Raw genomic sequence first — 115343 nt, 5'->3', positions numbered from 1 at the left:
GATATCAGCCAGCTCAAGTTTGTACCCTGCTTCACGGGCTAAAATCAACAACTTACGCGCGACATCCATCCCAGACAGATCATCGCGGGGATCCGGCTCGGTATAACCCAGCGCTTTGGCCTGCAATGTGGCTTCCGACAAGGTCATCCCTTCATCCAGCTTACCGAAGATAAAGGACAGTGAACCTGACAGAATGCCAGAAAAACGCATCAGTTCGTCACCCGCATTGAGTAAATTCTGTAAGTTTTCAATAACAGGCAAACCCGCACCAACGTTAGTGTCATACAAGAATTTACGACATGACTTCGCCGCTGCGGCACGCATTTGGCGGTAGTAATTCATCGATGAAGTATTGGCTTTCTTGTTTGGCGTCACAACATGGAAACCATCTGCCAGGAAGTCAGCATACTGATCGGCAACCGCCTGACTGGATGTACAGTCGACAATCACTGGATTGAGCAAGTGATACTCTTTAACCAAACGGATTAAGCGGCTGAGATTAAAGGGCTCTTGTACTTCAGCCAGCTCATGACGCCAGTTATCCAGCGCAATACCGTGCACATTAGTCAGCATGGCTTTGGAGTTGGCAATCCCGCACACACGCAAATCGATATGGCGCTGTTTCAACCATGGCTGTTGACGATAAATTTGCTCGATTAATGCCCCGCCGACGCCACCCACACCGATGACAAACACCTCAATGACCTGATCAGTATTGAACAACATCTGGTGACAAACACGCACACCGGTAGTGACTGCATCATTACTGACCACCACAGAAATAGAGCGCTCGGACGAACCTTGTGCAATCGCAATGATATTGATATTGGCGCGAGCTAATGCCGAGAAGAATCGGGCTGAAATTCCCCGCAAAGTGCGCATTCCGTCACCGACCACGGAAATTATCGCCAAGTGCTCCATCACATCCAGAGGTTCTAATAAGCCATCTTTCAATTCCAGATAAAATTCATCCACTAATGCTTTGCGGGCGCGGGCTAACTCACTTTGAGGGACACAGAAACTGATGCTGTACTCAGAAGAAGACTGGGTGATCAACACCACTGAAATACCGCTACGTGACATCACCGCAAAAACGCGGGCGGCCATGCCAACCATGCCTTTCATACCGGGGCCAGACACGTTAATCATGGCCATGTTATTCAGGTTGGTGATGCCTTTCACCGGGAAGCCATCGTCACTACTTTCCCCCCCAATCAGGGTGCCAGGGGCTTGTGGGTTAGACGTATTTTTAATCAGGCAAGGAATTTGGAACTGGGCGATAGGAGAGATAGTGCGGGGATGGAGGACTGAAGCGCCAAAATAGGACAGTTCCATCGCCTCCTGGTATGACATCGATTTCAGTAGTCGAGCATCGGGTACCACCCGTGGGTCACAAGTATAAACCCCATCAACGTCAGTCCAAATTTCACAACAATCAGCGCGTAAACAAGCTGCCAGCACAGCAGCGGAATAGTCAGAACCGTTTCGCCCCAACACCACTAACTCGCCTTTATCATTACCGGCAGTGAAACCCGCCATCAGGATGATATGGTCAGTTGGGATATTGCTGGAACCGATACGACGAGTCGATTCAGTGATATCAACGGTAGATTCGAGGTAATGGCCCTGTGCCAGTAATTTCTCGACCGGATTAATCACGCTGACTTGATAGCCTTTAGCTTGGAATACTGCTTCCATGATAGCAATGGAGAGTTTTTCACCACGGCAGATGATGGCGGCATTGATGCTATCCGGACATTGACCAAGCAGTGAGATTCCGTGCAAAACATGCTTGAGTTGCGCAAACTCATGGGCCACCAGCGCTTTTAAGCGCTCATAATCAAAGCCCGGTTGAGCATCAGCCAATCCACGCAACAGCTCGGAAAAAATCCGCTCAGCATCACTGATATTCGGCGAGATATCTTGCCCGGCCACCATTTTGTCAATCATCGCGACCAGATGGTTGGTGATTTTAGCGGGGGCGGATAATACTGTCGCCACTTGCCCCTGACGCGCATTACTTTCAATGATATCCGCAACACGCATAAAGCGCTCTGCATTTGCTACTGATGTCCCGCCAAATTTCAGCACTCGCATTTCTGGTTCTCTCCCGCTTTCGCGCTTTTTTATCGCAAACTTTTTTGCAAAGATTTGATTGAAAAAAAAAGCCCGCACTGTCTAGGTGCGGGCTTTTTTCTGTTGTTTCCTGTACGCGTCAGCCCGCCCCGTAACCTGTGGTTTCGGTGGTGGTAATAATTGTTGTGTTCAGGCTGATGTATCGCATTTCGTCTGTCTGTCTCATAAATAATATGGCTCTACCTCTATTGGTTAAAGCAATCCGCCCCTCAAGTCAAATTTTTTCAATCGCCAACCTAAAGAAATCAACCGATCCAGAGTGAGTTATTATCTCATCAGAAAGACATTATCAGGCGATAAAAACAAAATTAAGTGCAAAATAACAGACATTAAAACCATAAAACCACCATTAACTCGCACAATATATTTTATGATTTTTTTACTGAATTAAGAAGAAATACGCAGGTAGGCAATAAATCCGATTTTTGAAACCCCGTGAGAGCTCGTGATAAAAATACCGCCAATAAAGAACAAACTCGTCATATTCCAGCCTGTCGTCGGCTAAAATGATTTTAAAAGCAACAAAATTGAAAACTTTGTCACTTCATTTTACATTTAACTAACATTGATGATAATTCTTCTAATGTTTTTAGACGAAATAGAGCACTGATAAGGAAATTTGGCTTATCGGCATAATGTCCAAAGAATATTGATTTTAAACAATAAAAATCAACAGATTAGAAAATTCATTTTTTTGTTACCTCTGATGCCCAATTTTTAATATTAATAACACTGAATCGATCACATAATTTAACCAACTATCGCTTAAGCTGGTATTCTTGTAAGTCTTTTTCACAAAAGTGTTAACGTGCTACAATTGAATTTGATATATGTCAACAAAGCGTAGTTTTGTTAGGTGGTAGATTCGGCTCACACTGTTATATTGCTGTTAATAGGGTTAGGATATGCGCCGCTTTTGTCACCTTTGGGGCTGTAGGGAGTAACACCCCGACCAAGCTAGTGATGTTGTTGACGTTGATGGAAAGTGCATCAAGAACGCGTTTACGTACTTTAGTCATGTGATGAACGGGATGACGAGTAACTAGTCAATAAAAATCCTAATATAACAAAGACTTTTGTACCTCCTATTTCTATTTTGTTGGCAATTTTAGGTAGCAAACATGCAGACCCCGCACATTCTGATCGTAGAAGACGAGATAGTTACTCGTAACACCCTGAAGAGCATTTTCGAGGCGGAAGGCTATGTTGTTCATGAGGCTAATGATGGCGCAGAAATGCACCACATTCTGTCTGAGAATGATATCAACTTAGTTATCATGGACATCAATCTGCCGGGTAAAAATGGCCTGTTGCTGGCACGGGAACTTCGTGAACAAGCAAGTGTTGCCCTAATGTTCCTGACAGGTCGTGATAACGAAGTAGATAAGATCCTTGGGCTAGAAATTGGCGCTGATGATTACATCACCAAACCGTTCAACCCGCGCGAATTAACCATTCGGGCACGTAACTTGCTGTCACGCACCATGAATTTGGGTAGCGTAGGCGAAGAACGCCGCTTGGTTGAGAGCTATAAATTTAATGGCTGGGAACTGGATATCAATAGCCGTTCATTGATAAGCCCTGCTGGCGAGCATTATAAGTTGCCGCGCAGTGAGTTCCGCGCCATGCTTCACTTCTGCGAAAACCCGGGCAAAATCCAATCCCGTGGCGAATTGCTGAAGAAAATGACCGGTCGCGAGCTGAAGCCGCATGACCGTACTGTTGACGTTACCATCCGCCGCATTCGTAAGCATTTCGAATCGACCCCGGATACCCCAGAAATCATCGCCACTATCCACGGTGAAGGTTATCGTTTCTGTGGCGACCTCGAAGAGTAACGCGCCAAGACGCCTACAATAAAAAGCCAGCTCTAAAATGCTGGCTTTTTTATTATGCTACTCACGCCACGGCATAATGGGCACCGCGCTTATCGCATTTTTTGGTGAACCGTCGACAATTCTATCTGAATAAGTCAGGTAGATTAGGGCATTACGTTTCGGGTCGTAGAAACGAACCACTTGTAGCTTTTTAAACACTAATGAAGTCCGCTTCTGAAAAACGACCGAGCCTTCGGATTTTCTGTTCTTAATTCTATCGCTTAACTCAATCGGCCCTACTTGCTGGCAGGAAATCGCAGCATCAGAAGTGTCCTCTGCCAACCCTAATCCTCCTTTGATGCCACCGGTTTTTGCCCGACTGATATAACAAGTTACATTTTTAACATCGGGATCATCGAAAGCCTCAACCACGATTTTATGGTCAGGTCCCAGCAATTTAAATACCGTATCAACGGAACCAATTTCCTCCGCATGGGCAGTTATTGCCCCCAAAGAAAGCACGCAACCAAGGAATATCCAATTTTTTTTCATACACTTACTCCATACCGCTGAATAACGTTATCCAACGTTAAAAAATTTCGCTAATAATAAAATATTCGTTAAAAAGTCATTTTATAAATCTTAGATGCTTTTTTAACACACAATGCCAGTAAATTCTTAAGCAGTCGGGAACATAAAAAGTTGCTACTATGCGCCAGAGCTATTCTTTTCATACGACTAATACCCTAAATTTAGGCCGCTTTACGAGGAAGATCTATGGATCAAGCCAGTATCATTCGTGATTTGCTTAGCTGGCTAGAAAGTCATTTAGACCAGCCTTTAGCATTGGACAATGTCGCTGCCAAAGCAGGCTATTCAAAATGGCATTTACAGCGAATGTTCAAGGATGTCACCGGGAATGCTATCGGTGCATATATCCGCGCCAGGAGGCTATCAAAAGCCGCTGTCGCATTACGATTAACAAGCCGCCCTATTCTGGATATTGCCCTGCAATATCGTTTTGATTCGCAGCAAACTTTCACCCGAGCCTTTAAGAAACAGTTTGCGCAAACACCTGCATTGTACCGTCGGGCAGAAGATTGGTATTCAGCAGGCATATGTCCGCCGATTCGACTAGGGTCATATACCCTCCCTCAGGCTGAATTCATTACGTTACCTGAGCAACATTTGGTAGGGCTGACACAAAGCTACTCTTGTACGCTTGAGCAAATATCAACTCATCGTACTGAATTACGAGCACATTTTTGGCGGCAGTATCTGGGGGACGCAGACCATTTACCCCCCGTGCTTTATGGCTTACATCACTCTCGCCCTAATCAGGAGAAAGATGATGAGCAAGAGATTTTCTACACGACAGCCATTGAGCCACAACATGTGCCGGGTAATGTGCAGGAAGGGCAACCGGTTATCTTACAAGGTGGCGAATATGTTCAGTTTAGCTATGACGGGCCGTCAGAAGGATTGCAGGATTTCATCCTGACACTGTATGGCACGTGTTTGCCACAGTTAGAGCTAACCCGCAGATGTGGATACGATATTGAGCGATTCTTCCCTCTGGGAAGGCCGAAAGATGGGCCTCCGGCCTCGCTGAAATGTGAGTATCTCATTCCCATCCGGCGTTAACGTTGTAGCTCATCAAGTGCTGGCATATCCAAGTGAGCGGTATCGCCAGCGCTTTCAATTACCCAGCCAGAAGCCAGCCATGGGCTTTCCTGATAATCAACGCGCGATAGCGAACAGTTGCGCAACCTCAACCGCCGTTCGGCGTGAGGGGGCAAACCAAGCAACGTACTCAACAAACACCCCAGCGCCATACCATGGCTCACGAGTAACGGCTTACTGCCAGCAGGGAGCTCCAGGCAGCTATCCAGCGCTGCGCGCATCCGTTGCCCAAGTTCTGCCATCGACTCGCCACCAGGAATTCGGCCACCTTGCGTGCCATTGACCATCTGCTTGCGCCATTGTTCTTCTTCCGGCGTTAAGCTTTCAATCGGACGCGTTTCCAGCACCCCCATATTCAGTTCACGCAGGCGTGGATCCGTCACCATTTTTAGGCCACAAGCATCGGCGATAATCTTTGCCGTCTGCTGTGTACGCCCAAGGTCACTGGTAATGATATGTGTGATCCCTTGATTGCTCACCCGTTGCGCAACCAAGTGCGCCTGACGTTCGCCCACTGCGGTCAGCGGGCTGTCTGATTGGCCCTGAATCTGGCGCGATGCATTCCATACGGTTTCACCGTGGCGCACGAGAAATACCTGTAGCATGTCATTTTTCCGTTATACTGCGTGAAATAGACGCTTGCCTATCTCATAGGTTCTTAAGGATATTGAAACTCATTATGTACCATGTTGTTGCCGCAACTACCAACCCTGCAAAGATTAAGGCTATCAGCCTCGCTTTTGATGACGTTTACGGCACCGGTCAATATCGCATTGAAGGTGTGAATGTCGAAAGCGGTGTTCCCCTGCAACCGATCGGCAGCGCTGAAACACGCACAGGCGCCAGACAGCGAGTGAGCAATGCACGTCAGATGCGCCCTGAGGCAGATTTTTGGGTTGGAGTCGAAGCCGGTATTGAAGATAACATGACCTTTGCATGGATGGTAATTGAGCACTTACAATTGCGGGGAGAATCCCGTTCTGCCAGTTTGATGCTGCCCGATATTATATTGCAAGGGATTCGCCAAGGCCGTGAACTGGGCGACGAAATGGCAGATTTAACGGGGATATCGAACGTAAAACATCAAGGCGGTGCCATCGGTATTTTTACCGACGGCAAATTGACCCGTACCAGTGTCTACCATCAAGCCCTGTTGTTGGCACTGGTCCCATTTCATAATGAGATTTACCAGCACTCGGCACAGTAAGGCAATATTCAGGACGATTTGTCTGTCAGCAACTGAGCTTCGAGCCAGCTCTTCAGCTGTGGGGGGGCGGCTTTCAGGCTATTGGAGCCACGCGTGATTGTCGCAATACCTGCACCCAACTGATTCTTGAGTTCACGCTGGCTTAGTTCGCCTCGCATTAATTCCTCAATAATGCGCACCCTTGTCCCCAACGCGGTACGCTCATCAGGTGTCAGCATCAATTGCAAGAGAGGGAGATGGAGGTCTTGCGCAATGGCATCTTGCAGCAGCGCAACAAAAGTCAGCCAGTGCTGATTATCCTCAGTCGACAGATTCGGATCGGTCAATCGTAGTTTTGTCATGATATATCCCTAAAAGGAAGCTGCCATACTATTTAACTAGTACAACAGCTTATCATAACCTCAGATATAGCCAAAGAACTTGGGATTACACAATGTCGCGCCAGAATGCTCAAAGCCATTGATATTGCTGACAGGCGGCAACATCAATGTCGAAGAGGATTAATAGCGTCTTTGCCACTCGGCATCACTCAGCACCTTAGCTGGGCGATTCATAAAATGACGATAAAATGCATCATACGCCAAGACATTCTTCACATAACCCCGGGTTTCGGAGAACGGAATGCTTTCGATGAAGGCGACAGCATCCACTTGCCCACCACTGTTACCCAACCAAGTATTCACCCGCGATGGGCCTGCATTATATGCCGCGCTGGATAAAATGCGGTTGCGCCCAAACTGCTGATAGACCTCTTCCAGATAGCTGGTGCCTATCGTAATGTTGGTGATGGGGTCAAGCAACTGGCTGCTATTCACATAACCGGGGATGTTATTGAGTTTGACCGTGTGCTCCGCAGTTCGCGGCATCACTTGCATCAGACCTGCGGCCCCAACAGGAGATTGTGCTTTCGGGTTCCAGGCACTTTCCTGACGGGCAATCGCCATGGCATAACTTGGCGTTATCCCCTTGCCTTCCGTCGCCTGACGGAACTCTTTTGGCCAGGCCAGCGGGAAGCGCTCTTCCAGATGGTCCCATAACTTGGCAACAATGGTCGCCTGAACACTCAGGTCTGCCCATTTCTGATTAAATGCATAACGTGCCAGTGCTTCTTGCTCAGGTTTACTCCGGCTAGCAACCAGATAGCTCCACTCATTGCGCGCCAGATTATCCATATTCCAATACATCAACTCGCGCACACGGGCGATTTCCGGCCGCTGAGCCAGTGATGCATCAGGTTTTGTCGCCACCTCAACATTAATCGGGTAAGAAACCCCCAATTTTTGGGCGGCAACCATTGGATAGAAACCTCGCGCCTGCATCAGGCTGCGCAAGATGGCTTCACCCTCCGCTTTCTTGCCTTGTTCTAACAGCAACGAAGCACGCCAGTAGCGCCACTCATCTTTATTTTGGGCATCCGCCGGTAAACGAGCCATCCACGTTGCTAATCCTTGGCGATCACCCGTGCCCAGAGACATACGAATGCGGCGCTCCAGCAATGGCGTTGAATGGCTACGTAAAGTGACCTGATCTCGCCATTTGGCTTGGTCGTAAGTCGCGTCATTGCCCATCAGACGCCACGCGACCGCCTCTTCCAGCTCCAGCTTCTCGCTGTCACTCATTTTTTGCAGCCGCACCAAAGTTGGGATCATTGCGCGCGCATTTTCCACGTCCTGACGGGCTAGTCGAGTAAATGCAATGAGAGTGGCTGAGCGGGTAAAGTCAGTCGGCCCGACAGTACGGGCAAAACTTTCGACACTGGCTGGGTCACTTTGCAATTTCGCCAGCGCCGTCCCCATAGTCTGATAATCTGCTGGCAGTTGCTTGAGTAAATAACTGACCAAACTGGCATTACCCTCTTTAAGCGCGAGCTTCATGCGGGCCAAAGTTGCCAATGGAGTTTGATGTCCGGCCTGTTGCCAAACACTGAATAATTTATCGCAGCTACCCGGTAGCGCCTGGCCGTTGAGCCAAATTTCACTGGCACCATCCCAGGCCACTTGCTGCTCGCCAGTGGCCCACTTGGCGTAGTAATAATTACAACGGGCCGCCGCCGGTTTAGGGGCTTGCGGGCTGAACGCCAATAACCCACGCCAATCCTCGCGACGTGCCAGTTCATTAACAAAACGAGACGGCAGTGAGCTTGCTGGTGGCAATGTCGGATTCCGACTCAGAAAATCGGTCACTTGTTCCGCACTCACTTGGCTCAAATCTTGAGTTAACTGGCGGTATTCCAGATAGGGATATAGCGGATAATCACGCAACGTCGGCAGCAATTGTGCCACGGTATCCATCTGATTGCTGTCCCAAGCCAGTTTAACTTGCTGATAGCGTTGCCGTTGGGCATCAATGGAGTCAGCGAATGCCACTCCTGAAGTCGTCACCAGACACACGCCAATCGCCAGATATCGCCACTTGTCCATACTTACTGTTTCCTCACTGGTTGTTGGCTACTGCATTTCACTTGCCGCAACTTCTGATTAGCAGATGGCTAATTAGTTCCGGCAGCAGAACATACTAACTAAGAGTTTCACCCGATAGCCAGCGATTACACGCATGAATAGGCATGGATAATTAATCTGTTCGGATGATAGCTCAAACAGCTGATGATATTCAGAGCATTGGAAAATATACCCTAAACAATTCGAGGTGCAGGAAGGCGAGTCTAGAATAATTTACTAGGTAATGACTTATTATTCACTGAGTTAGTGACAATTCGCGACCAAATATTTTGACTTTATTATCTCAGATCAAGACACTATTTTGATAAAAATCTACTATCCTTGCTTAATATCACTTTGCTGTTGTAAATATATCATTCACAATCATTTTTTCGTCTTTTAATAAAAATCAAATAATTAAGGAACAGAATATTTTCACGGAAGAGTATTCACTACCCTACGCCGTTAGCCTTAACGGTAATGAGATAAAAAACGGATAGATAGATTTCAGATTTTTAATTCTTAAGAAGGTTCTTTCAATGCAAAACTCATCAAATCATAAAACTGCCTCGCCGCCGCCAGAAGGTAAAGCTTGGTATCAACTTACCGTGGAAGAATCTTTGCAGCAGCTACATAGCCGCGAAGAAGGGTTAAGCCAACAAGAAGCCGAAGAACGTCTTAAACAATATGGCCCCAATGCGCTACCGGCCAAAAAAAGTAAGCACCCACTACTGCAATTTCTTGCCCATTTTAATGACGTCCTGATTTACATTCTATTAGCCGCGGCGTTGGTCAAAGGCCTGATGGGCCATTCTGTCGACACCATTATCATTCTTTGTGTGGCCGTTATTAATGCCTTAATTGGTTATGTTCAGGAAAATAAGGCAGAGAGATCGCTGAAAAGCATTCAAAATATGCTTTCCAGCAAAGCGGTTGTTATCCGTGATGGAAATGCAAAAACCATTGATGCACAGGATTTGGTGCCGGGTGATATCGTTACATTAAAACCGGGAGATAAAATCCCAGCGGACCTGCGGTTACTCGAAGCCCATAACCTCCAGATTGAAGAAGCTATCCTGACCGGCGAATCAACCGTCGTTGAAAAGCAGATTGAAGTTATTGCAAGCGAATCAGTGATTGGTGATCGTAAAAACCTGTTGTTCTCGGGCACGACTATCAGTGCCGGTACGGCGAAAGGTGTTGTGATTGCCAGTGGCGGTGATACTGAACTGGGTCATATCAACCAGATGATGTCAGCCGTTGAAGCAACACGTACCCCTCTGCTGCAACAGATGGACCGCTTAGGCAAAGCGATTTTCATCCTGATTCTGGTGATGATGGCCTTCTTGTTCGTCTTCGCCTTTATCCTGCGCGACTTGCCAGTCAATGAACTGCTGTTGGCCTTGATTAGTTTGGCGGTAGCCTCTGTTCCTGAGGGCTTACCGGCCATTATTTCAATTATTCTCTCCTTGGGTGTGCAAGCGATGGCGCGCAACCGCGCGATTATTCGTAAGTTGCCAACAGTCGAAACCTTAGGTGCCATGACCGTCGTCTGTTCCGATAAAACCGGGACATTGACGATGAACGAAATGACTGTCAAAGCGGTGATTCTGGCCGACAATTGCTACCGGGTAACCGGTGAAAGCTACGAGCCAGTGGGTCATATCTACCCAGAAGGCAGTGACCAACAAGCTTCTCTTGAAGGGCCGTTAAAAACATTCATCACTGCGGTGAATTTATGTAATGACAGCCAGATTCAAAAGAATGATCAAGGTCATTGGACTATTGTTGGCGGCCCAACCGAGGGCGCATTAAAAGTCCTGGCAGCCAAATCAGGTATTGAGCTCGACCAAGTCACACAGCACGGTAAAATTCCTTTTGATTCTGCCTACAAATATATGGCCACCAGCCATCAAGTTGGGGCTGAGAACTGTATTTTCCTGACCGGTGCGCCAGATGTGCTGTTCACTTTCTGCCAGCAAGAACTGACGGATAAGGGAGTTATTCCTTTCCGCCGTGATTACTGGGATGCCGAGATGACGCGCTACACCAAGCAGGGCCTGCGCATGCTGGCGGCAGCTTATCGCCCAATTGAACAGGCTGTCAGCGAGTTAGAACACAGCGATATCCAGCAAGGTATGGTGTTTGTCGGTATCGCCGGCATGATGGACCCACCACGTCCTGAAGCTATCGATGCTATTGCCACCTGCCAGCAGGCGGGAATTCGCGTGAAGATGATCACCGGCGACCATCAGGAAACTGCAATGGCCATTGGCGCGATGCTGGGAATAGGTAATGGGAAAGATTCCATTACTGGTGGCCAGTTGGAGCATATGGATGATAAAGAACTGGCAGAAGCCGCCGTTCGTTATGATATTTTTGCCCGTACCAGCCCGGAACATAAACTGCGTCTGGTAAAAGCATTACAAGAGAAAGGTGAAATCGTCGGGATGACCGGTGATGGCGTTAACGATGCGCCAGCGCTGAAACAGGCAGATGTCGGCATCGCCATGGGCATCAAGGGCACTGAGGTGACGAAAGAAGCTGCCGATATGGTGCTGTCAGATGACAACTTCGCCACTATTGCCAGTGCGGTTGAAGAAGGCCGCCGTGTCTACGATAACCTGAAGAAAACTATTCTGTTTGTGTTGCCGACTAACCTAGCGCAAGGGCTGTTAATCATCTTTGCTATCTTGGTAGGGGCCGTAATTCCACTGACGCCACTGCAAATCCTCTGGATAAACATGGCAACCTCCACCACGCTTTCTTTCGGTTTGGCATTTGAACCGGCAGAAAGAGGCATCATGCGCCGCAACCCGCGCGACCCATCAAAACATGTGTTAGACGGCCATGCCATTTGGCGTATCGCATTCGTCGGTACTTTGATTGCATGCAGTGCCTTTGCCCTCGAAGCCTATATGGAACCGCGCGGCTACAGCACTGAATTTATCCGTACTGTGTTGATGCAAACGTTGGTGACCGCGCAGTGGATTTATATGTTTAACTGCCGGGTTATGGACAGATTCCCACTGAACAAAGAAGTCTTTGTGAACAAAGGCCTGTGGTTAGTTTCAGGTGTGCTGATTCTGTTGCAGTTGGCCATCATCTATCTGCCATTTATGAATACCGCTTTCGGTACTGAGCCATTACCAGCTTATTACTGGGGCGTAACACTGTTGGTTTCTATCGCCATCTTCTTGATTGTAGAAGTGGAAAAATGGGTTATCGGTCGTTTCAAACGCACATCGAATCCCGTCTGATATTGCCAATCACTACGACTCAAGCCCGGCGACTCCGCCGGGCTTTTTTTATGCATCGCAAAGATAATTTAAGATAAATCTCATATTGCCGATACCACGACTGTTAATGCGCCAATTAATTCTTATAATAGGTAAGCGGCGATTTATTATTCGACTGCTGCCATCAACATGTGAGTTATGCCGCCATCAGGAAGCGCAAAAATGAACACTGCACCTTGCGCAATCAACGGCGTCAGCGATGGAAAATATCATTATCTGCCCAAACCAATTACGTCACGGCGTATCTGGCTGCGGACTTATGCCCTCACATTATCGCTTCTCTTGATTTTATTCGCATCATTGCCCTCAATGGCGGCAAATAACTTAAGTGAAGAACTTATTCATGAACGTAGCGACGCTGCGACAAAAATGGTGCTGGGGATTATCAGTTATTCGCGTTGGCCTGTCCCACCGCCGGTGATCCGTTTATGTGTTATTGCCCCGACAAACTATGCAGAAGAACTCTTTAACCCGGCATTAATGCAAACCGCACATCCGATTAAAACGCAGCGTTATTCATTGCCCAATGCTTCGCTTGCAAGTAACTGTGACGTGGCTTATCTGGGCAGTATAGAAGAGCAACAACGGCAAGAGCTGACGGTTCAACTCTCTGGGTATCCGGTTCTCACCATTAGCGAAAATTATGACGAATGCAGCTTGGGGAGTGCGTTTTGTCTGCTGCTGGAAGATAAGCAAGCCTCTTTCAAAGTCAATATGGATGCATTAGCACGCGCCGGGGTCCGGGTTCATCCCAATGTGTTGCAACTTGCCCGTAAAAAGGCTGACGCGTTATGAGTTCAATAAAAAATAAATCTGCTGGCCAGATAAAAACGGCAAAACTCCCCACGCTTGGCCGCGTATTGGGCAAAATACATTTAACTGTGGCACTGGTATCAGTGGCAACAGCCGGTATTTTCCTAACCTTAGTTGCCCTATTTGCATTACGAGTTTACGCAGACCATAACCTGCATTTGATCGCCCGCTCGATTAGCTATACCACTGAAGCCGCTGTTGTTTTTGGTGACACTGTTGTTGCGAACGAAGCGCTTTCAATGATTGCCGCCAATGAAGAAGTCGCTGAAGCAAAGATTATGGATGTTAATGGCCGTGTCGTCGCTCAATGGACTCTGCCCAACGACGGCCCAATCCACCAGATGGAGCAAGGCCTCGCGCGCTGGGCATTACCTGAACCTGTCGTGTTGCCCATCATCCATTCGGGTAATGAAGTCGGCAAAGTCGTTATTGTCGGCCATGGCGGTGGCTTGCTGCGTTTTCTGTTGCAAGGATTAACGGGCCTCTTTGTGTGTCTGATTCTGAGTACCGCGGTGGCGTTATTCCTATCACGCCGCATGCTTCTGGGCATTATGGGTTCACTGAATCGAATTACGGAAGTCGCCCATAATGTCAGCCGCAATCGCAGTTTTGGCCAGCGTGTCCCATCAGCACAAATTGCAGAACTGAATGAGTTAAGTCGTGATTTCAATGACTTACTGGAAGAGCTTGAAGTATGGCAGGAACACCTCACGAAAGAAAATGACTCACTCGCACACCGAGCGGCCCACGACAGCCTGACCGGGCTGGCGAACCGCGCCTTCTTCGAAGGGCGTTTAAGTCGGACACTCAATGATTGCAAAACCAACGAACATGCCGCAGTTTTATTCCTCGATGGCGACCGTTTTAAAGAAATTAATGATAATTATGGCCATGCCGCGGGCGACATGGTGCTGACAACCATTGCTGATCGCATCCGCGCACTTTTGCGGGCAACTGATCTAGTTGCTCGTTTAGGGGGAGATGAGTTCGCGGTATTACTGGCACCCATTCATGACACTAATGATGTGCTGACTATTGCAGACAATATTATAGAAAGTATGACGCAACCCATAATGCTGCCTGATGGCCGAGAGATAGTCACCTCACTCAGTATTGGCGTTGCTATTTATCCTGATCACGCACAAACGCCGGATGATTTATTACAACGAGCAGATGAAGCGATGTATCAGGCAAAGAAAGGTTTCCGGCCCTGTGAGCGGGGTGTTGTTCATCAGTCGGGCTTTATTTCAGAAAATACACACACAGAAAATTTAGGGTAGATGACATGCTGGGTTTAAAAAACAATCACCAGAAAAATCCTCTTTGGATCAGCTTTTTTGCTCTTTGTTTATTGGTATTAGTGGGCTGTCAGGCCAAACCGCACCAAGGGCTGACGCCAGAACAAATTGCAGCGCTTCAGGAGCAAGGATTTAAATTAACTGACAATGGATGGGAGTTTGGCCTGGCCAATAAAGTGTTATTCAACAGTGATGTCAGGAAATTAAATGCCTCCGGTGTTCAGACTGTACAAAACATTGGCCGCGCCTTGCACAATGTGGGCATTAATCATCTGCGGGTTGATGGGCATACCGACGCCATGGGTGAAGAGGGTTACAATCAGCAATTATCTTTCCAACGGGCTTCCGCTGTTGCCGATGCTCTGGCAGGAATCGGTATTCCACGTGCCAATATTGATGTGCGCGGTCGCGGTACGCTAGAGCCGGTGGCGGATAACGGCACCTCCAAAGGCCGGGCAGAAAACCGCCGCGTGGCAATGATAGTCACCGCACCTTAGAAAGGCGGCAAACGAGCGCAGCCCGATGAGCTTATATCAATCAGTAATTCGGGTGCGAGAGAGCGGCCAACGCACCTGCGACTTGAAAGCCCCCTATCCTATACCCCATAGATTTCAAGAGGCAGGAAGGCGGCAAACGAGCGCAGCCCGATGAGCTTATATCAATCAGTGATTCGGGTGCGAGAGAGCGGCCAACGCACCTGCGACTTGAAAGATGACGGGTATAGTAAAACGGGCTACACTCCGCACCAGTACATCCTATAAAAACTGATCTAGAGAGGCTGAGGCAACGTGGCTCAATACGTCTATTCTATGCATCGTGTCGGCAAAGTAGTTCCGCCGAAACGACATATTCTGAAAAACATCTCCCTGAGTTTTTTCCCTGGGGCCAAAATTGGCGTGCTGGGTCTTAACGGCTCCGGTAAATCTACTCTGCTGCGCATTATGGCTGGCATTGATACTGACATTGAAGGCGAAGCTCGCCCGCAACCTGGTATCAAAATCGGCTATCTGCCACAGGAACCTAAACTGAATCTTGAACAAACGGTGCGCGAGTCGGTTGAAGAAGCCGTCGGCGAAGTTAAGCGCGCTCTGACTCGTTTGGATGAGGTTTATGCGCTGTATGCCGATCCTGATGCTGATTTCGATAAGTTGGCGAAAGAGCAAGGTGAGCTGGAAGCGATTATTCAATCCCATGACGGCCATAATCTGGATAACCAGTTAGAACGCGCGGCTGATGCTTTGCGCCTGCCGCCTTGGGATGCAAAAATTGCCAATTTGTCCGGTGGTGAACGCCGCCGTGTCGCCATTTGCCGCCTGCTGCTGGAAAAACCAGATATGCTGCTGCTGGATGAGCCGACCAACCACTTGGATGCTGAATCCGTGGCTTGGCTGGAGCGCTTCCTACATGATTACGAAGGCACTGTGGTCGCCATCACCCATGACCGTTACTTCCTCGATAACGTCGCAGGCTGGATTCTGGAACTCGACCGTGGCGAAGGCATTCCATGGGAAGGCAATTACTCCTCATGGCTGGAGCAGAAAGATGCGCGCCTGGCGCTGGAAGCCTCTTCTGAAGCCGCTCGTCGTAAATCTATTGAGAAAGAGCTGGAATGGGTTCGTCAGAATCCTAAAGGCCGTCAGGCGAAAGGTAAAGCACGTCTGGCTCGCTTTGAAGAGCTTAACAGCGTTGAATACCAAAAACGTAATGAAACCAGTGAGTTGTTCATTCCACCTGGCCCACGTTTAGGTGACAAAGTGCTGGAAGTTGAGCATCTGAGCAAGTCTTATGGCGATCGCGTTCTGATTGATGATTTAACTTTCTCACTGCCTAAAGGTGCAATTGTCGGGATTATCGGGCCGAACGGCGCAGGTAAATCAACACTGTTCCGCATGTTATCAGGCCAAGAGCAGCCGGATTCCGGTACGATTTCACTGGGTGATACCGTGCTATTGGCATCGGTTGATCAGTTCCGCGACAACATGGACAACAGTAAAACCGTTTGGGAAGAAGTCTCTGGCGGCCAAGACATCATGAAGATCGGTAACTTTGAGATTCCAAGCCGCGCCTATGTTGGCCGCTTTAACTTTAAAGGTATTGATCAGGGTAAACGCGTCGGTGAGTTGTCCGGTGGTGAGCGCGGCCGTATTCATCTGGCCAAGTTGCTACAGGTGGGCGGTAACATGTTACTGCTCGATGAACCGACCAACGACTTAGACATCGAAACCTTGCGCGCGCTGGAAAACGCCTTACTGGAATTCCCTGGTTGTGCCATGGTTATTTCCCATGACCGTTGGTTCCTTGACCGAATTGCCACCCATATCATTGATTATCAAGATGAAGGTAAAGTGGAATTCTTCGAAGGTAACTTTACTGAATACGAAGAGTGGAAGAAACGCACTCTGGGTGCCGAAGCACTGGAACCGCACCGTATCAAGTATAAAAAAATGACCAAGTAGTTTTTGCGTTTTATCTAGACTAAGGGCCTGCAATTGCAGGCCTTTTTAATCCTAAACCGGCGCGTCATTCAGGGCATTTCCAGCCCCTGGACATAATCTTCAAATACCGGGTGCCCAATCACCACATCAATAAAGCAACTGAGTGCCGGAGAGTTCAGCTTGCGGCTCGGATAGACCAAATACAGCTCATTCCCCTCGGCTTGCCATTGTGGCAATACTTCAATCAACTGGCGGCTTGCCACCACCTCACGACTTAAGAATGCGGGCAGCAATGTAACGCCTGCGCCACTCAGCGCACACTCTCGGGCATATAACAGATTATCAGTAACATGCAGCGCGGGAACCTGCCAACGATAGAATTCATCTTCACGGCGTAAAATCAGTGCCTGCCAGGCACGGTGGGCAATGCAGCGATGAGTATCCAGTTGGCGTGGATGCAGCAATGGCGGGTGCTGTGCCAAATAAGCAGGGGAAGCCAATAGATAGCGCGGCGCATATCCCAACCGTCGGCCAATCAATGACGAATCCTGCGGTTTGCCGGTGCGCAGCGCCACATCAAAGCCCTCCTCGACCAAATCCACCATAGTATCCGACACTAAAACCTCCAGCAGAACATCGGGGTATTGTCGCTGAAAATCTGTCGTTAACTGCGCTAATAATGTTGCGCCCAGCCCAGCCGGTGTCGAAATGCGCAAACGGCCGCTCGGGTTGTCCTTCAGGCGTTGCAGCGCCAAGTCCGCGCGTTCGGCAGCTTGCAACATCTCCTGACAATGCACCAGATAGCGCTCACCAGCAAAAGTCAGATTCAACTGCCGAGTGGTTCTGTTGAGTAACCGAATTCCCAAATTTTTCTCTAACTGGCTTATCCGCTGACTGACACTCGATTTAGGCAAACCCGCTATTTTGGCGGCCCGGGTGAAGCTGCCGCATTCAGCAACCCGTGCGAACAGCGCCATATCCTGAAGTTGCTTAAACATGATTGTTTGCCTTAGACGAACACTGCGTTAGTGATTGTCCATCTTATCACTCCGCTCGGATAGGTCTAGACTGAACAGATAAACTCAACAGGAGCAGGAACATCACCATGTCAATTCAAGCTATTGCGGTAAACCCACAACAACCCGCTGATTTTATTGAAATCACCTTAGATTCCCTTGCACCCGGCCCATTTGATTTGCTAGTTGAGGTTAAAGCCGCATCCATCAATCCGGTTGATACCAAAGTGCATGGCGGTCTGAAAAAGAATGGTCTGCAACAGCCGCGTATTCTCGGTTGGGATGCCGCGGGAGTGGTGGTCAGTGTCGGTGAAAACGTTACCGGCTTTCGCGCCGGTGATGAGGTTTGGTATGCCGGTGATATCACTCGCCCCGGCAGCAACGCCACCCAACAGTTGGTTGATGCGCGCATTGCCGCCCAAAAACCGCGCTCACTTAACTGGGCGCAGGCCGCCGCCCTGCCATTAACCGCGATCACCGCGTGGGAAGCCCTGTTCGAACACCTGAAAATTCAACACGCTAGCGCGGATCAAAACCTGCTTATCATCGGTGGGGCCGGTGGTGTGGGGTCATTAGCAATTCCGCTGGCCGCATTGCGTAGCCCAGTCAAAGTGATTGCGACCGCATCACGCCCAGAGTCAGCAGCTTGGTGTCGTGAGCGCGGCGCTGACCTGACGGTGGATTATCGTGACTTGAAAGCGCAGTTAGCAAAAGAAGGTATTGAAAAAGTTGATTATATTCTTTGCCTGAATGATACCGACGGCCACTGGCCCGCCATCAGTGAATTGATCGCGCCGCTGGGACAAATCTGCACTATCGTGGAAAACGAAAAACCGCTGGATCAGAATCAGTTGAAACTGAAAAGTGCGGCCCTGCATTGGGAATTTATGTTCACTCGCAGCATGTTCTCCACACCGGATATCGCCCAGCAAGGCGAAATTTTAAAACAGGTGAGCCAGTTGGTCGACGAAGGAAAACTGCCCGGCACACTGAGTGAAACACTGCATGGCCTGACGATTGAAAATCTGAAAGCTGCCCACGCGAAAGTCGCAGATGGGCATATGCAGGGCAAAATAGTGATTGCTTACTAAACTAGCATTCCCGTTCTTCACTTAATACTGATGGGCGGGCAAGTCTTTGTAGGTCGGCGGCTAATAACTGTTGAACCAGTTCGACACAGCGCAGGAAGCGCTCGTCATAGTCCGCCGGCTCCACATGAACATATTCTATATTATTGCTGCGCAACATCTGCTCAAGTAAGGTCTGGAAAGATTTGCGGTCACGGTCACTGCCCAAGCTACGCAAGCCATCAGCCACCCACGGCGTATTGTTCTCCAGCAAAATAACCAGATCAAAGCGGTACTCATCAATCAGGGCTTGAACAAACGGGTGCTCCCGCCCTTCATATTTCTTACAAAATGCTTGCGTCGTCACAAAGTCGGTATCAATAAATGCCACTTTATTGGCATATTTTACTGCAAAATCAACATACTGCGCTTGCCCGAGTGCAATTTTGTCGTAATCGGAATATTGCAGCGCCATCTCGTCACCGCCCAAGTGAGAGAAAACATAGTCCCGGCCATACTCCCACGCACTGGTGGTATTGAAAATATTGGCTAACTTATTGACTAAAGTCGACTTTCCACTGGATTCCCCCCCCAGTATCGCCACTGTGCGCACAAAAAAGGGCTTCACTTCTGTCGGGATATAATCCCAGTAACGGAAAGGATCACGGCGAATCTGGCGACCACTGATATTCATAAAGGAGCGTTCGGGGTCAATCAAAATGGTTTCGATACCAAATTGTTCACGATAATGCGGTGCATCCTGGCTTTCACTGGAATAAATAAAACTGGGGACAATCCCTTTTTCCGCCATGAATTTTTTGACGCCATGACTCCAAACATTCCAGCCATGAGGATAAGGCTCAATTCCATGCTCATCAAATGAATGAATATGGATATTTTTCTGATACTTGAAGGTTTGTAATAGCCAGCGCAGGCGGTCGCTGACGGTGGGTTGCTGTGACATAGAACTGTTCTCGAACAACTCGCGATCGCGCGGTTCGTCGAAACAGAGAATGATATGCAGCTCATCAACCTGGCTACAGGCGCGCTGGATAAGATAGATATGGCCGGTATGCAGTGGGTAAAATTTACCAAACACCACGCCGACCTTTTTCTCACGGCGAGGAAACTCTAGCTCGAGGTAACGGTGCAAGGCCTCTAGCTTTTGTGCACTGGGGCTTTTGATTTTGTCATTGAGTAACTGGCTTAAATACCCTTTGGTCATGCCGCTGGCATCGGCCACCTGCTGTAAAGTACAGCCTTTTTGCTTAATTGCTGTTTTGAGATAGTCGAACTGCAGCATACCGCCTCCTTGTTTAGCGCACTAAACAAAAATAACACAGTATGCTGCACGATTAACACGACTAAATGAAGTGCTACAGATCTTCCAGCACCGCCAGTGCATCGGCCAGCTTTTTCACACCGAAAACCTGCATATTGGGCAACGGTTTCTTCGGCATATTGGCATAAGGGACGATAGCGCGTTTAAATCCATGCTTGGCCGCCTCAGAAATACGTTCCTGACCACTGGGTACTGGCCGAATCTCTCCCGCCAACCCGACCTCGCCAAATACCACTAAGTCCTGTGGCAATGGGCGGTCGCGTAGACTGGAGACCAGCGACATCAGCAATGCCAGGTCGGCACTGGTTTCCGTCACTTTTACGCCCCCCACCACATTGACAAATACGTCTTGGTCAGACATCTGCAACCCGCCGTGACGATGTAATACGGCCAGCAAGATTGCCAGCCGGTTTTGCTCAAGCCCGACGGCCACCCGGCGCGGGTTCGACATCATCGAATGGTCTACAAGCGCCTGAATTTCCACCAACAATGGGCGCGTTCCTTCCCACACCACCATCACTGAACTGCCTGACGTCACCTCATCACCACGACTCAGGAAAATCGCCGACGGGTTACTGACCTCGCGCAGACCTTGCTCGGTCATAGCGAATACACCTAACTCATTGACGGCACCAAAGCGGTTTTTGTGGCTACGTAAAGTGCGGAACCGCGAGTCACCATCACCATCGAGCATCACCGAGCAGTCAATGCAGTGTTCCAATACTTTCGGCCCAGCCAGCGAGCCATCTTTGGTCACATGGCCCACCATCACAATGGCGACACCACGGGTTTTGGCAAAACGGGTAAGATAAGCGGCGGTTTCACGAACTTGCGCCACACTGCCCGGTGATGACTGGATATCCGCCATATGCATCACCTGGATTGAGTCAATCACCATCAGCCGGGGTTTTTCTTGCTCGGCAATCAGGCAAATTTGCTCAATACTGGTCTCAGACAGCATGTTCAGGCCCGCCGTGGGTAAGCCCAGACGATGCGCGCGCATCGCGACCTGTTGCAGTGACTCCTCGCCGGTGACATACAGGGTTTTCATGTTTTCGGACAGCTTGCAGAGCGTTTGCAACAACAGGGTACTTTTCCCCGCTCCAGGGTTACCGCCAATCAGAATGGCACTCCCCGGCACCACTCCGCCGCCCAATACCCGGTCAAACTCAAGAAAACCGGTTGAAAAGCGTGGCAATTCTTCGAGACTGATATCGGATAATTTCTGCACCCGGCTGACACCAGCATCACCGGCATAGCCGCCAAAACGCTCATTACGGGTCGAGGATGTTGCTGCCGCCAGCCGAATTTCAGTAATCGTATTCCACGCGTTGCAGGCGCTGCATTGCCCCTGCCAACGCGGATAATCAGCGCCACATTCATTACAAACGAATGCCCGTTTTGGTGCTTTAGCCACTTTTCACCTCAATTTAGTTGGCATACCAGCCTAATAAAAATGGCAAATAAAATAGCCTATTTTTTTAGCGTTCTTCGTGTTTCAGGCTACCGGTCAGGATACACAACACACTCAATAAATCACCGTGGCGGATAGCCACTTTCGCTTTGGCATAAACTTTCGGCTTGGCATGGAATGCTAACCCCAGCCCCGCGGCCTGCATCATTTTCAGGTCGTTGGCACCATCACCAATGGCCACAGTTTGCGCTATCGGGATGTTCAGTTTTTCAGCCAATTTGAGTAGCGTATCCGCTTTGTATTGCGCATCAACAATCGGCCCCAGCACCTTGCCCGTCAGTTTGCCGTTTTTGATTTCAAGCTCATTAGCGGCAACGTCGACCAGACGCAATTTATCGCGCAGATACTCGGCATAATAGGTAAAACCGCCGGAAGCAATAGCGACATGCCAATCCAGTGCCTGAAGTTTGCGCACTAAACTGACCAGCCCCGGCATCAGTGGCAATTCGTCCCGAACCTGTTTGAGAATATTGGCGTCAGCCCCTTTAAGGGCCGCCACTCGCTGGCGCAGACTGGCCGAGAAATCCAGCTCGCCTTGCATAGCGCGCTCTGTAACGGCCGCGACCTCTTCACCAACACCGGCCAGTTTGGCAATTTCATCAATGCATTCGATTTGGATGGCGGTGGAATCCATGTCCATCACCAACAAGCCCGGTGTGCGCAAATGAGGGATTGCACCCAGTGGCGCGACATCCAGCCCACTTTCATCGGCCAGCGTTTTAATGCGCGGAGACAGACTGCCCGCCAGACGGATAACTTGATAATCTTCCACGCACCAGGCGGAGACGATCACCATTGCCGCGCCCAGTTGGCGCTGGAAATCTGTAATACGCTCTTTATCCAGTTTTCTGCCGTACAACAGCCAACCTGTATGACCAGCACGATAATCCAGTGGCATAACTTCATCACCGCTGAGTGAAAGTGGTAGACCCGGCCATTGATAGATCTCTGCGGGAAGATCGCAATAGGTCAGACTATTAGACATGAATGACTCCTGTAGAAAACGGGGTAAAGGCAAGACAAAAGGACGCATCAAGCTATCCTATCGCCCTTGCTTCTGGCAACATAAAGTCACCGATTCTTGCAAGGAACCTGCATGGCGAAGGCCAAATTAAAATTTCGATTGCACCGAACAGCTATTGTGCTGATTTGCCTGGCATTATTGGTATTGCTTATGCAGGGCGCATCCTATTTTAGCCTCAGTCATCAACTAGCCCGTTCGGAGCAAGTTGAAGAACTGGCTAAAACACTGGCAAAACAAGTCACTTTCAGCCTGTCATCTATTATGGATACCGGTGATGATGATATTGATAGTCAGAAAGTCGATGCCATTCTCCAGCAATTGACTCAATCAAGTCGCATCTTGGATGCCAGTGTATATCAGATTGACGGAACGTTGGTCGCCAGCGCCGGAGAGAACGTCAAAGTTCGTGACCGGCTGGCTTTAGATGGCAAACGCCCCGGCAGTTATTTCAATCACCAGATTGTTGAACTGATCCCCGGCAAGAGCGGGCCAACCGGGTTTCTGCGCATGACGCTTGACACCCATGTGCTCGCGACAGAATCCAAGCAAGTGGATAATACCACCAATTTGCTGCGGCTGATGATACTGGTCGCCCTTGCGGTGGGCATTATTCTGGCGCGCACCTTGCTGCAAGGCCGCCGTAGCCGCTGGCAACAATCGCCTTATTTGCTCACTGCCAATACGCCAGTGAAAGAGGATGAAAGTGATGATGAAACGGCTGAATTAGACAAGAAACGCGATGATATCCCCTAAATAGATTCAGCGGCAGGAATTCTGCCGCTGAATAGGGATAAGAGAAATGCAGTATGACGTTACTCTTTGTCGCCCAGTAACACAGATTCCAATGCAATCTCAATCATGTCATTAAAAGTGGTTTGGCGCTCAGCGGCGGTGGTTTGCTCACCGGTACGGATATGGTCAGATACGGTGCAGATAGTCAGGGCTTTCGCACCGAATTCAGCCGCAACACCATAGATACCAGCGGCTTCCATTTCCACACCTAGAATGCCGTATTTTTCCATGACATCAAACATTTGCGGATCTGGTGTGTAGAACAGATCAGCAGAGAAGATGTTCCCCACACGCACATCAATGCCTTTCGCTTTTGCTGCATCTACTGCATTGCGAGTCATCTCGAAATCAGCAATCGCCGCATAATCGTGGTCTTTAAAGCGCATGCGGTTCACTTTGGAATCAGTACAAGCGCCCATACCGATAACCACATCACGCAGTTTAACGTCAGCACGAACCGCACCGCAGGAACCCACACGAATAATCTTCTTCACGCCAAAATCAGTGATCAGTTCTTTCGCGTAAATCGAGCAAGATGGGATACCCATGCCGTGGCCCATTACCGAAATTTTGCGTCCTTTATAAGTGCCGGTGAAACCCAACATGCCGCGCACATTGTTCACTTCGCGCACATCTTTCAGGAAGGTTTCTGCGATAAACTTCGCACGCAGCGGATCCCCTGGCATCAGTACAACGTCAGCGAAATCACCCATTTCAGCATTAATATGTGGCGTTGCCATAATAATTTTCCTTAAAAATCATAATTTTAAAATTTATATTACTGAACTGTTCGTGTTTTCCTACAATCCCAATTCAGTAGAATTCTATCAATCAGAAGGCATAGATGAGCACTGCCGAGTTGAAAATGGCGCGCTCAGCTTAGCTAAATGACTTACAGCATATTCTTACCGTAATCCATTGGGGAAAGATCAAAATACTTGGCGACGGTCTGCCCAATATCGGCAAATGTATCACGATGCCCCAATGAGCCCGGTTTCACTTTCGGGCCATAAACCAAGACCGGAATATGCTCACGAGTATGGTCAGTGCCCGGCCAGGTTGGGTCGCAGCCATGGTCAGCAGTCAGGATAAGGATGTCATCTTCTTTCACCAGCGCCATCAATTCTGGCAAGCGGCGGTCGAACAACTCCAGCGCGGCGGCATAACCCGCAACATCACGACGGTGGCCATATGAAGAGTCAAAATCAACAAAGTTAGTGAACACGATAGTGTTATCACCGGCTTTTTTCATCTCTTCGATGGTGGCATCAAACAGGGCGTCCAGACCGGTGGCTTTCACTTTCTGAGTGATCCCAACATGGGCGTAAATATCGGCGATTTTACCGATAGAAACCACCTCACCGCCCTTCTCATCCACCAGTTTTTTCAGCATGGTTGGCGCTGGCGGCTCAACAGCCAGGTCATGGCGGTTACCGGTGCGCTGGAAGTGGCCCGGCTTATCGCCAATGAATGGGCGCGCAATCACACGGCCAATATTGTAGCCGCCTTCCGTCAACTCTTCGCGCGCGATTTCGCACAATTCATACAGACGATCCAGGCCAAAAGTCTCTTCATGACATGCAATCTGGAATACTGAGTCCGCAGAAGTATAGAAAATCGGTTTCCCGGTTTTCATGTGTTCTTCACCCAGTTGGTCGAGGATGACGGTGCCAGAAGAGTGGCAGTTGCCCAAATAGCCCGGCAAATTAGCGCGTTTGACCAGTTTATCCAGTAACTCCTGCGGGAAGCTGTTTTCCACATCACTGAAATAGCCCCAGTCGAACAAGACCGGCACACCGGCAATTTCCCAGTGACCTGATGGGGTATCTTTACCGGAAGATAACTCACTGGCATACCCATAAGCACCAATGATATCGGCATTTTTATCCAGCCCGATTGGGAATTTACCGGTAGATTCTTCGGCAGCTTTGCCCAGCCCTAAGCGGCTCAAATTCGGCAACTTTAATGGGCCACTACGGCCAACATCGGCTTCGCCACGGGCGCAGGCCTCGGCGATATGGCCCAATGTATCAGCCCCTTCGTCGCCAAACTTCTTAGCATCAGCGCTCGCGCCAATACCAAATGAGTCTAATACCATAATAAATGTACGTTTCATCATTTTCTCCTGCATAGGTTCACACGCTGTGTGACACCTTTAAAGTATGGCTTTTATTCAGTAATACGGCGATAAACCACGGGGGTTTCTTGTGGCGCTTTCTGGCCAAGAGTGATTGCCGCACGCACTGCATCGGCTGCCTGCTGCCAGTCATCTTCATTATTGGCATGAATCACGGCTAATGGCTGCTGACCATCAACACTGGCACCCAAGCGGGCCATATCGGTAAGACCCACACTGTAATCAATAGGATCAGTTGCCCGACGGCGACCACCACCCAGGGAAACCACGGCCATACCTAAAGCTCGGGTATCCATGGCGGTGATAATTCCTGGCCGCTCAGCAAATACTGGCTTGCTCAACATAGCGGCTGGCAAATAACTGTCGTAGCGCTCGACAAAATCGCTCGGGCCTTTTTGCGCGGCAACCATGCGGCCAAAGACTTCTGCCGCTTTACCGTTATCCAACACCGCTTGCAGCTTGGCACGGGCATCAGCGTCATCTTGTGCCAACCCGCCAGACAGCAGCATCTCGACACACAGCGCCATGGTCACTTCCAGCAAGCGCGGATTACGATACTCGCCCGTCAGGAAACGCACCGCTTCGCGCACTTCAACCGCATTACCGGCACTGGAAGCCAAGACCTGATTCATGTCCGTCAACAATGCGGTGGTTTTGCAACCCGCACCATTGGCAACGCCGACAATCGCCTGCGCCAAGTCTTCAGATAGTTGATAAGTCGGCATAAAAGCACCCGACCCCACTTTGACATCCATTACCAGCGCATCCAGCCCTTCAGCCAGTTTTTTAGCCAGAATAGAAGCGGTAATCAGTGGGATGGAGTCCACCGTGGCGGTAATATCGCGGGTGGCATAGAAGCGCTTATCCGCCGGTGCCAGTGAGCTGGTTTGGCCGATGATGGCAACGCCGACATCCTGAATGATTTTACGAAATGCGCTGTCATCAGGAAAAATATCGAAACCGGGAATAGCTTCTAGCTTGTCCAGTGTTCCGCCAGTGTGGCCCAAACCACGGCCCGAAATCATCGGCACGTACCCGCCGCAGGCCGCCACCATTGGGCCGAGCATCAAGGAAGTGACATCACCCACACCGCCGGTGGAGTGTTTGTCCACAATCGGGCCATTGAGGTTTAGACTCTTCCAGTTCAGAACCGAGCCAGAATCGCGCATGGCCATCGTGAGCGCTACCCGTTCTGGCATGCTCATATCATGGAAATAAATGGTCATCGCCAGAGCTGCAATCTGCCCTTCGGAAACCACGTTATCGCGAATCCCATTGATAAAGAAACGAATTTCTTCTTCGCTCAGTGGCTGGCCGTCGCGTTTTTTACGGATAATTTCTTGTGCGAGAAACAAGGTATCCCCCTGCTTATGAAATAAAAGCGGCACAGCGGACAAAATAGCCCGCAGTGCATCTGCTCAGTTCAATGACTGAGATAATGGTTAGTAGCCGGTGCTGTTGCTGTTGCTCTGATGACCCAATGTCGTCAACAAGCTGCCCAACAGACTGGATGCGCCAAAACGGAAGTGGCGAGCATCAGCCCAACCTTCGCCCATCAATTGGTCGGCCAGTTGCAGGAATTGCGCGGCGTCTTCTGCAGTACGTACGCCCCCCGCAGGTTTAAAACCAACGGTTTTCGCCACTCCCAAGTCACGAATAGTGCGCATCATGATGCTGGCACTTTCCAGCGTGGCATTAACCGGCACCTTGCCGGTGGAGGTTTTGATAAAATCAGCCCCGGCTTTGATAGCAATCTCGGAGGCTTGGCGAATCAAATGCTCTTGCTTTAACTCACCGGTTTCAATGATAACTTTCAGCAATACATTGGCATCAGCACAAGCTTCTTTGCACTGTTTCACCAATTCAAAACCGACTTTATCGTTACCGGCCATTAAAGCGCGATAGGGGAAAACGACGTCCACTTCATCCGCACCATAGGCAATCGCAGCCCGGGTTTCAGCCAGCGCAATAGGAATATCATCATTGCCATGAGGGAAATTGGTGACCGTTGCAATGCGGATTTCAGGTGTTCCTTGCTCACGTAATGTTTTACGCGCAATAGGAATAAAGCGAGGATAAATACAGATTGCCGCTGTATTACCGGCAGGACTTTTAGCCTGATGACACAGAGCAATAACCTTATCGTCGGTATCGTCGTCATTCAGGGTGGTTAAATCCATTAAACTCAGCGCGCGTTTGGCATAATCATTTAGATTCGCGCAGGCGGTTAAATCGGTCATAAAACTCTCCAACACTTTTCAGCCCCGGCACCTTGCCAAAACTGAGTATTTATTTATGAGCCGTATAGTTCTAGCTCAATACGTTGGCGAGCGGACTTGGTTCCTTGAAGATAGCCCCTGTATGGGTGGCAATTGAGATCCATCTCACCGCACTAACTTATAGCTCTATTTGAACACGATATCAGCACATGAGATGTGTTCAAATTCACACTAATCAATAGTAACTTGTAACAGATGAAAATTATATGTGATTAAAGTCACAAAATAACCTCATTTATAGCTGACTGACACTATTACGCCCACTTGCATCAAGGATAGCTTATGCGGAGGAATCCGCAGGATTATGGGGCGGAACCATAAAATAATGAGGAGTTAGTCGTGCCTCCTGTTTGAGGACGGACAGCGCACAAGAACCGCAGCATACAGGTAGTATGTGACGGTAATGAGCACTGCCCAGACCAAAATGGCCAATCAAGCTGGCCGAATTACAGGGCGAGGAAGAAACCCGCGATAGTGGCACTCATCAGATTCGACAGAGTCCCTGCTGCAACAGCTTTCAGACCAAAGCGCGCGATATCATGGCGGCGGTTAGGTGCCATGCTACCTAGCCCGCCCAACAAGATGGCGACAGAGGACAAGTTAGCAAAACCACACAGTGCGAAGGAAATAATGGCTTTTGAATGTTCAGAAACTACCTGTAAACCCGCTGCTTTAACTAACTCTTCAGCTTGTAAATATTGACCGAAATTCATAAACGCCACGAACTCATTCACAATGATTTTCTGGCCGATAAAGGAGCCTGCTACCATGGCCTCACTCCACGGAATCCCTATCAGATAAGCAATTGGCGAGAATACCCAGCCCAAAATCAATTCCATAGAGAGTTGCGGATAATCAAACCAGCCGCCAATCCCGCCCAGAATACCATTTAGCAATGCAATCAATGCGATAAAAGCTAATAGCATAGCGCCGACATTAAGTGCTAATTGCAGACCGGAAGCCGCACCCGATGCCGCAGCATCAATGATGTTAGCCGGGCGCTCATCTTCAGCAATCAGAGTGGTAGCATCCACAGTATCGTGCGTTTTTTCAGTTTCTGGCACCATCAATTTAGCGAACAACAACCCGCCGGGAGCCGCCATAAAGGAGGCCGCAATCAGGTATTCCAGCGGCACGCCCATTTGTGCATAACCGGCTAATACTGAACCCGCGACGGAGGCTAAACCGCCACACATTACCGCAAACAATTCAGATTGAGTCATAGTGGCAATATAGGGCCGCACGACCAATGGGGCTTCGGTTTGCCCGACAAAAATATTGGCTGTCGCGGAAAGAGATTCAGTACGCGAAGTTCCCAATAGCTTCTGTAACCCACCACCTAATACTTTAATCACCAATTGCATAACGCCGAGATAATATAAAACGGCGATTAAAGAGGAGAAGAATACAATAACGGGCAATACTCGCAGGGCAAATACAAAACCACCGCCGCCAAAGACTTCAAACATTTTGTCGGAAACCAAGCCGCCAAACATAAATGAAATCCCATCATTGCCGTAAGCAATAACATTCGCGACACCTTCGGACATCCCGCCAAGGATACGGCGTCCCACCGGGACATATAATACCAGCGCACCAATACCCACCTGAATAATAAATGCCCCAACTACAGTGCGGATATTAATCGCCCTAAAATTACTTGAAAGAAGCACGGCTATTAATATCAGTACTGCCATTCCAACTAAACTCATGAGCATGCAGATAATCCTGTTAATGATTTGTATTTGAATAATGTGGGGATGGATTATACCGGCATGATCTGGCTATCAAACAATCTCTGTCACAAATAAACACAACTGAAAGCAAACACAAAGCAGTTAACGTGACCAAAATCACATTAAAATAGCAAAAAGTGAAAGCACGCTAACTATTAGGATGATTTGCATAATGAAATCAAAAGACTATCGCGGGCATTAATCAACTGAGGGTAATTGAAATAAACGTTGGCTATTTTGCAAAAGATGGGCCGCAATCTCTGATGGCGCTTCTTGGCGTAACTCACACAACACCGCAAATACATTCGCGGCTTGCTCTGGCCGATTGGGTTGGCCTTGAAAACCCGCAAGGGGCATATCCGGCGCGTCGGTCTCCAGCAATAGGGCTGAAAGGGGTAATGCCGCCATAACATGTCGAGTTTTCTGCGCCCGTTCATAAGTGATAGTTCCCCCCACACCAATGTAATAACCCAAGCGAATGAATGCCTGTGCTTGGGCTAAACTGCCTGCAAAGCCGTGTACCACACCAGTGCAGGGCAAAGCGACTTTACGCAAGGCAGAAGCGAGTTGGTCATGTGATCGGCGCGAATGCAAAATGACCGGGAGATCATGCTGCCTGGCGAGCTTCAATTGGGCATTCAATAGCGCTAATTGACGGGGTAACTGCGGCTCATCCATATAGAGATCCAGGCCAATTTCTCCCACCGCCACCAGCTTCTCTGTTTTATTCCGCAGCGCCGAGGCCAATATGGCTAAATCAGCTTCCTGATGCTGCGCAATATAAAGCGGATGCATGCCCAGTGCGGCAAATAGTGGCGGATAGTTAGCCGCCAAATCGAGAATGCGAGGAAAATAATCAGCACTGACCGCGGGCACAATAATTTGCCTGACATTCGCTTGCGCAGCACTCATTAAGCTGGCTGTTTCCGCGCCGCTGAAAGGAGGGAAATCAAAGTGGCAATGGGTATCAATAAAATAGGGCATCTGCCCGCTGCGCCATGCCATTACGCGGTATCACCTTTGGTTTTCGCCACATCAGGCGGCAAAATAATATCCGCTTGCAGAGGCTTCTTTTTGCTCCGTGTCGCCGCAGGGATAATTAGCCCACTGTCTGCCACTGTCATCTGCGGTGGAAGATGGTTGGTAATTTTCGCGGTGACGGCTGGCGCAATAATATCCGGCGATTGAGTGATATCAAATGAAGAATCATCATTATCAATATCAATAAAGTCAGCCATATCATCTGGTTGGTTAATATCTTGCGGTTGAATCATACGGCGGGAAAGAGAAATCGACGTTTTCTCCCCCTTGATTTCAGACTGCTCCAACTGATCTTTAGGCAACAGCCAATGCCCGACAGTTGCCAAAAAATAGCGGCCGCAACGACGCCCTAAATGGTAATCACGATTCAGAGCCGCGATTCGGCTCCCCAGTGCATTACTGGCAAGGGGTTTAGGCGGGAAAATCTCGAAAATACGCAAGTCACCCGGCGGCTTTTCAATAAATTGCTGAATACGATGATAACTCTGCTCATGCTGCTGCATAATTCGCACCAGTTGCTGCAAGCTACTCTCACTCAGCCAGTGCTCCATCCGCTTCATCCATTGCGGCGTATAATAAGCCTGCGAAGGTACTGTGCGGATAACCACAATCGTATCAGCCCCACGGCGATAAGCTTCCTCTACAGGAATCGCATCACTAATACCGCCATCTTGATAGCTAATCCCATCTAAATCAACACCTTGACGATACAATCCTGGAATAGCACTGGAGGCCTTAATGGCCGGTAACCAGCTTTCTCGGGTTGGAGAGATATAGGTGGGTTCGAAATCATCACTGCGGCAAGCGCACATGAGAAACTCACGGCCATCACGCAGATGTTGTTCGGCTTGATCCATAGCTAACGGTAACTGCTGGGAGGTGATATCCACCAGCCAATCGAGATCAATTAAGTGGCCACCGCGAACAAAGCGCAATGGATTGAAGAAGTTAGCTGTAGTGGTGTAACGGGTAATGACGCGGCGTGCATAGCCGGGTTGGCCACAGATAAAAGCAGAGAGATTTTGCGCACCAGCAGAGGTGCCAATCATCAAATCAAAAGGGTTAAAGCGGGCGCGCTGGAATTCATCCAGCACACCGGCTGTAAAAATTCCCCGCTGCCCGCCGCCCTCGCAAACCAACGCCATTTTACCGGGTTGGTATGGTTTATAGGCGAGTGGCTCAATATTACCGAGCGTGATAGGTATTCTGTATCCCACCATCTATCCTCATTGCGTTACAACAGGTGTTGAGGATACCCCTTCTTACCCTTGCTGTAACCCTTGCGCCTGACTAAAGGCGTTTACGTCCTGTAAACAAACTGATGAGGAATAGAATAATACCGACGACGAAAACAACTTTCGCGGCCCAGGCTGCTGTACCGGCTAGCCCCCCAAAACCTAATGCCGCCGCGATTAACGCAATAACCAGAAATATAATGCCCCAGCGAAACATAAGCTTCTCCTTCCCGTTTGAAAAAATGACTTCGTAAACTGACGTTCAAAAATCACTCTTTAACCACCTCTGTCTATTTAAAAGTAGCGTATTTGACAGAAGTTGTATTATTTGGATTTATTGGATGAATTATTTAGCTGACATACTTATTAACGGGTATTTCGCAGGTTATATTGTTGCCCACGAAATACCCATCAGCCAGATAATAATTAAGGCTTGATGCTGAGGTCGTTTTTAACGCTTTTTACGCCATCAACGGCTTTAGCAATACTTTCGGCACGTTCGGCCTGAGCTTTATTTTCAACATTACCGGATAATTGCACCACGCCATCCGTCGTTTCTACTGTGATTTTACGTGATGGTACGATGTCATCAGCCAGTAATTTGGCTTTTATTGAACTGGTGGTTGCGGCATCACCAGCATATTCACTGACGGATTGTGATTTCTGATCTTTCACATGTAGCTTATCGCTAACAGATTTAACGCCTTCAATATTTTTGGCGATATCAACTGCGGTTTCAGCTTCTGCCTGAGAACTGACAAAGCCTGTCAGAGTCACAACACCATGATTAGTTTCTACTGAGATATCAGTGCTTTTAAGGGTTTTCTCTTCCAGCAATGCGCTTTTTACTTTGGCCGTTGCAGCGCTGTCGCCCATGTAATTATCGACTTTCTTCATGGAACTATCGAGTTTCGCACCAGTGCTGTCTACAACGTTGTTAGTCTTATTAAGCATTGTGTCTTCGGCGAAGACGCTACCACTTACCAGTATGGTACCTAAAACAACAGCCATCATTGAACGGGCAAATTTTGTGTTTGTCATCGATTTCTTCCTTTATTGTTTTGAATCCTGGACTGGAATAACGCCCCAGTTTTCGGATTCTTACGCCACCTTATATGGGTGGGCATTTGATGAATACTTTACGATTATTGCAGATTAACTCACTCTAATTTGATGCAAGTCAATCCTGCTGGTATCTATAAAGATAGAGCATCTCAGAAGATTTACAGTCGGAATAGGACTAAAACGGAAATATAATACCTAAGTAGGAGTTATCTTAGAGAAAAAATAATGAGAAAAATTAATGAATCGGGGCACTAAGTACCCCGACAGAATGCGGCTGACAGCTTGATTAATGCTCGCGAGTTTTACGGAAACGCACTTCCGGATAACGTTCTTGCGTAATATTAAGATTGACCATAGTGGGCGCGATATAGCTCAAATTATCACCACCATCCAATGCCAGGTTAAGCTCATTCTTACGTTTAAACTCTTCGAATTTCTTCACATCATCACATTCAACCCAACGCGCGGTTGATACGTTAACGGATTCATATACCGCCTCGACGTTGTATTCGCTTTTCAGACGCGAAGACACCACTTCAAACTGCAGAACACCAACAGCCCCAACAATCAGATCGTTATTAGTCAGTGGGCGGAAGACTTGCACCGCACCCTCTTCTGACAACTGAACCAAACCTTTGAGCAACTGTTTTTGTTTCAATGGGTCACGTAAACGAATACGGCGGAACAATTCAGGTGCAAAGTTAGGAATACCGGTGAACTTCATATCTTCACCTTGAGTGAAGGTATCACCAATCTGAATAGTCCCGTGGTTGTGCAGGCCGATAATATCCCCTGCATAGGCTTCTTCGAGGTGGGAACGGTCACCGGCCATAAAGGTCAGTGCATCTGAAATCACCACATCTTTCTTGATGCGCACCTGACGCAGTTTCATGCCTTTTTCAAAGCGGCCAGAAACCACACGTAAGAAAGCTACGCGGTCACGGTGTTTCGGGTCCATATTGGCCTGAATCTTAAAGACAAAACCGGTGAATTTCTCTTCGGCCGCCACCACTTCGCGGGTATCGGTTTTACGTGGCATCGGCGCTGGTGCCCACTCGACCAAGCCATCCAGCATATGGTCGACACCAAAGTTACCCAGTGCGGTACCGAAGAATACCGGTGTTAAATCACCCGACAAGAAAGCGTCATGATCAAACTCATGAGACGCCCCCTGAACCAGCTCCAGCTCTTGGCGGAACTGTTTTGCCAAATCTTCACCGACGGCAATGTCCAGCTCCGGATTATTCAGCCCTTTAACAATGCGCACTTCCTGAATGGTGTGGCCTTTACCGGTCTGGTACAGATAAGTTTCGTCCTTATAAAGGTGATAAACACCTTTAAATAACTTACCGCAACCAATCGGCCAGGTGATAGGGGAACAGGCAATTTTCAGCTCGCGTTCCACTTCATCCAGCACTTCCATTGGATCACGAATATCGCGGTCCAATTTGTTCATAAAAGTCAGGATCGGCGTATCGCGCAGACGAGTAACTTCCATCAGTTTGCGGGTCCGGTCTTCGACCCCTTTCGCCGCATCAATCACCATTAAACAGCAGTCAACGGCGGTTAGCGTGCGGTAAGTATCCTCGGAGAAGTCTTCATGCCCTGGGGTATCAAGTAAGTTGACCAGACAACCGCCATACGGAAACTGCATCACGGACGTCGTGATGGAAATACCGCGTTGTTTCTCCATTTCCATCCAGTCAGATTTGGCATGGTGGCTTGAGCCACGGCCCTTTACCGTACCGGCGGTCTGAATGGCGTGTCCGAACAGCAACACTTTTTCGGTAATAGTGGTCTTACCGGCATCGGGGTGGGAAATAATCGCGAAAGTACGTCTTTTCGCGATTTCCAGTGCATATTCACTTGGAGACATAATTTGAAATTTCTACTTTTAGGCCGCCCTGCTCTGGGCCTCACATCCTAGTGATGTAAGTCCCAAGCAAAGCAAGGCATTGATTATGGCGCTATACCCTACTTGAAACGCCACATTCTAAGCGGACATTCCTATCACTTGGGTATAAGTGGTTATAGCGCGGTATTTTCCCTGATTTATGCGGGATAGACAATTTATTCAAGACAGATAACCCGCAAAAAAGCGCTATCCCATTGGTAATGCCATCATAATGGCATCTTCGCGGCCATCCGCACTTGGGTAATAGTTGCGGCGCACGGAAACTTCGTTGAACCCCAAGCTCTCATACAAGGCTATTGCCCGAGTATTTGAGGCCCGAACTTCGAGCCAAAGCGTGAAGATATTACGCATTTCCAACTGTGCAATGACATGTTCAAGCAGTAAACGGCCACAGCCCTGGCGCTGAAACTGCGGATCAATAGCAATATTAAATAATGTTGCTTCATCCAATACAATTTGGGTAATGGCAAAACCGGCCATCTGCTCCCCAACAGTCAGCTTGAAATTGAGGTAGCGCTCGCCTTGGTTGCTGGCTAACGTTTTTTCCGTCCAAGGAAAAGCATGGCTGGCTTGCTCAATTTGGTACGCTATGGCCAGATCGGCTGGCGTCAGGATAGAAATCTGCTTCATGATGACAAATCTGCTGCCAAAGTGCGCGCTTAGCGCTCGCGTCTTGATAAAGTCCGGTCAGTGCCGGGCTGTATAACTGCGCACCGGCGACCGCAAGCGGTTCACTGATGCCCAATCGCCAACTGTTGCACTGTGTCTCTTCGGGTAACATCGCCACCTGATCCGGCGTCAGCACATAAGCTTGACGGGAAGTCAGCCCCAAGCTGCGCAGCACATCACACAACAGCGGGTCATCCTGTTCAGGAAGCGGATCGGCTACAATCAACAGGCGGGTATCATCGGGCAAACGTATTGCAATTTCACCCTGCAAGACGGCCGGGCGGCGCAATGTCCACTGCGTAATACCCAGTTGTTGTAACAGCAAGTCTCGTCTTGATGCCATGCTCTTTCCTGTCAAAGCAACCCGTATTTCGACACTATGCTAGCAAACCCATCGAACATGCGCCAACAAACCTCTATAATCCCCGATCATATTCTTAAGGAGCCAAAGACTGATGTCTGCATTAACCCCAGCCAGTGAAGTGATACTGCGCCATAGTGATGAATTTCTAGCCCGCCACGTGTTGTTTGCCGGTGATTTACAAGATGCGCTGCCAGCGCAATTTGATGCAGCCGGGGTACGGGTTCACACCAATCAATATCACCACTGGCAATTGCTGAGCAACACGCTGGAAGAGAATGTTCAATTCGGTCTTGTGGCAACACCTGAAATCGTAGCAACCTGCGATACGCTGGTTTATTACTGGCCAAAAAGCAAACAGGAAGCCCAGTTCCAACTGGCAAATTTACTGTCATTACTGCCGGTCGGTTGTGATGTTTTCGTGGTTGGTGAGAATCGCAGCGGTGTGCGCAGTGCAGAGGAAATGCTGTCAGAGTTCGCGCAATTAACCAAAATTGATAGCGCCCGCCGTTGTGGCCTTTATCATGGTCGACTGGATAAACAGCCAGAGTTTGATGCTGATGCCTGGTGGGAAAGCTATCAGATTGGCGATGTCATCGTAAAAACCCTGCCGGGTGTATTCAGCCGTGATTCGCTAGATTCTGGCAGCCATCTGCTGCTTTCAACTTTCAGCGAGCCGTTTAAAGGCAGTGTGTTGGATGTCGGGTGTGGCGCTGGGGTACTGGCTTCAGTATTGGCGCAACAATCGCCAAAAATCAAATGGACGTTGAGTGATGTTAGCGCGGCGGCAATTGAAGCCAGCCGAGCAACACTGGCGGCAAATAATATCGACGCGCAAGTCATTGCCAGCAATGTCTACTCTGATATTAAAGGCCGCTTTGAGATGATTATTTCAAATCCCCCTTTCCATGATGGGATCCAAACCAGCCTGACCGCAGCAGAAATGCTGATCAGGGGCGCAACTGCGCACTTGCATGTGGGCGGTAAATTGCGGATCGTGGCGAACTCCTTCTTGCCGTACCCTGCACTGCTGGATGCCGCATTTGGCAGCCATGAAGTGCTGGCGCAAAATGGCCGTTTTAAGGTGTATCAGGCAACTGTCGGGCGTCCGCCACGAGATCCTAAGAAAAAACGTTAATTAAGCATTCAGATGGGCCATCCCTTCCGCGCCGTAGCGTTCACCTGCTGCGGCATGGAAGGGGAATACTGCATCCAACGCCGCCAACTCTTGCGCGCTGAGCACCACATCCAATGCCCCCAGATTCTCTGCTAAATAACTGCGACGCTTGGTGCCAGGAATGGGCACAATGTATTCTCCCTGCGCTAACACCCACGCTAAAGCTAATTGTGACGGCTTAACCCCTTTATCTTGCGCCATTTTTGTCACGGTATCGGCCAATGCCAGATTCAGCGCAAAATTATCGCCTTGGAAACGAGGGTTATCACGGCGGAAATCATCAGCGGCCAAATCATTCAGGCTGCGTATTGCTCCCGTCAGAAAACCACGCCCCAAGGGGCTATAGGCCACAAACCCGACACCTAATCGTTGGCAAGTTGCCAAGATTGAAGTTTCCACATCCCGCGTCCACAGTGAGTATTCACTCTGTACTGCAGTAATCGGGTACACCTGATGGGCTTTTTCCAATGTTGATGCTGATACTTCGCTTAGCCCGATATAGCGGATTTTCCCCGCCGTGACCAAATCAGCCAAAGTCCCAATGACATCTTCAACCGGCACCGTCGGATCACCACGGTGCTGGTAGTAAAGATCAATAACATCAACACCTAAGCGCTTCAGGCTGCCGTCAACCGACTGACGAATATAATCAGGACGGCTGCTCACACCGCGAACGGTGGGATCAGCGGGATCACGAACAATACCGAACTTGGTGGCTAAAAAGACCTGATCACGTTTGCCCTTAATCGCCCGCCCCACTAACTCTTCATTGGTAAATGGGCCATACATATCAGCGGTATCCAGCAAAGTCACACCCAGTTCCAGTGCCCGATGTAGGGTAGCAATGGACTCATTGGCGTCCTGATTGGTGGAATAGAAGTCACTCATTCCCATGCAGCCAAGACCCAGAGCAGAAACCCGTGGGCCATTCGAACCTAATTGACGTTGTTGCATTGTGATACTCCCCATTAGTGATGTCGGAAGAAAGTGTGGTTGTTTCGCGAGGAAAGATAAATAATGCAAACTGCTCATCACTGTTCAAAAAACACCAACAATAGGCGGACGCAGTTATGGACCAGATACAAGCCATGAGAATATTCGTGCGTATTGTTGAGCTGGGCAGTTTCAGTCGCGCAGCAGAAAAACTGCAATTACCGCGCGCTACGGTCAGCCATACTTTAAAGCGGTTAGAGCAGCGCCTAGGCGTCCGCTTGCTGGTGCGCACCACTCGACAAGTGAATATCACCGCTGAGGGCACACTCTATTACCAGCGCTGCTTGCAATTGTTGTCGGCATTTGAAGAGGCGGATTCGCTGTTCAGTCACCAGCGGCTACAACCGGAAGGGAAAGTGCGCATTGATATGCCCCATTCACTGGCGCGCAATGTGGTTATCCCTGCGCTGAGTGACTTTTATCAGCGCTATCCCCATATCACACTGATTCTCGGCGCCAATGACAGCACTATCGACCTCATGCGTGAAGGTGTGGATTGTGTACTGCGCGCCTGGCTGCCCCATGATGAACAATTAGCCGCGCGGAATATTGGCCAGCAACCACAAATTACCTGCGCATCCCCAGCTTATTTGGAAAAATACGGCATTCCGCTGTCACTGGATGACTTAGCGGGCCATCAATCTGTGGGCTATTTCTCCCAATTAAATAACCGCGATTATCCGCTAGAATTTGTGTGTCAGGGGAAAATTGAAAATCGCGTTTTGCCCAGTATCTTGAGTGTCAGCGGCGCGGATGCTTATATCGCGGCGGGGGTCGCAGGTTTAGGATTAATTCAAGTGCCCACGGCAGGAATTCAGGGGCAATTAGCACAAGGCGAACTGATTGAAGTATTATCTCATATGCCGCCGCCAGTAATGCCACTGTTTATCATGTTCCCCCCAGGGCGCTTTTTGGCCCCCAGAGTTAGGGTGTTAATTGACTGGTTAATTGAACTATTCGCCCATTATCCACCGGAATCCACCCACATGACGCGGTAAGCCCAAAATAAGAAAAACGCCGGTAATCAAATCATTTGATCAACATATGATGCTTTTTACAGCGAACGTCCCGCTTAGGGGAAATAAGTATTGACCTGAACGCGAAAATCTCTAGAATTCGCCCCCGTGGTTGTATCAAAAAGTCATGTTCCGGTACGCGATGGTGGCGGAATTGGTAGACGCGCTAGCTTCAGGTGTTAGTGTTCTTACGGACGTGAGGGTTCAAGTCCCTCCCTTCGCACCAAACAGTCTTTTTGAATAATCAGCAGTAAATACCCAAAGTAATTTGAATTGCAGGTAAGCCGTGAGCAACCCCATCCCGATAAACTTACTCAAGTAAGTGATTTGGATGAGTCGTGAAACTAACCCCTGCGGGTTCAAATATGAAGGGAATGATTTATATTGCACAGCACATGCGATGGTGGCGGAATTGGTAGACGCGCTAGCTTCAGGTGTTAGTGTTCTTACGGACGTGAGGGTTCAAGTCCCTCCCTTCGCACCAAGCTGGTGATATAAATCCTAAGTTTTACTCTTTTCAAGATAGTCCCAAAGTCATTCGAGTTGCAGCAAGGCGGTAAACGCACATGCAGTTTGAAGTATAATGGGCACAGCAGTAAGAAATCATTTGGGCGATGGTGGCGGAATTGGTAGACGCGCTAGCTTCAGGTGTTAGTGTTCTTACGGACGTGAGGGTTCAAGTCCCTCCCTTCGCACCACGATGATTTCTCATATCAGCACCTATTAAACCCTTTCTTTATAGTTCTGCTCTGTCAATGGATGCCATTGTGCATCAATATTGCGACAAAACCCGCCAAAAGCGCCAGACAAGATGGCAGTAATAAAAAGTGCCGCAACCGCGTGTGATAAAGCATGCTCACCGTCGCCAGCATAGCGACCACAATCAGCACTCGCAACTGACCCACAGTAATATCAGCCCACCCCAATACCGGTAGCAAAGCAACAGGCAGTAACATCCCCCAGCCACTGGACATCCCACGACTTAATAAACCACTTATCCCCCATGAACGGTAAGCTGAAAATCTGGCTGTAATCATAATGATCTCCACTCAAGTGATAATGATAATGATAACCAATATCATATATTACTCTGGAAGAGTCTGCATCATGAAGTTGTCATGACAAAATGTGTGGTTTAGCTGCCCCTGAGCCATTGATACCATCGATATATCAGATTTAGAGGAGTAAATTGATTAGTTGATCGACATCATGATGACAGGCTGAGACAAAAATGATAATTTTGACTAAGAAAATTCCTAAAGCAGTGTTAAAAAGATTCAAACAAAAATAATTACTTAAAAAAACTATTTATCGTGATGCTCAAATAAAGGGGCTTCATGAAGATATTGTTTATTTGTCTACTGACAGCACGCCATTATGCAGAGTGAATTGAACATGAATAGCCATTCCTACGATCAGCTTCTGAAAAGTAAGCATCGGCTCTCTTTATTGCTTTTTCTATTTCTTAATGCGTCGTCAGCTATTTTTAGTATGATATTACCGTCCCCTGAAACGCCCGTCGTGACATTACCTATCATCATGATCACGGTTATCAGTCTCAGCGCAGCTGCATATTTGATTTTCATTTCGAAGAATTATGCCGATAAATTGAATTTATTTTCAATTATCATAGGCGTACTTTGGGCCTGGCAAGTCATTCTGAAATACGAGTATCTGGGGGCAAATGAAAATAACTACTTATTACTTAGTCTGTTTACGATTTTCTTTATCGGCACAATTGCCCTATCTGATAACTTTCTCGCTTTTTGTTTGCATTCCGCCCCCTCTGCATTAACTGTTATTTTTTTGGATGACTTCCAAAATATTTTCCGCATCATATTCACAATTATGCTGCCTCTGATTGGCTTCTCTTTGCATCATTTAATGTTGCGCCGTAGTGATGATTTCACCCGTAAACTTGTTGTACACCTTTATAATGAAAGAGAAAAATTCAGTGATTTAAGCATGATAGATCCGCTCACCAGTTTATATAACCGCCGTGGATTGGAAAATAAACTGGAGACATTACTCGCGCAGTCTCCCGGTAATCATTATGTATTACTACTGGATATCGACCATTTTAAGGCCTATAACGATAACTATGGTCATACCATGGGAGACCAAGCTCTAGTGCGGGTGGCGGCAGCGATTCGTGATGCTGTGCGTTCGCGTGATATCGTGGTGCGCTATGGTGGCGAAGAGTTTTTAGTGTTGCTGACACATGTAAGCGAAGAGTATGCCACCCAGTTAGCTGAGCGTGTACGGCAGCGAGTATTAAGCCTTGATATTCCACATGTTTTCAATCACAAAGTGTCCACGACCGTCACCTTAAGCGCGGGGATATCTCCTTTGCAATCCTATGATCTGGCCTCTTCACTCAAAGCTGCGGATGAAGCACTTTATCGGGCTAAAAAAGATGGGCGAAATAAGGTCGCGTTTGCCGAAGATAATTTATCAAAGATTGAATCCCCCCTCGGATAAAATGATTGAATGGGGAGCTCAATGATTAACTTTCTTGTGAACGGTTGAGCTGAATACTGCGGTATTATATTGCTCTTTTATTCTGTTATTAATCCGTGTTATTACATAGACAAAATTAAACCACTGGTTTATCAGTGGGTAGATAATCTCTATTTAAGTTAATCATTCTGATTTCACGTTAAGAAAGCAATTAGCCTTTGAATGATATAGGGCTATTACTTTCGTCTCAGTGCTCATCTATCTTCCGATGAAAGTTACTTTCTCGGCCAATAGAAATATTATTCTAATAACAGAATAGGAATAATGATTATCATTTATATTATGATATGGGCCATTCTGTGGAAAGTTCTCAAGACTGAGCGAGAGAGGAATACATAAGCACGACAAATAACTCACTCGCCGGGATTATCCTAAATAGATAAATTAGAAGGCAATTTATCCTTAGACAAAGAAAGTATGCGGATGACCGACATACTTACCAGAATTGGTATCATTGGAACGAATAAGATAGCGCTGATCAAACAAGTTTTCACCCCTGCCCCTAATGTCAGGCTCGGCCAAGCTGGGCCAAAATTATATTCTGCGCGAGTGTTCCACACCATAATACCTGGGAATTGGCGTAGCTATCCAAATTCCAGACCCAAAGGAAACACTTATCCCATTCAGCACTGAATTGAATTCACTCAAATCATAACTAAATGCCAACTCCACGCTTTCATGAGCCGCCGCCCCTGGTGCGTCCAGCGGATATGATTACTGATGTGTTGCAGCTAACTTCTGATGAATACATTTGAATGACATATCACGTCGACGCCCATCAAGCTGACCATAAGGCGCGACTGCCAGCGGGATACCATCCATTAAGATAGTTGAATGCTAATGACAATCCCTATCTTTTCAAATAATTAAATGATTGTCTTCGGCGTGGCAATAAATTCTTTTTTAAAGATGTTATTCACGGTTTTATGGGATAACAAATTATTTTGTTGCTTTGCTAAACCGATTCTTCTACTTTTAGCAGCAAATAGGATTGAAGAAGATAGGGGTTTATCATGGAAAATACCGTTTGGGTTTTAGGCGATGCTGTAATTGATCTCGTCCCTGAAAATTCAAATAGTTACCTTAAATGTCCGGGTGGAGCTCCGGCCAATGTTGCAGTGGGCATTGCCAGATTGGGCGGCAAAAGTGCATTTATTGGTCGAGTTGGGCAAGACAGCTTTGGCCGCTTTATGCAGCAAGTTTTACAGCAGGAAAATGTTGATATCCGCGCAATGACACTGGATTCGAATCACCGAACCTCAACCGTGGTCGTGGATTTGGATCAACAAGGCGAGCGCACATTCACATTTATGGTGGTGCCAAGTGCCGATTTGTTCCTACAACCTGATGACTTACCTGAATTTAAACCTAAGCAATGGCTGCATCTGTGCTCCATCGCATTGAGCCAGGAACCCAGCCGTAGCACGGCATTTGAAGCCATGCGCCGCATCAAGGCAGATGGGGGTTGGGTCAGTTTTGATCCCAATATTCGGGCCGATATCTGGCGTGAACCACAAGAGCTACTCCCCTGCTTGCAGCAAGCTTTGCAGTTAGCTGATGTTGTAAAACTATCGCGCGAAGAGTTGGATTTTATCTGCCCTAATCAAGATATCGCCACGGCCATGGAGCACTTTATGGCGGATTATTGCTGTAAATTACTGCTGGTCACATTGGGGGCTGAAGGTGTTTGGGTGCATAACCGCCGAGAGGTGAAAAAATATGCCAGTTGGAAAATTACCCCAGTAGACACGACCGGGGCTGGAGATGCATTTGTTGCCGGGCTGCTCGCGGGATTATCGCAACAACCCGACTGGTATCAGAGCCGGGATTTAAGTGCGGTTATCAAGCAAGCACAAGCATGCGGCGCTCTAGCCACCACGGCTAAAGGGGCAATGACAGCCTTACCTAATGCACTGGAATTGTTACATTTTCTACAACGCGAACATTAATACTCGATAGCGGATGCCCTGAGTTGGCATCCAACTTTCTCAGTAACTCATCAGCCTTTGCTAAACACCCAGCTCACGCCACACTTCTGAGTATATTCGTTCAGAACATAGAATCCCTTTCACTGCTTTGCTTCTCTCGTCATATCACTCGATTTGTAGTGCAGATCACAATAGCTGAACCGGGTTAGCAAAATGTTTTGCTAATCCTGACTGATCGCCCGTATGTTAACCATGAAAAACCGGTTTAGCTGTTTAGCATAAATACAATCAATCACATACCGAGTGATATAAAAATGATGATAAAACCAAGCTATCTTGCTGTATCAATAGGACTTATTCTTTCTTGTGCAGCGACCCCCGCCTCAGCAGCCTCATCAAATATGGACATAGAAGCCCGTCTCAATGCTTTGGAACAGCGATTACAACAAGCAGAGCAACGGGCAAAAAATGCAGAAAAACGCGCCGAAGTTGCAGAAAAACAAGCACAAAAACTGGAAACTCGCACTCTTCAAGCAGAAGAGAAAACCGTTCAAGTGGCAAAACGTACTGAGAAATTAGAGAGTAAAACGCAAAGCGACAATGGCTTTGAGTTTCACGGCTATGCTCGCTCTGGTTTGTTAATGAACTCTTCCGGTACCGGCACTCAAGGCGGCCCTTATGTTTCCCCGGCAGGCAGTACCGGTGGGGCGATTGGCCGTTTAGGCAATGAGCCGGATACCTATGTTGAAGTGAATCTTGAGAAAAAACAGAAGTTGGATAACGGCGCGACAACCCGCTACAAGGTGATGTTGGCTGATGGCCAACGCAGTTATAACGACTGGACGGCCGACAGCAGTGACCTGAATGTGCGACAGGCGTTTGTCGAATTGGGCACCTTGCCCACCTTCACGGGTATTTTCAAAGACAGTACTCTGTGGGCCGGTAAGCGCTTTGATCGCGATAACTTTGATATTCACTGGTTGGATTCCGATGTGGTATTCCTGGCCGGTACGGGTGGCGGTATTTATGACATCAAATGGGCTGATAATCTGAAGAGCAACTTCTCGCTATATGGCCGCAATTACGGCGAAATCGAGAATGTTAACAGTGATATTCAAAGCTATATTTTCACCACCAATAACTATTTCTCTACCAATAACAACAGTGGCCAGTTCCAGTGGATGTTGAGTGGTTTACGTGCCAAAGATAATGAAGCGCGCAAAAACAGTGGTGAAACCGTCAATACCAATGCCGCTGATAAAGGTATTCACAGCATGGTCGCCTACCACGGAGACAGCTTCTATGGGCTGCGCGAAGGGACCTCAAAAACGGCTTTGTTATATGGTCACGGCCTGGGTGCTGAAGTGAAGTCTATTGGCTCTGATGGCAACTTAACCGGCGGCGCAGACACTTGGCGTCTGGCCTCATACGGCACAACGGCGCTGAGTAAGACCTGGAGCCTGGCTCCCGCAATATTGGCACAGCAAAGTAAAGACCGATATGTCGAGGGCGATAGTTATAAGTGGGTGACGTTCAATGCCCGTCTGATTCAGGAAATCACGGAAAACTTTGCTCTGGCTTATGAAGGCAGTTACCAATACATGAATCTCGACCCGCAAGGGTATAAGGATTATCACAAAGTCAGCGGCGGTTTCTATAAACTGACCTTTGCACCAACCTTTAAAGCGGGCGATATCAGTAACTTCTTTAGCCGACCAGAAATTCGTGTCTTCGCGACCTACATGGATTGGAGCCAAGACCTGGATAACTACGCCAAAGATGATGCCTTCGGTAAAAATGATTTTGCAGCTGGCGGCCAATGGAACTTTGGTATCCAGATGGAAACCTGGTTCTGACAATTCCCCGCTGTGAGCAGGGGATTGGCTGCCACGGCGGGAAACCTATTTGATGTGCGAGGGATATAATGAATATTAATGAGACCGCAAAGGCTCTGCTCCCATTACTCGGCGGTAAAGACAATATTGTCAGTGCAGCGCACTGTGCGACCCGTTTACGTTTGGTGCTGGCTGATGACTCACTGGTGCAAAAATCAGCAGTGGAAAAAGTCGAAGGCGTCAAAGGCTGCTTTAGCAATGCCGGGCAATTACAAATTATTTTCGGCACCGGACTGGTGAATAAAGTTTATGCAGAATTTATTAAAGTGGCAGGCATCAATGAATCCAGTAAATCAGAAGCTGCCGATGCCGCAGCCCGTAAACTGAACCCATTCCAGCGCATTGCCCGGCTGCTTTCTAATATTTTTGTCCCTATCATCCCGGCGATTGTCGCCTCCGGTTTGTTAATGGGCTTGCTCGGCATGGTCAAAACCTATGGCTGGGCCGATGCCAACAGCGCGCTGTTTATCATGCTGGATATGTTCAGCTCCGCCGCCTTCATTATTTTGCCTATTTTGATTGGATTTACCGCCGCCAAAGAGTTTGGCGGTAATCCCTATCTGGGCGCCACTCTAGGCGGCATTTTGACCCACCCGGCACTGACCAATGCCTGGGGAGTGGCGGGCGGTTTCCATACCATGAATTTCTTCGGTATGGAGGTGGCAATGATTGGCTATCAGGGCACGGTATTCCCCGTCCTGCTGGCGGTGTGGTTTATGAGCATGTTGGAAAAACGCCTGCGCAAAATCATTCCGGATGCGCTGGATTTAATTCTCACGCCATTTTTGACAGTCATTATTACCGGCTTTGTTGCGCTGCTGTTTATCGGCCCTGCGGGACGTGTGCTGGGTGACGGGATTTCACTGGTGCTCAGCACCTTGATTACCCATGCGGGTTGGCTGGCCGGGTTACTGTTTGGTGGGCTTTATTCCGTTATCGTGATAACCGGTATCCACCATAGTTTCCATGCAATCGAAGCTGGTTTATTGGGCAACCCGAATATTGGTGTCAATTTCCTGCTGCCCATCTGGTCGATGGCGAACGTCGCACAAGGCGGGGCGTGTCTGGCGGTCTACTTTAAAACTCGTGATACCAAGATTAAGGCCATCGTGATCCCCTCAGCATTTTCCGCCATGCTGGGGATCACTGAAGCTGCGATTTTCGGGATAAACCTGCGCTTTATCAAACCCTTCCTCGCCGCACTGGCGGGCGGGGCATTAGGAGGTGCATGGGTAGTAGCTAATCATGTCAATATGACAGCAGTGGGCTTGACCGGCATCCCCGGCATTGCCATCGTGCAAGGGAATTCTATAATTAACTATCTGATTGGGCTGGTAATTTCCTTTGGTGCGGCGTTTATTATTTCCTTGCTACTTAAATACAAAACGGACAGCGAATAATGCAAGAAGCCAGTTTGCTTAAACATCTTACGCTGGCAGTGATGCGCGGTCAGTGCCGCGCATTGCAAGACCCGCACCGGCCGGGCTGGCACCTGGCGCCTTGCGTCGGGTTGCTGAATGATCCCAACGGATTTATTTATCATGCTGGCTATTATCATCTGTTTTATCAATGGAACCCGCTGGATTGCCGCCATGGCAGTAAATATTGGGGCCACTGGCGCAGCACTGATTTGGTTCATTGGGAACATCAGCCGGTGGCATTGGTGCCGAGCGAAGCCTATGAAAGTCATGGCTGTTACTCCGGTTCGGCAGTGATTGCTGATGATCTTATCACCCTGATTTATACCGGTAATGTGAAATATCCCGATGGCTCCCGCACCGCATTTCAATGTTTGGCGCAGGAAAATGAGCGCGGAGAATTTGACAAATTAGGGCCGGTGCTCCCATTGCCTGCGGGCTATACCGGCCATGTGCGCGACCCGAAAGTCTGGCAGCACGACGGCCTGTGGTACATGGTGTTGGGGGCTCAAGATAAGCAACTGCAAGGCAAGGTTCTGCTGCTGTGCTCGGATGATTTGCATGAATGGCATAACTTAGGCGAAATTGCCGGTTCCGGTCTGGGTGGGCTTGGGCCTTTTGGTTATATGTGGGAATGCCCCGACCTGTTCACCTTGGCAAATAAGGACGTTTTGATTTTCTGCCCACAAGGTATACCCGCCGAAGCAGAGCGTTATCGTAATACCTTTCAGGCGGGTTATCTGCTGGGCCAATTGGATTATGCCAACAGCACCTTTAATCATCAGGATTTCCATGAACTGGATGCCGGTTTTGAATTCTACGCGCCACAAACCACACTGGCCGCTGATGGTCGCCGCTTATTATTTGGCTGGATGGGTATTCCAGACGAAGATGAGTTGTACCAACCGACAGTAGCCTATGGCTGGATCCACACCATGACCTGCCCACGCGAGTTGAGCCTCAACGGTGACAAACTGATTCAGCAACCGGCTCGCGAATTAACTGCGCTACGTCGTGAATACCACCAGTGGCAAGGCCGTGCTCAAAATGCGCCACTTCTGCCTATCAGCAATGCTGAAATGATAATCGACGTCAGCGCGCCATTTACCCTCTCATTGGGCAATGCGCTGGTGTTGGAATGGGATGGTGCGCGCTTGATCCTGAGCCGCAATAATCTGCGCACCGGATTGCAAGAATTCCGTTACTGGCGTGGTCAATTGCAACAGTTACAGCTACTTTGCGACCGTTGCAGCATAGAAATTTTTATCAATCAGGGTGAGGCAGTTATGACCTCAAGTTATTTCCCGACAGAACCGCCACAAGCAATTTTTGGCGGAAGTGCCGAACTGTGTGTCCAACACTGGCTGTTGTCTTCGCCCATGTTAGAATGAATTATCTTTCAAGGCGACAGATTCACCCGGTGAAAAACATTAATCTGTGAAAAACAATAAACGTATTACCATCAACGATATTGCCAAGCTGGCTGGTGTGTCGAAGTCGACCACCAGTCTGGTGCTCAATGGACGTAGCAAGGAATATCGTGTTTCGGACGAAACGCGGGATCGTATTATTGCTCTGGCCAGCGAACATAACTATCAGCCGAGTTTCCACGCCCGCTCTCTGCGCTCAACCCGCAGCCACACCATAGGGTTGGTGGTGCCAGAGATGACTAACCACGGCTTTGCACTCATTTCGCGTGAGCTGGAAATGCTATGTCGCGAAGCAGGATTACAGCTGCTTATCGCCTGCACCGACGAAAACCCCGGCCAAGAAATGATGGCCGTAAACAGCTTGGTACAGCGCCAGGTCGATGGCCTGATTGTGGCCTCCAGCCAACTCAATGACGGCGAATATCAAAAAATTAATGCTCGCTTGCCGGTCGTGCAAATGGACCGATTGATTGGTGAGTCAGAATTGCCGTTGGTTATCACCGATTCCATCTCTTCTACCACAACTTTGGTCGAAAACGTTGCGCGCCAACACCCGCAAGAGTTTTACTTTCTCGGCGGCCAGCCCCGAATTTCGCCGACGAGAGACCGTTTAGCCGGCTTCCAGCAAGGGCTGAAACAAGCGGGTATCGAATGTCGCCCGGAGTGGATCCTCAACGGCCATTATTTGCCCAGCTCCGGTTATGAAATGATTGCCCAGCTTTGTGCCCAATTGGGCCGCCCTCCCAAAGCCGTATTTACCGCCGCCTGTGGCCTGTTGGAAGGGGTGCTGCGCTATCTTAATCAGCATCAGTTAATGGACAGTGATATTCATCTTTGCAGCTTTGATGACCACTATCTGTTTGATTGTTTGCCATTAAAAATAGATACCATCGCCCAGGATTGCCAAGGGTTGGCTCGCCATAGCTTCGAGATGATAACCGCGCTTATTGCCGAAACACCTTTGGCACAAAATAAGCTCATTCTGCCGGGCCAAATCCATTGGCGACATCCTGGCTCCAAGGCGCTGAATGAACAATTCTGAGCCGCTGGCAACATCAGCACTAGTGGGTTCGTGGCAGCGCTGCCAAAAACTGATGCAAGCCCAGCAATGGCGGGTGCCACACCGCGCGGCGGGAGCTACTTTCCAGTCAATTTGTCAGCGAAAAAATGACTTACTGGTGTTAGGTCAGGCCGCACTGGAAGATGCTTATGAATATATGGAATCACGCCATTGCGTCCTGTTAATTCTTGATGAAAGTGGCTGCACCTTGTGGCAATGCGGCCATCCGCAGACCATGAGCCAGCTGCGCGAGTTGGGGATTGATTGCGGCAGTTATTGGGCCGAAGGATTGATTGGCACCAATGCCCCGGCACTGGCCATCGCCGAAGGGCACCCGATACAGGTCAGTGGGCAGCAACATTTCAAACAGGCACTGCATCCGTGGCACTTCTGCGCCACTCCCGTGTATGACAACAGTGGCCGCCAACGGGCCGTCATTGTTTTGGGCAGTTTACTGGTTGATAACGCCGCCAGTGACCTGCCACTGACATTGGCCATCGCCCGAGAAATTGGTAATTACCTCCACGCCGACACTCTATTGGCAGAAACTAACCGCCATCTGAATGAACTCAATGCCCTGCTTGATGGGGTTGAAGACGGCGTAATGGCTTGGGATCAACGGGGTTGTTTGTTGTACCTTAACCGCCGAGCCGCGGCCATCTTACAACTCAATGAAACCAACAGTCTTGGCAAGCCAGTCACGGAATTGCTCACCCTCCCCGCCTTGCTGACCCATGCTATTTTGCACCGAAACCCTCTCAGTCATGTGGAAGTGACCTTTGAGAATCAGCAACAATTTATTCCTGCCTTGCTGACCCTCAAACCCATTCCTGACGGTGACCGTTGCGGCTTTATTGCACTTCTGCATCCGCAAGAATTACTGAGGCAAATGGTTCACAACCAATTAGGGCGAGCCAGTTATACTTTTGATGATATGCCCGTCGCGTCACTGGAAATGCGGCGCTTAATCCGTTACGGCAAGCAAGCCGCCAAAGGTCGCCATCCCATTTTACTGCATGGCGAAGAAGGGGTTGGTAAGCAACAATTAGGGCAGGCCATTCACAATGCCAGTAATCGCGCGCCCGGCCCTTATATCGTCTTGAATTGTCAGGCATTACCGCAAAATCTGATGGCGCGGGAATTTCTTGGCAGTGATGCCAGTGAAGGCGAATCAGGGCAGCCCAGCAAATTTGAATTAGCCAACGGCGGCACCTTATATCTGGAACAAGTCGAATATTTGTCGCCAGAAATGCAATCCGCACTGCTACAAATTGTCAAAACCGGCATGGTTATGCGGGTAAATTCCAATCGGGTTATCCCGGTGGATGTCCGGATAATTACGGCCACTGGCGCGGACCTCCCCTTGCTGGTGAAACAAGGCCATTTTCGACGTCAACTGTTCTATACCCTGCAATCTTTTGAGCTTCATATTCCCCCCTTACGCCAACGCCAGCAAGATATCCCGCTGCTGGTTCAGCACACACTGGCAAGCCTCGGGCAACATTTTCACTGCCAATATCAGCCGGACGAAAGTGTCATTCGCCAGCTATGCCAATACCCTTGGCCGGGTAATGATCAGGAACTGAAAAGTGTGGTGGAGAGAGCCGCGATGGCCTGCCGCAACAATAGAATAAATCTCAATGACCTACCTGAGCATCTGCTTGGCGAAAAATTGCTACTGGAACCGGATATGCCCCAACCCCAGCCAGTCTTATCACTGCAAGAATTAGAAAGACAGGCCATTATTCGTGCCGCGCTGGTTTGCCAAGGCCAATTAAATGAAATGGCGGCCTTATTGGGCATAGGCCGCACCACATTATGGCGAAAAGTGAAACTCCACCGGCTGGATATACACCAATTTAAGGGGGGCGAATCGCTGCCGGTTTGATATCAATAAACAGCCCAGTCAGGAAAAATAATTGTCATTGCGTGATCCTTAGTGACTGATATTCGCCAGATTAAACTCACGTTGCGTTATTACTGATAATGTAAAAGATAATTTTAGTAGCAAGAAAAACGCAATACACAAAATTAAAAATAATCCCATTCTCTCAAATAACATTTTCAGAGTTATGAAAAAAATCATAATAACAGGAATTTATTTAAAGTCACTCAGGGAAATTGAAAATAATTTCAATAACGGATATGAGTAAAATAAGTCTGTTATATATGAATGTTACTGATTAAATACATCCCCACATAGAAACAAGTAAAAGACATTAAGAATATATACTTTGATCAACATATATATTGCCACATATTTATAAAAGCTTGCCGAAGAGAGAACTTTGAGATATAAAAACAACGAAATAAAAAATCAGACACACCATTATAAAACAATAAAATTAAGATATATATATTGTGTTATTTATCAAAATTAATATAGTTTATCAATAACAATCTAGTGAGATAGGATATTTATTTTATGGGAATAAAATATAAAATCATTCAATTTAATACAAATGAATTTGGTATAAATATAAAATCAATTAAAGATGAACTATCGTTTAGTACATTAGCTTGGGACACTAATGATATAAAATTATCCCAATTAAGATTTCTTATCAATAAATGCTTTGCGCATAGAAAAATGATTATGCAGGAGGCTCAACGCTATCTTGATGAGAGTCCAGTTCCTGACAATATTCAAACCCTGATATCTACATTATCCATACCAGATAAAAAAATCTTTTACGCCTTTAAGTCCTTTAGAAAAAGAGGTATTAGCCAGTTTTGTGTTGAATATATTGATAATCAATGGGAAGTTAATCATATTGACCTTCCCCCGTTAACCCACTTTACTCAACATGCTGATCATAAATTAGATTTAAGACAATTAATACGCCGGTTTCCGCCAATGGATCGAGCCGCAATCCATTCTCCGACATTGAAGATATTGATTAAAAAGTTCATTGAAATGTTGTGCGAATGCGAACCGAAGAGAGATCTAAAAAAGATTGAAGTCACTTGCCATCAAGTATCTTTGATTATAGATAACACAACACATCCTGTTTCTAACTCACCTGAAGGGTTACATCAGGATGGGAGTAATTATATTGTTTCTGCATTAGTCATTGATAAATATAATATTGAGGGCGGTATAAGTAAACTCTATTGTACTGAAAAAGATAGACTCATCAAATCCCATACACTGGAGTGTGGCGAGGGATTATTCCATATAGATAAAAACTCGACAATTTGGCATCAAGTAACACCTATAAAATTAAAGGAACCCTCAATAAAGATGGGATATAGGAATATATTAGGATTTGATTTCAATTATATATCGTGAATATAACCTCAATGAAACTAATGTAATGATTATAAAAAAAAAGCAAGAAAAACAAAGTATCATATTATCGATACTCTTTTTTATTCATGGCGTTACCTATGCAAGCTTGGTCCCATGGATTCCAGATTTAAAAGAAAGATTTAATCTCAGTAATTATATGGTTGGAATCATGGTGTCGGCCATACCAGCTGGATCGATAATTTTTGGTTTATTATCTAAGAAGCTTATCAATTTTATGGGGTTATATTGGGCCACAAATATAACATTTTTATTATTAATTATTGCAATATCAACAGTTGCATTTTCATCATCGTGGTATGAAATAACATTATTACTTTTTCTGTTTGGTGTTTTTGATTCCTGGGGGGATACATGTATCAATGTGCAGGCCATCAATATACAGAGATCATATGGGAAAAGTTTAATTAATAGGCTACATGGTGTAGGCAGTATCGGTACAATATGGGGAGGGTTTGTTGCCGTAATGGCAATTGGTTTTGGGTTTTCAATGGGTCAATTCAACCTTATATTATTCATGATAAATTTAACAATGTTTATTATGTATATTCTACTATTCCAAACAACACGCACAGTGAGTTATATTTATTTACATAAAAAACCGCACAAAGAACAGAAAATAATATCATCAGAAACTAAGCTATATATTATAGCCTTAATAATACTTGTATTCACATGTAGTATAGAAGAGGCCGCTAGCATCTGGGGAGCAATATACATGAAGGATATTTATAATGCCTCCTCAATTATTTCCGGCGTACCTTACCTCGCGTGTCAAATATGTATGGTAATTGGTCGTATATTTGGCGATCATTTCACAAATAACTGGGGTGAGATGCTAACATTAAAATATGGAATATTATTGTCGATGTTTGGAATAGTATTAATAATATGTGTTAATTCATCTTATTTTACAATATTCGGATTTTCTCTCATTGGTTTAGGAATATCTGTGGTATTTCCATTAACAATCTCATTTATTGGACAACTACCCAATATAAATGCGACTAGCGGGATTACTTTTGCCACTTGGATGTCAAGAGTTGGCTTACTGATTTCCCCGCCATTAATAGGTATATTGGCAGATTTAACCTCACTGAGAACCGCTTTTATAGCCATGTTGATTAGTTGCATATTAATCTTTTTATTAATTAATATTTTAGCCATAAAATCAATTAGACCGAGCAGTTAATATCAGGAGATAAATAATGAAGAAAATGAAGTGGGCGATCATATCAGGAGATGGCCTCCCAACCAGCGGTTTATTAACTATATTTAGAAACGTGGCTGAAATAGCCATAAAAAATAATATTATAATTAATGAAATACCTACCGATCTTGGATTTTCATGGCGGCCAGACAAAATCAATTTCTTCCCTCATGGCAGCCCGGGATCATACTATCCAACATGGATGAAGGTGAGTTCTATTCATGATTATTCAATATGCAAAGAAGACTTCAGCAATGACTTCACCCATTTAAGGAATGAAATCGCTAAATATGAATCTTTAATAAATTCAGAAATTATAGATATTAAAAGAAAGATAAATTTAATTTCTGAATATTATAAAAATTACTTTATTAATTGGCTTAAAGATAATGAGATTGACTGGTTATTCTGCTTAAACATGACACTTTCCGATGCTGTCCCAGTAAATCTGGCTATCCATAATGCGGCAAAAGAGTATTGGGTGGAAAAAAAATACGGCGGTGTAATTTTCTGGGAACATGATCTTTTTGGTAGCTATAGTATCTATGAACATGCGGAAAGACTATACCCAAAAACACCTAATCCCTTGACTCCGATACCACAAAATAATACCCATACCAAATGGATAGTCGCATCAGAAGCGCTGGCAAATGAATGCCGATGCTATCCAACAGAATTAGCTGTAGATGTCATTCCAAATATATTACCTTCTATAGATAAATCTGGATTTAATGCAGTTCACAGTGAATTTTTAAATCAGCATAATATACCCGCTGGTTCTCCCGTTATCATTGTTCCTGTCAGGGTATTTAGAGTCAAAGGTATCGAAATATCAATTGATGTTTTTAGTTCCCTGCTTGATATTTATAAAAAGAAAGACTTATGTACTCCTAAATTATTTATATTTGGAAATATGAATGAGGATCCTGAATATGCACTTTGCCTAAAAATGCAAGTTAACGCTTTGAATCTTAATGATGACATCATATTTTTAGATGAGGTTCCGCTTCAAACTTATAAGAGTAATGATAACCGTTGGTATCTGGATGAGATTGATTTACTCATCATATGTCATGCTTTATCTGGGGCTGTTTTATTCACCCCAAATGTCGACAATGTTGAAAGTGTTGGTTTAGGGCCTGCGCTCGCGGCTATTGCAGGGGTCCCATGCGCCGTTACTGAATATACTGCGTTCACTGAGTTTTATGGCGCCGAATATCATCATATAAAAGTGAACTCCGATGCCCCTGCGAATGCTGCGCCGCAGTTATTTGAATGGATGCGTAAGCATGCTGCTGGTGAAGTAGATATTAAAATTAAGCTAGCCAGTAATAAACGTCTGGTTCAATCAAAATTCCCAGAAAATCCATGGCATGAATTTATACATAAATTGCGAGGTGAATTGTCCGACTCTAACTTAAATCCATTAGTTTTTAAATAAACTTTTCTTTTAGAGGATACATCATGAATATCATAGAGACGCTCCCAAAAAAGGCGGCGGAGATTCCTGAAAAAATCAATATTCTGATATTAGGTGGAGGAATGTCAGGATTAGAATTAGCTAAACATTTAAATAACAGAGAAGTGGAAAACATAGTTGTTATAGAGGCGGGGCCAGCGGATGATTGTAATCACATAAATGCAGGAGAAGAATATCTACAAGCCAATGAATTTTGGAAAAATGAAGACTCAGATAAATATGCTTATCGTTCATGGCAATCTTTAAGTGAACCTCATTTCTCAAAAGGAACCTGCCTACGGCGAAGAGTAGGTGGCCGCTCACTCTATTGGCATGGTGTTATCTTGCCAATAGATTCCGAAATTCTCAAACACTGGCCTCCAAAGATTGTCAGTGACCTGACAGAGAGCTGGTTAGGAGGCCCATCCCTTTATAGCCAAGTACAGTCTGAAATATTAGCATGGGCTGAAAAAAATTATGATGCTGACTATTCTTTCAAATTTACTCATTTTGAATTTAAGGTCACCCCGCAAGTCATCAAAATACAAGGAGAATCTGGCCGTTGGGAAGCTTATTCGCCCCTATCTTATTGGAAAGAAGATGATAAATTCAGAAACAGCCCCCTTATTATTTCTGGATATGAAGCTATCGCGATTATTATTAGGAATGGGAAATGTATCGGTGCAAAATTAAGAGAAATTGCATCCGATAAAATACATGACGTATTAGCCGATAAATGCGTGCTTGCCTTAGGTACAATTGAGAATTCACGTTTAGCGGCCCAATCACTCTATGATACAGGTAATTTGATAGAGAAAAAAATCACCGGTCTTGTTGATCATATTGTGCAAGGATTTAATGTCACATTTGAGCATGACAAAGCCCCGGCTAAAATGGGTAAGTTAATTGACAGCCATCCCGACACTATATTTTTCAGCCCCAGCATCTCTGGGGAAAGATTTAATTTATTCTTCACAATCAGTAGGTCAGAATTTGGCATTGAACTAGAAGTATGGACGATGGGTGAACAAATCCCTTCGACTCTAGGAAATATTAGCATAACAACAGATGATGAAATCATGCCATTATCTATTTTATGTAATTTAGTAAATGCAGATAATATATTAATACAAAAGGAACAAGACGAGTTAAATATATTCTGGCGTGAAGTCTGTGACAGTAAAAAAATGCCATTTGAGCCATTAGCTTTTGAAGCAGGATTCATTATTCATGCACGCACGATGGGAGATGTTCATCATCAGTTTCGGTCCCCTTCCAGAGTTGTCAATTACAATGTACCTACAACCTGGATTAGCCCACTGGGGACTGAAAACCATGAAAGTAGTACTCTGCCCCTCGGAGCGGTATTAAATGATAATCATGAGTTTAATCATATAAGTAATCTATTTGCTGTTGGCCCTAGCACATTTCCACGGCCAGGTGCTGCCAACCCATCATTAACAACACTTGCCCTATCCCGTAGGCTGGCTTATTTACTTAACTGACAACTCAACTGACTCTATTGTAAATTAATAAGGATATTAATTATGCATAAACCAATTTACATTCTTGGCACTGCCCTATCCCATGATGGTTCAACATGCCTAATGAAAGACGGTGAAATTATATTCGCAATCGAGAAAGAAAGAATATCGAGAATAAAGCATGATGGGTTTAATGATAATGATACAATTCAGTACTGTTTAGATGCTGCGGGTATTGAATATAACGATCTCACATTAATTGTAGAGCAAAATTCTCATAACCCACTTTTTAGCGAGCAATTAGAATACCGGAAAAATCGAGTCCTACCGCCCATGGTGCCTATTGTCACGCTTTCCCATCACTTAGCTCATGCTTACAGTGCAATAGGTACATCCCCTTTTGACGATATGGGCGTCGTCATTATTGATGGACATGGTGGTAGCGTAGACAGTTGTAATGACATTATAACAAATATATCTGGTGCAGATAACATTCATATTAATAACCGTTATCGTTACTGGGAAACATGCAGCTACTATATTTATCAAAATGGCAAGATGGTCCCCATATTTAAAGACTTCTCTCGTTGGGTAAATAGGAAAGACAGGAAAATTCATCCCGCCTCAACTTGGGAAATAGAAAATTCTATTGGTGAGTTTTATGAAGGTATAGCACTGTATATTTTTGGTGAACTCGACTGTGCGGGTAAATTAATGGGGTTGGCCCCCTATGGGAGAAAGGATATTATCAACTGGAAACCTTTCTTTTTCAATGCCGGAAAAGTGATATTACGGAATGATTGGTGGGAAAATATTGACCCATTACTCAATACTCATCCCACGCATTTTAACGATAATTTCCAATATTATGCTGACCTGGCCTATTGGGCACAAACCCAGCTTGAAGAAGCCTTATTCTATCTGTTCAATTATTACTATCAACTTCATCCTATGAAGAACTTTGCTTATGCCGGCGGGGTCGCATTAAATGCAACAGCTAATGAAAAACTCATTAACAGATGTGAGTTCGATAATTTATATATTCAACCGGCAGCGGGCGATAATGGGCTTTCTATAGGGTGTTGTTATTATGGCTGGTTGGAAGTCCTTAAAAAAGAGCGAATCAAGCATTCAGGTTCGACTTTTTTTGGCAAGAACTATGATGATGTTAGTGTGACAACCGAGCTTGAAGAGCAAGCTGATAAGATTGAATACGCTTACTGTGAAGATATTGAAACCATGGCAGCGGCGGCCATTGCCTCAGGTCATGTTATTGCCTGGTTCCAAGGTGGGTCTGAGTTCGGGCCACGCGCCTTAGGAAACAGAAGTATCCTGGCGGATCCCCGCAGTTCACAAATGAAAGATCATATTAATGCCAATGTGAAGTTTCGGGAGGATTTCCGGCCTTTTGCCCCCGCCGTTTTGCATGAAAAAGTGCATGATTATTTCCATTTAAATCATGATAGTGACTACATGCTATTTATTGCTTATGTAAAAGAACAATACCGAACTGACCTCCCCTCAATTGTTCATGTCGATGGAAGTGCTCGCGTCCAAACGGTTAAAGACGATATAAATAAAAAATTCCATAAATTGATAGCCGCTTTTTTTGAAGAGACCAGAATACCTATATTGCTGAATACCTCATTGAATATTAAAGGGATGCCAATAGTTGAAACACCAAAGGATGTGATTAACTTATTTTTAAGCTGTGGTTTGGACCTCTTATTTATCAACAACTATAGAGTATCAAAGAAAAAATCACCTGTTAAGACAGCAGGATGCCTATAAATTATATTTCTCGTTAAAACTTCGAGGTTTTATATGCAAGGAAACATATTTCCAATCCATAAAAAAAACAATCTAAAAATAGGTATAGTTCATCTTTCCACGGAAGGCATTCAAATTTTTGTTGGAGGGGTTGGCTCTTATATCAGAGGGCAAATTCAGGCACTAAGTGAGGTAATTGATTTACTGGCTGCTCATGATATAGGGTTAGAGCCACATTTTATTGAAATTGCATACAGCAAATATAATGAATTCTTTGATACAGATTGTCGCGATTATTATATAAAAAAAATTCATGAAATGGGAGGGACATTCTCAACAGTGCCAAATATGACCTTGGGTAACGGAGTGGGATGTTTATGGCCCTATGGCGATGCTTTTCTCGGTGACTTACAAAACTGGAAGATATCCTCTGCTGCTGCTGCTGCAAAAATTATTGATATCAGTGAGAATTACGATATTACTTTAGCATTCTGTCATGAACTGCCATTCTCATTTACACCTTTAATTGCCAGCTTACATACCGCAGTCGAAGGAGCAAATCTAAAGATTATCTATGTCTCCCACGGCACCGCATTTAATCATGAAATGCCATTACCCAATCCTGAGCGGTTGATGGCTGAATCATTACCCATTCAATGGGCAAAGATTGATTCTAATATTAAGCTCGGTACTATCAGCAATTTCCTGGCTAATCACTTAGTTTCAGAATATGGTGCTGACCCGCAAACATTTATACCGGTTCCCGCGGGGATAAATATCAGTGACCCATGGTATCGGATACGCAGTGAGCAAGAGATTGGCGACACATTATCTGCTTACGGAATATCACTCGACCATCCGCTGGCAATAACACTAGGGAGAGGTGTGTATTATAAGCGCTATGATTTGTTGCTTAAAGCAGCGAGTTATCTGGGTAATGATATACATACTGTTATCGTGAGTGATCCTGTCTTGCCAGAATTATCAGCATTAGCCAGCCAACTTGATGCGCATACTTCAATTATAAATTCGTTTGATCGCGAACTGATGGCTTGCCTAATCCAGTGGCGTAATACGCGGGTGTGTGTTCTGTCTGCTGAAAATGAACCGAATGGACTTATTCCTATGGAGTCACGCTGGTTAGCAAGAGAACAGGGAGCTTTATTAATTGTGGCCGACTCTGGCGGTCTGCGAGAACAAGTTGAAGAGGGTATTAATGGGTTCTTGCATATTCCGGGGGATGCTGCAAATTTAGCCGAAGTTATACACCATGTTTGCCAATTAACTGAGTTTGAAATAGATAAAATCAGACAAGCAAGTACTGCACTAATAGCAGAGCGCTATAACTGGAAAAACCAGATTCTAACGCCACTGAGTTGCTTAATACCTCAAATAGCAGCCCTGAATTAAGGCTGCTATCTCAACAGATTATAGCGGCTGGAGACTAAACCGTTTACTGGAGTTTGAGCACTCCAGTTGCGGTATCCAATAAGGCTTTTTGGCCATTGTGGCTAGCCCCAAGGCAACCAATAGCACCAACTAACATCGGAATATCCAATTCTGTTGCCAGAATCGCACTGTGAGAAAGGATATGTCCTTTACTTAAACAGATACCTTTTACTTGCTGGTGATTCAAACCAATCATTTGTGAAGGGAATAACTCCTCAGCCAATAATAAAATCTCACTGTCGACTGCAATAGGAACTGGCGGTAATCCTGTCAGATGACCTAAAGTGCGATTAAGAATATCTCGAATATCCAGCTCTCGGACGCGCAGATAGTCATCATTCAGTGCCTGATAGTCAGCCACCATAGCCATTAACTCATCTTGTAATGCCGATTCTGCACAAATCCGTTGTTGTTCTATCCGCTTATCCATTGCCGCATATAATTCTTCATCATCAATTAGCATGGCATGTGCAGTAAAGATAGCCGCCGCCTGAGCACCAATCTGTTGCTCCGCCAGCTGTGCCAACTGCTGTAAATCGGCCAAAGTGTGTGCTAAAGCCTGATGCAAACGCAATTGTTCGTTAGCAATATTCCCGGCACTAATGGTTTGCGGTAAAAACACCGGAATAGCAGGTAACCACTGGAATATGGGCGCAGTAATGGCCCCACGGGGAACCATTATGCCGCTGAATCCACTGTCACTGGTGGTGGTGACAGATTCGCCAAAGTGCTGATGGGCCAGTTGCATAAAAGCATCCAGTGCCTCCCCTGCTTGCTCGCCGCTGGCCAGTAAACGAATAGTATCGCCTTTGCGTACTTGCAAAATGGCAAGCTGATTCAGGCTACGAGGATTAACGCATTGACCGTTTTTTTCCAGTAGTAAATCTGCGGCAAACGGTGCTAATACGTCGACCAATTTAGCCGCCGGGCGGACATGTAGCCCATTCGGGTTGCGCACCACCCAACTGACACTCTGGGCATCAGGTGCCGCCTTGGCCATTTCACCACTACTGGCCGCGGGTGGAGTGACACTTTCACCTAACTGTGTCGCTTTAGCTGCCAAAGCCCCCATTGCTTCGGCACGTACCTCGTCCAGCGATGCCCCGGATGATGCAGCAACCACCGCAGCCAACGTCCCTTCGACCAGTGGTGCGGCGCAGAGTTGTACATTTTTCGCCATTTCGGGGTCTAATAACTCCAGTGCCGTTTCAGCACTGAGTAATGCGCTGCCTAAATCCATCAGCACCAATACACCTGATGGGGAATAGACCAATTCAATGGCCTCCATCACTTTAATAGCATCCGTGCCGATAGGATGGTCCAGGTCGTCTACACCGGCAGCCACCGCTAACTGGCAGCCCCCTTGTGTCATTTGCTGTGCCAGTTCGGCCACACCCTGAGCCAGCAGCGCGCTATGAGAAACTACAACGAGATTGACCATCTTTCCTCCTGATAACTTTGTCGGTTGAGCCACATTAGTGGCTGGCAACCTGCCACAGAGCTTGCATCATCAACATCGCTGATGTCGCCCCTGGGTCTTGATGGCCAATGCTTCGCTCGCCAAGATAACTGGCGCGGCCTTTGCGGGCCTGCATAGTGATAGTCCCTGCCAATGCAAGCTGCGCACTTTCAACCGCTTGCTGTAATGCATCCACCAGCGGCACCCCCTGCTGGTTGGCCTGCTCAAGCTGCGCCACCACCGCCCACCAGACATCACACATGGTTTTATCGCCCGGCTCAGCTTTGCCGCGCATCACAACCCCGTCGACACCATCTTTAAACATCTGGCAGACTGCGGGCAAATCCAGGCTTTGCTTGGCGTTGGTACTTTGTGCGGCACGAATAAAGAAAGTGCCAAACAGAGGGCCACTCGCCCCGCCAACACTTGAAAGCAGGGTCATACCGGTATTTTTTAGAATGAAACCGATATCTTTATCAGCAAAAGATGGTAATTTTTCGACCACTTTATTGAACCCACGATTCATATTCAGGCCGTGGTCGCCATCCCCGATTTCAGTATCCAGTTGCGTCAGAAAATCTCGTTGTTCACTGAAAACCTCAGCACAAAGTTGCAACCAACTGACAATTTGTTGTTTGGTAAGTCCCATGATTTTCTCCTGGCACATTATTGTTTTCTAAAATTTTTTGTCCAAAAGCCTACCTATACTCATGTCAGTGGAGTTGTAGGTAGGCGATAAGTCAGCATTCGGATGATAAAAGCCCTGCAACTTCAAGTACGAATGGCATCAGCAGCCCCAACGCAGGGCTGGGGTATTAACTGGCGCATCCCAGAGAGACAGCAGTTCATCATCCACTTTCAATAGCGTGATAGACATACCTTGCATATCCAATGAGGTGCAATAAGAGCCGATCAGTTTGCGCTCAATGGTCAAACCAAAATCTGCACAGCAGGCGGCCAGACGATGCCAAACACCATAAAGCTCTGATAGAGGTGTTGCCCCCAAATTATTGACCAGAACAATGACTCGGTCACCTTTCGCCAGTGGCTGCTTGCTTTGGCGCGTCTCACTCCAGTCTTCTGCTTGTCTATCCCAGTGGCGTAATGTGCGCTGGTAGCTACCATGCTCAATCAGGGTTTGGAACATGCCGTCAACGGTGTCATTCAAAGAGGTAAATGGCCGCCGTTCAATGCCGGGTTCGCCATGGATCCCCACCCCAAATTCCATCTCGTTTTCAGCTAACGTAAAGGACGGTTTGCCCGCTGCTGGCACAGTACATGCCCCCAGAGCAATACCGATAGAGTGCCCCTGGTTATTGATTTTCTGGCCGAGCGCCACGCATTCATCTAGTGAATCACCACGAACCGCAGCAGCCCCGAGTAATTTTTCAATAATGACCGTATTGGCCACTCCCCGCCGCCCGGCGGTATACAGGCTATCTTTGACAGCCACATCATCATCAATGACTAATGTCCCAACTGCGGTTCCTTCGGCATGCAACAGTTCTGTCGCAGTTTCAAAATTAAGAATATCGCCAGTGTAATTCTTAATTAGCATTAGCACGCCCTGCCCGCCATCAATGGCTTGGCCGCATTCATACATTTGATCTGGAGTCGGTGAGGTGAAAATCTCACCAGGACATGCACCATCCAGCATGCCTTCGCCGATAAAACCACAGTGCATAGGTTCATGGCCACTGCCGCCGCCGGACATCAATGCCACTTTGCCCTTCACCGGTGCATCTATCCGCGTAATAAAAAGAGGTTCCTGATGCAATACCAGCTCAGGATGGGCCGCAACCAATCCCTGAATTTGTTCCTGTAATACACTCTCAACGCTGTTAATTAATTTTTTCATTTTATGCTCCGCGAACGGGAATGCCGGGGAAATAGAGTTGCCGATGGTGAAGGGCACCGGCAAACTCAGTCAGTTAACTTGTCTGTCGGCCCACTTAATTGAGGAAAGCCTGACCTAAACGGTCAGCCACAATAATAGCGGCATAAACGCTGTCTGCTGTGACGGCAAACGGCATATTGTGAATCGTTTCACCCTCGGCACAGCTGGCCTCAGCGACCGCGCGAATTTTGCGTTCGATATCCTGTGAAACCCCCATTTCGGCTAATGTAATGGGTAAACCAAGCTGCTGGCAGAATGAGAGCACTGTTTCAATCTCTTCCATGCTGCTGTTTTGTAAGACTAATTGCGTCAGGGTGCCGAAAGCCACCTTCTCTCCGTGGTACAAGTGATGACACTCTTCCAAAACCGTAAAGCCGTTGTGGATGGCATGAGCCGCCGCCAAACCACTACTTTCAAAACCAATACCACTTAGATAAGTATTGGCTTCAATGATGCGCTCAACCGCTTCGGTGACAACCCCAGCTTCGACGGCCAGCTTGGCTTTGTAACCTTCTGCCAGCAGAGTTTCGTAACATAAACGGGCCAAAGTGACCGCCGCTAATGTTGACGCGCCACCCGCCATGCTGATGGCTTTGGCATCAAAACAGGCCTGTGCTTCAAAGTAAGTAGAAAGCGCATCGCCCATACCTGAGATAAGTAAACGCACTGGCGCTTTAGCAATAATCGCGGTATCCATCAGTACGATGTCTGGGTTTTTGGGGTAAATCAGATATTCTGCGAATTCGCCCTGTTCGGTATAAATCACTGACAATGCACTGGTTGGAGCATCGGTAGAGGCAATGGTAGGCACCACAATGACTGGGATATGTTGATAGTGAGCAATCGCTTTTGCTGTATCGAGCGTTTTCCCTCCCCCAATCCCAATCACCCCATTGCAATTATGTTTTTTCAGCTCAACGGTGAGGCGCTCAATTTCATGGCGGGAACATTCGCCGTTAAAGCGGCTGAAATGATTTTCCAACTCATTGGCTTGCAAACTAGAGCCAACAGCATCCGCCGTTAGCTTCATTACAAAATCATCAGCAATGATAAAATAGTTATTAGCCAGTAACTTAGCAAATTCACCAATGGACTGTAGTGCATTGGCACCTTGAATATATTTAGACGGAGATTGAATGACTTTCAGCATATCTTGCTCCTGTAGCGTAAGAGATAACGTAAGAATGAATATTTTTTAAGATCAATTTAATCAAACTAGAACTACTATAAGCGCAAAAAATAGGCTGAGAATCGATTGCGAAAACGTTCCATTATGAAACATCATTAACACAATGGCGTTTCATAATGGAACAAAAAAGTGAGCTGGCAGGGGTAGGAAGAGAACTAGTGCACAGAATGCGTTAAGGGCATCAGGGTGGATCAAGGCCATTTAGCCTAGCGAAAAAAACAGCCCCAATAATGGGGCTGCTGATGTCATTTTAGGCTCAATATTTTAGGCTAACGCCATCAGTTACTCACTGACCGGCTCATCGTGTGCCTTATTTTTAGGTTCCGGGTTCATACAGCTGTATATCACTGGCAACACCAGCAATGTCAGCACGGTAGCAAAGCCCAGGCCGAACATAATAACCACGGCCATGCTTTGGAAGAAAGCATCGCTCAGTAGCGGAGCCAGCCCCAAGACCGTGGTGAACGCGGTTAACATGATAGGGCGCAAACGCGCAGTTGAGGCATCAATAATGGCATCACGTAACGGTTTTTCCTGCCGCTGTAAGCCAATCTCTTCCACCAACACAATCCCGTTACGTATCAACATCCCACTCAAACTTAACAGCCCCAACAGCGCCATAAAACCAAATGGAATACCGGTAAGTAAGAAGCCCACTGTCACACCAATAAGGGCTAATGGAACTGTCAGCCAGATAGCCAGGGCATTGCGCACCGAGCTAAACATCAAGACGGTCACCACAAACATTATCAGGAAGGCTATGGGTAAACTGATGAAAATACCCCGTTGTGCTTCTTTGGTACTTTCGTAGTCACCGCCCCATTCAAGTTCATAACCGCGTGGCAACTGGATGGATTCCACCCCGGGTCTGATTCGCTGCAACAATTCTGCTGAGGTTTCCCCTCCCGGCTGGGTTGGATCCGTTTGCACCGTCAATGTCCGCTTGCGATCCAGGCGCATAATCAGCGGATCTTCCCACTCGGTTTCAAAACTGGTGACGACGTTATCAATCGGGATAAAGGCCTGCCGCGCCTGACTCCAAACCATCACATCATTCAGCCGCTCAGCATTGAGCCGCTCGGAATCCGGTGTGCGCAGGACAATCGGCATCAGGCGAGTGCCATCGCGGTACAATCCTACCGGTAGGCCCCCAAAACTCATACGCAATGTGCCATCAACCTCGCGTTTATCTACTCCCAACTCGCGGCCCAGATAATCAGAGAACTGTGGCCGAATCATTTTGCTACGATCCTGCCAGTCATGCCGTGCACCATCCGCCATCGGATCAGCAATAATTGCTTTTTCCGCCTGTGCTGCCAAGCTACGCAACACCTCGGGATCCGGGCCAATAAAGCGGGCTTCAATGGAACTGTTGTTTGATGGCCCGAACATGATGCGTTTTATCTGCGCATCAACTTGCGGGTATTCGTCATGCATATAGGATTCGATTTCATCAATCAAACCGGGGATTTGGTCTAGCTGCTCAGTCCGAACCATCACCTGCGCATAGTTAGGATAGTGACGCTGGGCGTTGTAAGTCAGCATAAAGCGCATTGCGCCCTGACCTATCGTTGCCATGGTGTCAGCCACCCCTTCTTGCTGCTTGATATACTGCTCGACCTTATTCGCCACCCCTTCGGTATAGCTGATATCCGTGCCATATGGCAGCCAAATATCAACAAAGAAGATAGGCGTGTTTGATGGTGGGAAGAAGCTCTGGCGAACATTACCAAAGCCCACGACCGAGGCCACTAACATTGCCGCCAGTAGGACCAAAGTGACCGCACGATATTGCAGTAACTTATTCAATACCACACGATAATAGCGGAACAGCCAGCCATCATAAGGTTGCTTGGCGGGTTTATCAGCATCCACTTTCGCCGGTTTTTGGTTCTGGAATGCCCACTTGGAGAATACCGGCGTCAGCGTCAGCGCAGTAATCCAGCTCAACATCAGCGAGATCAATAACACTTGGAATAGCGATTTACAGTATTCACCGGTTGCATCGTTGGACAAGCCAATCGGGGCAAAGGCTAAGATGGCAATCACAGTCGCGCCTAACAGCGGCATCATCGAGCGCTTCACTACATTGCCGATCGCCGTAGAGAGACTTTCGCCGCGCTGGCGGCCAACCACAATCCCCTCCACCACCACAATGGCGTTATCCACTAACATACTGAGCGCGATAATCAGCGCCCCTAACGATACCCGCTGTAGCTCAATATTAAACAGCCACATAATGAGCAAGGTGCCGAGTACGTTCAGTGCCAGTGAGATGGCAATCACCACGCCACTGCGAACCCCCATGAAAATCAGTAGGGTGACAACAACAATTAATAGCGCCAGTAAGAAGTTAAGAATAAAGCCATTAACCGCCCCTTCAACTTCATGGGATTGGTCATAAAATACGTTGATATGCATGCCTGACGGGCGTTCGCCTTCCAACTGTGCCAGTCGAGCTTTAATCGCATTCCCCACATTCACGACGTTGACATTCGGGGCGAATGAGATCCCCAGCGCCAATGCAGGCTTACCATTAGCACGATAAATATTGGTCGGTGAATGGCCAAAACCTTGTGTCACTGTTGCGATGTCACGCAAATAGACACTTTTTGGGCTACCTGGTTGGCTCACCAGTAAATTCCCGAGCTCTTGGACACTCTGGAATTCACCGGTTGGATGCAGACGAATTGACTCACTGCCCACCTGCAACTGGCCAGCATCTGACACCACATTCTGGCGAGCCAGCAAATCGGACAACTGCTGCGGGGTAATACCGGCCGCGGTCATCTGGGCGCGAGAAATCTCCACCTGAACTTCTTCAGGTAAGATACCAACAATCCCCACTTTACCAACACCCGGCACCAGTACCAACTCACGCCGCAACTGCTCAGCAAAGTTGCGTAAATCCTGATTGCTGTAGCCGTCCCCGGTGAGCGAGAAGAAGAAGCCGTACACATCACCGAAGTCGTCGTTGACCATCGGCGCACTGGCCCCCGGCGGCAAACGCACACTGTTATCATTTATTTTTCGGCGTAATTCATCCCAGATTTGTGGCAATTCATTCGCACCATATTGCGCACGAATATTGATAGTGATTTGCGACAACCCCGCACTGGAAATAGACGTCACATCATCAACATAAGAGAGTTCCTGAATGGCATTCTCGAGAGGTAATGTGACTTCTTCCTCGACCTGTTGCGCCGACGCCCCATCATAGCGGGTAACCACCACCGCTGTTTTGATGGTAAAAGCGGGGTCTTCCAGCCGACCTATATTGAGATAGGCAATAACGCCACCAATACCCAGCAACAAAATTGTTAACCAGATACGGGTGGTATTATTGATAAAATTATCAAGCAGCTTCATTAGAGACCCCGCTCACGAACCCAAGCCCGGACAATTTGATTTGGGCGAAGCTCACCCGTGCCTGCGGAGACAATTTGTTCACCGTCAGCCAATCCAGACGTGATTTGAATGCCGTTCGCTGTTAGCTGACCCACTTGCACTTTGCGTTCTTCAACATGCATCTGACCATCATCATTCTTGATGACCCAAACCCGAGCATCATTCAACTGGGTACTGTCAGGGTTAAATACGGCTTCAACTGGCACCACAATAGTGGGGTGGTCAGTCCCTGAAAGATTTCCAGAGTTAATTCTTACCCGGCCACTGATACCAGAAAGCAATGGCATATCCGCCGGGCGCTTCATGGTCAATGTGACCTGGAAGGTCTGGGAAGCTGAAGTTGTCGAAGTGGTGTGTTCTTTATATTCCGCGACAAATTCACGCCCCGGTAAATGGTTAAGTAAAACCGTCGGCTTGTAACTGCGATTGCTGATATCCAATGTGGTAAACAGACGCTCTGGCACACTGAAGACCACATCTAATGTATCCAATGCACTTAATGTCGCCACCGCTTGGCCTGGGGCCATGACCTGATGGTTACGCGCATCAACATTGGCAATAATGCCGTCGAAAGGTGCGATGATGGTCGCATCACTGAGTTCTTTTTGCGCAATTTCCAGCGCCGCTCGGGCAGACTCCATCTCAGCGCGACGAACATCTAACTCGGCGCGTGAAACAGCCCGTTGCCCTTGCAACGTATTGAAACGGTTGAACTGATCTCGAGCCAGATTAAAGGTGGACTGGCGCTCTCTGACTCGCAAACTCAGATCTGTGTCATTCAACTTGGCAATCGCCTGGCCTTTTTTCACCTGCTCACCTTCGCGAACCAACAACTGTTGTAATTGTCCACTGCGTTTAAAGGAGAGCTGGGTTTCATCACCCGCTTGCAATCGTGCCGGGAAATAACGAGTCCCATTTTGCCCGCCGTCTTCAACAGTAAATATTTTTACCGGACGCACACTTTCCACGACTTCTGGGGGAGTTCGGTCGCAAGCAGCGAGAAGAAACGCTAATAGCAGAGTGACTACTGTTTTTATCTTCACTATAAGATCTCGTTGAGTCAGATTTTCAAAATTATTGCAGATTAATTACTCACACTTTTTATACCCAAAGTCATTGGAGTTGCAGGTAGGCTGCGTGCGAATGAATCCCGATGAGCTTACTCACGTAAGTGGTTCGAGTAAGTGCGCGCAGCTAACAACCCTACAACTTCAAGAACGAGAGATATCTCTGTTTTTCTGCGCCATATTGCGTACCAGCGCTCTTATCAGTGTGATTAATAATCCCCCAGTAAACATGCCTAAAAATAGATCAGCACAATTAGTACTGAAATGGGTAGTGTTATTTGCGTGAAAAGTAAAGATAAGTTAACGGAGAAATAGCCAATAGCGAAATAGCACTGTTCCGCTACTCACTATCGGCTATTTTTTAATCAAAACTCCCTGTGGCTTCAAGGCCGAAGGGCATCACCAAAGTCATTGGAGCCACAGGTAGGCAACCAGCAAACGCATCCCGATGAGCTGACTCAAGTCAGTGATTCGGGTAAGTGCGCGCAGCTAACAACCCTGTGGCTTCAAGGCCGAAGGGGATTAGTAGTCGACGGCATCCCGGATAATTGGGCACGTCATACAGTGACCGCCGCCCCGTCCACGGCCCAATTCACTGCCGACAATCTCAATCACTTCCACCCCTTCTTTACGCAACTGGGTGTTGGTTTTGGTATTGCGGTCATAAGCCAGAACAACACCTGGGGACAATGCCACCATGTTATTGCCGCTGTCCCACTGCTGGCGTTCTGTGTCGTAATCATTACCTTCGGTCTCAACTACCCGCAGTTTTTTCAGGTTCAATGCACCGGCAACCGCCTCGACAAATGTGCCTTTATCGCGGCTTAATTTAATGCCGGTTGGGCCATTGTCCGGGCGCAATGAGAAGGTTTGAATCTGATTAACAATCGCCGGATAGAGAGTCACTACATCGCGGTCACAGAAAGTGAACACGGTATCCAAGTGCATAGCAGCACGCAGTTTTGGCATCGCAGCAATCATCACGCGCTCAACTTGCCCTTCACTATTTTTAAACAGTGATTGAGCCAACTGAGTAATCGCCTGATGAGACGTGCGCTCACTCATGCCGATGAGCACGGTTTTGTTGCCAATCGGCATCACATCACCGCCTTCCAATGTTGCAGTGCCGTGGTGCTGTGTTGGGTCACCCCACCACACTTTCACATTCGCATCGCCAAAGTCTGGGTGGAATTTATAGATAGCCGTGGTCAGAATGGTTTCTTCATGACGCGCCGGCCAATACAGTGGGTTCAGGGTCACGCCACCATAAATCCAGCAAGTGGTATCACGGGTATACAGCGTATTTGGTAGTGGTGGGAGCAGATATTCCGTGATGCCAACCGCTTCGCGGATCAGCTTCAATTCTTCTTTATCGCATTTACCGTCTTTATGCAGCTCGGTGGTAGACAAGCCGCCAATCAATACTTCGGCTAATACTCGCGGTTCCAGACTTTCCAGATAACTGCGGGTTTCTTGCAATATGCCCAATGACACTTCATTCGGCACAATTTGCTGGTCCAAAATCCACTTTTTCGCCGCGGGGATTGCCACCGTCTCAGCCAGCAGATTATGCATCTCAACCACATCAACACCGCGTTCGCGCATTTTGGTCATAAAATCAAAATGGTCGCGTTTAGCTCTTTCCACCCACAGAACATCATCAAATAATAATTCATCACAATTACTTGGGGTCAGGCGGTTATGAGCACGGCCGGGTGCGCAAACCATGACTTTATGCAATTTCCCGACTTCAGAGTGAACGCCAAACTTGGTCTTAGCGTGAGTTTTCTTAGCTTTATCTGACATAAGAACTCCAATAAATTATATGGTGATAATCCCGGTGGCAATGCTATAAATCGCAGCAACCGCAGCCACAATCAAAACAATAAACAGTATTCTTTCGTAGGAATTAAACGCTTTTTGATGCTGTTCACGTTTGGCAATCAGATACAAGATTGTGCCCGGGCCGTAAATAATGGCCGATAGCAGCAAGTATTTCATGCCGCCCGCATAAATCATCAGTGCGGAATAGAACGTCGCGATAAGGGCAAAAATAAGATCTTTTCTGTGACCGCGTGAATTTGTTTCGTAAGTTTCACCGGTCCAGGCCAGTTTTAGCCCATACGCCCCTACCAATAAATAAGGGATTAGAGTGAGTGAACTGGTTAATTCCAATGCCAGTTGGAAAGCATAATCAGTAAACAGTGTCAGAATTAAGAACACTTGAATAAATATATTGGTCAGCCATACCGCCGCTGAAGGCACAGCATTACTGTTTTCAGTCGCGAATACTTTTGGCATGCTTTTACTTTGCGCTGCCGAGAACAGCACTTCGGCCGCCAACAGTGACCAAGATAAATAAGCACCCAATACCGAGATAATTAAACCCACGCTGATAAAGATTGCGCCCCAGCGCCCAACAATAGCTTCCAATACACCGGCCATGGATGGCTGACGTAATGCCGCTAAATCGGGACGCAGTAACACACCGTAAGACAACATGGTTATCAGCACCAACAAGCACAGCACACCAATAAAGCCCAGAACAGTGGCAATACCCACATGGCTACGTTCTTTGGCATAACGCGAATAAACACTTGCGCCTTCAATGCCTAAGAACACAAATACGGTTACCAACATGGTGCTACGTACTTGAGAGAATAAAGACTCAGGTTCAGCAACCACAGGCATAACTGCCGCCGCATGGCCGACATAGCCGTAGTCATTCAGGTGAGATAAATCAACACTCTTAACAACATCTGGCGTGCCCCAGAAGTTCAGTGCAAACACATCACCTTTGAAAGCAAAGATAAGAACGATGACAAAAATGAAGATAGGAATTATTTTTGCAAAGGTGGCAATGGTATTAATCGCCGCGGCTTCTTTAACACCTCGCAATATCAGAATATGGAATCCCCATAAAATAACGGAGGCCACTAATACAGCGGGAATAGTGTTACCGTCACCAAATATAGGGAAGAACGCCCCTAATGTTGATTTGATAAGCACAAAGTAAGAAACGTTACCAATACAAGTACCGGCCCAGAAACCTAATGCAGAAGCAAAACCAAGATAATCCCCAAATCCCTCTTTGGCATATATAAATACACCGGAATCAAGATTAGGTTTACGTTGAGCTAATGTTTGAAAAACAAAAGCCAGCATTAACATCCCACCACCCGCGATACACCAGGCGATCAGTGCACCAAACCCACCCGTTGCCCTACCGAAAGTTGCAGGTAATGAAAATATGCCGGCACCGATCATGGAACCGACCACTAAAGATGTTAGGGCCGGCAAAGATAATTTATTCGTAGATGAATTGGCCATGATGTTCTCAATGACGTTGGATAAATTAAGTTAAATGTAGATTCTGTTTATCCTACCAACAGATTCGCCTGGACCCACTTACCAATATAAATACATAGTTATCATAGCTTCCTTTAAAACTATTGCATAATGTCTGGGAAGTAGACCAAATCTTACAATATGTAAATTATGGAAAAAATTATCACACACATTAAAAGTTTGTAATAGTGATCCAAGTCATCATTTCATATATTCAAGAAAAAACTCGCCAGTTTAATTCACTAAATAAAAGCCACTCTATTAGCATAGAAATCTGTTTTCTTTATACAGGCAATTTAGGATGATTCCAGTATGTACATTCTTTCAATCATACTCGCATAAATAGAATTCAAGTAATGTTGTACATACTAACTTCATGGTCTAAGCTTAATGATTAACTGCTAAAAATATAATTAAATAAACCATACAATTCAATAGGTTGAGATTTTTAATTTCTTCTGAAAAATAGTCCGTTTCTTAGAAAAATTCTTTATTCCTTCACAATTCCAGCCTTATATCTGTATTCTTAATTACAAGTAGAAAGCAAACAACTGCAGGACTTATAACCAGCGTTTTGTTTTTTATAAAACAAAGTTATATCTCTTTATTATAACCAGAGCACACTGTCACCCTTGCCCGAAAAATCAATAAAACCAGTGATGGGATAATCATTACTTAGATTTCGTTTATACTTCATTTATATTTTAGTGATAATTGTTAATTTAATGTTAAATGTAGATTTTTACATTTCTCTAAAGTGAATCTCCGCCATCCATTTCTATGTAACAATCAAAACACAGAGTTTTATTTCAAAAACATAAAATAAAATAGGATAAAATATAATTATCAGCAATTAATTTTAATAAAGAAAATACAGACATTTCTTGGTATCAATATTAGAAAGATTGATGTTTGATGTTGAAATATCTGACTATATGCCAGACTATCTCGATGAAAATAATGTAGAAATTTCCTGACATCAAGACTTGCCATTCTCTTCTGCGAGAGAATGACGTAAATAAAACGGGTTAATTTTGCATGTGGCACTCACATTTGATTAAGTCACTCATAACCCGAATAAACACCTTCGCGATCTTCTTAAAGTAACATCTTATTTTTTAGAGCATTCGTTATCATTAACCAGTTGATGACGACGACAGTGGCACAGCGAAAAACGGCCCCCATTGGGAGCCGTTACTTAGCCAGTGATATCTTCTATTCACTCAAAACATTCACTATTTTGTCAGTCGTTTATCCGAATTCTGCTGAGTATTTGTCACGGAATACCCCGCCAGAATGGCAACGAAAATCATAAATAGATGGCCTTCAGAAGAATCCAGCAAGAATGAATTAAAGAAGTTACACGCCATATAGCTTGTCAATATTGCCAGCAAGACATTACGTAAAGCCGGCGTCTGTTGCCAAATCACACGGTAGCAGCAAACAACCCAAGCAAGAAAAATAATCAAGCCAATAACACCTGACTGGACCGTCTCCAACAGATACTGATTATGTGGGTTATTGATTTTGTAGTTTATCGTGGGGTCTTCATAATAGAAACCACCGGCGCCATGCCCCAGAATCGGGGCTTCTTTGATTAATCGAGCCGCTTCAATAGCAAAAACAGAACGTTGCCCCATCGAAGTGCGGCAAGCATCACCGGCATCACCTGAAGATGCGGTCATACAGACTTTAATCTCATCAACACCCTGCGTGATACGTTCCGCCGCTTTATTAGGGATAAGCAACAGTGCAGCAAAAGCTATTCCCCCCATAGCAACCAATAGCCAACGCTGACGGCTCCCCAGTGAGAAGAACAGCCATACGCCCAGCCCAACAACAAGTGCGACATACCCTGTTCGGCCCAAGACTAAGAACAGGACACTGTAGCAGGCCGCGACAACAAGCAGAGCATAGCCCCAGCGTTGCCAGCCCTGATGTTTAAACGCCAACATCAGCCACAGCATCGCCGACAAGGCAAGAAAGAAGTTTTGGGTAATTTGCAGCTTAAAGATGGTTGGATTGGCCGGATCAATATTACCAATGGGGATGTGTAATACCCCAACAGCCAAGGTACCTACCAGTGCTACAGCATTGGCGGTTAAAAAACCGATGCAAAAAAGTTTTACCCGTTGGGGTTGGTGAATAAAGAATAATGCCAACGGCAGAATATAAAGAAACTTCTTATCTTTACCCACCATATCTGGGCCATAACTGTTGTGATGAAAGAGTAATGACAGTGCCAATAAGGCAAACATAGCCGCAGGTAGATAGACCAATGGATTAGTCAATAAAGGTCTTAATTGCAGCGATTTGCGGTTAATAATCAAGCTAATTAGGATTAAAACCAGCGATATATTGATAAGTGGATTAGACGTTGGTAAAGCAATACCTAATAGTAATGCAGCGATACTGCTCAGCATGTCACTACGCAGGCTAGCCGGGGAGGTGCCCGGCGAAGAAGTCGATGGGGTTATCATAATTCTCTCAGCTTAAGCTGGTTGGAATGCCAAAGGTTGGCTGACACAAATCCGTTATTGATGCATTACTGGTTCTGCGTACGCCAGGCATCAACGGCATCTATGACATCATTCACTGGGATAGCGTTCAAATAGCGATCCGTGGTGTCAGTATCTATCTCATTAGGATGTGGCAAAGTGCGGTAATGACCCGCCCATAAAAGGGTGTGCGGGGCTTGCCATGGGTGCCATTGGTTAAGATTGCTGGGGCCAAATAACACCACTGCAGGCGTTTGTAATGCAGCCGCCATATGCATCGCCACGGAATCGACACCAATAAATAGCTTAGCGTTATCTATCAAGACGGCAAGTTCGGGCAGCGCCAAAAGGCCGGATAAATTAATCACTTTATCTGGCTGTGCGCAGCCAGTAATAATTTCGGCAATATAATCCAGCTCAGCTTTGTCTGTACCGCCGGTAAGCAACACGGTCTCGCCTTGCTCCGTAAGATGGTTTATCAATTGACTGAATGATTCACTGGCCCAAGTTTTGAACTTCCAGCGAGCAGAAGGTTGAATCAATATATAATCAGCAATATTACGTTGCTGACACAGTTGTTTTACCCGCTCAATATCGTGCGAACCGTAAGACATGGTGACGTCAGTGCTGATATTCGTCAGTTGTAATGGTGCAAGAATGTCCAAATTATTGAGAACAGTGTGCCGTTCGGCGGCATTAGGGATATCGACGAGTGTGGAATGGCAATAGCGCCATAACAAGGTATCGCGCTTGGGGTAATGAAAACCGATGCTGAAGCCCGGTTTTAATAACCGGCAATAAGCTGCGGCTCGCCATTGATCGGATAAATTGAGAATCAGATCATAATGGTGCTCTTTCAATGCAGCAAACAGCGCTTTTTCGCCACTGATTTGCGCCTTTAAGCCCGCATGTTTGAGGCCACGGTCAACAATAAATGCGTGATTAACCGTTTTGTTTTCCCGCAGCATATCTTGCGTGCCACCATACAGCAGCACATCAATCTTAGCCTGCGGATAGTTGGCCTTTAACGTATTCAGCAAAGGAGTTGTGAGGAGAACGTCGCCGAAATGGCGTAATTTAATGACCAAAATACGTTGAACATTCTCTTTCTTTCGCAGTATGGCCGGTAAATTACTGGCACTGACGCGAGCCGGAGCAGAAAGTTGCCCGGCAGGTGATTTTGTCTTATTTGATGTATTCATCATAGGATGCGCCATCATCGGCAACGAAAGAGGGGCAATAATGCTATCCAAGTGTTTGTTGCATGGCAAATATTTATTTGATTCGCGAACTCGCTTGCCACTGCATTACGCCATGGGCGATGGGTTTAACGCCCCCATTAGCACGTTTCCCCATCGACGATTATCTGCGTTATCGCCCTTTATCAAACCGTAAAATCAATTGGCTTTATCGGACTATTTAGAGACCGGGGGCTTTCCACAAAGAGGTCGTCAGCCCACTATCCACCAGCGTCAGTTGGTCAGTATACACCGCTTGCCAGTTAGTTTTGGCCGCTTGGTAAAGTGCCTGATGCTCACGATTTGGCTGGAATTCTCTCTCCCAACGCACCAGCCGCTCACCGGTTTTATCGAGCGCTTCGTACAGCCCGACGCCAACCCCCGCCGCAATCGCACATCCTAAAGCCGTGGCCTCTTTAACCACTGGCACTCGGACTGGAATACCGGTCACATCGGCCAGAATCTGGCTCCACAATTTGCCTTTTGAACCGCCGCCAGCAAACACCACAGACGAAGCTTTGACTCCGGAGAATTCCGCAATTTGTGCCAGATTACAGGCCGATACTATCGCGGCGTTCTCTTCCAGTGCGCGGAATAAGGTGGCTTTGTTGCATTTTTCAGGGTCGAGCGACAGATTAATAAATGAAGGCGCGGCGTGATACCAAGATTTAAAGCGCATCACATCAGAGAAAATCGGCATCACCCCATAGGCACCCGCAGGCACCCGCGCCGCCATATCTTCCAGCAAACTGTAGGTATCAATGCCCAATCGCTCGGCAAGTAATTTCTCTTCGGCACAAAAAGCATCACGGAACCAACGCATGGTCAGGCCGGTAAAGAAGCTGATGGACTCCGCTTGCACCATGCCGGGAATAACATGGGGATTAATCCGCGTATTCATATTGGGATCGGTGATAGGTTTTGGTAAGTTAACCACTTGCTGCCAAAAAGTTCCGCCCAATACTGCAGTTTGCCCCGGTTGCACCACGCCAAGCCCTAAGCAGCCGAGTTGGACATCTCCCCCGCCCATCACCACCGGCGTTCCTACCAGCAAACCACTTTCTTGTGCCGCTTGCGCCGTGACATGCCCGAGCAAGCTACCAGTCTCTTTGACTGGTGATAAAATATCCGCGCGTAACCCGGCCATTTCCAGTAAATTCGGCTGCCAGTTGCGGGTGACCAAATCCAGCATCCCTGTGGTGCCCGCATTGGAGGGGTCCACGGCCAGTTCGCCACTGAGCATATTCGCCAGCCAATCACTTATCATGGTTAATGTGCCGGCCTGACGATAAATATCCGGGCGGTGATGCGCCAACCACAGTAACCGTGGCATAGCACTTAAGGCCAGTGTCTGCCCAGAGCACTGATAGACTTCGAGTTCAAATCCATGATTGTGCAATTCTTTCAATTCACTAACTTCACGGCTGGCGCGAGCATCCACATTGGCACACGCCCAGATGGGTTTACCACTGCGGTCATAGAGCACAATGCCCTCGCGCATTGAACACGCCGCAACCGCACGGATAGCGCTGGCGGGTAATTTAGCCTGGTGCAATGCCTGTCGGATGCACTGGCAGGTCAACTTCCAGTTGGTCGCTAAATCAAATTCCATCGACCCGGGAACATCGGGTACTGGCAAATGTAGCCATTCAGCCTGTCCGGCGGCTATCTGATGACCATTGAGATCAAATATCACAGCCCGGACACTGCCGGTGCCTGCATCCAGAGCCATCAGATAATCACCCGATGGGGTGGTCGTAGAGAATTGACTCATTACGCTATCCTCTGTTTTATATGAATTTATGAATAAATCTGTCCTCTACTGCCATGAATAAAAATAGCCAATTAAATCAGTTTAATAATAGAACGTGCGGTTAGCTCATCAGTCACCAAAGCATTCACATATTTGCCCTGTAAAGCAGCAACAATGGCTTCTGATTTTTCCACCCCACCGGCAACACCAATGACTGTCGGGATATTGGTCAAATCAGCCAGCGAAATACCAATTAATTCCTGATGAATCTGCATATCAGCCGCCAGCGCGCCGTCCGACTGCATAAAGTAGCCGAGGATATCGCCGACTGCGCCTTTGCGGCTGAACATCAGTTGCTCACCTTCACTGATATAGCCGGAGCGCAAGATAGTGGCTTCTTTTTGCTGATTCACGGAGCCAATCCCCACCACCGCCACATCCGCAGCACAAGCCGCCAACATGACATCGCGCACACTATTTTCCTGGCGGAATGTTTCGGCCACTTTGGCACTAGAGGCGCGCAGTGGCGCAGGAATAATACTGACCTGACAGGCGGCATCGAGCTGCCCAATCCCGGTCATATAAGACCCCACCCCTCCGGAGAGAGTGACCAAACGCACCTGCTGTGAAGCAATAAACCCACTCAAGTGCTGTAAGGCGCACATCGTCGTTTCGCCAAAACCGACAGCCAGTAGCTGCTGTGGCTGTATCAATGCCATCAATAAATGTGCAGCACCAATACCTAACCGGCTGCTAATACTGAGGTCAGCCAGTGACGGCAGAATGCGGATATGTTTGAGGCCAAAATGCTGTTGCAGCGCGTTTTCCAGTTCCAGACAACCCTCATAACGCGAATTAATCTGTACCCGGATAACCCCAGACTGACGGCCTTTCTCCAGTAATCTGGAGACCTTTAATCTGGTCAGCCCCAGCAGTTCGCCGATATCCCCTTGTGTTAAGCCATCATGATAATAAAACCACGCAATGCGAGCGAGCAGCTCCTCTTCACTCATGCTATTACCCGGATATTTGTATTCATCGTTGGACAACATGGGTTTTTCTTTTGTTACTGGTTTTTCTTTCATCATTACTGGTTGTTCTCTTCTCACTACTTATCGATTCAAACGACTTATTGACTCATAAGCCTACGTCATGAATGTTAAATCTTAATTGATAACTACGCTAACAGCTTAACCAACATATTTGAACACATTTTAATTTAAATTTTTTTATTCACAAAAATGTGATCTTCATTACGCCAATAATGGGATTATGCAGCTATCTTTTTTGAACACTTTTAATTTTAAATTATTTTTGTTCATCAGGGGTCATTAATGTCGCACACTGTCACTTCCCCGCCACCGCTGCTGCAGGTACGTGGTATCAGTAAGCAGTTTTCCGGCGTAGTGGTATTGAAAAGTATCGACTTTACGCTGCAACCGGGCCAGGTCCATGCCCTGCTGGGGGGGAACGGCGCGGGTAAATCGACGCTGATGAAAATCATCGCCGGGATACTTCCGCCAGACAGCGGTACCATTGAGATTAATGGGCAACCCTGCTTAAACCTCACCCCCGCCAAGGCCCACCAGCTAGGTATTTATCTGGTCCCGCAAGAGCCGATGCTGTTTGCCAATTTGTCCGTTCAGGAAAATATTCTGTTCCGGCTGCCCAAGCATCAGGCTGATAAGAAGAAAATGGCCCAGTTGCTGGAAAGTTTGGGCTGCCATTTAGATTTATCCGTCAGCGCCGGTTCACTGGATGTTGCTGACCAACAATTAGTAGAAATCATGCGCGGCCTGATGCGTGATTCCCGCATTCTAATCCTTGATGAACCCACCGCCTCGCTAACACCTGCGGAAACCCATCGTTTGTTCAGCCAAATAAAAATGTTATTGCAGCAAGGGGTTGGGGTGGTTTTTATCTCCCACAAATTGCCTGAAATTCGTCAACTGGCAGATTGGGTCAGTGTGATGCGCGATGGCGGTATTGCGCTGAGCGGGGTCACTAGCGATTTTTCCACCGAAACCATTATTCAGGCGATTACCCCGCAAGCTAAAAACAACGAGTTATCTGATACGCAAAAGTTATGGCTAGAGTTGCCCGGTAACCGCCGCTCTCAAGCACGGGCGCAATCCCATCAACCGGTGATACAAGTGACTGACCTGAGCGGTGAAGGTTTTGCCCATATCTCTTTTGAGGTTCACGCCGGCGAAATTCTGGGGCTGGCGGGTGTGGTTGGTGCAGGCCGAACCGAATTGGCTGAAACACTATATGGTTTACGGCCCGCCAGCAGCGGCAGTGTCATGCTGGAGGAGATCGACATCACCACAATGAAAACCGTCAATCGATTGGCAACCGGCCTGGTTTATTTGCCAGAAGACCGCCAAGCCTCCGGGCTCTATCTCGATGCCCCCTTGAGCTGGAATGTTTGTTCATTGACGCAAAGTAATCAAGAGATATGGACTCACCCGGCACAGGAAGCCGCCATTCTGGAGCGCTATCGTCGCGCGTTGAATATCAAATTCAACCACCTCGAGCAGCCAGTTCGTACTTTATCCGGGGGTAATCAACAAAAACTGCTGATCGCCAAATGTCTGGAAGCCAACCCGCTGCTACTCATTATTGATGAACCGACCCGTGGTGTAGATGTGGCGGCCCGCAGTGATATTTATCAATTGATCCGCAGCATTGCGGATCAACATGTGGCGATCATTTTTATCTCTTCTGATCTGGAAGAAGTGGTGCAAATGGCGGATCGCGTGTTGGTAATGCATCAGGGGGAAATCAGTGGCGCACTGGAGGGCAGCGCCATGAATGTCGACACAATTATGCATTTGGCTTTCGGTGAACATCATACCGACGCCCATCAGTCTGCTGAAAATGAGGGCGCATCATGTTGAAATTCATTCAAAACAACCGCGAAGGCACTGCACTGCTGGCGATCCTCACCTTATTTGCCCTGCTCGGCGTCATCGACACAAATTACTTCAATTTGCAAACCTTCACGATGATCTTCAGCAGCGCACAGATCCTGATCCTGCTGGCTATCGGCGCGACTCTGGTCATGCTGACTCGCAATATCGACGTGTCTGTCGGATCGATAACCGGCTTGTGTGCGGTGACAGTCGGTATGGCGCTAAATGCCGGTTTCGGGCTGGCGGTATCTTGCTTGTTTGCTCTGCTGGTTGGCATGGTCGCTGGCTTCTTTAATGGCATTCTGGTGACCTGGCTGCGCATCCCGGCGATTGTGGCCACCTTGGGCACATTGGGGTTATATCGCGGCTTAATGCTCTTACTGACCGGTGGCAAATGGATCGAAGGGCTGCCGGCGGATCTGAAAAGTTTATCAACGCCAATTCTGTTTTCAATCTCTCCCATTGGCTGGCTGATTATGTTGCTGATTGTGGCAATGGCCTGGCTGCTCGGGAAAACAGCTTTTGGCCGCAGTTTCTATGCCACCGGCGATAACTTACAGGGCGCGCGCCAATTGGGGATCCGCACCGATAGCATTCGTATCTTTGCTTTCTCAATGAATGGCGTGATGGCAGCTCTGGCAGGGATCGTATTTGCCTCCCAAATTGGCTTTATTCCCAATCAAACCGGCAGCGGGCTGGAAATGAAAGCCATTGCTGCCTGTGTACTCGGCGGAATCAGCTTGCTCGGCGGCACCGGCACCATTATTGGCGCAATTCTCGGGGCCTATCTGCTGACACAAATCGATAGCGTGTTAGTGCTGTTGCGCTTACCGGCTTGGTGGAATGATTTTATCGCCGGCTTGGTGTTGCTGGGTGTGCTGGTGTTCGATGGCCGCCTGCGCTGCGCGGTCGAGCGCAATATCCGCCAACAGAAATATGCGAGATTCACCACCCGATCGACGAGTCCGGATAAAAAAACAAAACCAACCAATAGCAAATCATCGAACGGCAAATCATTTACTAAAAAAGAGGTGGCACGATGAATATTTATCGCCGTTATGGATGGGAACTGGCTCTGGCGGCCCTGCTGGTGCTGGAAATCGGGCTGTTTGGTTTATCCAATTCGCGCATGTTGGACATTAATGTGCTGCTGTTCAGTACCAGTGATTTTATCTGCATTGGGATAGTCGCGCTGCCGCTAACCATGGTGATTGTCAGTGGTGGCATTGATATCTCATTCGGTTCCACCATTGGATTGTGCTCAATATTCCTGGGTGTGATGTTTCAGGCGGGTGTTCCCATGGGTATCGCCATCCCGCTGACTCTGGTGGTTGGCGCGCTCTGCGGTTTGATTAATGCCGGGCTGATTCTGTATACCGGCGTCAACCCATTGGTCATCACCCTCGGCACCATGTATCTGTTTGGCGGCAGCGCCCTGTTACTGTCCGGTATCTCTGGGGCCACGGGCTATGAAGGCATTGGCGGCTTCCCAACAGCCTTTACGGATTTCGCTAACCAAACTCTCTTCGGCCTACCGATACCACTGGTTATCTTTATGGTTTGTGTGTTGCTGTTCTGGTTGCTGATGCACCGCACCCACAGTGGCCGTAACGTTTTTCTTATCGGGCAAAACAGCCGCGTAGCACGATACAGCGCCCTGCCCGTCGCCCGCACTTTATGCATCTTATATGCCCTGACCGGCGTGGCCTCCGCCATTGCCGCCGTCCTGTTGGTTTCTTACTTTGGCTCGGCACGATCTGACTTAGGGGCATCATTCTTGATGCCTGCTATCACCGCCGTAGTGTTGGGAGGAGCCAATATTTATGGTGGTTCTGGCTCAATCCTGGGTACGGCACTGGCAGTACTACTGGTGGGTTACTTGCAACAAGGCCTGCAAATGATTGGCACACCCAATCAGATATCCAGTGCGCTGTCCGGTGCATTACTGATTCTGGTGGTTGTCGGGCGATCTATCAGCCTGCACCGGCATTTGATTTATGAATGGCTTCAACGTCGCAAAAATACTGTCGTTTAACCTGCTCTTTTTTATAAAAAAATTGCCAACACCTCTATACCTATATCGGAGATAGCCATGAAAACACAAAGATTAAAAAAACTGGCGCTGGTTTGTGCCCTCGGATTCGCCGGCATCACTTTTAGCGCTATAAATGCTGCACAAGCGGCGGAGCGCATCGCATTTATCCCGAAATTGGTCGGGGTTGGCTTCTTCACCAGCGGCGGTAAAGGTGCTGTCGATGCGGGTAAAGAGTTGGGTGTGGATGTGACCTATGATGGCCCGACCGAACCAAGTGTTTCCGGCCAAGTTCAATTAATCAATAACTTCGTCAATCAGGGCTATAACGCCATTGTGGTCTCTGCGGTTTCACCCGATGGCCTGTGCCCTGCATTAAAACGCGCCATGCAACGCGGCGTCAAAATTCTGACGTGGGATTCTGACACTAAACCTGAATGCCGCTCGGTGTATATCAACCAAGGCACCCCAAATCAGTTGGGTTCGATGCTGGTCGATATGGCAGCAAATCAGGTGAAAAAGGACAAAGCCAAAGTGGCGTTCTTTTATTCCAGCCCAACAGTGACTGACCAGAATCAATGGGTAAATGAGGCGAAGAAAAAAATCCAACAAGAGCATCCCGGCTGGGAAATTGTTACCACTCAATTTGGCTATAACGATGCCACTAAATCATTACAAACCGCCGAGGGTATTTTGAAAGCCTATGGTGATCTCGATGCCATTATTGCTCCGGATGCCAACGCCCTCCCCGCTGCGGCCCAAGCAGCAGAAAACCTGAAACGCGACAATGTGGCTATTGTCGGCTTCAGCACTCCGAATGTGATGCGCCCTTATGTTGAACGCGGCACGGTCAAGGAATTTGGCCTGTGGGATGTGGTTAATCAAGGCAAAATCTCGGTATATGTCGCCAATGAAATGCTGAAAAAAGGCGATCTGAATGTCGGCGATAAAATGGATATCCCGAATATTGGTGTGGTCGAAGTCGTCCCGAACAGTGTTCAGGGTTATGACTTTGAGGCCAAAGGTAACGGCATTGTATTACTGCCGCAGCGCGTCATTTTCACCAAAGAAAACATCGACAAATACGATTTCTAATCTCGGCGGCCCGTGGTGATATGGCTGCGGGCCAATAGTATCTTTCACCTCCGGTTGGAGTAATTACAGATGGCTGATTTAGACGATATCAAAGACGGTAAAGATTTCGGTATTGGCGTACCGCAGCAAAACCCTGCGTTTACACTTAAAGGTTGTGGTTCGCTGGATTGGGGGATGCAGTCTCGCCTGGCAAGGATTTTTAATCCAAAAACCAACCGCACTGTCATGCTGGCATTTGACCATGGCTATTTTCAGGGCCCGACGACCGGTCTGGAGCGGATTGATATCAATATCGCCCCCCTATTTGAATATGCCGATGTCTTAATGTGCACCCGTGGTATTTTGCGTAGCATTGTGCCAGCGGCAGCCAATCGCCCAGTGGTTCTACGTGCATCGGGGGCAAACTCAATTCTGACTGATTTATCCAACGAGGCGGTGGCCGTCGCGATGGAAGATGCACTGCGGCTTAACTCCTGCGCGGTGGCGGCACAGGTTTATATCGGCACCGAGCATGAGCATCAGTCAATTAAGAATATTATCCAGTTAGTCGACCAAGGCTTGCGCTATGGTATGCCGACCATGGCCGTCACGGGTGTGGGCAAAGATATGGCGCGCGACCAACGCTACTTCTCTCTGGCGACCCGTATCGCCGCTGAAATGGGCGCCCAAGTGATTAAAACCTATTATGTCGACAGTGGATTTGAACGAATTGCAGCGGGTTGTCCGGTGCCTATCGTCATTGCTGGTGGCAAAAAGTTACCTGAGCGGGATGCGCTGGAAATGTGCTATCAGGCTATTGATCAGGGAGCATCAGGTGTCGACATGGGCCGGAATATCTTCCAATCAGAAGCGCCGATAGCCATGCTGAAAGCGGTTCATGCTGTAGTGCATAAAAACGAGAATGCAGAAACGGCATACAAACTGTTTTTACATGAAAAGGGTTAAACCAACATGGTGGCCAGCCGTTGGCTGGCAAGCAATGACAAGGAGAAAGGTATGCATGTCACCCTCGTCGAAATTAATGTGAAAAATGACAAAGTTGAGCAATTTATTGAGGTTTTCCGCGCTAATCATTTGGGATCAATCCAAGAGGCGGGAAATTTACGTTTTGATGTCTTGCAGGATGAATCAATCCCAACGCGCTTTTATATCTATGAAGCCTATGTTGATGAAGATGCGGTGGCAGCACATAAGAAAACGCCCCATTATCTGAAGTGTGTCGAACAACTTGAGGGGCTGATGACCGGCCCACGTAAGAAAACCGTCTTTATTGGTCTAATGCCTTAATCGATACGGGCAGTCGTTACCTCGCGCTGCCCAGTCTTCTTTCCCACATTAATTTCTCACCCGCGTTGAGCAACACCCAAACTTAATCCTCAGGACTAAGAACGCGGTGGTAATACTGGCCTTAACTATAATGGAGATAAATAAACCCTAATCCCAATCGAGAATGAGGCAACTCCATGTCAGATAAAATCGTCGTCGGCATCAGCGCTTGCCTGTTAGGTGAAAAAGTCCGTTTTGATGGCGGGCATAAACGCCTGGCATTTGCCACCGACGAATTAGCCCCCTTCGTGCGCTTTGAACCCGTTTGTCCCGAAATGGCTCTGGGCCTGCCTTCTCCTCGCCCTGCTCTGCGATTGGTTAAAGCTGGGGAAAATGAAGTCCGAATCAGTTTTAGCAATCAACCGGAAACCGACCTGACATCCGCCATGCAGACGTTTTCAGCTAAAAGGATTGCTGGACTACAACACCTCAGTGGCTATGTGGTTTGTGCCAAATCACCCAGTTGCGGCATGGAGCGGGTACGAATATATGAAGCCGAGGGTAAAAACAACCGCAAAAGTGGCACGGGTATTTTTACCCAAGAATTGATGCGCCAAATGCCGTGGCTACCTATTGAAGAAGATGGCCGACTGTGTGACGCGCAATTGAAAGAGAATTTTGTTGCGCGAATCTATGCTTTGCACGAGTTTAACCAGCTATGGCAACAAGGCATGAGTCGCGCCAGTTTGGTTGCATTTCATAGCCGCTATAAATTATTGCTGCTGGCGCATTCACAACCCGCCTACCGAGAATTGGGCCGTTTTGTGGCGGCCCTCGAAAAATGGGAATCAATAAATGAGTGCGCCTTTGAATATCGAAATCGGCTGATGGCCCTGATGAGTCGCCCCTCCTCACGCCGGGGACATACCAATGTATTACAACATGTCCAAAGCTATTTCAGTCACCAACTTAGCCCGCGGCAGCGCAACGAATTGGCACAACTCATTCTGCGATATCGTCAAGGTAGCCAACCGCTGCTCGCCCCGATGACTTTGCTCAAACACTATCTGGCGGAATACCCTGATGCCTATCTGTCCCAGCAACGCTATTTTGATCCTTATCCGGAGGTTTTATGCTTAAGGTATGGGCATTAACATGAAGCGGAATATTTTCATCAAAACAACTGAGTGTAAAAGTGGCTCATATATTTGAATAGAAAACTTCCGCGACCTGCCGTATAGGATTAGTGCCAGTGATGCAGACCTCAAGATACATACCATCACGCACCCTATCGCTACCACAGATAAACTCTTAATCTACATAATCCGCGTTATCAGATAACACCTATCAGTAAAATGCCTTCATTGAGCTATTCTTAGTGCCGAAGATAATGATTACGATAATCCCGAGCTGTGATCCCACAGTAACACAGGAGTTTTTATGAACACGACTCATCGCCTGATACTGGCTTTGACTTTTTCCACCTTACTGCTGGCCGGCTCAGCTAACGCAAATAGCTTATTAGACTCAGTAAAAAGTGCCGCGGACCAGTACAGTAGATCAGGTGATAGCTCGTCTTCACTGTCATCTTTGACCGGTTTACTTAATGGCGGCGATAAAACACTGAGTGCCAGTACTATGACCAATGCTGCGGGTATTTTGCAGTATTGCGTTCAAAATAACGTGCTATCAGCCAACGGCACGACGGCGATTAAAGATCAATTAATGAGTAAACTGGGGATCACTAGCACTGAAAATGCCAAAAGTCAGGACTATCAAGAAGGCCTTGGTGGATTGCTGAAAACTGGTGAAGGGAAGAACCTGAATTTAAACGACCTGAGTAGCGAACAAATTACAGAAAAAATTAAAACCAAAGCCTGTGATTTAGTGCTGAAACAGGGTCAATCATTCTTGCTTAAATAATGAGATGAAGATTGATAATACTCCCCATGCTTCGGGGAGTATTATATTACTTATCCTAGCATTAAACCGTTTCTTCCGATTCAACTGACTTTTGATTACGACTGACCGCCACTTTAAATATCCAATAGATAACACTAGCAGCAACCAGTGAATTAATTGTCGGGATGCCCCATTCGGTTACAAGCCCAATAACACTGCCGACAATACTGGCAACAATTGCGGCCCAGCCAATAACAGGTGTTTGTTTATCATCAGGCAATTTCCCTTCTTGCCGGCTTTTATCCAAGATTTTGCGATGAGAACGCAACACGTAATAATCCACCAACATAATGCCAATAATCGGTGGGAATACCACGCCAAGCACCGTCAGGAAATCGACAAACCGGTCAAGTATCCCCAGCACAGACAATGTGGTGCCCAGCACACCAATAACCAAAGTGGTTGATATATATTTTAGTTTTTTGCCTGTCAGCCCTTCGACCGCATTAACTATGCCGAGTGAAGACGAGTACAGATTAAGATCATTAACCCTTAAAGTGGAAAACACCACAACCAGTAAACCCGCACCACCAGCAGCTTGGGACATGATTGTCACGACATCTGCCGTCCCGAGAGTTTTAGCAATCAAGATTGCCAACCCATTAACAATAAACTCGCCAGCTACAATAGTGAATATTGTTACGCCAAGGACATGTTTACTGTTTTTAGAATAGCGCGTCAGATCTGGCGTCATTAAACTCGCCACAATGGCTCCACCGACCACGATAGTAATGCCCGCACTAATAGATAGAGATTCACCCGGTGGAATCAGTTGGATAATTTCATTCAAATTATGGCCCGACAGTGTGCTAATGGAGATATAAGCCACCAGCAAAATAAACATCGGCACTGCAATTCTGGCAGCAATGCGCAATGCTTTAAAACCGAAAGCTACCAGGATAGTTAACAGGCTTCCGGATAAAGCAGCTGCGAATCCAAACCCGAGTTTATGGCCCAAGGCGAAATCCAGTGATTTAGCGAAAATAGCATTTTGAATACCAAACCAACCTAGCAAGCTAATGGCCACCACAATCCCTATCAGTGCTGACCCTAAGCGCCCAAAGCCGCACCAACGGGCCAATAGACTGCCAGAAATACCCTCGCGCATCCCTGCTAGCCCAAGGCCATAAGTCACTACACCAAATATTATGCTGCCGATGAGAATCGCAGTAAATGCATCAGTCAGCGTCATGGAATTACCGAGTACAGCGCCGAGCATAAATTGATCCAGCGCGGTCAGCATACCCATATGAACAATAGCGACACTTAAAAATGAAACTCTTTTATCCTGTGGCACCCGGCTTAATGGATAATCTTCAATGTTGATCACGATAAGGTGTACCTTGTTGTTCAGATAAACTGGATTCCTTTTGCCACCAGGCGATCGGGAATGTAATTATCCAAATGCGCAAATTTGCAAAACTCCTCAAACTGTTGCAGCGTGTGGACATCAGATTTTTGATAAATTGTATATATTCTGTTTTCTATCGTTTTAGTGCTGATGTTATATATCTTCGCAATCTCTTTCACAGAAAGTCTTTGCAGCATTAAAAATATAACGTCAAGCTCAGCCTGAGTGAAAATACTGTTATTAACTTCAGTTGTCAGAATACTGGGTTTTTGTTGGTTGATATATTTTAGTGGGGATAAGGTATTAAGTGGTTTAGCATTCCACATCACACCAATAACTTCTTTCTTGTCGTTATAAACAGGCAGTTTCTCACTGATAAAGGGGGTCAGAGTATTTTTCCCATACCAATAATGGGTTTCTATTACAGTAACCCGATCCTGCGTTTCTTCTGTCCGTTTGTCATGCTCTATCAGATCAGAAGCAAATTCAGTCCAATTTCCGGGAAACTCATAATCCATCTTCCCTTCAACTTCAAAACTCAGCGGGGTATTCGTATAAAGGTAAGCGGCCTTATTCATATATATATGGCGGGAGTTCAGATCTTTAATGCCCCATGGCTCACTTAAGTGTTCCATCATGGCAATCAGGCCCTTGAAATAAATTTCATTATTTATATCGGGCAAATCCATGGCAACCTCGCCGATGAAGAATGAGTTAAATTTCTTTTGCCAGATAGTGTCGTGTATGCTTTTTGGCATACCCGCCTAAATTGCCATATACACGATAGCCTAATTTCTCATAAAAACCTTTGGCCTGAAAATCGAAAGTATCGACATAAGCCATATGACATCCACGTTTCAAGGCTTCTTCTTCCGCTTTTTCCATTAGCTGACGACCATAACCGCTTTTACGATATTCATCACTGACCCAAAGATACTGAATTTCTAGCCCACCCCACCATGTTCTGGCAACCAAACCGGCAACAATTGTACCGTCGTCGTCAGTCACCGTTAAAAACAGCGGGTGAATGTCTACAGTCTGCGTTTTATCATTGTGAGCCCAAAGGCCATCAATAACATACTCTTCATCCTGCGGATTGGGTTTATCGGTAACGTTAATATTCATTTTCGGAACATGCCTTCCTGTTTTAATAGTTAAAATCGCAATACTACCCTATAGATTTCGAGATGCAGGAAGACAGCCAGTGCTGACCCGTAGGGTGGGGCTGAGGTTCATCATCCCAATAAGCCTACAAAAGTAAGTGATTCGGGTGACAAATCCGCCAGGATCAGATTTGAACACTGCCAACACACCTTATCGTGAAAAATGACGGGTATAAATTAATTGATCACAACTGCTTGTAATATCATTTTCCTTAAAGTGTTTCAAGAGTGGTTTTCACCCGTTCCCGTCATCATGTTAAGTGTTTATATTTATTGTGACGGAGCTAAAAAATATCAATACACTTTGTATGGGTAATCTTTATTTTCCTGCTCTGTCTGCAAATGCTGATATCGCCTCACCAGGGCCTCATCGGGGAAATCTACCAATAATTCACGGCTCCACCCGCAGAGCAAGAATCACTTGCCATAGGGGGAGCCGCTCATCACGGCCCCAATCCATTAATTTTACTACTTAATATTGGCTCTCTAACTGAAAATAGGCTTAGCAGTGCAGAGTTCAAACTAAAGTTCGCCGCGTTCTTATCTAAAACATATATTTGTAATCATCACTTATCAGCCCCATTACATATCTGGTGCCACTGCCACAGCATGTATAGCAGCGGCATTTATCAGTGAAGTAGATACAGTACAGTTCTCCAACGGCAGAGAATTATCCGCCTGGTGCGGTCTGGTCCCCCGGCAGTAGAGTTCGGGAGGGAAACAAAGGTTGTGCTCAGTGACAAAAAATGGCAATCGCAGACTGAGAACATTAGTCATCCATGGTGTGCGGTCAGTGATGCGCTGCGTAAAAAAGCGTGATGACCACCGAGGTCTTTGGCTGAAAAGGCTCGAGGCCCTGCGAGGCTTTCTGAAAACGACCGTAGCTCTGGTGAATAAACTGACCCGGATCATCTGGCGAGTTCTAGCTGATGATGTTGATTTTAATATGAATAAGGCTTTTGCTGTGAGTTGACTCAATACCGCGTGAAAGAAAACGCGTCTCGCTGAGTTTGCAGGCACTGATGAGAAAACGGCTACCGTCCCTGTAACAGCCTGAAGTTGACCTAGGTAATCATATACCGGTGTAGTGATAAGGAAACAGGGTTCGGATAACATCATGGCACAGATAACTTAACCTACTAATGACACCGGATATATGGTTGCAAACCTTAGCGAATCAGTACTTGTAACGCCCGGGCGTCTGTAATGGTCTAATCATTCCGGACACTTTGTTAGAGATATAATGAGCAATACTAACGAGGTGAGAATGCGAAAAAAAACGTTTACCCATGAGTTCAAACAGGAATGTGTCAATCTGGCTATTCAACATAACTATCCAGTGACTCAGGCTGCTGAAACAATGAATATTGGCCTTTCAACCTTACAACGCTGGCTACGGCAGTATCGCGGAGAGATCCGCGGAAATACGCCGATAGCCAGTGCTATAACACCGGAACAACGGCGAATACAAGAACTTGAAAAGCAGGTACGGCAGTTGCAGAGCGACAATGACCTGTTAAAAAAGGCTTCGGCCTTCTTCGCCATGGAAATGAACAACGACAAAAAGTCGCGGTGAAACTGAAGAAGGTCGGTGCAAATATCCAACAGGTATGCCGCTGCTTATCGCTCACGCGCAGCGTGTTTTATGCCCGTAGTAGTCGGCCAATGATCAAACCCGATGTTCTGATGTTGCACGCGGCGGCTAAGCATGTTCACGCTGAAATGGATGCCACATATGGCAGCCGGCGCATGTGCATCGAGTGACGGGAACAAGGTTTTAACGTGGGCAGATACCGCGTTCGGCAGATAATGAAAAACGTATTACTGGTAGCTAAACGGCCCGGGCGTCATCGCTATCCACGCGGCGGAAAACCCGCTGTCGTGGCCGCTAATCTGTTGAACCGGCAGTTTAATCCAGAGACATTGAATACCTGGTGGTCAGGTGATATTACCTATCTGCGTACCGCTCAGGGCTGGTTATATCTGGCTATCGTGATGGACTTATGTTCAAGAAAAATAGTGAGTTGGGCCTTCTCAGACAAACCGGACAGCGACTTGACTGTCCGGGCCTTAAGGCTGGCCATAAATAAACGACGACCCACAGGGTCTGTGGTGTTCCATAGCGATCAAGGGGCGCAATATACCAGCGCGCAGTTCCAGTCCTGCCAGCAGGAACTGGATGTTACAGGTAGCATGAGCCGAAAAGGTAACTGCCTGGATAATGCTGTTACGGAAAGGTTTTTCCGCAGCCTGAAAGCTGAGAGGGTTAACTATCGTCGTTATGAAACCCGAAGTCAGGGTATCGCTGATGTTATCGATTATATCGACAGTTTTTATAATCTGAAAAGGCGGCATTATCGTCTGGGAAATATATCACCGGATGAATATGAACGCCGACTACAGCAATGTGCCTAAATCCGTGTCCGGTTTTAGTTGACCATTACAGTTTTAGTTGACCATTACAAACAGCTTACGGGCTTCATCCCGGCGAGCCCTGGCATCCGCCAGCGAGACTTCGGGGTATTTCCCCAGCGCCAACATCTTTTCTTTACCGCCAAAGCGATATCGCAGCCGCCAGTACTTTGAGCCGTTCGGGTGAACCAGCAATACCATGCCGTCGCCATCAGTAAGCTTATAGGCTTTTTCTTCAGGCTTCGCCGTACGAACCTTCACATCACTCAGAGCCATGTTGAGTATCCTTTCAAGGGTTCTGTGTGGGTACAAACATTATCGAACCGGGATATACCCGCAAATGTACCCGCATCAGTAAGTTGATGTAGATTGAATCAGGTTGACTTATGTTGACTGAAAAAGCGAGAGAAGCCTTGCGGGGAGTGGATTTTAGACATAAAAAAAGACGTCCGTAGACGTCTCTTTACATACTAATGGTGCGAAGGCCGGACTCGCCAATCAATTTCAACCTTCTGAATTATAAGTAAATAAATTGATACACCACCACTTTGTATACTCACTTATATACTCAATTGATTTTGACATAAAATAAAATAAAATCAATAAGTTAGTGAATTGGTAGTTTTAAGATTTTACGTGATTTTTCTGAAGAAAAACAGATTTCAGAAATGCCTAGATTAGATGCTTTGCGCTAACATTTCGGGGTAGTGTTTCGCAATGATGTCATTCATCTTGTCGATTAGCTCTGGGCGCTTAAACGTCAAGTGCCCGGTACCCTTCTGGAAATATCTAATATAGAAGTAATCATCTTCATACGACTGCTGGCTCGGGTTATCACGCACATGCTCCATGAGTCGGGTAGTTATGTCGCCCCGGTTATCAGGGATCGGTTTTCCGTCCAGCAAAAACAACATGCGCTCCAAATCGGCTAACTGGTCTCTGCGCCAGCCCCAGTTCAGGCTGTAACCCCAGCGATTGTAAGTCACCAGATTGTTGATGATAATTTTCTTACCAAAGCTACAGGGACTGTTGGTTTTGTAATCCCATGATAGCCCTTTGAAGACGTTGATGATCCCACGTTCAAAGACATCCATTTTGTTTAGATGTAGCTGCTCAAAGGTACTGAGAATATTAGCCTCGCTGATGGCAGGAATATTCTCCCCCTCAAGGTTTTTGTTCCACTGGTCCCTTGCCTGGGCATCCATCAAACTGAGCATTCCCGATTTCTTCATCAAATCTCGCCATATACCGCGATCAAGATTGCAGGTAATCACCTTCATTGCCGTTTCTGCTTTCTCCATAAGCCAGCAGCCACAGCGAAAGTCTTGTCGCATGGCCCAGTCTCTTGCAACTCCACCGCCAATGCTGCTGGTAGTTGCCGAGATGCCTTCAAGCTGGCAGATAACGGCTTCAGTCTGTGCCAGCGCTGCGTTACGCCCGGAAACGATCCGCTCGAGATTGGTCGAGCAGATGAGTTCAGTGTGATCAGTTAGTACTTCAGGTTCTGTCTGCATAATTAGTTTTCCATGCACAAAAGCAAACACGCCTGCCGGGAATGGCTGGCGCATTATGCTGGGAGAGTCGGGACAAGAAAAATCAGGCGTTCAAATCAGGAATGCGGCTCGCAAGATTTAGATACTTAGCGATCCAGTCAGCTGTTTGTTGCCAATCAGAGAGGGGAATATCCGTATTTATCTGCCAGGTGGCAGGGCAATAGTAGTTAGCTAATAAAATAACCACCCTGACCAAAAAACCATAAGGCAGGTTATTGGTATTGCAGCGATAGTCGGCTGTTTGATGCATTCCGCGAGTCAGTATAAATGCATCCCCTGCCTGCTGGCGGGCTCCACTTCCGTTAAACGAAATGACGCCTAGACCAATTAAACTATCGTCAAACCGTAGCGACGTATTACCTGAATGCTCGCAGATGGTCAGGCTGGGATGGCCTGTGGTTTGCGATTGCGTTCTTATGTAGCGATAAGCGGAAGTCACGGCCCTGCAAAGATCCAGCCACGCGTCTGGTTCAGCTTCCTGAACCTGTTTGATACGATATAATCCAGTATTGGAAGAAGTGTTATCGTTCATGGCCTCTCCCCTTTTGTCTGAGAAAATATTCCGGTAGCCCGCCGCGCACGTAGAACATCGACGACGTTGAGGTAAGGCTCTTCCCAGGAAAAACCATCGCGGTCTGTCCGAATCAGTGCATAGCGTTCAACCTGGAAATTCACTGCATCTGCCAGCGAGATCCCCGCATCGATATGCTCCTGTATGACCCGGCTTTCACTGAACGGCGTTTCATTTATCGTCAGGCTGTAATGTTGCTGGAACAGATATGCCAGCAGAGTTTGCCAGGCTTCAGTCGGTGTCACTGCTTTAGAACTTGAAGTCATCAGAGAATCTCCTCACAGCCAGCCGCGTTCGGCGAAAGATATCGATTCACCGTGTCCGATGACGACATGATCCAGCACCTTGATACCCATCAGAGTTGATGCTTCGATCAAGCGCTCTGTCACGGAACGGTCTGCACTGCTGGGCTCTGCAAATCCCGATGGGTGATTGTGTGCAAAAACCACAGCCGCCGCGTTGTGGCTTAAGGCACTTTTGATGATTTCCCGTGGGTAAACAGAGGTGGCGTTGATGGTGCCCAATGATGTCATTTCACTGGCGATAAGGCGGTGCTGAGTATCCAGATACAGCACCATAAACACCTCGCGTTCGAGTTGCTCAAGTTGTAAACGCAGGTACTGCAGGGTCTCGGCGCTGGAATTAAAACTAACGGGTTTTTGTTTCATCTGTTTTTCCAGCAGGGTCAGCGCCATCTGGATAACACGCTGGTGGGTTTGATATTGCATGGCTAACTCCAATAAAAGAAAAGCCGCTATCCGGTGAGATAGCGGCCTTATCGTGATGACATTCAGTGAATTGAAAATGGATAAGAGAAGGATCAGGAGGCCAGCTCCAGCATGTTTTCTGCCATAACCCAAAGGGCCCGGTTGAGCTTCACATCCCCATCGATACCTTTCACGGCACGAGTATGGGCACGCTTGCCTTTGGTCGTTCGCCCCGACAGTCCACCTTTGATCAGGTTTTCCTGGATACGCTGATATGTGGTCCAGAGATCGGTACTTTCATCCTGCCAGCGGCGGGCGCTGAGAATTTGTGATTCGGTCACCGGCTGATGCTCTTCGCCAAAGCGATAGGTTAACGCAGCCTTTGCCAGCGCTTGTTGTGCCGGTGGCGATAACAACAGAGATTGCATGGCGTCGCGTTTCTCCTCTACCCGGTCAAATATCCCCAATACTTCGTATGCTCCCTCGATAACCTTCTCCACCACGTTGCCTTTATGTGGCACGCGCACTTCCCCGAACGACTCACCGCAAATCAGGCCATTTTGGCAGACTGAACGAAATAGTCCCGGCAACATCTGATAACTGCTCGAACCATCATGGCTGTTGAGCAGAATAATTTCAGGGACCTGATTCCCCGTGATCTGCCCCTCGCGGCGCAGGCGGAGCATATGCTTAGTATGCTCGCGTTTGTTTGGGTCACGTACGCGGGTTTGACAGGCAAAGAACGGCAGGAAGCCTTCACGCTGCAGGTTGTCTAAAAGTGAAATGGTCGGGATATACGTATATCGCTCACTGCGCGACTCGTGTTTCTCTTCGCTGAATACACTGGGAACAAAGTGCGCAAGTTCATCACGGGTTAATGGCCGATCGCGGCGTACAAGATTAACTGCACCAAAGCGGCTGGCTAATTTCATGATTAAATCCTTATTAGAGTGACATAAAAGGAAAAGGCCATGCGTCCCGAAGGAGGCATGGCCTGAGAGTGAATGCTTTTTGATGGGGCTATTGCAGCTGCTAGCATTAGCTGTACAGCCTTAGCAGATCCTTAAAATGAAAAACCCCTGTCGCATACGCGACAGGGGCTCAACAAAAAATGGGTTTGAAATTCGGCGTTCTTTATCGGTAATAAATTTCGGTACATTCACCATCTTGTGGAAGAACCTTTTGGGCATTTTTCAGGTTGACCTGATAACTGCTCACCTTCTTATCATTGATGTAAACATCGAAACTCTGAGCCTTCGCAATATCTCCAATGAACGATACCCATGCATTATCGGCATTTCGCCACCCGAGAGAGGCAGGGATCCAATACTGTTGGTCACTCATTACAACAATAATATTAGGATCTTGATCCCCAGGATATACAGTCGTGCCATTAGCTAAGGTGACGGCTACACCATGCTCAAGTATTCCATTCTTGTCGGGATTGCCGGTGCAGTTGATCGTGAAGGCCACATTATCCGTGTTGGTGATAGTGTATTCCGCATTGCCCTGTCCGAAGCCGCTACTCCACATATTTGGAATAGCAAGAACAGGAAACGTTGATGACAATAATATTGTTAATATAATGGGGCTTTTCACTTTCATTCAGATTTCCATATTATTTTTGTCTATAATAAGTTCATTTATAACTTTTATAGCGAAGTATTTCTCGCCCTTGATATTTTACTACCAAGTCGTCATATTCCGGCCTTTTGCTATTAGGTAAGAAGGTTACTTGTGTGCCCGGACGACAAAGATCTTTCACTGTAAGATTGGTTCCTTTGTCTGGAACGATAGTCGCTCCTTCGCCTTGACCTGCATTGCTGCTAATTTTTGTGACCCATCCCCAATGCCCCCCCACGCAATTTTTAGTTGGTGATGACTTTACGATAACCATAAAGTCCTCACTGTTAATCTCTGGAGCAGAACACTGCCTGGTCATCTGCAAATGTGCATCGCACCAAAATCTATTTCCATTTTCGTAATTTACGCTCGCAGGTAAAATACCACCATATGGTTTAGCACTGACTCCTCCACAAACCACTATGCCTAAAATAAATATATATATTATTTTTTTCATCAACCTATCCTTAATAAATTTAATATTCAATTAATGCTTCCCCGTAGAAAACACAAGATAACATTCTGAATAAAGCTAAAGTGTGGTAATGCAATCATAAATTGCGGATTAGTAATTATTTGACTTACCTCATCATTCGGTGTGTATTTTTCATTTAGAACGCAAACTTCCGTTAGTTCAGATAGTCTATGAACAGATATTTCCTCGAAAGATTCCCCAACCAAAAACCAATTTCCTTTAAAAAGCACGAGTCGATATGGTGAAATTATCCTGCAAAGATGACTTGCTGTAGTTAATTTAATTTTCCGCAGTTGAGTTATAGAGAAAATAATATTATATAAAATATCATCTGAAAATATTTCACCCTGAGACTTCACCCCCCAGATAATACAAGGAGCATCAACGCTACTGGATAGTAGTGTATTTACCAAACGAGTATTAAGGCCAGGAAGCATTGTGGAGACACCACTTTGTCGGGCAAAGTTCATTACGATTTTTTCCTGACGAATCAAATTATCATCAGGCAATAATCGACAGTATCCATTCTGATATTCCAGATCAAGGTACATCAGCCGCTCCCTAAAATCTCGACGCAGAGTGCGTACTGATACCCCAAACTCTCCCGCCAGTTTGCGTACGCTCAGTGTTTCACCACTTAACAGGCGGCTGATAATCAGTGACAACCTTACGGCCAGCCGGTCATAGCGACGTTCAGGCTGTGGCATTGCGTAGTCTCCGTTGAAAGTTAACTGACAGAAAAATGATGTGATTACTTTAACTAGATGGGGGGACAGGTTATGGACACAATATGAAATATTTTTATTTCCGATGGAATGTAGATGCCATGCGGGTTGGCAGTCTTTTCTGGTGATCATCTGTGAAAAAATCGATATCAATATCGGACAAGGTGTGTCCGCAGTCCTATCAATGGCAAACATCCATGCAATACCTTAAACCGGTACACGGCCTTGCGTATGTTCCAGCAAGGTCTCCGCCATCACCCAAAGCGCACGGTTCAGCTTCACGTCCCCATCAATACAGTTAACAGCACGAGTGCGGGCTTGTTTACCTTTTACATTTCGCCCGTTAAGACCACCTTTGATTAAGTTTTCCTGGATCCGTTGATAAGTTGTCCAAAGGTCATCAGACCTATCCTCCCAGCGACGGGGAGACAGAGCCTGTGCTGCAGTCACTGGCTGGTGCTCCTCTCCGAAACGGTAAGTGATGGCCGCCGTTGCCAACGCGTGTTGCGCTGGTGGAGGTAAAATCAATGACTGCATGACCTCACGTTTTTCCTCAACACGATCAAATATACCCAGCACCTCATACGCGCCTTCGATGACCTTTCCAACGACGTCGCCTTTGTGCGGTACACGCACCTCGCCAAACGTTTCGCCGCACACCAGCCCGTTCTGGCAGACAAAGCGGAATAATCCCGGCAGCATTTGGTAACTGCTTGAACCATCATGCGAATTCAGAAGAATGATTTCGGGAACCTGTTTACCCGTTATCTGCCCCTCGCGACGCAGGCGCAGCATGTGTTTGGTATGCTCACGCTTCTCGGGATCACGAACCCTTGTCTGACAGGCAAAGAACGGCTGAAAACCGTCTTTCTGCAAGTTGTCGAGAAGAGTGATAGGGGGAATATAGGTCGCTCGCTGCGTGATCCATGTTTTTCCTCGCTGAATACGCTGGGAACGGTGCTAAATAATTCGTCGCGAGTTAAGGGACGGTCACGGCGAATTATATTGGCCGAGCCAAAGCGGGAAGATAAACGGGCCATAAATTCTCCTTTGTTGTCATTCAAAATGAAATAAAGAAAGGCCTGCTGCGTGAGCAACAGGCCTTTAAATTGGGGGATAAGAGGTACTGTTAATTCAGAAGAAAAAGTCCCATATGGCGCGGGCGACTGAAACCACCGAGTCACGCACGCCGAGAATTAGTGCTCTAACTGCTTCAGGTATAAATGGCAGCATAGCTGCTTTATCAAGCACTCCACCTACAGATTTACTAAAGTCCGCACGCGCACTCTCTTTGACAGAATGACTTCTGAGATTATGGTTTAGTTGGGTTTGAAAGGGGCTGCTGGCTTTTGCAGGTAAAGTCTGCATTAGGTTATCAACCATTTGAGTCAGTCCCCATCCATACTTTGCTGATATTGCACAGACTGGATTCCTAGGGGAAAACTGAGAGCGGATATCTCGTAATTTATGGCTGACGTTGATTTTTTGTAGAGAGGATGGTGCTTGGTTAGTGGTATCCCATTCGTGACAAGGCTCAATCTTGTCAGCCTGGTTGACCACAAACAGCACGTTGTCGCGATAAGGCTCACCCACCACATGTCGGTAAAAATGCTCATCCACCGCCAGGGCCCGGTCATCGGCTTTGATGACCCAGAGCACCAGGTCCAGCCGGGGTAATATCTGCTGATAAAGCTGCGCATATTCGCTGTCCCGCTGTCGGCTTTCACCCACGCCGGGAAGGTCCACGATGGTCATCCCTTTGTTCCCCACCTGCAGCCGAAAATAGAGCGCCTCGCGGGTGCAGGCGCTGACATCGCTGACGGGGGAAATATCCCCCTGAAACAGGACATTGCACAGAGAGGATTTCCCCACCCCGGTTTTGCCCATGATGCCAATCACCGGCTCGTAATCCGTCAGATGGCGCACGTGTTGCAATACCGTACTGGCCATTGCTGCCGGTAACGCGGACAGCGACAGGCTGATAGCCTTCACCCCTTCATGTTGATTCATATCGTTCCTCAAGACAGAAAATGAAGCGACTGAAGCGAACTCACGGGTTCACTACGGTCGTTGTAGTTGTCATGGGAATAATATCTGTCTGAAAATATTTTCATTCGTCGTCAGCGTCCCGCTCAGGGCAATCCGGCCAAAGTAATTGTCGCCGAATAAGAGGGGCTGCTGCCTGCCATCTTCGACTGCATGCAGACATCATAATGGCAAACATTTATCGTTATAATCGATCTATTATAATATATCGATCGTCATAATCTATTTATTGCGTAATTATATCGCTGATATGAAATCGAATGTGTTGTACGGGTTAACGTTATTTTTTCGGAAATGGGGTGTGCAAAACCCTGGCTGTTCACATGGCGATACGGTTTCCCCCTGGACGACAAAGGCTGCATGGTGTATTGATTTACTCACAAGGAATGAGCAATGATGTTTAATAAATACTGCTGTCGGGCGCGTTGTCGCTGGTGTCGGCCTCTGCGTTGGCGGCCCCTGAAAATGGTCTCTATCTCTCGGGAAAGGCCGGCGTAGGGATAATGAATCTGGGCGACCAGTCGTTGAGCTACCGCTCAGACGTTATCCCCTCGGATTTTGGCAGTAAACGTGACAACAATTTTGCGGGGTCGCTGGCGGCGGGTTACGATTTTCATCCGCAATTTGACGTACCTATGCGCGTGGAGCTGGAATATACCGGCTACGGGAAGGCGAATGCCAATAACGGCGTAACTTACAACGAAGCCTCGTTTGGTTACCCGGACTATGAGGGCAAGAAAGAGAACAGCCTGGAGGTGCAACTCCAGACGGTGTTGTTAAATGCTTACTGGGATATTCATAACAGCACCCCGTTCACGCCCTGGGTCTCTGCGGCCATGGGGTTCAGCCACCTGTCGCTTGACCAGCACACCGTCGATTCGGATACGCAAATCAGCACCGGTCAGCGGGATGACACGACGAGAAGCGGTAACCACTCGGGCAGCAGCAACAATTTTGCCTGGGCGGTAGGGGCGGGCGTGAACTGGGCCATCACGGATAACGTCAGTATGGACCTCAGTTACCGCTATGTGGATGCGGGGGAGGTTGAAGCGAATTACACGACGCGTCGGGGAGCCAGTGAAACGGCGAAGGTGTCGGTGACGTCGAACGACGTGCTGCTGGGTGTGCGCTACACCTTCTAAAAGGGGGACACCTGCTGTGCCAGCCGAGAGAGTTGTTTGGCACAGCAACTTCAGGGGCAATATGAGCACTGTCCGCATTCCTCCCACCCAAAGACAGTGTTCACCCGCTCACGAATACTGCATGTGTAAAATTTCAGCATCCCTCAATAACGTCAGATAGCTATTTACAATCTCAAGCATAAATAACTGCCCCTGTTGACCTTTCACATCGGTAACCTGCACCTTGGTTTGACTTTGGTATACGGGATGACTTCCTTATCTGGCGACTATTTTTTCGCGCTATAAACCACAGTGACCTTTTCCGGTCTTCTCAACGTGGGTCCCGTCAGAGCGTTTATCCGATAAACGGGCACAATCACTGCGTTATGACCACTGAACAAAATAGGTATCCAGCAGTATACCCGCGGATCTTTTGTTGTCTCTGGAATCCCTTTCGTGCCGAAAGACATCAGATCAACCACGCGGATAAAGAGGGCACTGGCAAGATCAAAAAAGAACTCGCCATAAACGACATCTTTGACCAGCAAAATGATCGCATCCCCCGCAGCCAGTTTTACGGGTGAAGAGGCTTCCTCTTGCTGTTTCTTATCCATAAAAACTTTCCTTTCCGTGTAAATAAAACAGGCGTAATGGGCATCCAGCTCTGACTTTTCCAGAAGCGATAGACAGAGATCTTTGATGTACCGGCTTTCCACTTTGCCGATAGCATTATCCCGACGATAGTGTCGCTTCCGCTCACGAACATGCATCACGCCATTGACGCTGTCAAAGTCATAACCTTTTCCTGCCTGTAGCTTACTTTCCCAGAGTTCCAGGCAATACTTCTCAGCGGCGACAACATTGCGTCTTTGCGGTAAATCCTGCTGATAGACGCCGGATAACAACCGTGTATTCAGTTCATCCGCAAGCTGGTAATAGCGATTAACATCTTTCAGGATAGGTATAGTGGCGTCCAGCAATGTAGCAATAACCTGCGAACGGGAGATCCCTTGTGATTTACTGTACTCTTCCAGTACGCGCACAGTCTCTGGAGTACGAATATTAAAGGTTATACGGTCACCCATGCTTATATCCACCTGTTAATCATATTGAAGATTATGCATATCTTATCGTTTAAATGTTATTATTTTTCATATAATTGATTTTATTCTTCGATAACTGTAATCCACCTAGACATAATAACCCGGCTTCACGGAAAAACACTAAGCCTCACACAATTAAAACCAGGGGGAATACCAGGTAGAATATTTGGGTTTTTAGTATAATTAAGGGAAACCAGCAGTGTTCTCTCCCCTTCTATCTCCAGAAGCAAGACTTGAATCTGCTCCTATCTCCCTAGACGTAAAATCACACCTACTCGCAGAAGAATAAGCCAAAGTGTCTACTCCTCGAACCTGCACGCATCCCGATCAGCTACCAATTCACCTCAACGTCAGTGCCAACTGATCAACGTTGAGAAGGTCTGGTAACTAAAAAATACATTTTGTCCCCTTCCTTTGTACATACGACAGAGGATAACCCAATGCACATTCCCTACCCCTTCAACCCTGGCTACACAATGAACTGGTTCCTTCTCTCCCTGATTAACCACCACCTAAATCAATTACTGGCACGCTACGCGCGCTTGCAGGTGCTGAGAGTCGATCTGTTCTACAAAACAGGCTCATGGCGTTTTAGCAACCATTCCTTGCGTGATACACAGCGAGAAGTCCGTGCACTGATAGAAAAGACCATGTTGCTATCAAACACCGTCGGCTATTTCTGGGTACTGGAAACAACGCATCGGCACGGGTGCCATGCGCATATCGTGTTTTACCTCAATGGCCACACCAACCAGGCGACGTACCACGTCGCTGAACGGGTACGCGCTGTCTGGCAGGACATCACTGATCATCAGGGTTATTACAATCGGTGTGAGTACAAAGCGTCTTATGTCGCAGATATCGATATCGGTGAGCCAGTTAATTATAACGACGAAGAAGGGATCAACGGACTGCGTTACATCATCAGCTATCTGGCCAAAGAGGAACAGAAGGACGGTCAGTACATTTGGGGGTGTAACGAAATCCCTCCGCCAAGTGGTTTGGGCAGACCCCGCAGTCAATAGCAGTTCGGCCTGCATTTATTTTTTACAACAACCCCGGTTGGTATAGCAGAGTCAGCAGGGTAAGCACGTAGCCCTACCCGCCCGACTCCGGTTTCCCTTTGACCAATCGGAGAGCACTACCATGACCGTATTACCCGACCTAACCAACGACCATCTGGTCACGATGGCTTTTATCACCGAGTTCACCGGCTTGAGCGACAAATGGTTTTATCAACTTATCAGCGAAGGTAAGTTCCCCAAGCCGATTAAACTTGGGCGCAGTTCCCGTTGGCTGCACAGCGAGGTACATGCTTGGGTACTGGAGAGGATCGAGATATCCCGGGAGCCGTCGTTGTGAAGCGGAAACTTTTCAAGTGGGTAACTCATCACGCATTGATAGGATTGAATAAAAAATTCAACACCCGCCTCAAAGCATCATTTTAACGACAGATACAGGAGCATAAACCCGCCTTTTCTTTAAATAACTCAACAATCGCCCGTTGAGGGGCATATAAAGCGTTATCGAACATCACTGCTCCGTTCCTTTGTAAACACCCGTTAACCCTATTCCCTGGTAGTCAGAGTCACTGTCCGATGCTATCGGCTGCTTCTGGCTGCGTACCCTTTGACCCCAAGGATTATTGAATGAAAGACTACAAACCCCGTTACGAAGAGCTCCATAAATATTACCAAACCTGGCTGATGGGTTTTACAAAACTGGCCGTTTGCCAGGGTATGTGCCATCAGAATATTTATTACACCCATGCCCTGACAGTAGGATGTCTGCAATTTCCTGGGAAAGACCCGGTTATTGCGATTGTTCCGCAATGCCTGCACCGAATCATTTACGGTAAAGCATCGACAGCATCCTTATCCCTTGAGGACGACCTGAGCGTCAGTTTATGTACGCAGGAGCATTTGCTCGTCCATCATCCGATGCTGGAAGGTGTCCTGCTTTCTGAATGTGTCCGCTTAAAACAACGTTCACTGGCGAATAAACTCACCAGCCTGTTTCAACAGTTCAGCGGAACTGAGCTCCGTCTAAAGCTTGTCTGGCTGTGCTGGTACGATTTGATGCTGGGAAATAGTCTTGCTGACTGGATTGAAAATCTGAAGTTAAAATCAGGCGAGGAGGTCAATAGCTGGGTTAATGACCGGCAGACCGAGAACCACAGGCTCACCAGCATGATGGATGAGTACGTCTGCTTTGCGTACCGCACAGTACTCGAACCGTTGATTTGAGCCACTCGAAATGCTGAAGGGGTACCCCCCCATTCAAGGGTAAATACATATTGTATGGAACAGCTAACTTCAGAGTGATTTTGTTTTATAAATCAGTGTGCTAAACGGTATGCCAGAAGGTTATGCGAAAGTGAGCGAGTGTCGGATAGATAATATATGCCTGTTATTAACATTGATAACAGGCATATCGACTCCTTGCTATACAAACACTTAAACAACATTCCAGAGGTGAGCAGCAGGACAGTCGCGTTGAGTACGGCAGTAAACCACACCTTTAGTAACCCGTATCCCTGCCAGCCTCATAAATCCGAATCCACATATCCACTGTGCCTGTCTGTGACCCGGCAGGGCATCTCTTTGCCTGAAATCGACAGGTGGATGAAAATATTATGTTTATTTTCAATAACATCAACGAAGTGGCACTGGGTGAACGCAAGGTACCCTTCAATACCCATTACCTGCAACAAATCATGAAAGTTATCTGGAATGCCCTCAACGATCACTCACGCACGACCGTTATTCGGGTGGACCTTCGTCTGCCTGAATACCGTGATATTGGCGACAGTATTCTCTCTGCCCCGGATCTAAGCCAGGGGCTGATGTCCCGTTTCATCGAATCGTTGAAGGAAAAAATCACCACTTACTTACAAAGAAAAGCCAGAGAAGGGAAGCGAATACACCGCAGTACCCTTCGATATATCTGGGTTCGGGAACAACCCGACCTAGGGGGTAAGAAGCATTATCATATTGCCCTGCTCGTCAATACCGACAGTTTTAACTCACTGGGTAGCTACGACGATAACGGGACGGGTCTGGCCTCTCTTATCCAGAAAGCGTGGTTAAGTGCGTTGAGGATGCGTGACTACCAAGAATACCGGGAACTAGTTCACTTTCCGGATAACCCTATGAGTTTCTTAGATCTCAAAAAACGATTTTAGGAACACGCTGGACGCACTGACTTTCCGTCTCAGCTACATGGCGAAGCAGCGAACTAAACACTAAACACTAAACACTAAACACTAAACACTAAACACTAAACACTAAACACTACAGTAGCGCAGAACGTTCGTTTGGTTGCAGCCAGTACTGAGACATTACCATAACGACAATACCGGCTCTGAGACGGGCCGGTACTCAGCCCGGCATCTCGATTTAATTACGTAGCATCCCATTCTTTTTACTGGCGCTATTCTCAACTCAGGCAGAGGTTTTCCATGGAATGACTTAATGAAGAATTGACGGATTCACAGCGGATCAACTCTGTGTTCTGGGCAGCAATTGATCATTATCCACGACTTGCGCCGTTTCGGTGACCATGCACAGGAGCGTATCGCAGCAGGAAAACCCTCACCGCCTACATTGCTTCGATGAATGTGGGAAACTGGAGGTACCTTACCGTGTCGATGCTGCTGTTTATGCGGCCTTCGTTCTGCCAGAGCCTTAGCCATTTGAAGATGACATTGTCATTGATGCCGTATTCGCGGGCAATCTGAGCAACGTTGGCTCAGGGCTGAGAAGCCAGCTCGACCATGCGAAGTTTAAAGTCATTTGTATAATTTTTCCGTGGTTCAGAACGCCAGGATTGAGATCCCATAGTTAGGTACCCGTCTAATTTAGGCGGGCGTCTAAGCTATCAGGACAGAGCTATTGGCTACATACGGCACTGACTTTACGCTTACTGGTATAGATCTGAAGGTATCTAAGATCTCCTTTGATTTTAAATATGATAATTAAGTAAAACATCCCAGCCAATCGAGCTGGGATGTTTTTATCCATTGAGAACGCTGAATGAAGCACGATAAATCAGGGAGGGCTGACTCAGTGAACGACCTCATGAATACCTGAATAACTGACCGGATGAGCAATGGCTGAATATGCTGGCACTGAGGAATGATACATACAAAGTAAAACCGTGGAGATCACTAAAATGCCTCCTGTAGGAAATGATACTTCTAAATATTCCTAGTTGACCACTCGGGAAGTTATTTTCAGTATGCTTTATAACCTGCACCACCTTTATTATTGTAGGTTTAATTTCGTACTTACTTAAAGATTAGTTGATTTGGGATTTTGAGAAACCTTTTCATTTTGGTAGTACAGAAATAATTACAATATTGAAAATTAGCCGGTTAGACATCCCTACTGGTTTAATATTTTGGTTGTTTAATATTAATTAAACAACGGATCCGAAACGCCCGGATGCGCCGCCGACAGTACGCACCACATTAATGGGGCTGTACGGCGTGGATTCGCCACTGCCGACCGGCTACATCGATGACATTACCCAACAGCGCGAAGGTCATTAGGCGCTTAAAGCCTTTTTAGACATCTTCAACCACCGGATGATTACGCAGTTTTATCGCATCTGGCGAAAGTACAGTTATCCCGCCACCTTTGAGGACGGCGGTACCGACAAAACTTCGCGCAGCCTGATGGCCCTGTCCGGCATCACTGACAGCGGAGACGTGCCCACGTCGCGTTTACTGGCTTATTGCAGTCGCTGGTAAGAACCACCCGCACGGCGGAAGGAACTGCCCATGCAGGCGCCCAACACCCGGGTCACAGGGAAGCCGCATAAGGTCACGCGGATGCCCGCCGGAAAACAGGCGAGATTTTCGTTTTCAGAGCAGCAAAGGCTGGGGGATCATCTGGTCCTCGGCAGCGAAACTTCAGATGCTAACTACTTCATCGGCGTCGAAATGTTAACTGAAGACACGGCAGAGGCCAAAGGCTGGCTGTCCGGCGGTCAGCTGCGGGAGGACGTTTTTACCCTGCTGCGTATTTATCTGGGGTGTGATTACGATGCCAGCCTGACACTGACAATCCCGATGAATCTCGCACCGCTGCCACGTATGGGCGACCCCTTGCTGATGGCGGGGTATAAGGTGGTGTTATATAGAAACACTCTAATCATGACATATAACTATTTGCGGCCTTCCGAAATCCAGTCTACGTAAGGCTTAACAAAATTTGCTCTGCATTGAGTCGCGCTTGTCAAATTGACATAATCCCCATCCAGCTCTGGTTCACTCTTTCGAAACCCTTGTCTTACCTGGGAGAAGTTTCGTGCAGGATTACTTTTTTATGCATAGAGCATAGTACAAATGAAAATACTTACACCCTGAAAAAACGTTTACAAACAATAGCATGAATGATTTTATGAAATGTTGTATCGTAGAGGGAACTATAAGAGCAACCTGGTGTTGCTGCTTAAAAATTGATAACATAAAGATAATCGGTAATTTTTTTAAGTTAAAAAAGGTTATTTAATGCCAGTATATTCATCACTTGATAAAACGATTATAGAGAAAATCCAGTCCTTTTCTCTTCTCGATGAGTCGTATTGGTCTTTTAAAGGTCGTTCGACAAGAAAGCACTGTCATGCCCTTGTGCAGTACCCCGCAATGATGGTACCCGAGATGCAAGGAGAACTTATAGATGTTGTATCTAGCATTGATCCTTGCATAAAAACTATTTTCGATCCGTTTGTGGGTTCAGGTACAACCCTTGGCGAAGCTATGCTACGAGGGAAAGATTTTATTGGTTATGATATCAACCCATTAGCTATTTTAGCGTGCGAAGTTAAAAGTGGCCCACTATATATTAGTAAGCTGAAAGAAAAAATAACAACATTACAAAATAATATCGAGAATGATATTTTTTATAGCATTTCAGTGGACTTTCCTGGAATAAAAAAATGGTTCACTCACGAAAAACAAAGAGAACTGAGTAAAATATATCGTTCGATCATGCTTGAGGAGTCAAAGTGGGCTAGAAAAATATTCTGGCTAACGCTAAGTAATACAATCAGAACTGTATGTAATTCTAGAAACTCCACCTATAAGTTGCATATTAAAACAGAAGATCAAATAGAGCAAACTCCATCAGCAATTGAAATTTTCAATAAAAACTTATTAAAAAATTTAGAAAGCATAAAGTTGCAGAAGAAGATTCTTAGTGATAACAATGTGTTAATAAAATCAAAATCATTAAGTAAAGTTATCATAAAAAATGTCGATTCAAAAAAACATAAAGAATCAAAGAGGAAGTATGATCTAATTATTAGTTCACCACCTTATGGAGATAACCAAACAACTGTTACATATGGTCAGTTTTCATATCTTTCTTTAAAATGGATCAATTTGAATGACATTGATAATATTTCAAAAATCGATCTATTATCTAATCAAAGTTCGATAGATTCAAATAGCTTAGGTGGGATACTTAAAGAACATAAGCAAAAAGGAATTGAGGTATTAAATCATTCAAAATCGCTACGCCTATGTATCGAAGAAATTAATGAATTGAACCCAAGCAATGTTAGAAAAATAGTAAGCTTTGTTTATGACTTGCATTTATCCCTAAAAAACTCAATCGGGTGCCTTAGAGAAAATGGCTATATGTTTTGGACTTTAGGTAATCGTAGAGTATCTAATGTAGAGGTCCCATTAGATAAAATCATGAGGGAGCTATTAGAATACGAAGGCTGTACCTTCATTCACCAAATAGAAAGATCGATTCTCAATAAGCGAATGGCAAAAAGGAATCAAATTGCCACAACAATGGGTAAAGAGTCCGTTTTGATAATGCGGAGATAGAAATGGCAAATTTAGATGAAAAGCTAAGAGTAAAAATTGATGCCCATGTTGTCCAACAACTCGGCGCAGAGTTAATCACAAGCCCAGCAATAGCACTGCTGGAGCTAATTAAAAACGCACACGATGCTGATGCTACATATTGTTATATAGATATAGATACAAAATATGTAGAAAAAATAGATAATAACATTTTTATAGGTAAAGTTACGGTCAAAGACAATGGCCACGGAATGCAGAGAGATGCAATTAATCGTTCTTGGTTAACAGTTAGCTATTCAGCTAAACGAGCAGCAAAAATACAAAACCTGAAGACTAATAGGAACAGGACGTTCACAGGCGATAAAGGCCTAGGTCGGCTAGGCTCAATGCAATTAGCTCCAATTTGTAGAATTTCAACATTCCATACCGCGGGCGAGAGTGGCCTACAAGTCTCTTTCTCTTGGAATGATTTTCAGCATGGAAGAAATATTGATGATGTTCCCGTAAAGGAACTTGTTTTAGCCCCACAAAAAACAACAGGAACAACATTAGAAATTATTGGACTCCATGATTTATCTTTTTGGCAAGACTCTTCAAACCAAAAAGATCTTGCCCAAAGAGTTGCAAGTATGATATCACCGCATGGTCAAATCCAAAACTTCAATATTTATTTTAGATGTGATGGTATTGATTATGAAACTACTGAGTTATCTGAACTATTACTAAAGCAATCAGCTAGCAATTTTTCGTTCAAAGTGGATTCTGATAGGGTTACAATTAATGGACAATTAGACCTTCTTTCATATAGGCCATCAGCAAACCAGGCAGACCAAATAGAGCGATATGAGAAATTTATCACCTCTGATAATGGCTTATCCTTAGCATCATACTTATCTAATAGCAATGCTCTTCAAGAATATAAAATAAAACACAAGGAAGGTAAGTATGTATTTTATTTTGAGTTTGAGTGTCTGATAAGTGATATTTCTGAAACCAAAAAAAGTTACTATTTATACCCTGGTGATTTTTCTGGAAAAATATTTAACTTTATATTTAGAAAGGATTCTCTAGATCTAAAGTCAGTCTCGTCGAAAAACTTCGATAGTCTCATTGAGACTATTCAAGATATAACTGGTGGCATTTCTGCATATAGAGATGGTTTCAGAATAGGTAGTGGACGGATTGATTGGTTAAATCTTAGCAAAGAAATGACTTCTGGCAGTGGCTCTTATTCTTTAAGGCCTTCCAATATTACTGGGTTTATTAATTTAACCTGGGATGAAAATAGAAACCTCATTGAAAAATCCGATAGAGAAAGCTTTGTTGAAAATAAAGAATATAAAACTTTCTTTATTTTATCTCAATTTATAATAAAGAAAATAAATGACTATCTGAATAAAAGTAGACGTATTAGTTTAATATTTTTAAAAGAAATGACGCAAAATGAAGTAGGAAAACCTAAGGGTTATTCTGCACGACTGGCGGCTAAAGAAATTAATCAGTTATCTGTTAGCGGGAAACAGTCCAACGAAAAAATTATAGTTCAAATTGAAAAATCAAAAAAAGAATTTGAATCAAAAAGAAAAGATTTGAATGAAAAAATTGAAAGAAGCAAAGATGACCTTTTTAGTGATCCAAGAGTTACACTAGAACTTGAAAAGCTTAACAGTATGGTTGCTGACTTAGAAATGCTAGTTAATGTCAATCAACAAGAACTACAGAGTTTTACAAAAGAACTATCAAGTTATCAACTTTCTTCAGAGCAAATTCTTTCGGAAATTGACGGATATGAAAGGCAAATTAAAAATTTTTACGATTATGTTGCTATAGGATTATCAGCACAGGCTCTGGCTCACGAAGCTAATTCACAGATTACGAATATTCGTCTTCATCTAAATTTAGCTCTCCAGCGGTTAAAGGATTTGAAGATTAAAGACATACCTTTAATCAAGGAATTAAATTCAATCCAAGCGGATACTCAAGTTATATCAAAATCTATTTCATCGTTGAGTCCTCTGGTCAGAGCTCAAAGAGAAAAGACCGACAGTATCATAATTTCAGAATATGTAGAAGAATATGTAAATCTTAGAAAAGATTATTTTTTAAAAGATGAAATTGATATTAAGGCATCTACAATTGAAGGCGACAATTGCTTAATAAAATTTAATAGAGGCAAACTTTTCCAAATAATTGATAACATAACTCGCAATTCTGAGCATTGGCTAAAATTATCGAAAATACATTATCCAAATGAGATTTTGGAAATTAAATTCTCAATCCATGGCTATAAAATAGTTATCTCAGACTCAGGCAAAGGCATCAGAGAACCTCTTGAGGATGTTCTGTTTGATATGTTCTCTACTGATAAAGAAGATGGACAAGGGCTGGGATTATTCATAGTTAAAATGCTCCTTGATGAAAGAGGTTGTTCGGTTAAACTACTACATGATAGAAATAAGCATGGTCGTAGATTTAAGTTTGAAATTGATTTGACAGAGGCAGCTATATAATGAGTGCACAAGTTGATGAGTTCAAGAAAAGTGTTTTTAAAGCTATTGAAATAAAAAATGTCTTTTGGGTTGATGATCGATTTTCCGCACAAAATGACTCAATTAAAAATGACTATTTACGTGAAATTCAAGCTAGAGTATCAGCTGGCGATCTCACGGAACTGAGTAACTTTGCTCCCTTCTCTGAAATTGATTTTCTTGCTCCATATGAAGCAATTAAAGATGACATCCCATTAGATGATAGCGTAATTTCATCTTTTTATCGTTCTTTGAACATTGAAGCACCTGATTTCACCAAAACTCAGTTTGATGAATTAATTAAAATCTTTGAAGAGAATTCAGCTGGTGATGTGCACCGCTATAATTTGTCGAAATGGGATAAAGAAAAATCTGACATTCTCAATAAAACTGATAAGAATTTATTTTTAATAGACTATAACTTCGAAAAAGAAGGACGACCTAATGATTATGGAAAAGAAATCATAAAGGAAATTTTATCATCTAGTGACACAAGGAACTCTTATTGTGTTCTTTTCACCAGTGAAGCTCAGCATGGTAAAGAAGAGGAAGACAAAAGATATTCTATAATGCAAGAAATAGATGAATCAACTGACACACATAACTTCTCTGTTTTATCTAAAAGTATTATTGACGAAAGTGAGGATGGAATATCTCTTGACTTTAAGTCTTCTGAATTTATAAAAAGGATTTTCTTACGAAAACTAAGTACTGAAATGATGGAGTCCATAAGCGAACAACTATCCGAATCTGTGAAAATGATAAAAAATGAGCTTAGCCAAAAATCTATCTATGAGATTGACTCAAGTATTTTTGGAAGTTCTTTGAACGAGGGAGCGTCTGAACTTGAATTACTTCACCGATTATTCTCTATTAAACAATCTGAGGCAATTTATAATTCCTTAACAAAAGATGACAATTTAGTTGAGAAACTTACGGCTTTCCGCTCGGTTCAGAGTGTTATATTTGATGACGTTGCATCAACTAAGTATAAAACATATCTTTCTAAGCTCAACACTCCTGGGGAAATGTTCTCGAAACTCAGGGAAACAGAGCTCTTTGATAAAAATATAAACAGTATACATTCGCCGCTATCTTCTGGTGACATATTTGAATTCACTATTAAAACGGATGAAGAAAACACCAAAACACTATACTATATTCTTATCGAACAAGAGTGCGATTTATCTGTGCGTAGCAGTGGTTTAAGAAAGGTAAATGAAGTCAGATTGATTCCTTTCATAGAAGAAACTATAAAAAATAAAAATATTGATAAAAAAGAAGTTGAATCAAAACATCACTTGCTTAAGCTGCCCACCATTGATAATAATAATCACTACTGCGTATTCGACTTCAGTAAGTCTATTGTTGTAAATGTCAACATATTAGAGCTTTGTGTTTATAATTCTGATGGCGAACTTTCTTTCACATGTAATAGCGAGCAACCGAAACTTTTATATTTACCTGGTTGGATTACTAAATACAAAAAAATGAATGACCAATTGAATAAGGTCATTGATAATCCTGACTCTGGCTTCCCTCAAGAATTGAACTGTTTCACTATGTTTGATAAAGAAAAATTCTATATTTCTTTAAAAGAGAAAACCTTTTCTCTTAATGGTAAAAGAACAAAAAGATTAAATAATCCTTTTGTTGATAGTTTAGCAAAAGAATATTACATTAATTACAAATTCAGAAGTGCTTTAGCACATGATTTTACATAGGTAGCCACTGAACAATGTAAGTTACTTCCCCATGAAATCATTAGGGGAAGTAACTGGACATTTTTTTAATTAAAAAAAGACTAGCATTTAATTATATTTTTTGACTAGATATTTTAATTAAAAAAACCAGAAAAAATCACAATCGATGAATTATTAAGAAATAGTAAGTGTTCGCACAACTCTGTTGATTCACATCCAGAATACTGTTGCACTTTTAGTATACCCCCGAACTTTAAGCGTTATATTCTCCGTGCCCCTCTAACGTTCTAACGCATCGCTCAACCTGATAGTGAAGTGTATCCTAGTTAGAGTCCATCGTTGTACTGCAGAAACAAAAAAATAACACGATATCGTCGACAATAATCATCTCATTCACTCCCATAGTGGTTGTCTCAACGAAATCCATCTGGCCATCAATGGAAACGGTATCCCGTCGAATATCATACTGAGTCCAGGGCCGGCTCATGAAAAGCAGTATGCGTCAGACTTACTCGATGAGATCGTTGATCAGCACAAAATGGGTGTAAAAGTCACCTAAGTAGACAAGTTCTAGCAGTGAAGCGCATTGTAATGCGTAACGTGGTAAAAAGATGCTTTGGTTATTGAAAGAGAGCCGCCGAATCACCACATACTTTGAAATGACGGCCATGACTTATCTCTTAATGGTCCAGATAAGTTGCATTCGCTTATTTTTAAGGAGGTTGTTTTATTAAGGAGCACAACCTAGGCAAGTATTTTCCCAAAATCAAACGGACTAACCCCCTTCTCCCGATTCGCATCTAGAAAATCAGCCCACCACTGCAGCATTAGCCTGCGTTCATCCAAGTGCTCTGCCTTATGAATGTAAGACGCACGCACGGAGTTACGCTCCTGATGGCTCATCTGTCGCTCTACCGCATCCTTTGACCAAATCCCTGACTCAATCAATGAACTACATGCCATGGTTCTGAAACCATGACCACAGACTTCAACTTTCGTGTCATAGCCCATCACCCGGAGTGCATTGTTCACCGTATTTTCACTCATCGGTTTGCGAGGATCATGGTCGCCAACGAAAATTAAATCGCGATTACCATTTAGCCGTTTTATTTTCTCAAGAACTGCAAGCGCCTGCCGAGATAAAGGCACCAGGTGCGGTGTACGCATCTTTGACCCACGGTGAGAATGCTTAACGCCTTCCAATGGTTCGCGATCTGCCGGTATCGTCCACATTGCAGTTTCGAAGTCGATCTCTGACCAACGGGCGAAACGCAGTTCACTGGAGCGGATAAAGACCAGCAGCGTCATTTCTATAGCTAAACGAGTAAGCGGCCTGCCGGTGTAGGTATCGATACGGTGAAGTAGTTCAGGAGTACGACTAAGTTCTAAGGCGGGGCGATGTTGCCGTTTTGCTGTAGCGACGGCTCCAGCCATTTCCTGAGCGGGATTGTAGTCGGTCAAACCGCTTTGCACCGCATAGCGCATGATTGCTGTCGTACGCTGTTGAAGACGGGAAGCTACCTCAAGACGACCAGACTTCTCTACCGCTTTGATAGGTGCCAACAAATCGCGGGTTTTAAGTTCGGTGATGTTGTATTTACCGATGGCCGGGAAAAGAAAGTCTTCCAGGGTTTTCAAAACACGAGAGCTATGATCTTTTGACCACTTCTTGTTAGTCGCATGCCATTCTCTGGCAACCACTTCAAAGGTGAAGACTTCTTTAGCCAACTCTTCTTTTACTGCACGCTTTTGTTCGCGGGGGTCAATGCCTGCCGCCACCAGTTTTCTGGCAGCTTCTCTTTTATGTCTGGCATCAGCCAGAGAAGTCTCTGGGTAAACGCCAAAGGCCATCAGGTGTTGCTTACCGCCAAAGCGAAAGCGGAAACGCCAGTATTTGGAGCCGTTAGGGTGTAT

Annotated in this window: 95 protein-coding genes, 3 tRNA genes, 8 pseudogenes and 1 other annotated feature (2 of these 107 cut by a window edge); of the genes and pseudogenes, 50 read left to right on the top strand and 56 right to left on the bottom strand. The window is 46.4% G+C overall.

The window, feature by feature from the left end:
* The 3 genes from thrA to yjjY all read right to left on the bottom strand — a co-directional run.
* On the bottom strand, window positions 1-2097 hold the 5' portion of the coding sequence (thrA, locus tag F0T03_RS03545) for a bifunctional aspartate kinase/homoserine dehydrogenase I (protein ID WP_159677241.1). It extends 363 nt beyond the left edge of the window; the window shows 2097 of its 2460 coding nt (coding positions 1-2097); it begins with the start codon at window positions 2095-2097; its stop codon lies beyond the left edge, outside the window.
* A 61-nt stretch (window positions 2098-2158) separates the two neighbouring features.
* Window positions 2159-2277: a sequence feature (Thr leader region), on the bottom strand.
* A complete protein-coding gene (gene thrL, locus F0T03_RS03540; RefSeq protein ID WP_002231504.1) occupies window positions 2216-2284 on the bottom strand; it encodes a thr operon leader peptide in 69 nt (22 codons plus the stop codon). Its footprint overlaps the feature before it by 62 nt.
* A 730-nt stretch (window positions 2285-3014) precedes the next feature.
* Window positions 3015-3155 (bottom strand): YjjY family protein, encoded by a 141-nt coding sequence (gene yjjY, locus F0T03_RS21645; protein ID WP_004706054.1) that lies wholly within the window; start codon window positions 3153-3155, stop codon window positions 3015-3017.
* Window positions 3156-3257: 102 nt separating this feature from the next.
* On the opposite strand from yjjY, the gene arcA (F0T03_RS03535) reads away from it, so the two are divergent.
* Window positions 3258-3974 (top strand): two-component system response regulator ArcA, encoded by a 717-nt coding sequence (arcA, locus tag F0T03_RS03535; RefSeq protein WP_004706052.1) that lies wholly within the window; start codon window positions 3258-3260, stop codon window positions 3972-3974.
* A gap of 57 nt (window positions 3975-4031) precedes the next feature.
* Here the strand turns inward: arcA (F0T03_RS03535) and creA are convergent, their stop codons facing one another.
* Window positions 4032-4505: a protein CreA gene (gene creA, locus F0T03_RS03530; protein WP_145556179.1), complete on the bottom strand. Its 474-nt coding sequence runs from the start codon at window positions 4503-4505 to the stop codon at window positions 4032-4034.
* Window positions 4506-4730: 225 nt separating this feature from the next.
* Between creA and robA the strand changes: the two genes are divergently transcribed.
* The gene (gene robA, locus F0T03_RS03525) at window positions 4731-5597 is read left to right on the top strand and encodes an MDR efflux pump AcrAB transcriptional activator RobA (protein ID WP_145556180.1); all 867 of its coding nucleotides are present in this window, start codon (window positions 4731-4733) and stop codon (window positions 5595-5597) included.
* Here the strand turns inward: robA and gpmB are convergent.
* Entirely contained in the window at window positions 5594-6241 is a 648-nt protein-coding gene (gene gpmB, locus F0T03_RS03520; RefSeq protein ID WP_145556181.1) for a 2,3-diphosphoglycerate-dependent phosphoglycerate mutase GpmB, read from the bottom strand. The two genes, robA and gpmB, sit on opposite strands and share 4 nt — an antisense overlap.
* A 74-nt stretch (window positions 6242-6315) precedes the next feature.
* On the opposite strand from gpmB, the gene yjjX reads away from it, so the two are divergent.
* The gene (yjjX, locus tag F0T03_RS03515; protein WP_145556182.1) at window positions 6316-6843 is read left to right on the top strand and encodes an inosine/xanthosine triphosphatase; all 528 of its coding nucleotides are present in this window, start codon (window positions 6316-6318) and stop codon (window positions 6841-6843) included.
* An 8-nt stretch (window positions 6844-6851) separates the two neighbouring features.
* On the opposite strand, the gene trpR is transcribed toward yjjX, so the two are convergent.
* Together trpR and sltY are read right to left on the bottom strand one after the other, a co-directional pair.
* On the bottom strand, window positions 6852-7184 hold the full coding sequence (gene trpR / locus F0T03_RS03510) for a trp operon repressor (RefSeq protein ID WP_145556183.1): 333 nt from the start codon (window positions 7182-7184) through the stop codon (window positions 6852-6854).
* Window positions 7185-7343: 159 nt separating this feature from the next.
* Window positions 7344-9263, bottom strand: a complete 1920-nt coding sequence (gene sltY, locus F0T03_RS03505; protein WP_159677240.1) for a murein transglycosylase — start codon at window positions 9261-9263, stop codon at window positions 7344-7346.
* A gap of 557 nt (window positions 9264-9820) precedes the next feature.
* Between sltY and F0T03_RS03500 the strand changes: the two genes are divergently transcribed.
* The 5 genes from F0T03_RS03500 to ettA all read left to right on the top strand — a co-directional run bounded on the left by F0T03_RS03500 (window position 9821) and on the right by ettA (window position 17147).
* The gene (locus F0T03_RS03500; protein WP_145556185.1) at window positions 9821-12541 is read left to right on the top strand and encodes a cation-transporting P-type ATPase; all 2721 of its coding nucleotides are present in this window, start codon (window positions 9821-9823) and stop codon (window positions 12539-12541) included.
* 201 nt (window positions 12542-12742) lie between these two features.
* Window positions 12743-13375 (top strand): regulatory sequestration protein YfiR, encoded by a 633-nt coding sequence (gene yfiR, locus F0T03_RS03495; protein WP_159677239.1) that lies wholly within the window; start codon window positions 12743-12745, stop codon window positions 13373-13375.
* The gene (gene dgcN / locus F0T03_RS03490; protein WP_162526864.1) at window positions 13372-14673 is read left to right on the top strand and encodes a diguanylate cyclase DgcN/YfiN; all 1302 of its coding nucleotides are present in this window, start codon (window positions 13372-13374) and stop codon (window positions 14671-14673) included. Before yfiR ends, dgcN begins: the two co-directional genes overlap by 4 nt.
* Window positions 14674-14678: 5 nt before the next feature.
* On the top strand, window positions 14679-15188 hold the full coding sequence (gene yfiB, locus F0T03_RS03485) for an outer membrane lipoprotein YfiB (RefSeq protein WP_145556187.1): 510 nt from the start codon (window positions 14679-14681) through the stop codon (window positions 15186-15188).
* Window positions 15189-15479: 291 nt separating this feature from the next.
* On the top strand, window positions 15480-17147 hold the full coding sequence (gene ettA, locus F0T03_RS03480; RefSeq protein WP_145556188.1) for an energy-dependent translational throttle protein EttA: 1668 nt from the start codon (window positions 15480-15482) through the stop codon (window positions 17145-17147).
* A 68-nt stretch (window positions 17148-17215) separates the two neighbouring features.
* Here ettA and F0T03_RS03475 read toward each other — a convergent pair whose 3' ends face one another.
* Entirely contained in the window at window positions 17216-18124 is a 909-nt protein-coding gene (locus F0T03_RS03475; RefSeq protein ID WP_159677238.1) for a LysR family transcriptional regulator, read from the bottom strand.
* A gap of 107 nt (window positions 18125-18231) precedes the next feature.
* On the opposite strand from F0T03_RS03475, the gene F0T03_RS03470 reads away from it, so the two are divergent.
* On the top strand, window positions 18232-19233 hold the full coding sequence (locus F0T03_RS03470; protein ID WP_145556190.1) for a zinc-binding alcohol dehydrogenase family protein: 1002 nt from the start codon (window positions 18232-18234) through the stop codon (window positions 19231-19233).
* 1 nt (window position 19234) lies between these two features.
* On the opposite strand, the gene nadR is transcribed toward F0T03_RS03470, so the two are convergent.
* The 3 genes from nadR to serB all read right to left on the bottom strand — a co-directional run bounded on the left by nadR (window position 19235) and on the right by serB (window position 23010).
* The gene (gene nadR, locus F0T03_RS03465) at window positions 19235-20512 is read right to left on the bottom strand and encodes a multifunctional transcriptional regulator/nicotinamide-nucleotide adenylyltransferase/ribosylnicotinamide kinase NadR (RefSeq protein WP_145556191.1); all 1278 of its coding nucleotides are present in this window, start codon (window positions 20510-20512) and stop codon (window positions 19235-19237) included.
* Between the two features lie 73 nt (window positions 20513-20585).
* On the bottom strand, window positions 20586-21968 hold the full coding sequence (gene radA / locus F0T03_RS03460; protein ID WP_145556192.1) for a DNA repair protein RadA: 1383 nt from the start codon (window positions 21966-21968) through the stop codon (window positions 20586-20588).
* Between the two features lie 64 nt (window positions 21969-22032).
* Window positions 22033-23010: a phosphoserine phosphatase gene (gene serB, locus F0T03_RS03455; RefSeq protein ID WP_145556193.1), complete on the bottom strand. Its 978-nt coding sequence runs from the start codon at window positions 23008-23010 to the stop codon at window positions 22033-22035.
* A gap of 111 nt (window positions 23011-23121) precedes the next feature.
* On the opposite strand from serB, the gene F0T03_RS03450 reads away from it, so the two are divergent.
* Window positions 23122-23802, top strand: a complete 681-nt coding sequence (locus F0T03_RS03450; protein ID WP_159677237.1) for a YtjB family periplasmic protein — start codon at window positions 23122-23124, stop codon at window positions 23800-23802.
* Between the two features lie 59 nt (window positions 23803-23861).
* Here the strand turns inward: F0T03_RS03450 and deoD are convergent, their stop codons facing one another.
* From deoD to F0T03_RS03390, 12 genes are all read right to left on the bottom strand, one after another.
* Complete coding sequence (gene deoD / locus F0T03_RS03445; RefSeq protein WP_145556195.1) at window positions 23862-24581, bottom strand: purine-nucleoside phosphorylase; 720 nt, start codon at window positions 24579-24581, stop codon at window positions 23862-23864.
* A 152-nt stretch (window positions 24582-24733) separates the two neighbouring features.
* On the bottom strand, window positions 24734-25957 hold the full coding sequence (deoB, locus tag F0T03_RS03440; protein WP_159680653.1) for a phosphopentomutase: 1224 nt from the start codon (window positions 25955-25957) through the stop codon (window positions 24734-24736).
* Between the two features lie 53 nt (window positions 25958-26010).
* Window positions 26011-27333: a thymidine phosphorylase gene (gene deoA / locus F0T03_RS03435; RefSeq protein WP_145556196.1), complete on the bottom strand. Its 1323-nt coding sequence runs from the start codon at window positions 27331-27333 to the stop codon at window positions 26011-26013.
* A gap of 87 nt (window positions 27334-27420) precedes the next feature.
* Window positions 27421-28218 carry a deoxyribose-phosphate aldolase gene (gene deoC, locus F0T03_RS03430; protein ID WP_145556197.1) on the bottom strand — a complete coding sequence of 266 codons (798 nt, stop codon included), beginning with the start codon at window positions 28216-28218 and terminating at the stop codon, window positions 27421-27423.
* A 485-nt stretch (window positions 28219-28703) separates the two neighbouring features.
* A complete protein-coding gene (locus F0T03_RS03425) occupies window positions 28704-29975 on the bottom strand; it encodes a NupC/NupG family nucleoside CNT transporter (protein ID WP_159677236.1) in 1272 nt (423 codons plus the stop codon).
* A 216-nt stretch (window positions 29976-30191) separates the two neighbouring features.
* A complete protein-coding gene (locus F0T03_RS03420) occupies window positions 30192-30977 on the bottom strand; it encodes a TatD family hydrolase (protein WP_145556217.1) in 786 nt (261 codons plus the stop codon).
* A 20-nt stretch (window positions 30978-30997) separates the two neighbouring features.
* Window positions 30998-32254 carry a patatin-like phospholipase family protein gene (locus F0T03_RS03415; protein WP_145556199.1) on the bottom strand — a complete coding sequence of 419 codons (1257 nt, stop codon included), beginning with the start codon at window positions 32252-32254 and terminating at the stop codon, window positions 30998-31000.
* A gap of 70 nt (window positions 32255-32324) precedes the next feature.
* Window positions 32325-32486: a DUF1328 domain-containing protein gene (locus F0T03_RS03410; RefSeq protein WP_004389381.1), complete on the bottom strand. Its 162-nt coding sequence runs from the start codon at window positions 32484-32486 to the stop codon at window positions 32325-32327.
* A gap of 209 nt (window positions 32487-32695) precedes the next feature.
* On the bottom strand, window positions 32696-33310 hold the full coding sequence (osmY, locus tag F0T03_RS03405; protein WP_159677235.1) for a molecular chaperone OsmY: 615 nt from the start codon (window positions 33308-33310) through the stop codon (window positions 32696-32698).
* A gap of 310 nt (window positions 33311-33620) precedes the next feature.
* Window positions 33621-35210 (bottom strand): peptide chain release factor 3, encoded by a 1590-nt coding sequence (gene prfC, locus F0T03_RS03400; RefSeq protein ID WP_145556201.1) that lies wholly within the window; start codon window positions 35208-35210, stop codon window positions 33621-33623.
* A gap of 225 nt (window positions 35211-35435) precedes the next feature.
* Complete coding sequence (rimI, locus tag F0T03_RS03395; RefSeq protein WP_145556202.1) at window positions 35436-35879, bottom strand: ribosomal protein S18-alanine N-acetyltransferase; 444 nt, start codon at window positions 35877-35879, stop codon at window positions 35436-35438.
* On the bottom strand, window positions 35824-36261 hold the full coding sequence (locus F0T03_RS03390; protein WP_145556203.1) for a DNA polymerase III subunit psi: 438 nt from the start codon (window positions 36259-36261) through the stop codon (window positions 35824-35826). Before F0T03_RS03390 ends, rimI begins: the two co-directional genes overlap by 56 nt.
* Before the next feature lie 112 nt (window positions 36262-36373).
* On the opposite strand from F0T03_RS03390, the gene rsmC reads away from it, so the two are divergent.
* Window positions 36374-37417: a 16S rRNA (guanine(1207)-N(2))-methyltransferase RsmC gene (gene rsmC / locus F0T03_RS03385; protein WP_145556204.1), complete on the top strand. Its 1044-nt coding sequence runs from the start codon at window positions 36374-36376 to the stop codon at window positions 37415-37417.
* Here the strand turns inward: rsmC and F0T03_RS03380 are convergent, their stop codons facing one another.
* Window positions 37418-38410, bottom strand: a complete 993-nt coding sequence (locus tag F0T03_RS03380; RefSeq protein WP_159677234.1) for an aldo/keto reductase — start codon at window positions 38408-38410, stop codon at window positions 37418-37420. It abuts the gene before it with no gap.
* A 116-nt stretch (window positions 38411-38526) separates the two neighbouring features.
* Between F0T03_RS03380 and F0T03_RS03375 the strand changes: the two genes are divergently transcribed.
* The 4 genes from F0T03_RS03375 to F0T03_RS03360 all read left to right on the top strand — a co-directional run bounded on the left by F0T03_RS03375 (window position 38527) and on the right by F0T03_RS03360 (window position 40163).
* Window positions 38527-39447 (top strand): LysR family transcriptional regulator, encoded by a 921-nt coding sequence (locus F0T03_RS03375; protein ID WP_159677233.1) that lies wholly within the window; start codon window positions 38527-38529, stop codon window positions 39445-39447.
* A 157-nt stretch (window positions 39448-39604) separates the two neighbouring features.
* A tRNA-Leu gene (locus F0T03_RS03370) sits at window positions 39605-39691 on the top strand.
* 171 nt (window positions 39692-39862) lie between these two features.
* Window positions 39863-39949 (top strand) — tRNA-Leu (locus tag F0T03_RS03365).
* Window positions 39950-40076: 127 nt separating this feature from the next.
* A tRNA-Leu gene (locus F0T03_RS03360) sits at window positions 40077-40163 on the top strand.
* Window positions 40164-40217: 54 nt separating this feature from the next.
* Here the strand turns inward: F0T03_RS03360 and F0T03_RS03355 are convergent.
* Window positions 40218-40502, bottom strand: coding sequence for a DUF1435 family protein (locus tag F0T03_RS03355; RefSeq protein ID WP_145556207.1), 285 nt, complete (start codon window positions 40500-40502; stop codon window positions 40218-40220).
* A gap of 340 nt (window positions 40503-40842) precedes the next feature.
* Between F0T03_RS03355 and F0T03_RS03350 the strand changes: the two genes are divergently transcribed.
* Window positions 40843-41946: a GGDEF domain-containing protein gene (locus tag F0T03_RS03350; protein ID WP_159677232.1), complete on the top strand. Its 1104-nt coding sequence runs from the start codon at window positions 40843-40845 to the stop codon at window positions 41944-41946.
* 441 nt (window positions 41947-42387) lie between these two features.
* Here F0T03_RS03350 and F0T03_RS21825 read toward each other — a convergent pair.
* A pseudogene (locus F0T03_RS21825) lies at window positions 42388-42716 on the bottom strand (TonB-dependent siderophore receptor); the annotation flags it as partial.
* 282 nt (window positions 42717-42998) lie between these two features.
* Here F0T03_RS21825 and F0T03_RS03340 point away from each other — a divergent pair.
* From F0T03_RS03340 to F0T03_RS03285, 12 genes are all read left to right on the top strand, one after another.
* On the top strand, window positions 42999-43934 hold the full coding sequence (locus F0T03_RS03340) for an aminoimidazole riboside kinase (protein ID WP_145556209.1): 936 nt from the start codon (window positions 42999-43001) through the stop codon (window positions 43932-43934).
* 293 nt (window positions 43935-44227) lie between these two features.
* Entirely contained in the window at window positions 44228-45769 is a 1542-nt protein-coding gene (locus F0T03_RS03335; protein WP_159677231.1) for a carbohydrate porin, read from the top strand.
* A gap of 68 nt (window positions 45770-45837) precedes the next feature.
* The gene (locus F0T03_RS03330; protein ID WP_145556211.1) at window positions 45838-47208 is read left to right on the top strand and encodes a sucrose-specific PTS transporter subunit IIBC; all 1371 of its coding nucleotides are present in this window, start codon (window positions 45838-45840) and stop codon (window positions 47206-47208) included.
* Window positions 47208-48617: a sucrose-6-phosphate hydrolase gene (locus tag F0T03_RS03325; protein WP_159677230.1), complete on the top strand. Its 1410-nt coding sequence runs from the start codon at window positions 47208-47210 to the stop codon at window positions 48615-48617. The genes F0T03_RS03330 and F0T03_RS03325 overlap by 1 nt, the downstream gene beginning before the upstream one ends.
* Window positions 48618-48663: 46 nt before the next feature.
* Window positions 48664-49698: a LacI family DNA-binding transcriptional regulator gene (locus F0T03_RS03320; RefSeq protein ID WP_145556213.1), complete on the top strand. Its 1035-nt coding sequence runs from the start codon at window positions 48664-48666 to the stop codon at window positions 49696-49698.
* On the top strand, window positions 49685-51604 hold the full coding sequence (gene dhaR / locus F0T03_RS03315; RefSeq protein WP_145556214.1) for a dihydroxyacetone kinase operon transcriptional regulator DhaR: 1920 nt from the start codon (window positions 49685-49687) through the stop codon (window positions 51602-51604). The genes F0T03_RS03320 and dhaR overlap by 14 nt, the downstream gene beginning before the upstream one ends.
* A 537-nt stretch (window positions 51605-52141) precedes the next feature.
* Window positions 52142-53008 carry a 2OG-Fe dioxygenase family protein gene (locus F0T03_RS03310; protein WP_159677229.1) on the top strand — a complete coding sequence of 289 codons (867 nt, stop codon included), beginning with the start codon at window positions 52142-52144 and terminating at the stop codon, window positions 53006-53008.
* Between the two features lie 25 nt (window positions 53009-53033).
* A complete protein-coding gene (locus tag F0T03_RS03305) occupies window positions 53034-54218 on the top strand; it encodes an MFS transporter (RefSeq protein WP_145562098.1) in 1185 nt (394 codons plus the stop codon).
* Window positions 54219-54234: 16 nt separating this feature from the next.
* Window positions 54235-55677 (top strand): glycosyltransferase family protein, encoded by a 1443-nt coding sequence (locus tag F0T03_RS03300; RefSeq protein ID WP_159677228.1) that lies wholly within the window; start codon window positions 54235-54237, stop codon window positions 55675-55677.
* A 23-nt stretch (window positions 55678-55700) separates the two neighbouring features.
* A complete protein-coding gene (locus F0T03_RS03295; protein ID WP_159677227.1) occupies window positions 55701-57200 on the top strand; it encodes a GMC oxidoreductase in 1500 nt (499 codons plus the stop codon).
* 42 nt (window positions 57201-57242) lie between these two features.
* Entirely contained in the window at window positions 57243-58970 is a 1728-nt protein-coding gene (locus F0T03_RS03290) for a carbamoyltransferase family protein (RefSeq protein WP_159677226.1), read from the top strand.
* 33 nt (window positions 58971-59003) lie between these two features.
* On the top strand, window positions 59004-60359 hold the full coding sequence (locus tag F0T03_RS03285; protein WP_162526862.1) for a glycosyltransferase family 4 protein: 1356 nt from the start codon (window positions 59004-59006) through the stop codon (window positions 60357-60359).
* Between the two features lie 43 nt (window positions 60360-60402).
* Here the strand turns inward: F0T03_RS03285 and dhaM are convergent, their stop codons facing one another.
* The 11 genes and pseudogenes from dhaM to rfaQ form a co-directional block, all read right to left on the bottom strand.
* Window positions 60403-61839: a dihydroxyacetone kinase phosphoryl donor subunit DhaM gene (gene dhaM, locus F0T03_RS03280; RefSeq protein WP_159677225.1), complete on the bottom strand. Its 1437-nt coding sequence runs from the start codon at window positions 61837-61839 to the stop codon at window positions 60403-60405.
* Window positions 61840-61873: 34 nt separating this feature from the next.
* Window positions 61874-62506 carry a dihydroxyacetone kinase subunit DhaL gene (gene dhaL, locus F0T03_RS03275; RefSeq protein WP_145554223.1) on the bottom strand — a complete coding sequence of 211 codons (633 nt, stop codon included), beginning with the start codon at window positions 62504-62506 and terminating at the stop codon, window positions 61874-61876.
* 138 nt (window positions 62507-62644) lie between these two features.
* Window positions 62645-63715 (bottom strand): dihydroxyacetone kinase subunit DhaK, encoded by a 1071-nt coding sequence (dhaK, locus tag F0T03_RS03270; protein WP_145554225.1) that lies wholly within the window; start codon window positions 63713-63715, stop codon window positions 62645-62647.
* 94 nt (window positions 63716-63809) lie between these two features.
* A complete protein-coding gene (locus tag F0T03_RS03265) occupies window positions 63810-64904 on the bottom strand; it encodes a glycerol dehydrogenase (protein ID WP_145554227.1) in 1095 nt (364 codons plus the stop codon).
* A gap of 321 nt (window positions 64905-65225) precedes the next feature.
* The gene (locus F0T03_RS03260) at window positions 65226-68312 is read right to left on the bottom strand and encodes an efflux RND transporter permease subunit (protein ID WP_145554229.1); all 3087 of its coding nucleotides are present in this window, start codon (window positions 68310-68312) and stop codon (window positions 65226-65228) included.
* On the bottom strand, window positions 68312-69394 hold the full coding sequence (locus F0T03_RS03255) for an efflux RND transporter periplasmic adaptor subunit (protein ID WP_159677223.1): 1083 nt from the start codon (window positions 69392-69394) through the stop codon (window positions 68312-68314). Before F0T03_RS03255 ends, F0T03_RS03260 begins: the two co-directional genes overlap by 1 nt.
* Window positions 69395-69562: 168 nt before the next feature.
* Window positions 69563-69738 (bottom strand): annotated as a pseudogene (locus F0T03_RS21510) (LapA family protein).
* Window positions 69739-69940: 202 nt separating this feature from the next.
* Window positions 69941-71224, bottom strand: coding sequence for an arginine deiminase (gene arcA, locus F0T03_RS03245; protein WP_050087836.1), 1284 nt, complete (start codon window positions 71222-71224; stop codon window positions 69941-69943).
* 15 nt (window positions 71225-71239) lie between these two features.
* Window positions 71240-72748 (bottom strand): amino acid permease, encoded by a 1509-nt coding sequence (locus tag F0T03_RS03240; protein ID WP_159677222.1) that lies wholly within the window; start codon window positions 72746-72748, stop codon window positions 71240-71242.
* Between the two features lie 1253 nt (window positions 72749-74001).
* Window positions 74002-75246 (bottom strand): O-antigen polysaccharide ligase WaaL-ps, encoded by a 1245-nt coding sequence (waaL-ps, locus tag F0T03_RS03235; RefSeq protein ID WP_159677221.1) that lies wholly within the window; start codon window positions 75244-75246, stop codon window positions 74002-74004.
* A gap of 65 nt (window positions 75247-75311) precedes the next feature.
* On the bottom strand, window positions 75312-76469 hold the full coding sequence (rfaQ, locus tag F0T03_RS03230; RefSeq protein WP_159677220.1) for a putative lipopolysaccharide heptosyltransferase III: 1158 nt from the start codon (window positions 76467-76469) through the stop codon (window positions 75312-75314).
* Between the two features lie 59 nt (window positions 76470-76528).
* Between rfaQ and F0T03_RS03225 the strand changes: the two genes are divergently transcribed.
* A complete protein-coding gene (locus F0T03_RS03225) occupies window positions 76529-76687 on the top strand; it encodes a hypothetical protein (RefSeq protein ID WP_159677219.1) in 159 nt (52 codons plus the stop codon).
* On the opposite strand, the gene lsrK is transcribed toward F0T03_RS03225, so the two are convergent.
* Together lsrK and lsrR are read right to left on the bottom strand one after the other, a co-directional pair.
* Window positions 76684-78276: an autoinducer-2 kinase gene (gene lsrK / locus F0T03_RS03220; RefSeq protein ID WP_145554784.1), complete on the bottom strand. Its 1593-nt coding sequence runs from the start codon at window positions 78274-78276 to the stop codon at window positions 76684-76686. The genes F0T03_RS03225 and lsrK overlap by 4 nt on opposite strands.
* Before the next feature lie 71 nt (window positions 78277-78347).
* Entirely contained in the window at window positions 78348-79340 is a 993-nt protein-coding gene (gene lsrR, locus F0T03_RS03215; protein WP_145554830.1) for a transcriptional regulator LsrR, read from the bottom strand.
* Between the two features lie 249 nt (window positions 79341-79589).
* On the opposite strand from lsrR, the gene lsrA reads away from it, so the two are divergent.
* The 8 genes from lsrA (at window position 79590) to F0T03_RS03175 (ending at window position 87486) form a co-directional block, all read left to right on the top strand.
* The gene (gene lsrA / locus F0T03_RS03210) at window positions 79590-81155 is read left to right on the top strand and encodes an autoinducer 2 ABC transporter ATP-binding protein LsrA (protein WP_159677218.1); all 1566 of its coding nucleotides are present in this window, start codon (window positions 79590-79592) and stop codon (window positions 81153-81155) included.
* Entirely contained in the window at window positions 81149-82213 is a 1065-nt protein-coding gene (lsrC, locus tag F0T03_RS03205; RefSeq protein WP_159677217.1) for an autoinducer 2 ABC transporter permease LsrC, read from the top strand. Before lsrA ends, lsrC begins: the two co-directional genes overlap by 7 nt.
* Window positions 82210-83205: an autoinducer 2 ABC transporter permease LsrD gene (gene lsrD / locus F0T03_RS03200; RefSeq protein WP_145554787.1), complete on the top strand. Its 996-nt coding sequence runs from the start codon at window positions 82210-82212 to the stop codon at window positions 83203-83205. Before lsrC ends, lsrD begins: the two co-directional genes overlap by 4 nt.
* Window positions 83206-83262: 57 nt before the next feature.
* Entirely contained in the window at window positions 83263-84297 is a 1035-nt protein-coding gene (gene lsrB, locus F0T03_RS03195) for an autoinducer 2 ABC transporter substrate-binding protein LsrB (RefSeq protein ID WP_145554788.1), read from the top strand.
* A gap of 69 nt (window positions 84298-84366) precedes the next feature.
* Window positions 84367-85242 carry a 3-hydroxy-5-phosphonooxypentane-2,4-dione thiolase gene (lsrF, locus tag F0T03_RS03190; RefSeq protein ID WP_145554789.1) on the top strand — a complete coding sequence of 292 codons (876 nt, stop codon included), beginning with the start codon at window positions 84367-84369 and terminating at the stop codon, window positions 85240-85242.
* Between the two features lie 51 nt (window positions 85243-85293).
* Entirely contained in the window at window positions 85294-85584 is a 291-nt protein-coding gene (lsrG, locus tag F0T03_RS03185; protein ID WP_145554831.1) for a (4S)-4-hydroxy-5-phosphonooxypentane-2,3-dione isomerase, read from the top strand.
* A gap of 176 nt (window positions 85585-85760) precedes the next feature.
* Window positions 85761-86717, top strand: coding sequence for a YbgA family protein (locus F0T03_RS03180; RefSeq protein ID WP_159677216.1), 957 nt, complete (start codon window positions 85761-85763; stop codon window positions 86715-86717).
* Between the two features lie 286 nt (window positions 86718-87003).
* A complete protein-coding gene (locus F0T03_RS03175) occupies window positions 87004-87486 on the top strand; it encodes a YjjA family protein (protein WP_159677215.1) in 483 nt (160 codons plus the stop codon).
* A gap of 61 nt (window positions 87487-87547) precedes the next feature.
* On the opposite strand, the gene F0T03_RS03170 is transcribed toward F0T03_RS03175, so the two are convergent.
* From F0T03_RS03170 to F0T03_RS03160, 3 genes are read right to left on the bottom strand one after another with little or no spacing between them, the layout of a single operon-like run.
* Window positions 87548-88855: a cytosine permease gene (locus F0T03_RS03170; RefSeq protein WP_145554792.1), complete on the bottom strand. Its 1308-nt coding sequence runs from the start codon at window positions 88853-88855 to the stop codon at window positions 87548-87550.
* A 20-nt stretch (window positions 88856-88875) separates the two neighbouring features.
* A complete protein-coding gene (locus tag F0T03_RS03165; protein WP_145554793.1) occupies window positions 88876-89565 on the bottom strand; it encodes a helix-turn-helix transcriptional regulator in 690 nt (229 codons plus the stop codon).
* A 25-nt stretch (window positions 89566-89590) separates the two neighbouring features.
* Window positions 89591-90001: a GNAT family N-acetyltransferase gene (locus tag F0T03_RS03160; RefSeq protein ID WP_159677214.1), complete on the bottom strand. Its 411-nt coding sequence runs from the start codon at window positions 89999-90001 to the stop codon at window positions 89591-89593.
* A gap of 591 nt (window positions 90002-90592) precedes the next feature.
* Between F0T03_RS03160 and F0T03_RS03155 the strand changes: the two are divergent.
* From F0T03_RS03155 to F0T03_RS03140, 4 genes and pseudogenes are all read left to right on the top strand, one after another.
* Window positions 90593-91012, top strand: a pseudogene (locus tag F0T03_RS03155) (transposase).
* Window positions 91013-91306: 294 nt separating this feature from the next.
* Complete coding sequence (locus F0T03_RS03150; RefSeq protein ID WP_159677213.1) at window positions 91307-91615, top strand: transposase; 309 nt, start codon at window positions 91307-91309, stop codon at window positions 91613-91615.
* A complete protein-coding gene (locus tag F0T03_RS03145) occupies window positions 91612-91803 on the top strand; it encodes a hypothetical protein (protein WP_159677212.1) in 192 nt (63 codons plus the stop codon). Before F0T03_RS03150 ends, F0T03_RS03145 begins: the two co-directional genes overlap by 4 nt.
* A 12-nt stretch (window positions 91804-91815) precedes the next feature.
* Window positions 91816-92454, top strand: a pseudogene (locus tag F0T03_RS03140) (IS3 family transposase); the annotation flags it as partial.
* Between the two features lie 51 nt (window positions 92455-92505).
* On the opposite strand, the pseudogene F0T03_RS03135 reads toward F0T03_RS03140, so the two are convergent.
* The 11 genes and pseudogenes from F0T03_RS03135 to F0T03_RS03085 form a co-directional block, all read right to left on the bottom strand.
* Window positions 92506-92727, bottom strand: a pseudogene (locus F0T03_RS03135) (Arm DNA-binding domain-containing protein); the annotation flags it as partial.
* A gap of 401 nt (window positions 92728-93128) precedes the next feature.
* Window positions 93129-93965 (bottom strand): DUF4942 domain-containing protein, encoded by an 837-nt coding sequence (locus F0T03_RS03130; RefSeq protein ID WP_159677210.1) that lies wholly within the window; start codon window positions 93963-93965, stop codon window positions 93129-93131.
* A gap of 82 nt (window positions 93966-94047) precedes the next feature.
* The gene (locus tag F0T03_RS03125) at window positions 94048-94536 is read right to left on the bottom strand and encodes a hypothetical protein (RefSeq protein ID WP_159677209.1); all 489 of its coding nucleotides are present in this window, start codon (window positions 94534-94536) and stop codon (window positions 94048-94050) included.
* Window positions 94533-94841: a TA system toxin CbtA family protein gene (locus F0T03_RS03120; protein WP_050085522.1), complete on the bottom strand. Its 309-nt coding sequence runs from the start codon at window positions 94839-94841 to the stop codon at window positions 94533-94535. Before F0T03_RS03120 ends, F0T03_RS03125 begins: the two co-directional genes overlap by 4 nt.
* A 12-nt stretch (window positions 94842-94853) precedes the next feature.
* A complete protein-coding gene (locus tag F0T03_RS03115; RefSeq protein WP_050085524.1) occupies window positions 94854-95303 on the bottom strand; it encodes a JAB domain-containing protein in 450 nt (149 codons plus the stop codon).
* Window positions 95304-95395: 92 nt separating this feature from the next.
* Window positions 95396-96217, bottom strand: a complete 822-nt coding sequence (locus tag F0T03_RS03110; protein WP_159680649.1) for a DUF932 domain-containing protein — start codon at window positions 96215-96217, stop codon at window positions 95396-95398.
* Window positions 96218-96416: 199 nt separating this feature from the next.
* Window positions 96417-96887: a hypothetical protein gene (locus tag F0T03_RS03105; RefSeq protein ID WP_159677208.1), complete on the bottom strand. Its 471-nt coding sequence runs from the start codon at window positions 96885-96887 to the stop codon at window positions 96417-96419.
* Window positions 96888-96921: 34 nt separating this feature from the next.
* A complete protein-coding gene (locus F0T03_RS03100) occupies window positions 96922-97362 on the bottom strand; it encodes a hypothetical protein (RefSeq protein WP_159677207.1) in 441 nt (146 codons plus the stop codon).
* 26 nt (window positions 97363-97388) lie between these two features.
* Complete coding sequence (locus tag F0T03_RS03095; RefSeq protein ID WP_159677206.1) at window positions 97389-98087, bottom strand: helix-turn-helix transcriptional regulator; 699 nt, start codon at window positions 98085-98087, stop codon at window positions 97389-97391.
* A gap of 225 nt (window positions 98088-98312) precedes the next feature.
* A pseudogene (locus F0T03_RS03090) lies at window positions 98313-99145 on the bottom strand (DUF932 domain-containing protein).
* Window positions 99146-99239: 94 nt separating this feature from the next.
* Window positions 99240-100115 (bottom strand): GTPase family protein, encoded by an 876-nt coding sequence (locus F0T03_RS03085; protein WP_159677205.1) that lies wholly within the window; start codon window positions 100113-100115, stop codon window positions 99240-99242.
* Window positions 100116-100585: 470 nt separating this feature from the next.
* On the opposite strand from F0T03_RS03085, the gene F0T03_RS03080 reads away from it, so the two are divergent.
* Complete coding sequence (locus tag F0T03_RS03080; protein ID WP_159677204.1) at window positions 100586-101293, top strand: outer membrane protein; 708 nt, start codon at window positions 100586-100588, stop codon at window positions 101291-101293.
* 266 nt (window positions 101294-101559) lie between these two features.
* Here F0T03_RS03080 and F0T03_RS03075 read toward each other — a convergent pair whose 3' ends face one another.
* Complete coding sequence (locus F0T03_RS03075) at window positions 101560-102357, bottom strand: hypothetical protein (protein ID WP_159677203.1); 798 nt, start codon at window positions 102355-102357, stop codon at window positions 101560-101562.
* 458 nt (window positions 102358-102815) lie between these two features.
* Between F0T03_RS03075 and F0T03_RS03070 the strand changes: the two genes are divergently transcribed.
* From F0T03_RS03070 to F0T03_RS03055, 4 genes are all read left to right on the top strand, one after another.
* Complete coding sequence (locus tag F0T03_RS03070) at window positions 102816-103400, top strand: YagK/YfjJ domain-containing protein (protein ID WP_159677202.1); 585 nt, start codon at window positions 102816-102818, stop codon at window positions 103398-103400.
* Between the two features lie 121 nt (window positions 103401-103521).
* A complete protein-coding gene (locus F0T03_RS03065; RefSeq protein WP_159677201.1) occupies window positions 103522-103737 on the top strand; it encodes a helix-turn-helix transcriptional regulator in 216 nt (71 codons plus the stop codon).
* Between the two features lie 287 nt (window positions 103738-104024).
* Window positions 104025-104621 carry a hypothetical protein gene (locus tag F0T03_RS03060; protein WP_159677200.1) on the top strand — a complete coding sequence of 199 codons (597 nt, stop codon included), beginning with the start codon at window positions 104025-104027 and terminating at the stop codon, window positions 104619-104621.
* A gap of 374 nt (window positions 104622-104995) precedes the next feature.
* Window positions 104996-105559 (top strand): inovirus Gp2 family protein, encoded by a 564-nt coding sequence (locus tag F0T03_RS03055; protein WP_246169924.1) that lies wholly within the window; start codon window positions 104996-104998, stop codon window positions 105557-105559.
* Window positions 105560-106032: 473 nt separating this feature from the next.
* On the opposite strand, the pseudogene F0T03_RS21640 reads toward F0T03_RS03055, so the two are convergent.
* Window positions 106033-106215: pseudogene (locus F0T03_RS21640) on the bottom strand (transposase); the annotation flags it as partial.
* Between the two features lie 634 nt (window positions 106216-106849).
* Here F0T03_RS21640 and F0T03_RS21635 point away from each other — a divergent pair.
* The 4 genes and pseudogenes from F0T03_RS21635 to F0T03_RS03025 all read left to right on the top strand — a co-directional run.
* A pseudogene (locus F0T03_RS21635) lies at window positions 106850-107515 on the top strand (type VI secretion system baseplate subunit TssG); the annotation flags it as partial.
* 375 nt (window positions 107516-107890) lie between these two features.
* Window positions 107891-109219, top strand: coding sequence for a DNA methyltransferase (locus F0T03_RS03035; protein WP_159677198.1), 1329 nt, complete (start codon window positions 107891-107893; stop codon window positions 109217-109219).
* 2 nt (window positions 109220-109221) lie between these two features.
* A complete protein-coding gene (locus F0T03_RS03030; protein WP_159677197.1) occupies window positions 109222-111708 on the top strand; it encodes a sensor histidine kinase in 2487 nt (828 codons plus the stop codon).
* Window positions 111708-113450 carry a hypothetical protein gene (locus F0T03_RS03025; protein ID WP_159677196.1) on the top strand — a complete coding sequence of 581 codons (1743 nt, stop codon included), beginning with the start codon at window positions 111708-111710 and terminating at the stop codon, window positions 113448-113450. Before F0T03_RS03030 ends, F0T03_RS03025 begins: the two co-directional genes overlap by 1 nt.
* A gap of 723 nt (window positions 113451-114173) precedes the next feature.
* Here the strand turns inward: F0T03_RS03025 and F0T03_RS03020 are convergent.
* Window positions 114174-115343, bottom strand: the 3' portion of a protein-coding gene (locus F0T03_RS03020; RefSeq protein WP_159677195.1) for a tyrosine-type recombinase/integrase. The gene runs 87 nt beyond the window's last position; 1170 of the gene's 1257 nt are visible here — the last part of the coding sequence; the start codon falls outside the window, past its right edge; it ends in the stop codon at window positions 114174-114176.

The sequence above is a fragment of the Yersinia canariae genome, from assembly GCF_009831415.1.
Taxonomy (GTDB): domain Bacteria; phylum Pseudomonadota; class Gammaproteobacteria; order Enterobacterales; family Enterobacteriaceae; genus Yersinia; species Yersinia canariae.
Note: the sequence above shows the minus strand (reverse complement) of the source record. Positions and strands in the feature narration are given on the sequence as shown.

Excerpts from the sequence above, each read along its gene's own strand:
- yjjY (WP_004706054.1), bottom strand. The coding sequence starts at position 3,155 with ATGACTAAAGTACGTAAACGCGTTCTTGATGCACTTTCCATCAACGTC.
- arcA (WP_004706052.1), top strand. The coding sequence starts at position 3,258 with ATGCAGACCCCGCACATTCTGATCGTAGAAGACGAGATAGTTACTCGT.
- creA (WP_145556179.1), bottom strand. The coding sequence starts at position 4,505 with ATGAAAAAAAATTGGATATTCCTTGGTTGCGTGCTTTCTTTGGGGGCA.
- robA (WP_145556180.1), top strand. The coding sequence starts at position 4,731 with ATGGATCAAGCCAGTATCATTCGTGATTTGCTTAGCTGGCTAGAAAGT.
- gpmB (WP_145556181.1), bottom strand. The coding sequence starts at position 6,241 with ATGCTACAGGTATTTCTCGTGCGCCACGGTGAAACCGTATGGAATGCA.
- yjjX (WP_145556182.1), top strand. The coding sequence starts at position 6,316 with ATGTACCATGTTGTTGCCGCAACTACCAACCCTGCAAAGATTAAGGCT.
- trpR (WP_145556183.1), bottom strand. The coding sequence starts at position 7,184 with ATGACAAAACTACGATTGACCGATCCGAATCTGTCGACTGAGGATAAT.
- sltY (WP_159677240.1), bottom strand. The coding sequence starts at position 9,263 with ATGGACAAGTGGCGATATCTGGCGATTGGCGTGTGTCTGGTGACGACT.
- F0T03_RS03500 (WP_145556185.1), top strand. The coding sequence starts at position 9,821 with ATGCAAAACTCATCAAATCATAAAACTGCCTCGCCGCCGCCAGAAGGT.
- yfiR (WP_159677239.1), top strand. The coding sequence starts at position 12,743 with ATGAACACTGCACCTTGCGCAATCAACGGCGTCAGCGATGGAAAATAT.
- dgcN (WP_162526864.1), top strand. The coding sequence starts at position 13,372 with ATGAGTTCAATAAAAAATAAATCTGCTGGCCAGATAAAAACGGCAAAA.
- yfiB (WP_145556187.1), top strand. The coding sequence starts at position 14,679 with ATGCTGGGTTTAAAAAACAATCACCAGAAAAATCCTCTTTGGATCAGC.
- F0T03_RS03475 (WP_159677238.1), bottom strand. The coding sequence starts at position 18,124 with ATGTTTAAGCAACTTCAGGATATGGCGCTGTTCGCACGGGTTGCTGAA.
- F0T03_RS03470 (WP_145556190.1), top strand. The coding sequence starts at position 18,232 with ATGTCAATTCAAGCTATTGCGGTAAACCCACAACAACCCGCTGATTTT.
- nadR (WP_145556191.1), bottom strand. The coding sequence starts at position 20,512 with ATGCTGCAGTTCGACTATCTCAAAACAGCAATTAAGCAAAAAGGCTGT.
- serB (WP_145556193.1), bottom strand. The coding sequence starts at position 23,010 with ATGTCTAATAGTCTGACCTATTGCGATCTTCCCGCAGAGATCTATCAA.
- F0T03_RS03450 (WP_159677237.1), top strand. The coding sequence starts at position 23,122 with ATGGCGAAGGCCAAATTAAAATTTCGATTGCACCGAACAGCTATTGTG.
- deoD (WP_145556195.1), bottom strand. The coding sequence starts at position 24,581 with ATGGCAACGCCACATATTAATGCTGAAATGGGTGATTTCGCTGACGTT.
- deoB (WP_159680653.1), bottom strand. The coding sequence starts at position 25,957 with ATGAAACGTACATTTATTATGGTATTAGACTCATTTGGTATTGGCGCG.
- deoC (WP_145556197.1), bottom strand. The coding sequence starts at position 28,218 with ATGACCGATTTAACCGCCTGCGCGAATCTAAATGATTATGCCAAACGC.
- F0T03_RS03425 (WP_159677236.1), bottom strand. The coding sequence starts at position 29,975 with ATGCTCATGAGTTTAGTTGGAATGGCAGTACTGATATTAATAGCCGTG.
- F0T03_RS03420 (WP_145556217.1), bottom strand. The coding sequence starts at position 30,977 with ATGCCCTATTTTATTGATACCCATTGCCACTTTGATTTCCCTCCTTTC.
- F0T03_RS03415 (WP_145556199.1), bottom strand. The coding sequence starts at position 32,254 with ATGGTGGGATACAGAATACCTATCACGCTCGGTAATATTGAGCCACTC.
- F0T03_RS03410 (WP_004389381.1), bottom strand. The coding sequence starts at position 32,486 with ATGTTTCGCTGGGGCATTATATTTCTGGTTATTGCGTTAATCGCGGCG.
- osmY (WP_159677235.1), bottom strand. The coding sequence starts at position 33,310 with ATGACAAACACAAAATTTGCCCGTTCAATGATGGCTGTTGTTTTAGGT.
- prfC (WP_145556201.1), bottom strand. The coding sequence starts at position 35,210 with ATGTCTCCAAGTGAATATGCACTGGAAATCGCGAAAAGACGTACTTTC.
- rimI (WP_145556202.1), bottom strand. The coding sequence starts at position 35,879 with ATGAAGCAGATTTCTATCCTGACGCCAGCCGATCTGGCCATAGCGTAC.
- F0T03_RS03390 (WP_145556203.1), bottom strand. The coding sequence starts at position 36,261 with ATGGCATCAAGACGAGACTTGCTGTTACAACAACTGGGTATTACGCAG.
- rsmC (WP_145556204.1), top strand. The coding sequence starts at position 36,374 with ATGTCTGCATTAACCCCAGCCAGTGAAGTGATACTGCGCCATAGTGAT.
- F0T03_RS03380 (WP_159677234.1), bottom strand. The coding sequence starts at position 38,410 with ATGCAACAACGTCAATTAGGTTCGAATGGCCCACGGGTTTCTGCTCTG.
- F0T03_RS03375 (WP_159677233.1), top strand. The coding sequence starts at position 38,527 with ATGGACCAGATACAAGCCATGAGAATATTCGTGCGTATTGTTGAGCTG.
- F0T03_RS03355 (WP_145556207.1), bottom strand. The coding sequence starts at position 40,502 with ATGATTACAGCCAGATTTTCAGCTTACCGTTCATGGGGGATAAGTGGT.
- F0T03_RS03350 (WP_159677232.1), top strand. The coding sequence starts at position 40,843 with ATGCAGAGTGAATTGAACATGAATAGCCATTCCTACGATCAGCTTCTG.
- F0T03_RS03340 (WP_145556209.1), top strand. The coding sequence starts at position 42,999 with ATGGAAAATACCGTTTGGGTTTTAGGCGATGCTGTAATTGATCTCGTC.
- F0T03_RS03335 (WP_159677231.1), top strand. The coding sequence starts at position 44,228 with ATGATGATAAAACCAAGCTATCTTGCTGTATCAATAGGACTTATTCTT.
- F0T03_RS03330 (WP_145556211.1), top strand. The coding sequence starts at position 45,838 with ATGAATATTAATGAGACCGCAAAGGCTCTGCTCCCATTACTCGGCGGT.
- F0T03_RS03325 (WP_159677230.1), top strand. The coding sequence starts at position 47,208 with ATGCAAGAAGCCAGTTTGCTTAAACATCTTACGCTGGCAGTGATGCGC.
- dhaR (WP_145556214.1), top strand. The coding sequence starts at position 49,685 with ATGAACAATTCTGAGCCGCTGGCAACATCAGCACTAGTGGGTTCGTGG.
- F0T03_RS03310 (WP_159677229.1), top strand. The coding sequence starts at position 52,142 with ATGGGAATAAAATATAAAATCATTCAATTTAATACAAATGAATTTGGT.
- F0T03_RS03305 (WP_145562098.1), top strand. The coding sequence starts at position 53,034 with ATGATTATAAAAAAAAAGCAAGAAAAACAAAGTATCATATTATCGATA.
- F0T03_RS03300 (WP_159677228.1), top strand. The coding sequence starts at position 54,235 with ATGAAGAAAATGAAGTGGGCGATCATATCAGGAGATGGCCTCCCAACC.
- F0T03_RS03295 (WP_159677227.1), top strand. The coding sequence starts at position 55,701 with ATGAATATCATAGAGACGCTCCCAAAAAAGGCGGCGGAGATTCCTGAA.
- F0T03_RS03290 (WP_159677226.1), top strand. The coding sequence starts at position 57,243 with ATGCATAAACCAATTTACATTCTTGGCACTGCCCTATCCCATGATGGT.
- F0T03_RS03285 (WP_162526862.1), top strand. The coding sequence starts at position 59,004 with ATGCAAGGAAACATATTTCCAATCCATAAAAAAAACAATCTAAAAATA.
- dhaM (WP_159677225.1), bottom strand. The coding sequence starts at position 61,839 with ATGGTCAATCTCGTTGTAGTTTCTCATAGCGCGCTGCTGGCTCAGGGT.
- dhaL (WP_145554223.1), bottom strand. The coding sequence starts at position 62,506 with ATGGGACTTACCAAACAACAAATTGTCAGTTGGTTGCAACTTTGTGCT.
- dhaK (WP_145554225.1), bottom strand. The coding sequence starts at position 63,715 with ATGAAAAAATTAATTAACAGCGTTGAGAGTGTATTACAGGAACAAATT.
- F0T03_RS03265 (WP_145554227.1), bottom strand. The coding sequence starts at position 64,904 with ATGCTGAAAGTCATTCAATCTCCGTCTAAATATATTCAAGGTGCCAAT.
- F0T03_RS03260 (WP_145554229.1), bottom strand. The coding sequence starts at position 68,312 with ATGAAGCTGCTTGATAATTTTATCAATAATACCACCCGTATCTGGTTA.
- arcA (WP_050087836.1), bottom strand. The coding sequence starts at position 71,224 with ATGTCAGATAAAGCTAAGAAAACTCACGCTAAGACCAAGTTTGGCGTT.
- F0T03_RS03240 (WP_159677222.1), bottom strand. The coding sequence starts at position 72,748 with ATGGCCAATTCATCTACGAATAAATTATCTTTGCCGGCCCTAACATCT.
- waaL-ps (WP_159677221.1), bottom strand. The coding sequence starts at position 75,246 with ATGATAACCCCATCGACTTCTTCGCCGGGCACCTCCCCGGCTAGCCTG.
- rfaQ (WP_159677220.1), bottom strand. The coding sequence starts at position 76,469 with ATGATGAATACATCAAATAAGACAAAATCACCTGCCGGGCAACTTTCT.
- F0T03_RS03225 (WP_159677219.1), top strand. The coding sequence starts at position 76,529 with ATGGCAAATATTTATTTGATTCGCGAACTCGCTTGCCACTGCATTACG.
- lsrK (WP_145554784.1), bottom strand. The coding sequence starts at position 78,276 with ATGAGTCAATTCTCTACGACCACCCCATCGGGTGATTATCTGATGGCT.
- lsrR (WP_145554830.1), bottom strand. The coding sequence starts at position 79,340 with ATGAAAGAAAAACCAGTAACAAAAGAAAAACCCATGTTGTCCAACGAT.
- lsrA (WP_159677218.1), top strand. The coding sequence starts at position 79,590 with ATGTCGCACACTGTCACTTCCCCGCCACCGCTGCTGCAGGTACGTGGT.
- lsrC (WP_159677217.1), top strand. The coding sequence starts at position 81,149 with ATGTTGAAATTCATTCAAAACAACCGCGAAGGCACTGCACTGCTGGCG.
- lsrD (WP_145554787.1), top strand. The coding sequence starts at position 82,210 with ATGAATATTTATCGCCGTTATGGATGGGAACTGGCTCTGGCGGCCCTG.
- lsrB (WP_145554788.1), top strand. The coding sequence starts at position 83,263 with ATGAAAACACAAAGATTAAAAAAACTGGCGCTGGTTTGTGCCCTCGGA.
- lsrF (WP_145554789.1), top strand. The coding sequence starts at position 84,367 with ATGGCTGATTTAGACGATATCAAAGACGGTAAAGATTTCGGTATTGGC.
- lsrG (WP_145554831.1), top strand. The coding sequence starts at position 85,294 with ATGCATGTCACCCTCGTCGAAATTAATGTGAAAAATGACAAAGTTGAG.
- F0T03_RS03180 (WP_159677216.1), top strand. The coding sequence starts at position 85,761 with ATGTCAGATAAAATCGTCGTCGGCATCAGCGCTTGCCTGTTAGGTGAA.
- F0T03_RS03175 (WP_159677215.1), top strand. The coding sequence starts at position 87,004 with ATGAACACGACTCATCGCCTGATACTGGCTTTGACTTTTTCCACCTTA.
- F0T03_RS03165 (WP_145554793.1), bottom strand. The coding sequence starts at position 89,565 with ATGGATTTGCCCGATATAAATAATGAAATTTATTTCAAGGGCCTGATT.
- F0T03_RS03160 (WP_159677214.1), bottom strand. The coding sequence starts at position 90,001 with ATGAATATTAACGTTACCGATAAACCCAATCCGCAGGATGAAGAGTAT.
- F0T03_RS03150 (WP_159677213.1), top strand. The coding sequence starts at position 91,307 with ATGCGAAAAAAAACGTTTACCCATGAGTTCAAACAGGAATGTGTCAAT.
- F0T03_RS03130 (WP_159677210.1), bottom strand. The coding sequence starts at position 93,965 with ATGCAGACAGAACCTGAAGTACTAACTGATCACACTGAACTCATCTGC.
- F0T03_RS03125 (WP_159677209.1), bottom strand. The coding sequence starts at position 94,536 with ATGAACGATAACACTTCTTCCAATACTGGATTATATCGTATCAAACAG.
- F0T03_RS03120 (WP_050085522.1), bottom strand. The coding sequence starts at position 94,841 with ATGACTTCAAGTTCTAAAGCAGTGACACCGACTGAAGCCTGGCAAACT.
- F0T03_RS03115 (WP_050085524.1), bottom strand. The coding sequence starts at position 95,303 with ATGCAATATCAAACCCACCAGCGTGTTATCCAGATGGCGCTGACCCTG.
- F0T03_RS03105 (WP_159677208.1), bottom strand. The coding sequence starts at position 96,887 with ATGAAAGTGAAAAGCCCCATTATATTAACAATATTATTGTCATCAACG.
- F0T03_RS03100 (WP_159677207.1), bottom strand. The coding sequence starts at position 97,362 with ATGAAAAAAATAATATATATATTTATTTTAGGCATAGTGGTTTGTGGA.
- F0T03_RS03095 (WP_159677206.1), bottom strand. The coding sequence starts at position 98,087 with ATGCCACAGCCTGAACGTCGCTATGACCGGCTGGCCGTAAGGTTGTCA.
- F0T03_RS03085 (WP_159677205.1), bottom strand. The coding sequence starts at position 100,115 with ATGAATCAACATGAAGGGGTGAAGGCTATCAGCCTGTCGCTGTCCGCG.
- F0T03_RS03075 (WP_159677203.1), bottom strand. The coding sequence starts at position 102,357 with ATGGGTGACCGTATAACCTTTAATATTCGTACTCCAGAGACTGTGCGC.
- F0T03_RS03070 (WP_159677202.1), top strand. The coding sequence starts at position 102,816 with ATGCACATTCCCTACCCCTTCAACCCTGGCTACACAATGAACTGGTTC.
- F0T03_RS03065 (WP_159677201.1), top strand. The coding sequence starts at position 103,522 with ATGACCGTATTACCCGACCTAACCAACGACCATCTGGTCACGATGGCT.
- F0T03_RS03060 (WP_159677200.1), top strand. The coding sequence starts at position 104,025 with ATGAAAGACTACAAACCCCGTTACGAAGAGCTCCATAAATATTACCAA.
- F0T03_RS03035 (WP_159677198.1), top strand. The coding sequence starts at position 107,891 with ATGCCAGTATATTCATCACTTGATAAAACGATTATAGAGAAAATCCAG.
- F0T03_RS03030 (WP_159677197.1), top strand. The coding sequence starts at position 109,222 with ATGGCAAATTTAGATGAAAAGCTAAGAGTAAAAATTGATGCCCATGTT.
- F0T03_RS03025 (WP_159677196.1), top strand. The coding sequence starts at position 111,708 with ATGAGTGCACAAGTTGATGAGTTCAAGAAAAGTGTTTTTAAAGCTATT.